This window comes from Acinetobacter sp. ANC 4779, from assembly GCF_004331055.1.
In the GTDB taxonomy this organism is placed as follows: Bacteria; Pseudomonadota; Gammaproteobacteria; order Pseudomonadales; family Moraxellaceae; genus Acinetobacter.
Window position 1 is genome coordinate 1 of sequence record NZ_SJNU01000011.1, and the last position, 115,343, is coordinate 115,343.

110 protein-coding genes, 2 tRNA genes and 1 pseudogene (1 of these 113 running past the window's edge) are annotated in these 115,343 nt (G+C 40.8%); 49 read left to right on the forward strand and 64 right to left on the reverse strand.

The features are described 5' to 3' along the window. Nucleotides 1–662: 662 nt before the first annotated feature. The 3 genes from E0H80_RS12450 to def all read right to left on the reverse strand — a co-directional run bounded on the left by E0H80_RS12450 (nt 663) and on the right by def (nt 3,863). Nucleotides 663–2,741 carry a TonB-dependent copper receptor gene (locus E0H80_RS12450; protein WP_131366293.1) on the reverse strand — a complete coding sequence of 693 codons (2,079 nt, stop codon included), beginning with the start codon at nt 2,739–2,741 and terminating at the stop codon, nt 663–665. 72 nt (nt 2,742–2,813) lie between these two features. Continuing rightward, nucleotides 2,814–3,242, reverse strand: coding sequence for a DUF2946 family protein (locus E0H80_RS12455; RefSeq protein ID WP_131366295.1), 429 nt, complete (start codon nt 3,240–3,242; stop codon nt 2,814–2,816). Nucleotides 3,243–3,332: 90 nt separating this feature from the next. Next, nucleotides 3,333–3,863 (reverse strand): peptide deformylase, encoded by a 531-nt coding sequence (gene def, locus E0H80_RS12460; protein WP_131366297.1) that lies wholly within the window; start codon nt 3,861–3,863, stop codon nt 3,333–3,335. 119 nt (nt 3,864–3,982) lie between these two features. On the opposite strand from def, the gene E0H80_RS12465 reads away from it, so the two are divergent. The 3 genes from E0H80_RS12465 (at nt 3,983) to E0H80_RS12475 (ending at nt 7,003) form a co-directional block, all read left to right on the forward strand. Next, the gene (locus tag E0H80_RS12465) at nt 3,983–5,140 is read left to right on the forward strand and encodes a LysM peptidoglycan-binding domain-containing protein (protein ID WP_131366299.1); all 1,158 of its coding nucleotides are present in this window, start codon (nt 3,983–3,985) and stop codon (nt 5,138–5,140) included. A 91-nt stretch (nt 5,141–5,231) separates the two neighbouring features. Beyond that, complete coding sequence (dprA, locus tag E0H80_RS12470) at nt 5,232–6,389, forward strand: DNA-processing protein DprA (protein ID WP_131366301.1); 1,158 nt, start codon at nt 5,232–5,234, stop codon at nt 6,387–6,389. Between the two features lie 44 nt (nt 6,390–6,433). Beyond that, nucleotides 6,434–7,003 carry an L-threonylcarbamoyladenylate synthase gene (locus tag E0H80_RS12475; RefSeq protein WP_131366303.1) on the forward strand — a complete coding sequence of 190 codons (570 nt, stop codon included), beginning with the start codon at nt 6,434–6,436 and terminating at the stop codon, nt 7,001–7,003. A gap of 413 nt (nt 7,004–7,416) precedes the next feature. Here E0H80_RS12475 and E0H80_RS12480 read toward each other — a convergent pair whose 3' ends face one another. Then, nucleotides 7,417–8,331, reverse strand: a complete 915-nt coding sequence (locus tag E0H80_RS12480) for a DMT family transporter (RefSeq protein WP_131366305.1) — start codon at nt 8,329–8,331, stop codon at nt 7,417–7,419. Between the two features lie 196 nt (nt 8,332–8,527). On the opposite strand from E0H80_RS12480, the gene E0H80_RS12485 reads away from it, so the two are divergent. The 6 genes from E0H80_RS12485 (at nt 8,528) to E0H80_RS12510 (ending at nt 12,661) form a co-directional block, all read left to right on the forward strand. Further along, entirely contained in the window at nt 8,528–9,280 is a 753-nt protein-coding gene (locus tag E0H80_RS12485; RefSeq protein WP_131366307.1) for a helix-turn-helix transcriptional regulator, read from the forward strand. Between the two features lie 185 nt (nt 9,281–9,465). Next, nucleotides 9,466–10,020 carry a hypothetical protein gene (locus tag E0H80_RS12490; RefSeq protein ID WP_131366309.1) on the forward strand — a complete coding sequence of 185 codons (555 nt, stop codon included), beginning with the start codon at nt 9,466–9,468 and terminating at the stop codon, nt 10,018–10,020. 161 nt (nt 10,021–10,181) lie between these two features. Continuing rightward, on the forward strand, nt 10,182–10,727 hold the full coding sequence (locus E0H80_RS12495) for a glutathione peroxidase (RefSeq protein ID WP_131366311.1): 546 nt from the start codon (nt 10,182–10,184) through the stop codon (nt 10,725–10,727). A 208-nt stretch (nt 10,728–10,935) separates the two neighbouring features. After that, nucleotides 10,936–11,292 (forward strand): RcnB family protein, encoded by a 357-nt coding sequence (locus E0H80_RS12500; protein ID WP_131366313.1) that lies wholly within the window; start codon nt 10,936–10,938, stop codon nt 11,290–11,292. 146 nt (nt 11,293–11,438) lie between these two features. Next, nucleotides 11,439–12,044 carry a hypothetical protein gene (locus E0H80_RS12505; RefSeq protein WP_131366315.1) on the forward strand — a complete coding sequence of 202 codons (606 nt, stop codon included), beginning with the start codon at nt 11,439–11,441 and terminating at the stop codon, nt 12,042–12,044. Nucleotides 12,045–12,223: 179 nt separating this feature from the next. Continuing rightward, nucleotides 12,224–12,661, forward strand: coding sequence for an AAA family ATPase (locus E0H80_RS12510; RefSeq protein ID WP_131366317.1), 438 nt, complete (start codon nt 12,224–12,226; stop codon nt 12,659–12,661). 49 nt (nt 12,662–12,710) lie between these two features. Here E0H80_RS12510 and E0H80_RS12515 read toward each other — a convergent pair whose 3' ends face one another. Together E0H80_RS12515 and E0H80_RS12520 are read right to left on the reverse strand one after the other, a co-directional pair. Beyond that, nucleotides 12,711–14,078 carry an NAD-dependent succinate-semialdehyde dehydrogenase gene (locus E0H80_RS12515; RefSeq protein ID WP_131366319.1) on the reverse strand — a complete coding sequence of 456 codons (1,368 nt, stop codon included), beginning with the start codon at nt 14,076–14,078 and terminating at the stop codon, nt 12,711–12,713. Nucleotides 14,079–14,521: 443 nt separating this feature from the next. Continuing rightward, nucleotides 14,522–14,839, reverse strand: a complete 318-nt coding sequence (locus E0H80_RS12520; RefSeq protein WP_131366321.1) for a hypothetical protein — start codon at nt 14,837–14,839, stop codon at nt 14,522–14,524. Nucleotides 14,840–15,010: 171 nt separating this feature from the next. Here E0H80_RS12520 and E0H80_RS12525 point away from each other — a divergent pair, with 171 nt between their 5' ends. Next, nucleotides 15,011–16,273: an SIR2 family protein gene (locus tag E0H80_RS12525; protein ID WP_131366323.1), complete on the forward strand. Its 1,263-nt coding sequence runs from the start codon at nt 15,011–15,013 to the stop codon at nt 16,271–16,273. After that, nucleotides 16,266–17,930 carry an ATP-binding protein gene (locus E0H80_RS12530; RefSeq protein ID WP_131366325.1) on the forward strand — a complete coding sequence of 555 codons (1,665 nt, stop codon included), beginning with the start codon at nt 16,266–16,268 and terminating at the stop codon, nt 17,928–17,930. Before E0H80_RS12525 ends, E0H80_RS12530 begins: the two co-directional genes overlap by 8 nt. A 44-nt stretch (nt 17,931–17,974) precedes the next feature. Here E0H80_RS12530 and E0H80_RS12535 read toward each other — a convergent pair whose 3' ends face one another. From E0H80_RS12535 to E0H80_RS12580, 10 genes are all read right to left on the reverse strand, one after another. Further along, nucleotides 17,975–18,394, reverse strand: coding sequence for a F0F1 ATP synthase subunit epsilon (locus E0H80_RS12535; RefSeq protein ID WP_067864587.1), 420 nt, complete (start codon nt 18,392–18,394; stop codon nt 17,975–17,977). 27 nt (nt 18,395–18,421) lie between these two features. Next, nucleotides 18,422–19,816, reverse strand: a complete 1,395-nt coding sequence (gene atpD / locus E0H80_RS12540) for a F0F1 ATP synthase subunit beta (protein WP_067864589.1) — start codon at nt 19,814–19,816, stop codon at nt 18,422–18,424. A gap of 26 nt (nt 19,817–19,842) precedes the next feature. After that, nucleotides 19,843–20,712 carry a F0F1 ATP synthase subunit gamma gene (atpG, locus tag E0H80_RS12545; RefSeq protein ID WP_131267491.1) on the reverse strand — a complete coding sequence of 290 codons (870 nt, stop codon included), beginning with the start codon at nt 20,710–20,712 and terminating at the stop codon, nt 19,843–19,845. Between the two features lie 88 nt (nt 20,713–20,800). Further along, nucleotides 20,801–22,345 (reverse strand): F0F1 ATP synthase subunit alpha, encoded by a 1,545-nt coding sequence (gene atpA / locus E0H80_RS12550; protein WP_067864594.1) that lies wholly within the window; start codon nt 22,343–22,345, stop codon nt 20,801–20,803. 62 nt (nt 22,346–22,407) lie between these two features. Beyond that, the gene (locus E0H80_RS12555) at nt 22,408–22,944 is read right to left on the reverse strand and encodes a F0F1 ATP synthase subunit delta (protein ID WP_131366327.1); all 537 of its coding nucleotides are present in this window, start codon (nt 22,942–22,944) and stop codon (nt 22,408–22,410) included. An 11-nt stretch (nt 22,945–22,955) separates the two neighbouring features. After that, entirely contained in the window at nt 22,956–23,426 is a 471-nt protein-coding gene (locus E0H80_RS12560; protein ID WP_067864601.1) for a F0F1 ATP synthase subunit B, read from the reverse strand. Between the two features lie 38 nt (nt 23,427–23,464). Next, nucleotides 23,465–23,710, reverse strand: coding sequence for a F0F1 ATP synthase subunit C (gene atpE / locus E0H80_RS12565; protein WP_000424060.1), 246 nt, complete (start codon nt 23,708–23,710; stop codon nt 23,465–23,467). A gap of 82 nt (nt 23,711–23,792) precedes the next feature. Continuing rightward, nucleotides 23,793–24,668, reverse strand: a complete 876-nt coding sequence (gene atpB / locus E0H80_RS12570) for a F0F1 ATP synthase subunit A (RefSeq protein ID WP_067864605.1) — start codon at nt 24,666–24,668, stop codon at nt 23,793–23,795. Between the two features lie 105 nt (nt 24,669–24,773). After that, nucleotides 24,774–25,172, reverse strand: a complete 399-nt coding sequence (locus E0H80_RS12575; RefSeq protein WP_067864608.1) for an ATP synthase subunit I — start codon at nt 25,170–25,172, stop codon at nt 24,774–24,776. A gap of 170 nt (nt 25,173–25,342) precedes the next feature. Further along, entirely contained in the window at nt 25,343–26,182 is an 840-nt protein-coding gene (locus tag E0H80_RS12580) for a metal ABC transporter solute-binding protein, Zn/Mn family (protein ID WP_131366329.1), read from the reverse strand. A 141-nt stretch (nt 26,183–26,323) separates the two neighbouring features. Between E0H80_RS12580 and E0H80_RS12585 the strand changes: the two genes are divergently transcribed. From E0H80_RS12585 to znuB, 3 genes are read left to right on the forward strand one after another with little or no spacing between them, the layout of a single operon-like run. Further along, nucleotides 26,324–26,818 carry a transcriptional repressor gene (locus E0H80_RS12585; protein ID WP_131366331.1) on the forward strand — a complete coding sequence of 165 codons (495 nt, stop codon included), beginning with the start codon at nt 26,324–26,326 and terminating at the stop codon, nt 26,816–26,818. Continuing rightward, entirely contained in the window at nt 26,794–27,585 is a 792-nt protein-coding gene (znuC, locus tag E0H80_RS12590) for a zinc ABC transporter ATP-binding protein ZnuC (protein ID WP_067864619.1), read from the forward strand. The genes E0H80_RS12585 and znuC overlap by 25 nt, the downstream gene beginning before the upstream one ends. Before the next feature lie 3 nt (nt 27,586–27,588). Beyond that, a complete protein-coding gene (znuB, locus tag E0H80_RS12595; RefSeq protein ID WP_131366333.1) occupies nt 27,589–28,389 on the forward strand; it encodes a zinc ABC transporter permease subunit ZnuB in 801 nt (266 codons plus the stop codon). A 90-nt stretch (nt 28,390–28,479) separates the two neighbouring features. Here the strand turns inward: znuB and E0H80_RS12600 are convergent, their stop codons facing one another. After that, complete coding sequence (locus E0H80_RS12600) at nt 28,480–29,103, reverse strand: LysE family transporter (protein WP_131366335.1); 624 nt, start codon at nt 29,101–29,103, stop codon at nt 28,480–28,482. A gap of 162 nt (nt 29,104–29,265) precedes the next feature. Here E0H80_RS12600 and E0H80_RS12605 point away from each other — a divergent pair, with 162 nt between their 5' ends. Then, nucleotides 29,266–30,186: a Dyp-type peroxidase gene (locus E0H80_RS12605; protein WP_131366337.1), complete on the forward strand. Its 921-nt coding sequence runs from the start codon at nt 29,266–29,268 to the stop codon at nt 30,184–30,186. 113 nt (nt 30,187–30,299) lie between these two features. On the opposite strand, the gene E0H80_RS12610 is transcribed toward E0H80_RS12605, so the two are convergent. From E0H80_RS12610 to E0H80_RS12620, 3 genes are read right to left on the reverse strand one after another with little or no spacing between them, the layout of a single operon-like run. Beyond that, nucleotides 30,300–31,025, reverse strand: coding sequence for a hypothetical protein (locus E0H80_RS12610; RefSeq protein WP_131366339.1), 726 nt, complete (start codon nt 31,023–31,025; stop codon nt 30,300–30,302). After that, the gene (locus tag E0H80_RS12615) at nt 31,022–32,680 is read right to left on the reverse strand and encodes a glycoside hydrolase family 19 protein (protein WP_131366341.1); all 1,659 of its coding nucleotides are present in this window, start codon (nt 32,678–32,680) and stop codon (nt 31,022–31,024) included. The genes E0H80_RS12610 and E0H80_RS12615 overlap by 4 nt, the downstream gene beginning before the upstream one ends. Next, nucleotides 32,680–35,544 carry a type VI secretion system Vgr family protein gene (locus E0H80_RS12620; protein ID WP_131366343.1) on the reverse strand — a complete coding sequence of 955 codons (2,865 nt, stop codon included), beginning with the start codon at nt 35,542–35,544 and terminating at the stop codon, nt 32,680–32,682. The genes E0H80_RS12615 and E0H80_RS12620 overlap by 1 nt, the downstream gene beginning before the upstream one ends. A 219-nt stretch (nt 35,545–35,763) precedes the next feature. Here E0H80_RS12620 and E0H80_RS12625 point away from each other — a divergent pair, with 219 nt between their 5' ends. The 3 genes from E0H80_RS12625 (at nt 35,764) to E0H80_RS12635 (ending at nt 40,122) form a co-directional block, all read left to right on the forward strand. Continuing rightward, a complete protein-coding gene (locus E0H80_RS12625) occupies nt 35,764–36,918 on the forward strand; it encodes a methionine aminotransferase (RefSeq protein WP_131366345.1) in 1,155 nt (384 codons plus the stop codon). 121 nt (nt 36,919–37,039) lie between these two features. Further along, nucleotides 37,040–38,407: an MATE family efflux transporter gene (locus E0H80_RS12630; RefSeq protein ID WP_067864639.1), complete on the forward strand. Its 1,368-nt coding sequence runs from the start codon at nt 37,040–37,042 to the stop codon at nt 38,405–38,407. A 353-nt stretch (nt 38,408–38,760) separates the two neighbouring features. Further along, the gene (locus E0H80_RS12635; RefSeq protein WP_131366347.1) at nt 38,761–40,122 is read left to right on the forward strand and encodes an LLM class flavin-dependent oxidoreductase; all 1,362 of its coding nucleotides are present in this window, start codon (nt 38,761–38,763) and stop codon (nt 40,120–40,122) included. 113 nt (nt 40,123–40,235) lie between these two features. Here the strand turns inward: E0H80_RS12635 and E0H80_RS12640 are convergent, their stop codons facing one another. Both E0H80_RS12640 and E0H80_RS12645 read right to left on the reverse strand, forming a co-directional pair. Then, the gene (locus E0H80_RS12640; RefSeq protein ID WP_131366349.1) at nt 40,236–41,063 is read right to left on the reverse strand and encodes an ABC transporter ATP-binding protein; all 828 of its coding nucleotides are present in this window, start codon (nt 41,061–41,063) and stop codon (nt 40,236–40,238) included. Between the two features lie 37 nt (nt 41,064–41,100). Beyond that, entirely contained in the window at nt 41,101–41,316 is a 216-nt protein-coding gene (locus E0H80_RS12645) for a TOBE domain-containing protein (RefSeq protein ID WP_086193917.1), read from the reverse strand. Between the two features lie 221 nt (nt 41,317–41,537). On the opposite strand from E0H80_RS12645, the gene E0H80_RS12650 reads away from it, so the two are divergent. Then, entirely contained in the window at nt 41,538–42,635 is a 1,098-nt protein-coding gene (locus E0H80_RS12650) for a sigma-54 interaction domain-containing protein (protein WP_131366351.1), read from the forward strand. A 195-nt stretch (nt 42,636–42,830) separates the two neighbouring features. On the opposite strand, the gene E0H80_RS12655 is transcribed toward E0H80_RS12650, so the two are convergent. The 10 genes from E0H80_RS12655 to E0H80_RS12700 all read right to left on the reverse strand — a co-directional run bounded on the left by E0H80_RS12655 (nt 42,831) and on the right by E0H80_RS12700 (nt 53,818). Further along, complete coding sequence (locus E0H80_RS12655) at nt 42,831–43,661, reverse strand: ABC transporter permease (RefSeq protein ID WP_131366353.1); 831 nt, start codon at nt 43,659–43,661, stop codon at nt 42,831–42,833. A gap of 22 nt (nt 43,662–43,683) precedes the next feature. Continuing rightward, entirely contained in the window at nt 43,684–44,517 is an 834-nt protein-coding gene (locus E0H80_RS12660) for an ABC transporter ATP-binding protein (RefSeq protein ID WP_131366355.1), read from the reverse strand. A 20-nt stretch (nt 44,518–44,537) separates the two neighbouring features. Next, nucleotides 44,538–45,566: an ABC transporter substrate-binding protein gene (locus tag E0H80_RS12665; RefSeq protein ID WP_131366357.1), complete on the reverse strand. Its 1,029-nt coding sequence runs from the start codon at nt 45,564–45,566 to the stop codon at nt 44,538–44,540. 11 nt (nt 45,567–45,577) lie between these two features. Further along, the gene (locus tag E0H80_RS12670; protein ID WP_131366359.1) at nt 45,578–46,390 is read right to left on the reverse strand and encodes an ABC transporter permease; all 813 of its coding nucleotides are present in this window, start codon (nt 46,388–46,390) and stop codon (nt 45,578–45,580) included. 2 nt (nt 46,391–46,392) lie between these two features. Continuing rightward, nucleotides 46,393–47,235, reverse strand: a complete 843-nt coding sequence (locus E0H80_RS12675) for an ABC transporter permease (RefSeq protein ID WP_131366361.1) — start codon at nt 47,233–47,235, stop codon at nt 46,393–46,395. Further along, on the reverse strand, nt 47,232–48,482 hold the full coding sequence (locus tag E0H80_RS12680; RefSeq protein ID WP_131366363.1) for an MFS transporter: 1,251 nt from the start codon (nt 48,480–48,482) through the stop codon (nt 47,232–47,234). The genes E0H80_RS12675 and E0H80_RS12680 overlap by 4 nt, the downstream gene beginning before the upstream one ends. Nucleotides 48,483–48,497: 15 nt before the next feature. Next, nucleotides 48,498–49,553, reverse strand: coding sequence for an ABC transporter substrate-binding protein (locus E0H80_RS12685; protein ID WP_131366365.1), 1,056 nt, complete (start codon nt 49,551–49,553; stop codon nt 48,498–48,500). 32 nt (nt 49,554–49,585) lie between these two features. Then, the gene (locus tag E0H80_RS12690) at nt 49,586–51,067 is read right to left on the reverse strand and encodes a DUF3138 domain-containing protein (protein ID WP_131366367.1); all 1,482 of its coding nucleotides are present in this window, start codon (nt 51,065–51,067) and stop codon (nt 49,586–49,588) included. Nucleotides 51,068–51,164: 97 nt separating this feature from the next. Next, nucleotides 51,165–52,673, reverse strand: coding sequence for an amidohydrolase family protein (locus tag E0H80_RS12695; protein WP_131366369.1), 1,509 nt, complete (start codon nt 52,671–52,673; stop codon nt 51,165–51,167). A gap of 296 nt (nt 52,674–52,969) precedes the next feature. Next, on the reverse strand, nt 52,970–53,818 hold the full coding sequence (locus E0H80_RS12700) for an SDR family NAD(P)-dependent oxidoreductase (RefSeq protein ID WP_067864642.1): 849 nt from the start codon (nt 53,816–53,818) through the stop codon (nt 52,970–52,972). A 231-nt stretch (nt 53,819–54,049) separates the two neighbouring features. On the opposite strand from E0H80_RS12700, the gene E0H80_RS12705 reads away from it, so the two are divergent. From E0H80_RS12705 to phoR, 3 genes are all read left to right on the forward strand, one after another. Next, nucleotides 54,050–54,760 (forward strand): TetR/AcrR family transcriptional regulator, encoded by a 711-nt coding sequence (locus E0H80_RS12705; protein ID WP_131366371.1) that lies wholly within the window; start codon nt 54,050–54,052, stop codon nt 54,758–54,760. A 218-nt stretch (nt 54,761–54,978) separates the two neighbouring features. Further along, nucleotides 54,979–55,689 carry a phosphate regulon transcriptional regulator PhoB gene (phoB, locus tag E0H80_RS12710; protein WP_067864648.1) on the forward strand — a complete coding sequence of 237 codons (711 nt, stop codon included), beginning with the start codon at nt 54,979–54,981 and terminating at the stop codon, nt 55,687–55,689. 26 nt (nt 55,690–55,715) lie between these two features. Next, entirely contained in the window at nt 55,716–57,074 is a 1,359-nt protein-coding gene (gene phoR / locus E0H80_RS12715) for a phosphate regulon sensor histidine kinase PhoR (protein WP_131366373.1), read from the forward strand. Between the two features lie 23 nt (nt 57,075–57,097). On the opposite strand, the gene E0H80_RS12720 is transcribed toward phoR, so the two are convergent. The 3 genes from E0H80_RS12720 to E0H80_RS12730 form a co-directional block, all read right to left on the reverse strand. Then, complete coding sequence (locus E0H80_RS12720) at nt 57,098–57,745, reverse strand: glutathione S-transferase (protein WP_131366375.1); 648 nt, start codon at nt 57,743–57,745, stop codon at nt 57,098–57,100. Nucleotides 57,746–57,843: 98 nt separating this feature from the next. Next, the gene (locus E0H80_RS12725) at nt 57,844–58,242 is read right to left on the reverse strand and encodes an OsmC family protein (protein ID WP_131366377.1); all 399 of its coding nucleotides are present in this window, start codon (nt 58,240–58,242) and stop codon (nt 57,844–57,846) included. Between the two features lie 45 nt (nt 58,243–58,287). After that, complete coding sequence (locus E0H80_RS12730; protein WP_131366379.1) at nt 58,288–59,235, reverse strand: pirin family protein; 948 nt, start codon at nt 59,233–59,235, stop codon at nt 58,288–58,290. Nucleotides 59,236–59,563: 328 nt separating this feature from the next. On the opposite strand from E0H80_RS12730, the gene E0H80_RS12735 reads away from it, so the two are divergent. Beyond that, the gene (locus E0H80_RS12735; RefSeq protein ID WP_131366381.1) at nt 59,564–60,835 is read left to right on the forward strand and encodes a GGDEF domain-containing protein; all 1,272 of its coding nucleotides are present in this window, start codon (nt 59,564–59,566) and stop codon (nt 60,833–60,835) included. Nucleotides 60,836–60,848: 13 nt separating this feature from the next. On the opposite strand, the pseudogene E0H80_RS12740 reads toward E0H80_RS12735, so the two are convergent. The 3 genes and pseudogenes from E0H80_RS12740 to E0H80_RS12750 form a co-directional block, all read right to left on the reverse strand. Beyond that, nucleotides 60,849–61,624 (reverse strand): annotated as a pseudogene (locus tag E0H80_RS12740) (restriction endonuclease). Between the two features lie 310 nt (nt 61,625–61,934). After that, the gene (gene guaA, locus E0H80_RS12745) at nt 61,935–63,503 is read right to left on the reverse strand and encodes a glutamine-hydrolyzing GMP synthase (protein WP_067864669.1); all 1,569 of its coding nucleotides are present in this window, start codon (nt 63,501–63,503) and stop codon (nt 61,935–61,937) included. Between the two features lie 269 nt (nt 63,504–63,772). Beyond that, nucleotides 63,773–64,039 (reverse strand): hypothetical protein, encoded by a 267-nt coding sequence (locus E0H80_RS12750; protein ID WP_131366383.1) that lies wholly within the window; start codon nt 64,037–64,039, stop codon nt 63,773–63,775. A 266-nt stretch (nt 64,040–64,305) separates the two neighbouring features. On the opposite strand from E0H80_RS12750, the gene E0H80_RS12755 reads away from it, so the two are divergent. Beyond that, nucleotides 64,306–64,938 (forward strand): DedA family protein, encoded by a 633-nt coding sequence (locus E0H80_RS12755; protein WP_131366385.1) that lies wholly within the window; start codon nt 64,306–64,308, stop codon nt 64,936–64,938. A 27-nt stretch (nt 64,939–64,965) separates the two neighbouring features. On the opposite strand, the gene E0H80_RS12760 is transcribed toward E0H80_RS12755, so the two are convergent. The 5 genes from E0H80_RS12760 to E0H80_RS12780 all read right to left on the reverse strand — a co-directional run bounded on the left by E0H80_RS12760 (nt 64,966) and on the right by E0H80_RS12780 (nt 67,816). Continuing rightward, a complete protein-coding gene (locus E0H80_RS12760) occupies nt 64,966–65,556 on the reverse strand; it encodes a LysE family translocator (RefSeq protein ID WP_131366387.1) in 591 nt (196 codons plus the stop codon). A gap of 219 nt (nt 65,557–65,775) precedes the next feature. Continuing rightward, complete coding sequence (locus tag E0H80_RS12765; RefSeq protein WP_131366389.1) at nt 65,776–66,165, reverse strand: hypothetical protein; 390 nt, start codon at nt 66,163–66,165, stop codon at nt 65,776–65,778. An 8-nt stretch (nt 66,166–66,173) separates the two neighbouring features. Further along, nucleotides 66,174–67,016 (reverse strand): ParA family protein, encoded by an 843-nt coding sequence (locus E0H80_RS12770; protein WP_131366391.1) that lies wholly within the window; start codon nt 67,014–67,016, stop codon nt 66,174–66,176. Nucleotides 67,017–67,098: 82 nt separating this feature from the next. Continuing rightward, complete coding sequence (locus tag E0H80_RS12775) at nt 67,099–67,491, reverse strand: SirB2 family protein (RefSeq protein WP_131366393.1); 393 nt, start codon at nt 67,489–67,491, stop codon at nt 67,099–67,101. A gap of 13 nt (nt 67,492–67,504) precedes the next feature. Beyond that, a complete protein-coding gene (locus tag E0H80_RS12780) occupies nt 67,505–67,816 on the reverse strand; it encodes a BolA family protein (protein ID WP_131366395.1) in 312 nt (103 codons plus the stop codon). A 235-nt stretch (nt 67,817–68,051) separates the two neighbouring features. Here E0H80_RS12780 and E0H80_RS12785 point away from each other — a divergent pair. The 10 genes from E0H80_RS12785 to E0H80_RS12830 all read left to right on the forward strand — a co-directional run bounded on the left by E0H80_RS12785 (nt 68,052) and on the right by E0H80_RS12830 (nt 76,726). After that, a tRNA-Gly gene (locus E0H80_RS12785) sits at nt 68,052–68,124 on the forward strand. 41 nt (nt 68,125–68,165) lie between these two features. Further along, nucleotides 68,166–68,241 (forward strand) — tRNA-Gly (locus tag E0H80_RS12790). Nucleotides 68,242–68,541: 300 nt separating this feature from the next. Beyond that, nucleotides 68,542–69,657, forward strand: a complete 1,116-nt coding sequence (gene ribBA, locus E0H80_RS12795; protein WP_067864692.1) for a bifunctional 3,4-dihydroxy-2-butanone-4-phosphate synthase/GTP cyclohydrolase II — start codon at nt 68,542–68,544, stop codon at nt 69,655–69,657. A gap of 18 nt (nt 69,658–69,675) precedes the next feature. Further along, complete coding sequence (ribE, locus tag E0H80_RS12800; RefSeq protein ID WP_004649641.1) at nt 69,676–70,146, forward strand: 6,7-dimethyl-8-ribityllumazine synthase; 471 nt, start codon at nt 69,676–69,678, stop codon at nt 70,144–70,146. 4 nt (nt 70,147–70,150) lie between these two features. Then, on the forward strand, nt 70,151–70,600 hold the full coding sequence (gene nusB / locus E0H80_RS12805) for a transcription antitermination factor NusB (RefSeq protein WP_131366397.1): 450 nt from the start codon (nt 70,151–70,153) through the stop codon (nt 70,598–70,600). Between the two features lie 20 nt (nt 70,601–70,620). Next, the gene (thiL, locus tag E0H80_RS12810; protein ID WP_131366400.1) at nt 70,621–71,553 is read left to right on the forward strand and encodes a thiamine-phosphate kinase; all 933 of its coding nucleotides are present in this window, start codon (nt 70,621–70,623) and stop codon (nt 71,551–71,553) included. After that, complete coding sequence (locus E0H80_RS12815) at nt 71,531–72,052, forward strand: phosphatidylglycerophosphatase A (RefSeq protein ID WP_131366402.1); 522 nt, start codon at nt 71,531–71,533, stop codon at nt 72,050–72,052. Before thiL ends, E0H80_RS12815 begins: the two co-directional genes overlap by 23 nt. Nucleotides 72,053–72,074: 22 nt before the next feature. Further along, nucleotides 72,075–73,439, forward strand: coding sequence for a bifunctional UDP-N-acetylglucosamine diphosphorylase/glucosamine-1-phosphate N-acetyltransferase GlmU (gene glmU / locus E0H80_RS12820; protein WP_131366404.1), 1,365 nt, complete (start codon nt 72,075–72,077; stop codon nt 73,437–73,439). 13 nt (nt 73,440–73,452) lie between these two features. Continuing rightward, on the forward strand, nt 73,453–75,291 hold the full coding sequence (gene glmS / locus E0H80_RS12825) for a glutamine--fructose-6-phosphate transaminase (isomerizing) (RefSeq protein ID WP_131366406.1): 1,839 nt from the start codon (nt 73,453–73,455) through the stop codon (nt 75,289–75,291). A 64-nt stretch (nt 75,292–75,355) separates the two neighbouring features. After that, nucleotides 75,356–76,726, forward strand: coding sequence for a phosphomannomutase CpsG (locus E0H80_RS12830; RefSeq protein WP_131366408.1), 1,371 nt, complete (start codon nt 75,356–75,358; stop codon nt 76,724–76,726). A 55-nt stretch (nt 76,727–76,781) separates the two neighbouring features. On the opposite strand, the gene galE is transcribed toward E0H80_RS12830, so the two are convergent. From galE to tviB, 15 genes are all read right to left on the reverse strand, one after another. Continuing rightward, on the reverse strand, nt 76,782–77,801 hold the full coding sequence (gene galE, locus E0H80_RS12835; RefSeq protein WP_131366410.1) for a UDP-glucose 4-epimerase GalE: 1,020 nt from the start codon (nt 77,799–77,801) through the stop codon (nt 76,782–76,784). Continuing rightward, nucleotides 77,794–79,467 carry a glucose-6-phosphate isomerase gene (pgi, locus tag E0H80_RS12840; RefSeq protein WP_131366412.1) on the reverse strand — a complete coding sequence of 558 codons (1,674 nt, stop codon included), beginning with the start codon at nt 79,465–79,467 and terminating at the stop codon, nt 77,794–77,796. Before pgi ends, galE begins: the two co-directional genes overlap by 8 nt. Then, entirely contained in the window at nt 79,467–80,723 is a 1,257-nt protein-coding gene (locus E0H80_RS12845; protein ID WP_131366414.1) for a nucleotide sugar dehydrogenase, read from the reverse strand. The genes pgi and E0H80_RS12845 overlap by 1 nt, the downstream gene beginning before the upstream one ends. 53 nt (nt 80,724–80,776) lie before the next feature. Further along, on the reverse strand, nt 80,777–81,652 hold the full coding sequence (gene galU, locus E0H80_RS12850) for a UTP--glucose-1-phosphate uridylyltransferase GalU (RefSeq protein ID WP_131366416.1): 876 nt from the start codon (nt 81,650–81,652) through the stop codon (nt 80,777–80,779). A gap of 14 nt (nt 81,653–81,666) precedes the next feature. After that, complete coding sequence (locus E0H80_RS12855) at nt 81,667–83,532, reverse strand: polysaccharide biosynthesis protein (protein ID WP_416224592.1); 1,866 nt, start codon at nt 83,530–83,532, stop codon at nt 81,667–81,669. A 162-nt stretch (nt 83,533–83,694) separates the two neighbouring features. Next, complete coding sequence (locus tag E0H80_RS12860; RefSeq protein ID WP_131366421.1) at nt 83,695–84,864, reverse strand: DegT/DnrJ/EryC1/StrS family aminotransferase; 1,170 nt, start codon at nt 84,862–84,864, stop codon at nt 83,695–83,697. 33 nt (nt 84,865–84,897) lie between these two features. Continuing rightward, nucleotides 84,898–85,551, reverse strand: a complete 654-nt coding sequence (locus E0H80_RS12865; protein WP_131366423.1) for an acetyltransferase — start codon at nt 85,549–85,551, stop codon at nt 84,898–84,900. Next, nucleotides 85,551–86,159 (reverse strand): sugar transferase, encoded by a 609-nt coding sequence (locus tag E0H80_RS12870; protein ID WP_131366425.1) that lies wholly within the window; start codon nt 86,157–86,159, stop codon nt 85,551–85,553. The genes E0H80_RS12865 and E0H80_RS12870 overlap by 1 nt, the downstream gene beginning before the upstream one ends. Continuing rightward, nucleotides 86,160–87,308 (reverse strand): glycosyltransferase family 4 protein, encoded by a 1,149-nt coding sequence (locus E0H80_RS12875; protein ID WP_131366426.1) that lies wholly within the window; start codon nt 87,306–87,308, stop codon nt 86,160–86,162. Continuing rightward, nucleotides 87,308–88,606: an O-antigen polymerase gene (locus tag E0H80_RS12880; RefSeq protein WP_131366428.1), complete on the reverse strand. Its 1,299-nt coding sequence runs from the start codon at nt 88,604–88,606 to the stop codon at nt 87,308–87,310. The genes E0H80_RS12875 and E0H80_RS12880 overlap by 1 nt, the downstream gene beginning before the upstream one ends. After that, nucleotides 88,606–89,712, reverse strand: coding sequence for a glycosyltransferase family 4 protein (locus tag E0H80_RS12885; RefSeq protein ID WP_131366430.1), 1,107 nt, complete (start codon nt 89,710–89,712; stop codon nt 88,606–88,608). Before E0H80_RS12885 ends, E0H80_RS12880 begins: the two co-directional genes overlap by 1 nt. Then, nucleotides 89,709–90,653, reverse strand: coding sequence for an ATP-grasp fold amidoligase family protein (locus tag E0H80_RS12890; RefSeq protein ID WP_131366432.1), 945 nt, complete (start codon nt 90,651–90,653; stop codon nt 89,709–89,711). Before E0H80_RS12890 ends, E0H80_RS12885 begins: the two co-directional genes overlap by 4 nt. A 4-nt stretch (nt 90,654–90,657) precedes the next feature. After that, nucleotides 90,658–91,911, reverse strand: a complete 1,254-nt coding sequence (locus E0H80_RS12895) for an oligosaccharide flippase family protein (RefSeq protein ID WP_131366434.1) — start codon at nt 91,909–91,911, stop codon at nt 90,658–90,660. Further along, nucleotides 91,908–92,930 (reverse strand): NAD-dependent epimerase/dehydratase family protein, encoded by a 1,023-nt coding sequence (locus E0H80_RS12900; RefSeq protein ID WP_131366436.1) that lies wholly within the window; start codon nt 92,928–92,930, stop codon nt 91,908–91,910. Before E0H80_RS12900 ends, E0H80_RS12895 begins: the two co-directional genes overlap by 4 nt. Before the next feature lie 28 nt (nt 92,931–92,958). Continuing rightward, entirely contained in the window at nt 92,959–94,236 is a 1,278-nt protein-coding gene (gene tviB / locus E0H80_RS12905) for a Vi polysaccharide biosynthesis UDP-N-acetylglucosamine C-6 dehydrogenase TviB (protein ID WP_131366438.1), read from the reverse strand. 341 nt (nt 94,237–94,577) lie between these two features. Between tviB and E0H80_RS12910 the strand changes: the two genes are divergently transcribed. The 12 genes from E0H80_RS12910 (at nt 94,578) to ahr (ending at nt 105,271) form a co-directional block, all read left to right on the forward strand. Next, on the forward strand, nt 94,578–95,636 hold the full coding sequence (locus E0H80_RS12910; RefSeq protein ID WP_131366514.1) for a polysaccharide biosynthesis/export family protein: 1,059 nt from the start codon (nt 94,578–94,580) through the stop codon (nt 95,634–95,636). Then, the gene (locus tag E0H80_RS12915) at nt 95,636–96,064 is read left to right on the forward strand and encodes a low molecular weight protein-tyrosine-phosphatase (RefSeq protein WP_131366440.1); all 429 of its coding nucleotides are present in this window, start codon (nt 95,636–95,638) and stop codon (nt 96,062–96,064) included. Before E0H80_RS12910 ends, E0H80_RS12915 begins: the two co-directional genes overlap by 1 nt. 18 nt (nt 96,065–96,082) lie before the next feature. Then, nucleotides 96,083–98,269, forward strand: coding sequence for a polysaccharide biosynthesis tyrosine autokinase (locus E0H80_RS12920; protein WP_131366442.1), 2,187 nt, complete (start codon nt 96,083–96,085; stop codon nt 98,267–98,269). Between the two features lie 330 nt (nt 98,270–98,599). Next, nucleotides 98,600–99,304: an FKBP-type peptidyl-prolyl cis-trans isomerase gene (locus E0H80_RS12925; protein ID WP_131366444.1), complete on the forward strand. Its 705-nt coding sequence runs from the start codon at nt 98,600–98,602 to the stop codon at nt 99,302–99,304. Between the two features lie 49 nt (nt 99,305–99,353). Next, on the forward strand, nt 99,354–100,055 hold the full coding sequence (locus E0H80_RS12930) for an FKBP-type peptidyl-prolyl cis-trans isomerase (protein ID WP_131366446.1): 702 nt from the start codon (nt 99,354–99,356) through the stop codon (nt 100,053–100,055). A 358-nt stretch (nt 100,056–100,413) separates the two neighbouring features. Next, nucleotides 100,414–101,154: a dienelactone hydrolase family protein gene (locus E0H80_RS12935; RefSeq protein ID WP_131366448.1), complete on the forward strand. Its 741-nt coding sequence runs from the start codon at nt 100,414–100,416 to the stop codon at nt 101,152–101,154. A gap of 86 nt (nt 101,155–101,240) precedes the next feature. After that, nucleotides 101,241–101,603: an HIT family protein gene (locus E0H80_RS12940; RefSeq protein WP_131366450.1), complete on the forward strand. Its 363-nt coding sequence runs from the start codon at nt 101,241–101,243 to the stop codon at nt 101,601–101,603. A 118-nt stretch (nt 101,604–101,721) separates the two neighbouring features. Beyond that, a complete protein-coding gene (gene mutY / locus E0H80_RS12945; protein ID WP_131366452.1) occupies nt 101,722–102,756 on the forward strand; it encodes an A/G-specific adenine glycosylase in 1,035 nt (344 codons plus the stop codon). Nucleotides 102,757–102,817: 61 nt separating this feature from the next. Continuing rightward, nucleotides 102,818–103,360 carry a M23 family metallopeptidase gene (locus tag E0H80_RS12950; protein WP_131366454.1) on the forward strand — a complete coding sequence of 181 codons (543 nt, stop codon included), beginning with the start codon at nt 102,818–102,820 and terminating at the stop codon, nt 103,358–103,360. A 17-nt stretch (nt 103,361–103,377) separates the two neighbouring features. Then, nucleotides 103,378–103,623 (forward strand): hypothetical protein, encoded by a 246-nt coding sequence (locus tag E0H80_RS12955; protein ID WP_131366456.1) that lies wholly within the window; start codon nt 103,378–103,380, stop codon nt 103,621–103,623. Nucleotides 103,624–103,644: 21 nt separating this feature from the next. Beyond that, nucleotides 103,645–104,217, forward strand: a complete 573-nt coding sequence (locus tag E0H80_RS12960; RefSeq protein ID WP_131366458.1) for a DNA-3-methyladenine glycosylase I — start codon at nt 103,645–103,647, stop codon at nt 104,215–104,217. A 31-nt stretch (nt 104,218–104,248) separates the two neighbouring features. Next, nucleotides 104,249–105,271 (forward strand): NADPH-dependent aldehyde reductase Ahr, encoded by a 1,023-nt coding sequence (gene ahr / locus E0H80_RS12965; RefSeq protein ID WP_131366460.1) that lies wholly within the window; start codon nt 104,249–104,251, stop codon nt 105,269–105,271. A gap of 84 nt (nt 105,272–105,355) precedes the next feature. Here the strand turns inward: ahr and E0H80_RS12970 are convergent, their stop codons facing one another. After that, nucleotides 105,356–106,246, reverse strand: coding sequence for a LysR family transcriptional regulator (locus E0H80_RS12970; protein ID WP_131366462.1), 891 nt, complete (start codon nt 106,244–106,246; stop codon nt 105,356–105,358). 116 nt (nt 106,247–106,362) lie between these two features. On the opposite strand from E0H80_RS12970, the gene dkgB reads away from it, so the two are divergent. Both dkgB and E0H80_RS12980 read left to right on the forward strand, forming a co-directional pair. Next, nucleotides 106,363–107,166 carry a 2,5-didehydrogluconate reductase DkgB gene (gene dkgB, locus E0H80_RS12975; protein ID WP_131366464.1) on the forward strand — a complete coding sequence of 268 codons (804 nt, stop codon included), beginning with the start codon at nt 106,363–106,365 and terminating at the stop codon, nt 107,164–107,166. A 9-nt stretch (nt 107,167–107,175) separates the two neighbouring features. Further along, nucleotides 107,176–108,351 (forward strand): MFS transporter, encoded by a 1,176-nt coding sequence (locus E0H80_RS12980; protein ID WP_131366466.1) that lies wholly within the window; start codon nt 107,176–107,178, stop codon nt 108,349–108,351. A 61-nt stretch (nt 108,352–108,412) separates the two neighbouring features. Here E0H80_RS12980 and E0H80_RS12985 read toward each other — a convergent pair whose 3' ends face one another. Beyond that, the gene (locus E0H80_RS12985) at nt 108,413–109,057 is read right to left on the reverse strand and encodes an START domain-containing protein (protein WP_131366468.1); all 645 of its coding nucleotides are present in this window, start codon (nt 109,055–109,057) and stop codon (nt 108,413–108,415) included. Between the two features lie 58 nt (nt 109,058–109,115). Beyond that, complete coding sequence (gene dapB, locus E0H80_RS12990) at nt 109,116–109,937, reverse strand: 4-hydroxy-tetrahydrodipicolinate reductase (protein ID WP_131366470.1); 822 nt, start codon at nt 109,935–109,937, stop codon at nt 109,116–109,118. Between the two features lie 281 nt (nt 109,938–110,218). On the opposite strand from dapB, the gene E0H80_RS12995 reads away from it, so the two are divergent. Continuing rightward, nucleotides 110,219–110,476, forward strand: coding sequence for a hypothetical protein (locus tag E0H80_RS12995; RefSeq protein ID WP_131366472.1), 258 nt, complete (start codon nt 110,219–110,221; stop codon nt 110,474–110,476). Nucleotides 110,477–110,529: 53 nt separating this feature from the next. Here E0H80_RS12995 and dnaJ read toward each other — a convergent pair whose 3' ends face one another. From dnaJ to E0H80_RS13010, 3 genes are all read right to left on the reverse strand, one after another. After that, nucleotides 110,530–111,642 (reverse strand): molecular chaperone DnaJ, encoded by a 1,113-nt coding sequence (dnaJ, locus tag E0H80_RS13000; RefSeq protein WP_067864815.1) that lies wholly within the window; start codon nt 111,640–111,642, stop codon nt 110,530–110,532. Between the two features lie 106 nt (nt 111,643–111,748). Continuing rightward, on the reverse strand, nt 111,749–112,126 hold the full coding sequence (locus tag E0H80_RS13005) for a hypothetical protein (protein ID WP_131366474.1): 378 nt from the start codon (nt 112,124–112,126) through the stop codon (nt 111,749–111,751). Between the two features lie 133 nt (nt 112,127–112,259). Further along, a protein-coding gene (locus tag E0H80_RS13010; RefSeq protein WP_131366476.1) for an efflux RND transporter permease subunit crosses the window boundary here: on the reverse strand, nt 112,260–115,343 show its 3' portion. It continues 75 nt past the right edge of the window; the window shows 3,084 of its 3,159 coding nt (coding positions 76–3,159); its start codon lies beyond the right edge, outside the window; it ends in the stop codon at nt 112,260–112,262.

Genomic DNA, 115,343 nt, shown 5'->3' on the forward strand with positions numbered 1-115,343 from the left:
CAATGAAAATAATTTCGATCGATCAACCAGTAAAAATCCACACAAGTTGTTCTTCATAAGTTCTTAATGATCTTCTTGCTGATTCGTCACCAGCAAGCTAGGTCGGCTATACTACTCTCTTCTCGAGAATAGTCAACAGGTTTTATTGATTATTTCCAAACTTCTTCAAGACTTCCAGATTTAAACCCTTTAGGCTAAATCCTTGTTTCTCAACAAGTTTTAATCAACATCACCGCCGATGGATGTGCATTCTACAGCATTTCAGAGCGGTTGCAATACTTCTGGCTAAGAAATTATTTTGAGTGTTTGTTTTTCAAACCAAGAAAAACATAAGTTACTGTTATATATATTTAAATTATATTAATGTTTTTCTAATTTTATTTAATCGAGCTACTCATTCCCACATCTAATAAACTCAAATCATTGTTTTAATTAAATTTAAAATATAAAAATATTTATCGCGCGACTTGTATTACTTAATCCTCATTCTATTTTTGTTTTATTCTTAGCCAACTTGCTTTTTATATATACACAACTTGTTTTGTTTGGTCTTATTTCTATAGATAAATCCTCAATATAAATATTGTAAAATTAGTTTCAAAGCTCAGAAATTAAAAAACCACTACTTTTTAGCAGTGGTTTTTTAGAATACTTTAGAACAATTAGAACTTCATACTGACACGCGCCCAGTAGTTACGACCAATATTATTAAATTGCTCATCCGCTGCCAAACCAAAGCCTGCACTACCCGCTTTATTTAAGTGCTCGCTATAGGTTTTATCCAATACGTTATCAATACCTACAGAAAGATCCACTCCATCACGAATATGGTAGGTGCCATTCAGCGACAAAGTTCCAAAACCACTGCTTTCACCTAAATCATACCCCACAATATTGCCTTGATCTTGACTGATACGATTTTGACTATCTACCACACGCCACAATGCACCTAAAGTATATTGATCTTGCACATAACGCAGATTGACACGCCCTTCCAGAGGTGAGATTTGGGGTAAAGGTTTATTGTCGGTGGTATTTTCACCCCAAGCATACATCGCGCTTATATCTGCTTGCAGATGGTCGGTCAGTTGATAGCCAATTCCTGCTTCTGCTCCTGCAATGGTCGCATCCACATTTTTAGCTCCTGCCGTTTTGCCATGACTTGTGCCATGATTCATCATGCCCGGCATGCTATGCATGTGATAGCTCATTAAAATATAATCATTAATTAAGCCAGCATAAGCTGACACCCAAGAACTGAGTGCGCCATGCTCATGTTGATAACCTAAATCAAGCTGTAGGGTTTTCTCCGTATCTATGCCATTAAAGGCATTGACCGTACCGAGATTACCATGTGCCGTACTGAACAGTTCCCAATAGTCTGGCATGCGCTCGACATAACCTAGGCCGATATAGGTTTTGGCGTCATGTTCTGGATGCTGGCTTTCTAAACGTATAAATGTGCTTGGCAAGGTTTCAGAACGGCTATCATTCAATTTAAGTGCATCAATTTTGACTTGATCAACGCGTGCACCCGTCACCAATTTATTTTGTTCACTCAATTGATAACTGAGTTCACCAAAAGCACCATAAGATTGGAAACGCATATCACTACTAAATGGAACATTCATCGTTGGCATTGTCGGCGATGACATACTGCCACCATGTTTATTAAACTGAGAATCTACCCCAGTGATCAAATTCCATTTATTCCATTCACTGGTCATCGCTAAACGTGAATTCAAGGTACGACGCGTGACTTGCATTTCTGATGGGTTTGGCATTTCCATCATTATTCCACCATGATTCATTTCTACCATTGGTGGCGTACGTAAACGGAAATTATCCATCACATGGTCGTTATAGCTATAGTTCACTTGCCCTTCAATTTTCTTGATAACATCGGTAACATTTTTCTTTTCAAACCTTAAACCGAGGCTTTCACGGGCAAACTGTGTGCCATCCATTTCACGACCTGCATAGACCGCTTCGCCATCTGCTTTGCCGCCAGTAAGTTCGATCCAGGTATTTTCATCCGGTGTCCATCCCAATGCTAAATCAGCATTCCAGCGTTGCCAATCCGAAGGAACGGTTTTGCCATCCCCATCTTTATAGCTATCTGAAACAGAGCGGTTGGCATTTAAACGAATATATTTTTTCTCATCTCCAACTGCCGCTTCAACATTATGATCCAGACGACCATATGAACCCATCAGCACACTGGCTTGACCTCGGTAAGGCTTATCGTGATTCAGTTTTTCCGCTTCGCGCTCAAAAATGACGGTTGCAGCCGAACCGGTATTGGCATATTGAACCGTTTGCGGACCTTTAATCACCGAAATGCGATCATAGCTTTCCGGTGAAATATAGGAAGTTGGCGCATCCATACGGTTTGGGCAGGCACCCAAATTTTCTGTGCCATCCGCTAAAATTTTAATCCGCGAACCAAACATGCCACGGAAAGTGACATCACCATTGGTGCCGCCATTTTTGATCGAACTAAATCCCATGATGCTTTGCAGATAATCAGCACCATCGCTGGCTGGAATCGGCTGGATTGGCTGTTTCGGATCGGCACGCACAATGAGTCCATTGGCATCATTGCCTGAATGGGCCGTCGCCACAATCGGCGCTAAAGTTTGAACGATGGTATTTTGTTGCTCGGCAAATACCGAAGCTGAATAACAAGCCATACAAATTGCAGCCGCAAGAGGCTGTAAATAAAATTTAGGTTGAGCCATTTTTAAATCTCACTAAGACATAAATACAACTGTGCTGGAGTCATTCAAGACCCAGACATCCAAATGGTTGAATTATGCAAATAGTGGTGGAGCACGCCCTTGCGGCAGCAGAAAGAGTCGTTGTAAAACAAACCAGACATGACTAAAGGTCTTTTGGAATGCCAATAAACGAATTTGAATACGATCTAAAACTTCTTTCACATCCAATTCTGGCGGTAAAACTAAATTACCGTAGACGGTACAGTACTGACACTGATGGCTGGCATCATGATCATGCCCGGCATGCGAATCATGCTGTTGAGTGTCATGATTGACTTGATGATGGGAATGTTCAGAAGCAGAAGATTGATGAGTAGCGCCAGGGCTGAGTAATAATGCACGCGTAATGGTTTCACAGACCGGCGCAATCTGATATTGCTCCGGCAGCAAAGGCTGTAAAAAAACAGAAATCTGTAAAAATACGGCCATACAAGCGAACAGTAGACCACTACGCAGAAGCACCAGCAAACCCTAAAATTTGTCTAACCCAAGTATAACAAAGCCCAATCGAAATTGGACTTGTAAATTTTAATTTTATCTAAATCGTTGGGCTTAACGTTTGACTGTAACTTTGTCTTTTTGACGTTGACGAACAGTTTTTTCGACTTTTTCACGTGCCCGTTGACGCTTTAATGGCGATAAATAATCAACAAATAACTTGCCATTTAAGTGATCCATTTCATGTTGAATACAAACAGCGAGAAGTTCGTCTGCTTCCATCTCAAATGATTGACCTTCAAGGTTAATTGCCTCGATTTTTACACGTGACGGACGCTCAACTTTATCGTATATTTGAGGTACTGACAGGCAGCCTTCTTCATAGGGCTGAGTTTCTTTAGTTAACGGTGTGACTTTGGGGTTAATAAATACCATGGGTTGATCTTTATGTTCAGATAAATCCATGACAATCAGCTGAATATGATGATCAACCTGTGTTGCTGCCAGACCGATACCAGGTGCTTCGTACATGGTTTCAAACATATCTGCTACAAGCTGACGAATTTCATCAGTGACTTCTTCGACTGGTTTAGCAATGGTACGAAGACGGGGATCCGGGAAACTTAAAACAGGTAATAAGGCCATACGGTGTCCTCACTTATGCCATTGATCAAAAAACAAAATGAAGGAATGCTTCATCAAAAAAATGTGTGTAATATCGTTATTATAACGCAACTACATACATAATTTTAGGAATTATGATAATGAAAAAGGTTTTCAAGGGCGCACCAAATTTTAGTGCCTTGGGGTTTAAAAAACAATTATTGGCACTTGCCGTATGTGTAAGTGTTGGAATCGGGATGGTTAGCCTTGCTGAAGCCGCCCCTGCCCGAAATGTCAATCCACCTGCTTTAAAAGCCGGAGCACCACAAGTTTATGTGGTGAAAAAAGGTGATACTTTATGGGATATTTCCAAAAGATTTTTGAAAAATCCGGTACGTTGGCCTGAAATCTGGGCAAGCAACAAACATGTGAAAAATCCGCACTGGATTTTCCCGGGCGACCGCCTGCTGATGTGTACCTATAATGGCAAACCAATCATCGGTAAAGATGAAGGTGATGGCTGTGAAGGGATTATCCGTCGCTATACCGGAGGCAGCACCAAGCTACAACCTCAGGTTCGCATCGAGTCTTTAAATAATGCTATTCCCGTGATTCCGCTGGAATACATCCAACACTGGTTAGAACGCAGTACCATTGTGGCATCTGAATCGGTTCAAGGTACGCCATACATTTTAGGTACAGCCGATCAACGTGTAATGGCTGCCAAAGGTCAAACTGTTTATGCACGCGGCAATGGGCTGGAAGTGGGTCAACGCTATGCCGTTTACCGTGAAGGTGAACCGTATATGTTTACCGATGCCAAAGGTAAAAAATACAATGCTGGTCTTGAGTTAATTCAAGTCGCATCAGGTATTGCTGTTCGCGGTGAAAATGACATTACCACCCTTGAACTGACAGATACTTATAATGCTGAAGTTCGTCGTGGTGATCGCGTTCTACCTGAATATGATCCAATGCTGCCAACCCTGTTCTACCCAACCAATGCAGAAGATGTGGTTGCAGGGGGCCAAATTGTTCGCGTAATGGGATCAATTGGTACTGCAGCAAAACACAGTGTAGTGACCATTGACCGTGGTAGTTTGCAAGGAATTCAAGTTGGACACGTGCTGACTGTTAACCAAAAAGGTGAAATCGTTACCGATCCAAAAACCAAAGAACGTGTTCAATTACCTGGACAGCGTATTGGTAATATCATGGTATTCAAAAGCTTCGAAAACTTAAGCTATGCCTATGTGCTTGATAGCGAATTACCGATTAAAGTCGGTGCTGGCATTCAGCCGCCGCTTATGGATGACTAATCCTTAAATCAAAATCTAGAAATGAGGCTGAGATTCAGCCTCATTTTATTTTTTTAAACAATAAAAAGAAGACATCATTAAAGGTCTCGTTATGCTCAATTCATTAAGCTCCGTGCAGCTGGACTACATTCGTTTATGGTTTCTGGTACACCACTCGCTGACCAGCTTTTATAAAATCAATAAACACTATCCCCATCTGGCTGAGGCAACACAGCCTGATCAAATTGAAACATGGAAAAAGCTGGGCATTCACAAAAACCATATTCAGCGTCTGCAAGATTTTCATCTTCCTGAAGCACAGCTGCAATTTCAGCATTGTATTGCTCTGATTCAAAAACATAGCGACTTCATTCTGACTTTCGACCATCCTGACTATCCCACTCAACTACTACCCTATGCTGAAAAACCGCCTATTCTGTTTGGTCAAGGTGATGCTCAAGCCTTGTTGCAACCGCAAGTTGCCATCGTTGGCAGTCGAAAACCGAGTAGCCACGGACGACAGGTGGCTTATGATTTTGCCTATTATTTAAGTGATCAAGGTTTTTACATTATTAGTGGTTTAGCTGAAGGGATTGATGAAGCCGCACATCAAGGTGCTTTACGCCACAGTCGAACCATTGCTGTGATGGGCACAGGATTAGACCAGACCTACCCGACCCAACATCAGCAACTGCGACAACAGATTATTGCCCAGTCAGGGACAGTGGTGACTGAATTCTTACCGGGAACACCGCCTTTACAACAGCATTTTCCACGGCGCAATCGCCTCGTGAGCGGTTTAAGTCTGGGTGTTATCGTTGCAGAAGCCGCACTGAAAAGTGGTTCCTTAATTACGGCAAAATGGGCAGCCGAACAAGGTAAATTGATCTTTGCTATTCCAGGTCATATCTATAGTGAGCATCATCAAGGCTGCCATCAACTGATTCGTGAAGGTGCTATTTTGGTCGACCATCCGGAGCAGGTGATTGAAGATTTGGCGCTGCCCACGCAATGGCAAAATCAACAACAGATTGAACAGGTAAAAAATTCGAATAGCCTTCAAGCACCCAACGAAGTACCCACTGCATTACTGCCTCACCTAACTCGCCTATATAACCAGCTGGATTGGGTCGGGCAAAACATAGATAGCATTGTTGCTAAGCTGCAATCAGATATCGGCACAGTGACCAGTCAACTGATGGAATTAGAATTACTTGGATTATGTATGCAACAGGCGGGCCTGTATCTACGTTGTCGTCCAAGCAAATAAGGTTCACAATAAGCCTTTAAATGTATTTGAAGGGATAAAATTCAATGATTACCACCTCTGTTGCCGAAGCTGCTGAATGTTTAAAACAAGGACAGGTTTTAGCATATCCTACAGAGGCAGTTTGGGGCTTAGGCTGTGATCCCTTTAATGAACAGGCTTTCTTCGAAATTCTACGCTTAAAGCAACGCCCGATTGAAAAAGGGGTGATTTTATTGGCCGCACAGATCGCGCAAGTTGAGCCTCTATTAGAATCCCTCACTGCAGAAATGCATCAAAAAGTGATTGATTCTTGGAGTCATCGTTCTCCCACTGAACGAGCAAGCACCTGGTTATTGCCTGCAGGTGACCATATTCCCAACTGGATTAAGGGCAACCATGCTAAAGTGGCGGTACGTGTCACCACCCATCCTTTATGCGTAGCGCTATGCAATGCGTTTAATGGTTTTATTGTATCGACCAGTGCCAATCCTGCCGGTGGCAAACCTGCTCACTCACTGCAACAAGCCAATCAATATTTTTCAACTCAGATCAATTATTTGAATGGTGATTTGGGGCTTAGCCAAGAACCGAGCCGTATTATTGATGCTGAAACAGGTGAAGTGATTCGCGCTTAATGCGGATCATTTTTATTGGTAAAATCATACTAATTTTCAGGCAAAAAAAAGCTCAACCATATAGGGACGGCTGAGCATAAAAAAGGATGTGCATAAATCACATCCAGAGGGTCTGTGAATCTGGTTGCAAAAGTTTAAATTTCGTTAATAATCACTTAAACATTCACTATATAAGCATTATCTAATAAATTTTTTTATTATACAAATAGATTATTTATCTCATAAAACACTTAAAAACTATGAGACATTCAGCATATTTTCTTAAAAATTTAAATTATCTCACTATTTTTTAATCATCTTTTTTAAAAAAAATCGTTTCAATCTATTGGTAAAATGCTTAGGCCTTTGCCACTTCCATTAAATAACAAGTAAAAAAATAAATGCGTTTGTTGGTTTTTTCATCTATTTCTCACTTAAGCATTCAATTTTTCTGCTGCTACTGCGGGTACTTTCTTCTGGGCCAATAATATTCCCAGTAAAATGATGACTCCCCCAATACTGTGATAAATCGTCCATGCTTCTGCTAACCATACATAGGCAATAATTGCGGTGCAGACCGGCGTTAAGTTCATAAAAATACTGGTTCGGTTCGGCCCAATCATTTGTACTGCCAGCATCCAGACTAAGGGTGCAATCAAGGATGGAAAAATACCGGCATACAGCACACTAGCGACATTATGTTGATCAATGGCATCGAGTCCTAAATATAAAACAAAGGGTAAATGGTAAAGCAGGGCAAAAGCGATCTGCACATACAAACTAATCATCAATGGAATTTGCAGTTGCCACTTTTTAAGAAATACACCATAAAAAGCATAGAAAAATACCGCCAGTACCATCATGGCATCGCCCAGATGACCGCCTGACTGTATCAGATTAAGCAGATTTCCCTGTGCCATCACATAGAGCAAACCGGCAAAAGATAAAATACTGCCCACCACTGCAAAACGGTTAGGAATCTCCTTAAGCATGAACATGGAAACAAAAATGGTAAACACGGGAATGAAGGCATTGATAATACCCATATTGGTTGCCGTCGTATAATGTGCTGCGGTATAGCCCAACCCTTGATACAACACCATGCCAAAGGCACCCAATACGGCGAGCTGTTTCCAGTGTTTAACAACCAGTTGACGTTCATGCCAGACTTTATTCAGCATAAAGGGGGTTAATACCAGAAACGCCACTAGCCAGCGATAGAAACTGATACTCACTGGAGAGATATAATCTGCCACATAGCGTGTTACGGTGATATTCATGGACCAGATTAAAACCGCCAGCAATGGCAAAGCGAGTGCCCACCAGAGTGGTTTGCTTTGCAGTGTCATCCCCTTTCCTCACACTAGAATATTTATTATCCATTTTCATCGAAGTCTGAAATAATTAGAATATCGGATTTCAGACATCAATATTGAGCTACAGACACATCTAGATCGTTTCACTGCTGTGTAATTAAAATTCATTCTTTTTATGAAATGGATGCAGGAATATAGAAGAACCTAGAACAAGGATAAGGATATAGACATGCTGGAACATATTGAGCGCTATATAGAAGTAGATGATTTCTTTTATCAAAAGGATGAAATTGTTGCGCCACACAGTTCCGTATGGGGCGATTTTAATTTCAGCTTGAACGGTATTTTGGAATATGAAATAGAGGGACAAATTTATCTGTCACCACCGAATTATGGCCTCTGGTTGCCACCCCAAACAGCGCATACCTCTATCGCACTGGATGAACAAATCACCCACTATGTCTGTATCCGCATTCATCCTTCGCTATGTGGCCAGTTTGCATCTTGCACCAAGACTTTAAGCATTCGCCCCTTTCTTCGACATCTGGTGCATGAAATTCTGGAACAAAAACAGCAAGGCATAAGCACGCTGCATTATCGGCATTTATTACAGGTATTATTCGATCAGCTGAAAACTGCACCAGCGTATGAGCATTATTTGCCACAAACCAAGCATGTTGTGCTTCAGCCCCTATTACAGCAATTGGCCAGTCCAGCGCTATTTCACAAAAGCTTGCAGCAACTTGTTAGCGACTCATCCATCAGCGAACGACATTTACTGCGTTTAAGCCAGCAGGAATTGCAGTTGAGTTTATCGGAATGGCGCAATCGAGCCAAAATCTTATATGCCATCACCCAGATTCGCCAAGGCAAAACAGTAAAGAAACTGGCCTATGAATTGGGCTATCAGCACAGTTCCAGTTTTATTGAATTCTTTAAGCGTTATACCGAACAAACCCCTGCACAATTACGTGATATCTAAATTTTCATGTTATTAAATAAATAACTCTTTTTGCAATTTGCAGCAGCTTACCAACAAAAACACCATAGTCAGCAGCCAGTCAGATATGCGACTTTAACAGTTGGACTCCACCCAGTATGTGCCATATTTTTTAAATTTGAATGAATAGAATCAGGTTTAGTGATGTAAACCTGTGAGGATGCATTATGAAAAAACGATTATTAGCTTCACTGTGTTTTGCCGCTTTGGCATTAACAGCATGTGATAAAAAACCAAATAATGAAGCACCTGCATCGTCAACGACGAGTAGCTCAGCGGTATCTACGCCTGCTAGTACTCAGCCCGCAACTGCTGTCTTAAGCACAAACAATGCTGCAGATATTAAAAATGATTTAAACCAGATCGAAACCCTCTCTACCAGCCGAAGCAAAGAAGCTTCTGCTTTGCAAAATAAAGCCAATGAAGCTGCACAAAAAGGTGACAAAGCTGCTTTAAATACAATTGTTGCCGAAATGAAAACCTATATTGGACGCTTTAACCAAGACCTAGATGCTTTAAACCTGAAAAGTTCAGAAGTCGATGCATTACGGGGAAAAATTAAAGAATCTAATAATGTGGGTGTGGAATTTTCTGAAGCAAGTATTGCCAACCCCCCGGATAAGGCGAAAATCACCGAGCTTCAAAACCGTGTCACTGCATTGCAAAAAGAATTGGTCTCTGAAACCCAGGCTTTACAAAACAAAGCCAAAACAGCAGCTTAATCTAAGCTTAATATTAAAAAACAGGTCTATTGGCCTGTTTTTTATTTTTTTTAGCCCGAATAAAATTAATCTACAAATCAAAATAAAATAAAGGCTTGTCGATAGCGTTAATAACCGTTAAAACAAAACAGTGATTATCTCAAGTATTTAAGGACAATAGAATGAGCCATTCCGTTTATGACATTCCTGTCAAAACTATTCAAGGCAACGAAACGACACTGAACCAATATCAAGGTAAAGTTCTGCTCATTGTAAACACGGCCTCTAAATGTGGTTTAACGCCACAATATGAAGGTTTAGAAAAACTGTATAAGGACAAGAAAGATCAAGGACTTGAGATTTTAGGTTTTCCGGCCAATAACTTCTTGGCACAAGAACCAGGTTCTGATGACGAAATTCAAGAATTCTGTTCACTCAATTATCAGGTGGATTTCCCGCTTTTTTCTAAAATTTCAGTTGCGGGTGAAGACAAGCACCCGCTTTATCAAACTTTGACTCAAGCCATACCAGAACGTATGGGTGAAGGGCCTTGGTGGAAAGATCTGGTCGATTATGGTTTAACACCGAATCCAAAACCGGAAGTGCTGTGGAACTTTGAAAAATTCCTGGTGAATAAAGAGGGTGAAGTGGTGGCGCGTTTTGCACCGGATATTACTGCAGATGATGCACGTATTGTTGATGCAGTGAATGCCGAACTTGCCAAGTAATTTCTAACCAAAATGTAAGCATCTACATACCGTGTAGGTGCTTACTATTTTAAATTGAAAACAATAATTTAATACCATAAAAATAATGTTCCCTGCTTCACACTTCATCCTTTATTTTAATGATTCAACAACATCACGTTCACTATTTATCAAGAGCTTAGGTATAGGATGAATCTATAAACCAACCGCCATGAATGAAAGGTGAAGTATGAATATTCTCGTAAAAGCAATTGTTTTATCATTTTCCACTGCTTTAGTGGCTGCACCTGCAATGGCTGCCCCACAAGATCATTACAGTCAATCTCATCAAATTCAAAATCACCATACAGCACCTGTTCAACAGCATCAGCATGCTGTCCATAAAAAAGCAGTAAATCCGTCACATGACTGGAGAGTCGGTCAAAAAGTCCCAACTCAATACTATGGTCAAAGCTATAAAGTGGATCACAAAAAATTTAAAAAATTAAGCAAACCTGGTAAAAACCAGCAATGGATTAAAGTGAATGGCGATTATGTGTTAACCAATGTCATGAGTCACAAAATCATTAAAATTATTGGCGGTTAATTCCAGCAATCTTGGTGCTAAAAGAGTACTTCGGTACTCTTTTTTAATGCCGGAAAATAAATTTGTTATCGCTTTGCAACAATCATTTTTTTCTCCACATTTCACCCTTATATTAACCATCATTAAAGTAATGATATGAATTGATTATGAAAAAATTCATCCAAAATGTGGTTTCTCCTTTTGTGATGTTTAGTGCGGGTCTGTTATTGATTGGTTGTGAACAAGCAAACTCACCTGATTCAACAGAAACCCAAACTTCACAATCAAACGAAATATCTGAACCGGTATCTAAAGAATCAGCAGTAACATCTAAGGCTGAACTGAAAAGTGGCAACATGTTTTATATCGTGCGTGATGTTGCGGATATGCAACTGAAAGCCGGTGATTATGTTGAACAGCTTAAGCAAACTCAAAGTGAGTTGCAAACCGCGATTAATGATAAAGATCAACAGCAGTTGCAAGCTACTGCGAAAAATCTGCAACACGAACTGACTGGATTTAATCAGGCATTGACTGGCTTGAACCTAAAAAGTCAGGAAATTGATTCGATTCGTCAAAATATTATGCAAGCCAATCAGCAAGCTTTGGCTACCCCATTGTTAAATGGAGATGTCGACTTGAGTCAGGTGGATTTCAAGAAAATTGAAAAACAGATGGGCAGCATCCAGATGGAAATGATCAAACTGGCTGGAATGATGATTCCTCAAGGTCAGGATGAAGCAGAACAGAATGAAGCTGATCAGGAAAGTTAATACATAAAATCATTTAGACAGATCAATTCAGCATCATTGAATTGGTCAGGTCAAATTGATCATGACTTAACAATAACGAAAAATCGTGCATTTAAAATCCTGCCATTCACATTAATTTTCGCCATATCGGTTATTGCATGATTTAATCAAGATCGTCTTTTATAAATCGCAGATTTTTCATGCAACTGATTATTTTTAGCGGTGTTCAGGCTTCAGGTAAATCCTCTTTTTATTTACTGAATTTGCATCATAGCCACTTGAGAATTAATCTGGATATGCTGAAAACGCGACATCGTGAAAATCTCATTTTTGAAGCGTGCTTAGCCAGTCAAGCCAAATGTGTCATTGATAATACCAACCCGAGTAAAGCAGATCGTGCACGTTATATTGAACGTGCTCAAGCCGCCGGGTTTGAAGTGATTTGCTATTTCTTTGAAACGGATTTAAACAGTGCTTTAGAGCGAAATCGCCACAGAACCGGCAAAGCCAACATTCCTGAAGTCGGTGTTCGAGCGACGTATAAGCGATTAGAACAGCCCAGTTTAGATGAAGGGTTTGAGGCAATTTTTAAGGTGAAAATTGTGGGGAATGGAGAGTTTCTGGTCAAGCCTATTTAATGGCATTGAACATAAAAAAGCGATCCGAAGATCGCTTTAAGACACCACTTTAATGTTTAACAACTACCAGTTTTTTCTGTACGAACTCGTTAAAACCTAAATCAGCCAGTTCATGACCATAGCCTGAGTTTTTAACGCCGCCGAAAGGCAACTCTGGAGCAGAATCGGTTAACCAGTTAATCCACAACATACCCGTTTCTACACGTGACGCTAATTTCTTCGCACGCTCAATATTTTGCGAATGAATTGCACCCCCTAAACCATAGTTTGAATCATTGGCAATCTTTACGATTTCATCATCATCTTGTGCCACATAAATTTGCGCCACCGGGCCAAAGAATTCTTCGTACCATGCTTCATTTTCTCGGCTAATATTTTCTAAAATTGTAGGTTCATAGAAGTAACCATCATGATCAATCGCTTTACCGCCTAAAACCAAGGTTGCGCCTTGCTGAACTGCTTTATCAACCTGTTTCACCAGATTTTTTAATGCACTTTCAGACGATAGAGGCCCCAAGGTTGTTGAACGATCCATCGGATCACCCGTTCTTAATGCTTTAAATGCATCTACTAAACCTGCTTTAAATTGTTCAGCAATATCTTTATGCAAAATGAAGCGTTTCGCTGCCGTACAAACTTGACCCGTGTTGTTGACCCGCGCTTTACAACCAATCTGTATCGCTTTTTCTAAGTCTGCATCATCCAGTACAATAAACACGTCATTTCCGCCCAACTCGAGTGTCGACTTCTTAGTATGTTTACCTGCTTGTTCCGCCACCGCACTACCTGCACCTTCTGAACCGGTGAGTGCCACACCGCGCACACGTTTGTCTGCAATAATATCTGCAACTTGTGCCGTGCTAATAAATAAATTCGTCCATACGCCTTTTGGCGCACCTGCTTCCAATACTAACTTTTCAAACGCTTCAGCGCATTGCGGTACAATTCCGGCATGTTTGGCCAACACAGGATTACCAATCGCGCAGTTCGGTGCGAAGACACGCATGAGTTGGTAAAATGGGAAATTCCACGGCTCTACCGCCATAATAATACCCAGCGGATGATGTTCCACCCAAGCTTCACCATGATCTGTTGGATAGTTCACTGGGGCTAAAAATTCTGTGGCTTTCTTGGCATAGTATTCTGCAATTTGAGCGCAGGATTCAATTTCGCCTTCGCTTTGTTCAATCAGTTTTCCCATATCCTGAGTCATAAGCTTGGCCAGTTCAGACTTTTTCTCTCTTAAAAGCTTAGCCATGTTCTTTAATACGTCGACTCTTAAATCAGCTTTTTGCGACCAGTCCGACTTTAAAATTTGCTGGGCTTGATCAAGCGATTGTTGAATATATTGTTCTGTGTGGGAGGAATATTCTTTATTTTGTTGATTGGTAAATGGGTTAATTGATTGATACGTCATAATTTTTCTCTTCTTATTTGCCAATAATCAAATTTGCATAGGCCTTATACGTTACCTAATGAATGAAATTTTCTGCGTGTTATATAATAATTAACTTATCACGTATTTTTTTGATGTGAATGTAGCTTTACAGTTTGGTTCAAAACATTACTTAGAAAGGGTAAAAGCTATGAGTAGTTGAACAAATTCTCGACCTATTTCATAGTCTGATCAATCTAAATACGATACTTCCCCCCACCCATGCTCCTAAAGCTGAAAAATTAAAGCAATTGATTAGGAGGTAAAATGACAAGTAAATCGACTGGTGTTAGCTCAGGTCAGCCCTATTAAAAGACAATAAAAATTAGAATTTTAGTTTAGGAAAATAGCTCAAACAGTTTTTATGAAATCTTTAAGATAAATATTGTGGGGAATGGAGAGTTTTCCGTTTTACCTATGTCATGCTAGTCTTTTCTGATCAATTGATCTCGCTGTTCACGCCATGCTTTAAACGCCGCCTGCATCGCTTGCTGTGCTTCAAGTTTGGCTAAACGGCTTTCCATGATGGAAAAATCACCTTTATAAGCTGCAGCAACCATGGATTTTGCCAATTCTTGAATACTTATTCGACCCTGCTGTTTATAAGTTTGAGTTTCATTTGATGTTAAAATCAAGTCCCAGCAAGATACGACTGAACTCATATCTACAGCAATGCTGAGATAATAATGTTCAGACTCTCGGTAGAGTTCCCAAAAGTGGGGTTCATGCTCGATGAGGTTCATTGAAGATAAATCTTGTTAATTGAATGAATTTAGCCTAGTACAGGATATGAATAAAATATATACAACTTTAGATGAGTTATTCAGTATGTCTTAAAATTAGTAAGGTTTAAACTTGTCGATTAATATACAAACAAATAAGATAGTTTAATTATTACTCAATTACTTAATTACATGAAAAAAAATATTTTTGAGCTTTATGATTCTACCAATGGGGATTGGAATAAATTTGATAATGATGATCCTCCCGTAACTTTACCCCCTACTTCTACAACAACTGAAATAGAAACTGAGAAGACGAGGCTTGAGCTGCAAAAGCAGACATTAGAAAGTCTTTCTCAAAAGCTAAAAACAGCTATTCAGATGCCTAATATTATGGTGTTAGCAGGAAGTGGGACTTCATTAGGTCCCATAGTACAAGGCCCTTCAATGTGGAAATTATGGGAACTATGTACCCAAGACAAAATGAAAGCTCTATCTACCAAGAGTTTTAAAGAAAATGGTTTTGATATATCTAAAGATGAAAATAAAAATATAGAATTATGTTTATCTCATTGCGAAGCATTTATTCAAATTTCACCTGAGAGTCACTGTCTTACAACATCAGAATTTATTCTTGAATGTAAAAAGATTATTTTGGATACCTGTAATTTCATAAAAGATGATCAAAGGCAACTCGTTAACCATCGTGAATTTATAAGAAAGTTATCTAAAAGAAAATCAAAAGATTCACGTATTAAGCTTTTTACAACTAACTATGATACGTGTTTTGAAGATGCAGCCAGCAAATTAGGAATCACTGTTATTGATGGTTTTTCTTTTTCCTTTCCACGGTTCTATGACCCTAAATTTTTTGATTTAGATATTGTTAAACGTAATCAGAGTATAAGTTCCAATAATGTCCATTATCTTGAAGGCGTATTCCAGCTTTATAAATTACACGGCTCAGTAAACTGGAAAAGAGAAAATGGATTTTCTATTCAACAAGGTAATAATGTTACGGCTGAAAATAGTTGTATGATTTTTCCTGCTAAAGGCAAGTATCAACAATCATATATTCAACCACATTTAGAACTAATTTCTCGATTTACACAGGGATTAAGAGAGCCTAATACTTGTCTTATCATTACTGGTTTCGGATTTAATGATGATCATCTATCAGAACCAATTTTATCGGCAATTTATTCAAATCCTCATCTTAAAGTGATCATTGCTACACCGAGTTTAAAAGATGATTTTGCTAAAATCTCCTCAAACCCATCCCCCTATTGGGATAGGTTTAAGCATGTAGCAAATACAAGAAAAAATGATGAGTTAATTTTTATTAATTGTGACTTTGGAAAATTTTCAGAAATCATTCCAGACTTAACAGCATTATCACCAGCAGAAAACCTCTATGAAAGCTTACGTTTAGCTTTTGGAGGTATTCATGACTAAAAGTACTATTAATTCTGAACTTTTATTTGGGAAAGTTAATTATATTGATGCGAATAGTATTCAGTTCGAATATATCAATAATCAACATGAACCAATATATTTTGGAGGAAACCGTTATGGTAAAGGTGAAGTTGGGGAGTTTGTCATAATTGAAAGCCAAGTAAATCTGGTATTAGGCAGAATTATAGAAATTAAAAAAGATGATTTAGCCAAATCAAACTTGGAAATTATTGGGAAGGTTCAACTCCTAGGCACAATTCAAATGGATACTCTAAGAGTGTCTGCTGGCGTTGATTACTATCCAAGTATTAATGATTTAATTTATTCAGCACCTCATGATTTCATTGCATCAATTCCTCAAAAAATGCAAAAAGATGCGGCTAATATTACTTTAGAAATTGGTTCAATTGATCTCGATCAAAGTTGCAGTATTTCTATTACGCCTGAAAAGTTATTTGGCAGACATTTAGGAATACTTGGAGCTACAGGTGGGGGGAAAAGTTATACAACTGCTCGCATTTTAGAAGAATGTTTAAAACATAATTCCAAAATTATTCTTCTTGATCCAACAGGTGAATATGCAGAATTTTCTGATTCCACAGTAACGAATGTTCATTTAGCATCACCGATTAACCCTGCTAGAGGTTCTATTCCAATTTCAATACCCCCTGAGTGTTTTGAAGAAACTGATTTTATTGCACTATTCGAACCAGCAGGTAAATCACAAGGTCCTAAATTTAGAGAAGCTATTAGAAGTTTGAGATTAGTAGAATTATTGAAAATCAAAAAGTTGCATGAAGACTTTATAGAAGAAGATATTTTTAAAAAAATTGGTAGACTAGAAGAAAATTACAAAACAGCTATTAGATCTATCCCAGACAGATATTTACTAGAAATGCCTAATACTAAATTTAACCCTAACAAGTTATGTGCCCAAATTAAGGAAGAATATACAACCGTTTCTCAAAATTTTTATAAGTTTGATGAGTTCAATTTCAATCATTGCCTTTCCTTATTAACACGCATAAATGGAATCATAAACTCACATACTTTTAAATTTGTTTTTAAAGAAAATATGTTGCCCTCTTTTGCAGATAAAATACTTAGCTTCTACATAGATCCGACTAAGAGATTGCTTCGCATTGATATGAGTGCCATTGGATTTGAATTTAAAGCGAGAGAAGTTATTTCTAATGTAATTGGCAGATTTCTCTTAAATAAAGCAAGGCAACAAAGCTTCACTCAAAAACCTATTGTGATATTTTTAGATGAAGCTCATAACTTTATTGGAAAAAGTATTGGCAATGAAGATACTTTAGCGAAGTTGGATGCCTTTGAACTAATTGCTAAAGAAGGACGTAAATTTGGACTAAATGTTTGCCTTGCTACTCAAAGACCAAGAGATATTACCGAAGGTGTATTAAGTCAGCTTGGCACATTGATCGTTCATAGACTTACAAATGACAGAGATCGTGAAATTGTAGAAAGAGCTTGTGGTGAAATCGATAAAGCAGCTTCAGACTTTCTACCTAGCCTTCAGCCTGGTGAGGCAGTCATTATCGGAAATGACTTCCCTATCCCATTGACTATAAACATTAAAAAACCAACGATAAAGCCAAACTCTGAAGGTGCAAACTTCCAAAAAAATTGGGCATAAAAAAACCACCCTTCCGGGTGGTTTCTTTAATCTCGAACCGTCTCTTATTGAGCGCGGTTTTTGATTTTGCGGATCGTTTCTAACTGAGCAACAGTTTCTGCCAAAACAGCAAGTGCAGCAGCAGTATCCAACTCGCTCTTTTGATTCGCAAGCAATGTTTCAGCGTGTTTACGCGCTTCAAGAATTGCAGCTTCATCTAAATCGTGTGCACGAACTGCAGTATCTGCAAGAATCGTAACCACGTGCGGTTGAACTTCAAGAACACCACCTGATACATAGATTAACTCTTCTGTACCATTTTCAAGCAAAACGCGAATTGCGCCTGGCTTGAGCAAAGTTACCAACGGAGCATGGCCAGGCATAATACCCAACTCACCGCCAGCACCTTTTGCAATTAGCATCGTTACAGTGCCCGAGTACAAAGACTCGTTTACACTTACAACATCACATTGCATAGTCGCCATGAGAATCTCCTAAATTAGAGTAGCTAATTAAAGTTTCTCGGCTTTAGCAATAACTTCGTCAATACCACCAACCATATAGAACGCTTGTTCTGGAATGTGATCGTATTCACCAGCGAGAAGACCTTTAAAGCCACGAATCGTTTCTTTAAGAGATACTAATTTACCAGGCGCGCCAGTAAATACTTCAGCTACGTGGAACGGTTGAGAGAAGAAACGTTGGATTTTACGCGCACGGTAAACAACCAATTTATCTTCTTCAGCAAGCTCGTCCATACCCAAGATCGCGATGATGTCTTTAAGCTCTTTATAACGTTGCAATACGTTCTGTACAGAACGTGCAATTTCATAATGCTCTTGACCAACCACTAACGGATCTAATTGGCGTGAAGTTGAGTCTAGTGGATCGATCGCTGGATAAATACCAGATGATGCGATGTCACGGCTCAATACAACAGTTGCGTCTAAGTGAGCAAACGTTGTAGCAGGCGATGGATCTGTTAAGTCATCGGCAGGTACGTATACCGCTTGGATTGACGTAATAGAACCAGACTTAGTCGATGTAATACGTTCTTGAAGAACACCCATCTCTTCTGCAAGAGTTGGTTGGTAACCTACTGCAGATGGCATACGACCTAGAAGTGCAGACACTTCGGTACCAGCCAATGTGTAACGGTAAATGTTGTCAACGAACAACAATACGTCACGGCCTTTACCGTTTTCGTCTTTCTCGTCACGGAAGTATTCCGCCATAGTCAAACCAGTCAACGCTACGCGTAAACGGTTTCCTGGTGGCTCATTCATCTGACCGTAGACCATTGCTACTTTGTCTAGAACGTTAGAATCTTTCATTTCGTGATAGAAGTCATTACCTTCACGAGTACGTTCACCAACACCAGCAAACACAGATAAACCTGAGTGAGCTTTCGCGATGTTGTTGATCAATTCCATCATGTTTACAGTTTTACCAACGCCGGCACCACCGAACAGACCAACTTTACCACCTTTCGCAAACGGGCAAAGTAAGTCGATGACTTTAATACCAGTTTCTAAAAGGTCAGTAGAAGCCGCTTGTTCAGCATAAGAAGGTGCTGCGCGGTGAATCGGCAAACGTGCTTCTGTCGCAACAGGACCAGCTTCGTCGATTGGGCGACCAAGAACGTCCATGATACGACCCAAACATGCTGTACCTACAGGTACAGAGATTGGAGCACCAGTGTTAACTACGTTCAAACCACGCTTAAGGCCTTCAGTAGAACCCATTGCAATAGTACGAACTACGCCATCACCAAGTTGTTGCTGAACTTCTAAAGTAGTTTCAGTACCTTCAACATGGAGAGCGTCATAGATCTTAGGAACGCTGTTGCGTTCAAACTCGACGTCGATTACCGCGCCGATGATCTGAATGATACGACCGCTATTCATTGCTGTCTCCTCAATTCAAAATAATGTTAAACGGCAGCGGCACCACCAACGATCTCAGAAATTTCCTGAGTAATCGCGGCTTGACGCAGCTTGTTATAAATAAGTTGTAGGCTCTTGATGATGTCACCCGCATTGTCGGTCGCAGCTTTCATTGCCACCATACGTGCAGATTGCTCACATGCGATGTTTTCAATCACACCCTGATACACCACAGACTCGATATAGCGAACCAATAAACCATTTAATAGCTCTTCAGCTTCTGGTTCATAGAGATAATCCCAACCGTATGAACGGTTTAGATTCTCGCCTTCTTCAGCAGCTGCTAAAGGAACGAGTTGCTCAATCTTTTGATTTTGAGTCATGGCATTCACGAAGCCGTTAGACACTAGATAAATACGATCTAACTCGCCTTTATCAAATGCATTCAACATCACCTGTACAGAACCAGATAACTGTTCAAGACTAGGAGCATCACCCACTTGAGTGTTTGCACCAAGCACTTTACCGCCGTAGTTTTTAAAAAACGAAACCGCTTTTTGACCAATTAAAGCAAATTGAACTTCAATTGACTGCTCTTGTTGCTGTTGGACGTGTTTAACCACTTTCTTGAACAGATTAATGTTCAAACCACCAGCAAGGCCACGATCTGAAGAAACAATGATATAGCCAACCCGTTTTACCGGACGTTCAACCATATAACGGTGTTTGTATTCAGGATTCGCTTGGACCAAATGAGCAATTACACGGTGCATATTTTCGGCATACGGACGGCCTTGAGCCATGCGCTCTTGCGCACGACGCATTTTAGAAGCAGCTACCATCTGCATCGCACGCGTAATTTTCTGCGTCGACTTGATACTAGCTACTTTGGCGCGAATTTCTTTTAAATTTGCCATACGCTTAACCTAGTATTCGAAGGCTTTTTCAAGCCTCCGAAGGTTGATTCCGTGAACCAAGCCTACTAGCTTTTAGCTATTGCTAAAATTAGTAAGTTTGAGTCGCTTTAAAGCTTTCAATACCAGCTTTGAATGCAGCTTCGATTTCTTTATCCCAAGCACCAGTCTCGTCAATTTTTTGCATTAACGCAGCGTTTTCTGAACGGAAGTAAGAAACAAGCGCAACATCAAATGCAACGATTTTATTCACTTCAACGTCAGTCATATAACCTTCGTTAGATGCATAAATTGAAACAGCTTGGTCAGCAATTGAATATGGAGCATATTGTTTTTGCTTCATTAATTCAGTTACACGTTGACCATGTTCAAGCTGTTTACGAGTTGCTTCATCAAGATCAGAAGCGAACTGAGCAAACGCTGCCAATTCACGGTATTGCGCCAAAGCGGTACGGATACCACCAGACAATTTTTTGATGATCTTAGTTTGCGCAGAACCACCAACACGAGATACAGAGATACCCGCGTTCACAGCAGGACGAATACCTGCATTGAATAATGATGTTTCCAAGAAGATCTGACCATCTGTAATCGAAATTACGTTAGTCGGTACGAATGCAGATACGTCACCGGCTTGAGTTTCAATAATCGGTAATGCAGTTAATGAGCCAGTTTTGCCAGTAACTTCACCGTTAGTGAATTTCTCAACGTATGCAGCAGATACACGTGAAGCACGTTCAAGTAAACGTGAGTGTAAATAGAATACGTCACCAGGATATGCTTCACGACCTGGTGGACGGCGTAAAAGCAATGAAATTTGACGATACGCAACAGCTTGTTTAGACAAGTCATCATAAATGATAAGCGCGTCTTCACCACGGTCACGGAAGTATTCGCCCATTGTACAGCCAGAGTACGGAGCCAAATACAGCATTGCTGCTGGATCAGATGCACCTGCTGCGACAACAGTTGTATACGCCATAGCGCCAGTTTCTTCCAGCTTGCGCACAACGTTAGCGATAGTCGATTGTTTTTGACCGATTGCTACGTATACACATTTAATGCCAGAGTTTTTCTGCGCGATGATCGCGTCGATCGCCATTGCTGTTTTACCAGTTTGACGGTCACCAATGATCAACTCACGTTGACCACGGCCTACAGGGATCATTGTATCTACTGATTTATAACCAGTTTGTACAGGTTGATCCACTGATTGACGCCAAATTACGCCTGGTGCTACTTTTTCAACAGCATCAGTTAATTTAGCATCAATTGGGCCTTTAGCATCAATTGGGTTACCCAAAGCATCTACTACACGGCCTAAAAGTTCTGGACCAACCGGAACTTCTAATACACGACCTGTGCAACGCGCTTTTTGACCTTCTTGAAGGCTTAAGTAGTTACCTAAAACAACGACGCCCACTGAATCCTGTTCTAGGTTCAGTGCCATACCAAATAAGCCGCCGTCGAATTCGATCATTTCACCGTACATTGCATCAGCAAGGCCGTGAATACGCACAATACCGTCGGAAACCATAACAATGGTCCCTTCGTTCTTAGCGGTTGCGCTGGTGTCCAGATCGCCGATACGCTGTTTAATGAGCGCACTGATCTCGGATGGATTCAGTTGTTGCATTGCGCTATACCTCAATCTTTTTAAAGTTCAGTCTTCTTCTATGCAGTAATTTTTAAAAAAAATTACGCAAGAAGACGAGTCCGCATTTTTTCAAGCTTGTTAAGTGCAGAGTCATCTATCACTTGGTCGCCTGCACGAATAACAACACCTGCAATTAACGCAGGATTCACTTCTACAGTTACATTTACCGCAGCGTTAAATTTTTTCTCTAACGCTTGAACCAGTAATTGTTCCTGTACAGCAGTTACAGGGAATGCTGATTCAATCACAACATCCACAGTATTGTTATTCTGTGATTTGAGCAGTTCGTATTCTGTTTCAATTTCAGGTAACAACGCTAAACGATCGTTGTCTGCAAGAAGAGTCAAAAAGTTTGACACTTCTTGAGTTTGATTCTCACCTAAAACTTTTGCAAAAACACTCACCTGCTCAGCAGGAGTAAGCTCAGGGCGATTCAAATAAGCGGAAAATGCTTCGTCTTGCACCGCAGCACTGAGCACTTGTAACACATTCGACCAATTGTCAGTTGCACCTTGCTCAGAAGCGAAAGCAAATGCTGCTTTTGCGTACGGGCGTGCCAACGTCAAGAGTTCAGCCATAATCGCCTCGCTTAAAGTTTAGCAGCCAGCTGAGTAAGCATGGCATTGTGAGCTTCCGCATCAACTTGCTGGTTCAGAATTTTTTCTGCACCAGTAACTGCCAAGGCAGCAACTTGTTGACGTAATTCTTCGCGTGCAGTATTGATTTCAGTATCAACAGTTTCTTTCGCCTGTTGACGAATACGCTCACCTTCAGCAGATGCTTGGGTACGCGCTTCTTCGATCAATTGTGCACCACGACGGTTCGCTTGTTCGATCAATTGAGCCGCTTGTGCTTTTGCCACATCTAATTCAGCTTTCACTTGAGCTTGCGCATCGGCAAGGTCAGCTTTTGCTTTTTCAGCAGCATTTAGCCCATCAGCGATACGACGCTGACGTTCACTAATCGCATTGATTAGTGGTGGCCATACAAACTTCATGCAGAATGCGACAAACATCGCAAACGCAATTGCTTGGCCAATCAATGTGAGGTTGATATTCATAGCTATTCCTCAATAGTTTAATTTAGGAATTAAGCTGATTAACCTACAAATGGATTAGCGAAGATGAAGAACAAGCCAATACCAACACCGATCATAGGCACAGCATCAAGAAGACCTGCGATTAAAAACATACGAGTTTGAAGTTGTGGAGCCAATTCTGGTTGACGTGCAACAGCTTCAAGGAAACGGCCGCCTAAAAGACCAAAACCAATCGCAGTACCTAAAGCACCAAAAGCGATCAAGATAGCAGATGCAATTGCAACTAGACCTAAAGTGAGTTCCATGAAAAATTCCTCAGAGGTTAGGTTTTACCCAATTAAATTAAAAATTGTACCCAACCATCTTATGATAGTTAGGCAATTACCATTAATGCTTTTCGCTTGCCATGCTCAAATATACGATAGTCAGCATCATGAAAATAAATGCTTGTAGCGTGATAATTAAGATATGGAAAATAGCCCATGGCACAGACAATGCCCATTGGATCCAGAACGGTAGTAACGCGATAAGGATGAAGATTAACTCACCCGCATACATGTTACCGAACAGTCGTAGAGCCAATGAAATTGGACGTGCAAGGAAAGTTACCAATTCCAAAAGCAAGTTAAATGGAATTAAAAGCGCTTTAGCGATTGGATTCTTTGGATTGAACGGGTTCAGCGCTAACTCACCAACAAAGCCACTCAAACCTTTTTCACGAATACTGTAGAAAATAATGAGAGCGAATACAGATAAAGACATCCCTAATGTGATGTTTGGATCTGTTGTTGGTACGATTTTGAAATACACACTGTGTGGATCCATTCCGAATACATTGCTACCAATAAGCGTAGCTAAATGAGGAATGAAATCTACCGGCATCAAATCCATTAAGTTCATGAGGAAAATCCACACAAAAATGGTCAGTGCAAGCGGTGCAATCAAACGTGACTTTCCGTGGAAAGTATCACGAACACTTGAATCAACAAACTCAATGATCATTTCAATTGCTGACTGGAACTTGGTAGGAACACCAGAGTTTGCAGCTTTCGCTACACACCAGAACAACAAACAGAAAATCACACCCAGCGTGATTGACCAACCCATTGAATCCAAGTGAATAGCAGTGAACCCCATCTGTTGAGCTTCATCAGTAGTCTCAGCCAACTTCCACGAGCCATCAGGCATCTTGCCATAGGTCATATTGGTCAAGTGATGCTTGATATACTCGGTCGAAGTAAGCGCATGTTCTTCAGCAGCCATAAATCACACCTGGTCAATGTCAAATACTAAATAGAGTGAACGAACATCGCGTGCTGCCTGATATCTCGTCCATCTCCTAAAAAACTTTTCAATTTTTTGTTGTGCTTATACCCGTTTTTGTAGACGTGACGCTAAAAAAGGAGCGACCCACGACATGGCTTGAACGAGGATAAAACCACAAAACAACGCTCCCGCTGACAACGGTTTAACGTTACTTAAAATTAAAATGAAACCAACGATCACAATCGCAAACTTGCCCATCAGGCCTCTATACATGTTCGAAAGAACCTGCTTTGAAGCTCGCGCACCTGCGGCTCGAAATGATTGCCAAGAAAAATAACAACTTGCAAGCCAGCACACCAACGCACCAAGCGCAGCGCTGTAAGCTGCAGTTGAGTCTTTCAGGACCCACCCTATCAAGGCTGAAACAGGAATCATGCATGTTTGTAAGATGACCAAAGCTTTCGCTAATCGTCGATCAATCATGCGACTAGTTCGGCTCATTATTTATTCACTCACAGCAATCATGCTTGACAAGTTTAGCTGATGATCGTTTTAATCGCAGGCATTATAGAGTTACACCCCTGAACATGCAATCTTTTCCCGACCTAAGTCTTGTTTTTTTCAACGATTAAGTTGCTTTGTTACTAATCAATAGTTGTTTATTTTTTGTATTACTTTCGTGCATTTAGCACGCAGTTATGGGTTTGCTCGGCAAGTTTCTTCCATGCCACCACAAAATCCCCTGCCCCGCGCATACTTTCATCTACGGCCTGAAAGGTAATCGGATTTAATTTTTGGTACTGGTTTTTACTGGCATGCCCTTCTGCCAACAGACACATATTGCGACTTGGACGACTATCATTTAAGTATTTAATTTGCGCCATAGTCGGTGCAACATGCGGATCATCGGTTAATGCACCGGCAAATTTCACATTTAAGGCACGTTCTAAATATTGATAAGCATCGTGATATGCCCAGTAAGCCTTTGCAGATGAGTTCGTATTATATTGTTGAGCAGCCTGAAACATCTCTTGTGCAAAGCGCTTGGCGTTCGCCCAATAGACCTCTTTATATTCAGGTAATTGTTGTGAACGCAATGCAGCTATAAAGAAGCCAATCCGCACTGCATTATTTGGATCAAGCCAAACATGGGTATCGACCGTATTGTTTAAAGCGCCCCCCCGGGAATTGCGCTGCGGCAACGTTTGCACGATACCTGAATCTAAAATAGAAATGGCTTTGGGATTATCCGACAACAGCTTATCAAGCGGTGCTTCATGCGCTTTACCCAACCAGATCACCAGTGATGCATCTAGAATGGCTTTGCGATGTGCAGGCGTAAGCGTGACATCGTGTCCGGTTTGATCCGCCAATAACAATACAGGCTTTTCAACCCCTTGCGTGATTTTTTCAGCAATAAGATAAACTGGATGCATAGAAACCACTAAACTCTGTGACCAGCTTAAGCTACTGAATAAAGCAAGCGCACAAAATGCAAAGAAACGGGACATGAAAGAAGATCACCAAATATTCAACAGGTGTTATAATATAACAATTCGACAAAAATACCTACGTCTAATCGAAACCGGTATCGCTTCATGTTAAGATTTAGGGTTGGTTTGTTTTTATAAATTTCGCACTTGAGGGTAGCTATGAGCTCATGTTCTCATGAACATCACAATGCATTACATGGCGTACATGACCATCATAATGTCGAAACACGTCTTGCTGAAGCGGAAAATCTCTGTGCAATCACTGGTGCGCGTTTAACCCCCTTACGCAAAGAGGTATTAGGCCTGATTTTAAATGCTTCAGGTCCCATGGGCGCATATGACTTACTGGCTAAAATCAAGAGCGATTCAAACCGCCCTGCTGCCCCACCGACGGTTTATCGTACTTTAGACTTTTTATTGGAAAAAGGTTTAATTCACCGTTTAACTTCTATTAATGCCTACATTCCTTGTTGTCATCCGCGTGAAGGACATCAGGCTGCATTTTTAATTTGTACCGATTGCAAAAATGTGACCGAAGCTTCTGCACAGGGTTTATTAACACAATTAGATGCGCTTTCAGCATCTGATCAATTTACTGCACATCACAGTATTATTGAAATTTCTGGGATATGTCAGCAGTGTCGCAACAAATAATAACAGCCCTTCCACTGATTGCATTAGACAAAATCAGTGTACGTATCGATGAGCGTGACATTTTAAAAAATGTCGATTTCGCCTTGCATGAGCGAGAAATTGTTACGCTGATTGGTCCGAATGGCGCAGGGAAATCTACCCTAATTAAAGTCCTTTTAGGGATTGTTAAAGCCAATGCAGGCAAAATTCATAGCAATAAAAAATTAAAATTTTCTTATGTGCCGCAAAAGTTTAATCCCTCGCACAGCCTGCCTTTGCGTGTAAAAGACTTATTGGCTTTAGAAAAATGTGATGCCGATAGAAAAGCAGAAATTATTTACGATACCGGTATTACTAAATTACAAGATGCTAAAGTTCAGCAACTTTCAGGTGGTGAACGGCAACGTGTCTTGCTGGCACGTGCTTTACTGCGCCAACCCGATGTTCTGGTGCTTGATGAACCGATGCAAGGTTTAGACATTCAGTCTGAAGCTGAACTGTACGAATATGTTAGAAGCTTGCCGATCAAATATGGCTGTGCGGTGTTAATGGTATCGCACGACCTGCAATGGGTGATGCAAGGTACGCACCGCGTGGTGTGTTTGAATAAGCACATTTGCTGCAGCGGTTTACCTGAAAATGTACAGAAGCATCCAGAGTATCAAGCCATTTTTGGCACCAACCGAGCATTCTATCAGCATCATCATGATCATTGCGCGCATGGTGACAGTGCAACTCCGTGCCAGCATGATCCCCGTCCTCATATTCACCCAGAACCGGAAGCTTAAGCCATGATGGAATGGTTACAACTATTGTTGCCTGCATGGACCATGGGAACATTACTGGTGTTTCTGACTGCTCCGCTGGGTTGTTTAATGTTATGGCGACGGATGTCGTTTTTTGCCGATACTATGGCACATGGCACTTTACTGGGTGTTGCTATTGCCGGTGCCTTAAGTCTGCCACTGTGGTTAGGCGTGACCTTTTTGGCATTTTTATTGGTCGGTGTTTTATGGGTGCTGCATGACCCTCGTCTGCCCAATGATGCTTTGCTGGCGCTCTGTTCAGCCACCCTGCTCTGTTCAGGTTTAATGTTTATTCAGCATATTCCAAGCTTAAGACCGGAACTGCTCAGCTATTTGTTTGGTGATCTGCTACAAATTTCCTGGTCAGATCTACCCATGTTTGCTTTTGTCATTCTTGCTGCACTGGCTGTGCTATATAAAAACTGGCAAGCGCAAATTCAAATTGCAATTGATCCTGATATGGCCGTCAGTGAAGGTGTGAATGCCAAATGGCAACGTCTGGTGTTTATGTTGTTATTGGCACTCTTTACCGTATTGGCTTTACGTGCCGTAGGTTCATTATTGATGGGTGCTTTACTGGTGATTCCTGCATTAACTGCACGCTTACTGGCTCATTCTCCGAAACAGATGGTGATTTGGGCTTTTGTGATTGCTCAAATTGGAATAACCGTTGGTCTATGGTCTAGTGCAGGTTTAGATACCTCCACCGGCTTAACCATTGTGCTGACCATGGCGATTTTATTTGCACTGATTTTTGCAGTACAGAAAGTGAAGAAGATGGCTTAATCTTTCCTTTATATGCATTATTTTAAGATGCTTTTTATTTTCCAACAAACTCTGCCTCACCCTCTCCTTTTCAGGAGAGGGAAAAAGTCTTTACTGATGACTGATCAAACTCAGTAATCCGGCTGCACAGCTGAATAATAGCGCAAAAGTACGGTTCATATACTTTTGCTGTTTTGGCGATTTCAGTAACCGTAAAACTTTAGCTGCCAGTCCGGTATAGCCCGCCATCACAATCAAATCAATTGTAATCATGGTTATCGCCATAATCAGATATTGTATCCACTGTGGTTTGGACAAATCCAAAAACTGTGGCAACACCGCAAGTAAAAATACAATGGCTTTGGGATTACTCAGATTAACCAGGAAACCATGCAAGACCAATTTGGCAATTGATTTATCCGGCTGTTCCTGCTGAATCTCAATCGACTGGGTCGCTGCGTTCCATTGCAAATAAGCCAGATACAACAAATACAGCACGCCAAACCATTTCACCACTAGAAAAGCCCAGGGCGTAGTTGCAAACAGCACCCCTACCCCAGCAGCAACAATGCCAATTTGCAGCAACAATGCAACTTGCAGACCTAAAGCATTCCAGTAGCCGCGTCGAAAACCATAGTTTAAACCACTCGACATTGAGGCAATTGCACCTGCGCCAGGAGAAATACTAATTACCCAACACGCCAGCATATACGCCAGCCAAACCTGGTAAGACATAAAATATAAGCAGATAAAAGTTTGTGACGATTATAAGACTTTTCACGCTTATGAAACGTTAAAAATCAATAATCAAAATAAAAATTTGGGCTATTCACCTCGGCAGTGATAGGGCACAATAAAGCCAACGACGTATTTTATAAAAATTGTTAGGAGCCATGTATGACTGCCCAATCTGTAATTTTACCGTTACCTTCAGATCATGCGCGGTTTATTGTTTTGCGTTTAAAAGACTTAACAATTGATGAGTTAAAAGAAAAACTTGAAGATTTATTTACTACACGTGATCGTTTAATCACCCAGCATCCCAATGCACAAATTAAAACCGCTGTAGCGTTTGGTCCCGAACTTTGGGCAAAACTTTATAACCAGACACCTGCTGGTTTTAAACAGCTTGAGCCGATTCAAGGTTCATTTCAAATGCCTGTTTCCGCTGCTGATATATTGATTCATGTGGCATCGCAACGCACGGATATTTGTTTTGCATTAAGCCAATCTTTCTTTGAAGGCATTCAGGATAAAGTTGAAGTACTGGATGAACGTGTATGTTTCCGTTATTTCGATGGGCGTGATATTACCGGCTTTATTGATGGAACGGAAAATCCACAATTCCCCGATGACCGTGCCGAAGTCGCTTTATTGGGTGAAGATGCGGGAATTTTTGCCGATGGTTCTTTTGTATTTGCACAGCGCTATACACATAATCTGGAAAAATGGAAACAGCTAAAAGTTGATGCGCAAGAAAATGTAATGGGTCGCAGTAAGTTAGAATCGATTGAACTGGATGATGAGGTTAAACCCAAGAATGCTCATATTGCGCGTATAGTAATTGAGGATGAGAAAGGTGAAGAAATGGAAATTTTACGTCACTCTCTTCCATATGGTGAAGGTCGAGGTGACCAAGGCTTATTCTTTATCGCTTATACCAAGAACTTAGAAATTATCGACCATATGTTAAAACATATGTTTGGTACAGCTGGTGACGGTATTCATGACCGCCTGCTTCACTTTGTAACTCCAATAGATGGTGCTTATTACTTTGCCCCGAGTGAGGAGTTGTTGGAAGAAGTGTTGGAAGGGTGAAGTAAAATGTAGCTACGAACAAAGTAGCTACTTTTTACTTAAGAAGAATCAGATAGCTAAATTTTCTCAACCTAATCAAAGTACACCCTAGCATCATAAGGATGTAAAAAAAATCAATTACATACTGTTGTATCTTGACATGCTATCCACCCTGAAGTCGTTCGACCATTTTTATTTGTATATACAATATTTAGCCATCTAGAACTTACTTCTTTTATTATGAATTTATCACCTTTTATCAAATATCCGATATGTTCGGGTGTAAAATTATTAACATCATTAATAAATGTTTTACGAAGTACCATTCCATTATTAAGCTTATCATTCATCCAATCTTTAAATAACTTTGAATTTAATTCATTTTTTAAGTCACTCTGAGTAGAATAAGGAAATTTATATATTATTTTTTTAGTTTTAGAAGCTATTATGTCACCGCCATCACCGAAAAAATTAGATAAACCCTCATTCTCCTTACAAAAATTATTTTTATTACATTCATAAGCACGTATCATATAATATTTATTTAAATAATTAAATCTATTTAATGGATCTCTATAATCTTCACTAAATGAAATTCCAAGAAAAATAATATTATATTTATCCTTTAAATTATTAGAAAATACATAATCAATTTTCACATCTCCACTAGGAACTTCATAAGAATCTATTTTATTTATTTTATTCTTACAATCACCTACATATATATCCAGTTTATTGACAATATTTTTGGAATTAACACACTGATAAGCATTTACTTTAAATATATTTTTTGCATAAATAGAAGAATTTAATATTATAGTTAGAAAAATAAATATTAATTTCTTAAAAAAATAATTCATTTGCATATACCATATTTAAGAATAAATTTTCTAGCTATATCTTTTTTTGCTATTTTTCTTTCATTCAATTTCATTTCTCCACCATTTACTAAGCGTGTTATAGAAGTTGTTATATTATCCGAATCAATTTTTATGCCTTCACTTGCAGTAAGACTAACTATTTTTCCATTTTTTTTATTTTTCCAAAACCAAATCCCAGTCTCTACGGCTACACTATAATTGTTTTCTAAAAGATTAGGATTATTAATAATATCTAACCCTGTTCCTTTAGCACAATCTTCATATCCTATAAAATGGGTTAAGTGTAATAACCCCCTTCCTCTATAATCTCTATTAGGATATTTATCATTTCCATATAAATGAAAACCATAAGCAGCATCATTATCGGCTAGATGACTCCAGATATAATTAAGTTTCTGCTGTCTACTATATTCTCCCATGCCACGTCTCTCAAAACCTAAATTTATTGCCGTTGGAGATATTCTATAAATATTTTCAGGTTTTTTAAAAGTTTTCTTAGTATAATTCAAACTCTCTCTTAGTTTTGTAAAATTCTCAGTTTCTATTTGTCCTTGAGCTAAAATATTAACTAAGTCTTTACAAGAGTTTACTTCATATTTTTCCATAAATTTAGGTAACTGCAATAATGCTTTTTGAAATTCAGCTTTAGCTTTTGGAGCTATAGTTTTTATGAAATCAATATCGATTTTTAAAGATTTCCCACAAGTTTTACATTCAATACTTTCTGTAATAGGTTTATTAATATTCGGTTCACTTTTCGCTGTGCTACCGATTGTTACATCCACGTCTAAATGCAACTTAACTGAACTTTCATTTATTATTTTTGGTAAATAGTTTATAGGTTTTAATGGTGTACCATCAGGTTTATATACTGTTATCCTTACCCACTTTCCAATATGACCACGAACTACAATTTTTCCATTTGAAGTAGTGATTATATTCTTTTCTCTACTCTCTAAAGCCAATATTTCAACGTTCGTTTTTTCTACAATATAGTTATTATTATTTCTATCTAGCAGAGTTATTGTAAATAAACTTTTAAAATTATCATATGGTTCATCTAATTTAATAAGAATTGGCTGTTGTGACCCATTGCCGGAATTTACAGATTTTTTTAGAACAAATCCATCACTCGATGTAAGTACTAAAATTTCTATTTCTCTATTTGGAGAAGATTCTATTTCTACAATCCCATCTTTATTAGTAGAACGTTCAAAAGCTTTTTTATTTTTACCTTTGGGTCTAGATTGAACAGGAAAATCAACTATAACTTTTCCTTTACTATCTATAACTTTAAAGAGAGTAATCACTGTTCCATTTGTAGGCTGTTTTACCTTTCCCGTTTTATATTCCTCAATAGTTTTTGGCAATTGAACTTTTATCGGATTAAGTTCAGATGAAACTATCGATGAGTTGATCGTTTTAAAAACTTTATAATCGCTAGCATTCGGTGGTTTAGCTAAAATCTCGATTGTCCTATTTGGAGATGCGTGAAAGATGAAAAATCCTTTTTTATCTGTATTTTGCAGATTTTCTTTGGTTGATTCTTTATAACGAGACTGTACATTTAAATTGATAATTCGACGTCCCGATTTATCATAGAATTTAGAGGTAATAGTGACTAAATTACTCATTAATCAAAGTCCTCTTCCGTATAAACTTCATCATTCTCAAAAATCTCTTCTTCAATTTCTTCCATCAGTTCATCAATATTGTCATTTGGTATTTCCTGACTTAAATAAGTATTTAAAGAGTTAAATCCTAATGCTGTAAATTCTGATTGTTGTGCAGTATAGAATCTTAAGGAACTAATATTTTTTTCGCTATCTAATTCATTTTTAGTATTTTTAATTAATTTTCCATCTGATTTACCCACAATGAAAATTTCCTTTTCACCTGCAGATGATCTGCTCCAACTATAATCAATTTGATTGCTATACGGAGTTTCAAGCATTGGTAAACTTACCTGAGGTGTTAATACTTTCCCCCCTCCCACAAAACTATGCTGCCCCGCCTTACTCTCAAACTTGCCACCGGTCGTGGTAAAAATACCTTCACTATTAATTTTTATTTGTGAACCACCAGCGGTCAGTACAATCTCTTTAGGGCTGATCATTTCAATCTTATCTTCAGTCGAAATCAGCTTAATGATTTTGCGAGCTATGACTTCAATTGCATCATCCTGAGCTTGTAATTCAACTTTTCCTTTTCCTGCATATAACTTTGCTCCTTGTTGTGCGGCAAAAAGACTAATTTTTTTACTTGCATGCCCAATCAAAGACTTTTGTGTACTGAAGTTAATACTTTCGCCTGCAGTATGATTAATCTGTTGATCTGCTGAAACATGAATATCTTTATTTGTTGTCAGGGCAATCGAATGAGGCGCAGCGAGTAGCATTAAAGCCTGCTTAAAATTATCCGCCTTTTCTTTTTCCCCACTTTCAATTTGCTCCAGAAAAACCTTTAAATTTTCTAAAACATCTAACGGATCTGTCAGCTGATTCTTTGCGATTTGACTCAATGCTTCAGAATTATTCAGACTCGATTGCAGTTGATTTATTGCTTCATTTGTACTGAGATGATGAGTACTGGCTTGATCTTGAGGATGTGTCGAAATCAGTAACCCCTTACCCGCACGAACAGCTCCATATTGGTCGGTTCTTAGCTCAAACCCTTCACCACGGCCGCTACTGGTTTCGGCAGCTTTAGGATGGCTCAAGTTACCCAAATTCAACTGACTGGCACCATGACTGCTCTGCAATTGGCTACTGATCTGTCCTGTTGTGTCATCAAAACGGAGTTGGTTAAAGCCCGCACCACCGACCTCTTGCGAGCGAATACCACTCAATTTTTTGGTATCAGGCAACTGGCCTTTAATATCAAACATGGTCTGATGACGTTCAGCTTCATGAATACGCCCGACGACAAATGGTCGATCAACATCACCTTCAAAAAAGTCGATCACCACAATTTCACCAATTCGAGGATGAAATCGCGCGCCATACCCTTCACCGGCCCAAGGGGTTAACACATCCACCCAAGCTGAATCGGTATCGTTGTCATTACTCCCTGCACCGCCATCGTGATCATGGTCGTCCACACGCGTAAACATGAAACGGACTTTGATACGTCCCCATGCATCCACAAAAATAGTTTCACCTTCAGGACCCACCACTTTGGCACGTTGTGGATAAGCTACCGGTCGATGCACTAAAGGATTATATTCAGGCACCACGGGGACGTTACGGCGTATCACATACAGCTCATTGGCTTGTCGTTCATCGCCCTGATGCTGCCAGCGACTCAAGCTTAATAACGCATCTAGCTGACGAATAATGTCTTTGGGTAAATTATTTTGGTTATAAAAAGCTTTGCCCAGAATTAGAAATTCTCTGTCCGAACCTGAATGCAGGTCAATTTCTGGATGATCAGTTAATTCAAACCAATACCCCACCTGTGCATCACGCACACTGCTATTGGCCGTGAAGTATTTGGCCTGCAAGTCTTGATATTGAGACAGCTGCTGATTGAGTTTTTCTAACTGCTGGCTGCCCGAAGTCGTGGTCTGATCCTGACCGGTTAAATCTGCTGTCCATGCCGGACTGATGCTCCAGACTTGCTCCAAGCTCAAGGTTTCATTGTCTTGTACATCACTATGCCGATGATTAGTCAGCAAACTATTGGCTTGATCTTGAGACTGACTGCCAGGTTGCCAGCGTTGTAGCTGAATGGCGGTAGACTGCAAAGAGCGTTCGGCAATAAAACTGGTGATGCTGTCTAAGCGTTCCGTGGCATGACTGCGATGGAATCGGATCGATCTTCTGTTTAAAGCACTATATTGATTATTATCATCAATTAAACGCAGTTTCTGCGGCTGAATTGCGGAGGAGGAAACTGCAACACGGTGTTCAGACTCATCAATCAGCCAGTTAATGCCTTCACTGCGCCACAGTCGGGTCAGAAATTCATAATCCGTTTCATTGGATTGCATCACAAACGGACGGATATCGTATTCTCGGATTAAGCCTTGAGTATTTAGACTTAAGCTGGCTGCAAATAAGCTACTTTTAGCTTGCCATTCCTTAAACAGTATTTCACTGATATCGCATACGCTTTTGTTCATAAACACACGACTATTCCGGCGCTTGTGCCAGAGTGCTGTCGCATCTTCAATGGTCAGCTTATACAGGGTGAGCGCCCCATCACTGTGACCTTGGCTGGCGCCCGTCACCATACCCGTAATTCGAGCGAGTTCACCGAGATCCGTCACCTGATCGACCGCTACTCGTCCAGCAATAAATTGCTTGAGGGGAATATAGGCATTGGTTGACAGGCAAATCAGTTCAGCCTTGAAGCCATGATTAATCCGATGTTGTCCTTCAATTCTTTGAATAAAGACCTGAGGATTGAGTAGTTCGTTAGAAAAAGATATATGCAGGGCGCGTTTTTGCAAACTTAAGCCCATAGCTTCAATTACAGTCTGAATAGTGTTTAACATAATAATTTATTATTTTAAGAATATTATTTTAATAAGTGGCTGCATTCTAGGAAATGTTGTTTTTTTAGTCTAGTGAGTTTTTTGTTATTTTGATAAAACTGCATTCTTAAATGCATAAGATGAGCTTAAAAAATGTAGCGATTAAATCTGGAGTTTTATTTTTCCAATCCATGCTTGCTGCTACACTGAAAAGAATAACAATATTCAAGAGTTCGGGTCATGCTTGACTTCCATTCCAAATTACCTGCACAAGGGCTGACTATTTTCAGCGTGATGACTGCAATGGCACATCGTCTGAATGCGTTAAATCTCTCTCAAGGTTTTCCCGATTTTGCAGCTCCGCCGGCATTATTAAAAGCTTTAAGCCAAGCGACTTTAGAGGGTTTTAATCAATATGCACCCAGTGATGGACTAATTTCGCTACGTGGACAATTGGCACATCAATTTTTAAAACGCGATCAACTGGTGATTGATCCCATCACTGAAATCACCATTACTCCAGGGGCAACCATTGGGATTTTTTGCACCATTCAGGCCCTCATTCATGCCGATGATGAAGTTATTATTTTTGATCCCTGCTATGACAGTTATGGACCCAGCGTAAAACTGGTGGGCGGCAAAGCCATTCATATTCCGCTGCTTGCGCCCGAGTTTTCCGTAAACTGGAATCAGGTTAAGGATGCCATTAACCACAAAACCCGAATGATCATTGTGAATACTCCTCACAACCCCACCGGTGCAATTTGGTCACATCAGGACTGGTTGAATTTAATTGAACTGATTCGGGATAAAAATATTGTGGTGCTGTCCGATGAAGTCTATGAACATCTGGTTTATGACGGTCAAAAACATTATTCAGCGCTTTCTTTTCCTGAATTGCGTGACCGCAGTATTGTGGTCGGTTCTTTTGGGAAAACCTTCCATGTCACGGGCTGGAAAACTGGTTACTGCATTGCCTCACCCGAATTGATGAAACTATTTAGACAGGTGTATCAATTTGTCAGTTTCTGCGGTGTCACCCCCATACAAATGGCACTGGCGACATTTATGCAGCAACATCCTGAACATATCGATCAGCTGGCCGATTTTTATCAGGACAAACGCGATCTTTTTAATGCCGGTATTCGCAACTCTCGCTTTTACTTTACCCCATCGCAAGGAACTTATTTCCAGAACCTAAATTACAGTGCCATTCGTCCCGATTTAAACGATGTCGAGATGTGTAAATTTCTTGCAGAGCATCATGGTATTGTTGCCATTCCAGTGTCGGTTTTTTATCAGCAAGCGCCCGAAAATTTACGTTTAATCCGTTTTTGTTTTGCCAAAAAAGATGAAACTTTGGAACAAGCCTCTGCCATTTTATCTGCTGTTTAGGTTCATGATTACTTCATAAATTTAAGCCTTAGTTACTTAACAACTAAGGCTTTTTTAAGCCAATTCAGGTAGGGTGAGCTTAAATCTGAAAAATGATAAAAATACTTTTACAGGACGCTCAATGGCTCACCATAAATCACTGCTCACTCAACAGAAATTATGGAAAACTTTTTTAGTTTTCCTGCTGCCATTGATTGCGACCAATATTTTGCAAAACCTGTCAGGAACGATTAATACCGTTTTTGTGGGGCAAATGATGGGAGTGAATGCCATTGCCGCCGTGGCTGTGTTCTTCCCGATTTTGTTCTGTTTGATGGCTTTTGTGATTGGCCTTTCAGCGGGCGCAACGGTATTGGTTGGGCAAGCCTGGGGGGCTAAAAATGTTGAAAAAGTGCGCTGTGTCGTTGGTTCGACCCTGTTTATGACTTTAATTGGCGGCAGTATTATTGCCCTGCTTGGGGTGCTTTTTGCTGAACATATTTTGCTTGCCTTAGGCACAGATCCAGACGTCATGCATCTGTCCCTGCCTTATGTACAGTGGATGCTTGCCGGCAGTCCGTTGCTGTTTATTTATATTATTTATACTTCAATTTTGCGCGGTGTCGGTGACAGTACCACCCCGCTGATTGCATCCGGCATGACCATTCTGATTGGTGTCATGATCACCCCAGTGCTGATTGCAGGGTATTTTGGTTTTCCGAAAATGGGCATCGTTGCACCTGCCATTGCCACCATTGTCGGATACCTTGCGGTACTGATCTTTTTGGCGGTGTACTTAAACAAAAAAGATCATCCACTTAAACCTGACCGCCATCTGCTCGGTCATATTCGTCATCAACCTGAACTCAGTAAAATTATTCTGCGTTTAGGCGTTCCAACCGGGATTCAAATGGTCACGACATCCGTTGCCGGTTTGGTGATTGTCGGCTTGGTGAATCATTATGGTTCACATGCAACCGCCGCCTATGGTGCAGTCAATCAGGTGCTGAATTACATTCAGTTCCCTGCCCTGTCTATATCTATTGCTGCTTCCATTTTTGCCGCTCAAGCCATTGGTGCGGGTAAATCGGAACTCCTGAACAAAGTCACACGTACCGCACTCGGTATGAATATCATCATTACAGGTGGCCTAGTAGCATTGGCCTATCTGTTCTCAAAATATCTGATGGCACTGTTTATCACTGACCCGACAGTGGTGGTACTTGGCCAGCAACTTTTATTTATTGTGTTGTGGTCGATTATCTTCTTTGGAGCGAGTGCCATTTTTGCTTCAATTATGCGTGCCAGTGGTACCGTAACTGTTCCCATGATTATTAATATTGTTGCGATTATTGGGATTGAAGTGCCGTGCGCCTATTTGTTCAGCCAATGGTGGGGCTTGCAAGGCATTTGGTATGCCTATGCTTTGGCCTTTGTCTGTTTATGTATTCTACAAGGTCTGTATTATCAGTTTGTGTGGAAGAAAAAAACAGTTGAGGCCTTAATTTAAAAACCAATATGTTGTTGCACAACTCAATACCGCTGAAGCGTCTTAACACCCTAGTGCTGAAAAGTGCCCTGCGGGCATTTTTTATGCTGCATTTAAAGATCCCATCCTTTTAATTTTTCTAAAAGACAACATCGAAACAGAGATTGTCCTTACTCCGTCAATAACTAGCTTTTCATATAAGCACTGCATTTTTTCTACTGTCTCATTTGAAACAAAGCACCATTTTTACTGTTCAATTTTAAACACATAAATTTTATATTTATTTTATATTATTGTTTTAACTATAGTTTATTATTGGCACAAAGATTGAATTAGATGTTTTGAATATTTATTAGAATCCATAGGATATAACAATGTCAAAACGTCAAATTAAACTGGGTGCCTTTATTCCACCGACTTCACAACATTTAGCCGGTTGGCGCCATCCTGAATCTCGTCCACAAGATCACCTGAATTTAGACTATATTATTGAACTGGCACAAACCGCAGAGCGCGGCTTATTCGATGCCTATTTCCTTGCCGATGGCTTATCGATTAGTTGGGGTAATGCTGTAGAAGGCACCAAAGGTTTAGGCGACAAAGCAGTCGGGTTCGAACCGGTCACTTTGTTTGCTGCCCTGTCTGCGGTGACCAAGAACTTGGGATTTATTGCAACCGCCTCGACCACTTATGAAGATCCCTATATTTTGGCACGTAAATTTGCCTCACTGGATCATCTTTCCAAAGGTCGCGCAGCATGGAATGTCGTGACTACTGCCTCGTCCGATACCGCGCGTAACTTCGGCCTAGAACGACATCCAGATCCGAAAACACGTTATGAACGTGCAGATGAATTTATTGAAGTCACGCAAAAGCTTTGGGATTCATGGGAAGATGATGCCTTTGTGTATAACAAACACAGTGGTGAATTCTTTAATGCCACCAAATTCCATGCGCCAAAACATCAAGGCAGTTTTTTCAAGGTGGAAGGTGGTCTAAACGTACCGCGTCCGCCACAAGGCTATCCTGTCATCGTACAAGCTGGTCAATCGGAAGATGGACGTGAACTGGCAGGTAAATATGCCGAAGTAATCTTTACTGCACAGCAAAATTTAGCCGATGCGCAGGAATTTTACCGTGATGTTAAAAGCCGCTTAACCAAATATGGTCGTCATGGCGATGAGCTTAAAATTATGCCGGGTGTTTCTATTTTTGTGGCGAAAACCGAACAAGAAGCCCAAGAAAAATACCAATTATTGAATAGCTTGATTCACCCCGAAGTGGGCTTAAATCTGCTTTCAGGTCTTTCTGGCGGTATTAATTTAGGTAAATTTGACCTCGATGCGCAGTTCCCGAAACTTGAAGATGCCGATATCAATTTCTCCAGTCGTCAGCAAATGATGATTGATATTGCACATAAACATAATTTCACCATTCGCCAACTGTATGAATATATTGCATCCGCACGTGGGCATTGGACTCTAATCGGTACGCCTGAACAGGTCGTGGATCAATTACAAAGTTGGTTTGAAAATGAAGGCGCAGATGGCTTTAACATTTTACCTCCCACTAGCCCTGCTGGTCTGAATGACTTTGTTGACTTTATTGTGCCTGAACTGCAACGCCGTGGTTTATTCCGTACCGAATACGAAGGTTCAACCTTACGTGAAAACTTAGGCTTAAAATATCCAGAAAACCAGTATGTTTTGGCACGTCAGGAAGTGAAAGCGTCTTAATTTAAAACCAGTTGAATTTCCCTCATTCATGAGGGATTTTTTATGATTGAATAGTTTCAATCGACATCAAAAAACCCGCTTTACGCAGGTTTTTGGATAAAAATAAATGACGACTACCAAGCAAATTGATAATCTGAAAACTTCAGTGGCTGTTTATTGCTATGTAATTGGTCTTTTAACGGATCGCTAAAATCGAGCAAAATATTATTTTTGATATTGTGCAAGCGCACATCTTCACGTTTACGCGGATGCGCAACCTGCACCTCCACAATGCGTTTAATCCGACCGGGATGGGGTTGCATTACCACCACACGATCACCTAAAAATACCGCTTCTTCCACATCATGGGTCACAATCACCATGGTGATTTTTTCTGCCTGCCAAATCTGCTGCAATTCATCTTGCAGATTCTGTCGGGTTAAGGCATCCAGTGCACCAAAGGGTTCATCCAGAAACAAAATTTCCGGACGATTCACCAAACTGCGTGCAATAGCCACGCGCTGGTTCATCCCGCCTGAAAGCTGTGATGGATAAGCATTGGCAAAATTGGTGAGATTCACCAATTCCAGATGTTCATCGATGATAAGATCTTCTTCAGCACGGCTCAGGTTACTTTGATGTAGTGCAATCCGTACATTTTCACGTACGCTTAACCACGGAAAAAGACGGTGGTCTTGAAACACGATGCCGCGGTTTAAACTGGTGCCAAAAATCTTTTTGCCATCTACCTGAATCTGGCCTTGATAGCTATTTTCTAGTCCAACCAATAAGCGTAACAGTGTAGATTTTCCACAACCACTGCTGCCGACAATACTGATAAATTCACCCGGCTGAATATCTAAATTAATATTCTCCAGTACGGTTAATGCTTCATTATTTTGGGTCGGATAGGTTTTACTGAGTTGCTGAATAGATACATGGCCGGTCTGTTGCTGTGTCATAGCTCAATTCTCCTGTAAAGCTTAAGGCAATGGCGAATTAAAGTTTCGCCAAAGACACTTCCGTCGATTTGATCAATACCACTACTTCAGAACCGACTTTAAGATCGAGATCTTTGACAGAACGTGTACTGATAATTGAAGTAAAAAGACCGGCTTTGGTTTCCACATTTATTTCTGAAACAACGTCACCTTCTAATACTTCTTGAATAACGCCTTTAAATTGGTTACGTACATTAACCGCTGTGATTGTCATTATAATTACTCTGTGTTTATGATGTTCTTAATATAAAATATTTTTTACTGATTATTTATCTCGATTTAATATTTAGTTATGCGCTTTATTTATCTATTTAATAGATATATTTATCAAAAACATTTATGCAGCAAAACAGATAATTAAATATCGTTTTATTATTTATTTTTCGATATTAAATATTTCATGATGAGCTGAATTTTTATAATGAAGCAAATCATATGTCTATATTAACGCATCCTAGCGTCAGTCAGACGGTTCGCTACGAACGCGCACGAGCGACCGTCTTTGAAGATCCACTGTCAAAGGCTTTACTTGAGCGCATTGAACAGATTGCACCAAGCGATGCCAATGCCTTGATTATTGGCGAAACCGGTACCGGTAAGGAACTGGTTGCCAGACAAATTCATGCCCTAAGTCATCGTGCCAAAGCTCCTTTTATTGCGGTGAATTGCGGTGCTTTAACCGAATCTCTGGCAGAAAGTGAGTTATTTGGCCACGAAAAAGGCGCGTTTACCGGCGCGATTCATCAGCGCATTGGCTGGTTTGAAGCTGCGCATAATGGCACCTTGTTTCTAGATGAAATTGGCGATTTATCACTGTCGATGCAGGTCAAATTACTGCGGATTCTACAAGAACGCGAGATTGTTCGGGTCGGATCCTTAAAACCAATTCGGATTAATGTACGCATCATTGCCGCGACCAATGTCGACCTTGAAAAAGCAGTGCTGGAAGGCAAATTCCGTGAAGATTTATTTTACCGTTTATATGTCGCTTTGCTGCGTATTCCCAAGCTTTCAGAGCGTCGTGATGACATTTTACCTTTGGCGAAATTCTTTGTGGAACGTTATCAAACGGATCCGCATGCAACGCCGTTACGCATCAGCCCGCTGTCGGTAAAAAAACTGTTACAACATCGCTGGCCGGGTAATATCCGTGAACTGGAAAATACCATTCACCATGCAGTTCTGGTCAGCCAAAATGGCGTGATTGAACCGGAAGATATCCGCTTTTCCAACCTGTTACATAGCCGCAGCAAAGGGCAAAATCAGGGCACACAGCAAAACGATTTAGATATAAGCGCATTGCCGGAAATTTTGGCCAACGCCGATGCTGAAAAATTATTGCAATCCACCTTTCAGCATTTGTTCCAAGCCTCGCAGCAATTGCCGCAACTCAATATCAATGAGTTGATTGAAGAGCAATTTATTCGCAGCGCCTATACTTACTGCGAGTACAATCAGGTACATACCGCCAGGTTACTGGGTGTGACACGAAATGTGATTCGCACGCGTTTAATGAAATATGCATTATTATAATAAGGCTAATTTTAAATATAAAATAATATATTTAAAATTATATTCATCATTTCATGAATTTAATTTAAACAACATTTAAAAATCAAAAAAAAGTTATTATTTTTTTAAATTATCTTCATTTCATATTTTATTCAACACATAAAAAAGCAGTGAATCAACACTGCTTTTTTGCATTTTAATTCTGAGGTATTAATATTATTCCGATGGATTACGTTTCCAGGCGGTAAAGTATTTTTCTAGTCCAATCAAAATATAGTTAAAAGATAAGCCCACTAAGGTAATTACCAAAATCCCGACAAACATTTGTGGAATTTCAAAACTAAATTGTGAATACATAATCAGGTAACCCAAACCGGCTTTAGCCCCAAACATCTCAACCGCAACCAGTGCCAGGATGGAGATCGCCCCGGCTAAACGGATGCCCACGAAAATGGTCGGCACCGATGCCGGCAAAATCACTTTACGAAATAATTGATACGGTTTTAAACCCATGGTGCGCGCTGATTTAATCAGCAACGGATCAACGGTTTGTACACCGGTAATGGTATTTAAAAGAATCGGCCATGTGCATGCGTAAACCAAAAGACTGATTTTAGAAGCTTCACCAATTCCTAAAAATAAAATGAATAACGGCATTAATGCCAGCGCCGTGGTATTACGAAACAGCTCCAATAATGGGTTTAAGGTTTCTGCCACCAGTTTATACCAACCAATGATGAGACCCAGTGGAATGGCAATCGCCAAGGCCAAAACAAAACCAACAATCGAGCGTTGAATACTGGCGCTAAAATGCGTGCCCAGTTGCCCGCTTTGATGCAGCTGCCATGCGGTATCCAGCACCACAGACAATGGCGGTAAAAATGCAGGACTGACTACGCCTAAACGCGGCAAACTTTCCCATAATAATAAGAATAAGATGATGGCAATACTGCGTTTAAAAATCGTATTCAGCCAGCTCAGTTGCAGTCGGGGTTTTGCCGCAGTATAGGTTTGGCGATGCGGAATCGCCTGTTGAGTTGATGACATGATGAATATTCCTCTCATTTATTTATGCGTGAGCAAGCTGTTTGTCTTTTTCGAGTGCCTGCGCCTTAATCACTTCTTCGCTAAGCTGCGACCAAATTTGATGACGAATTTTGCCGTATTCAGCCGTTGAACGGATGTCCTCACCTTTGGCTTTCAGACTGGCTGGAATGTCGATAATTTCCTTAATCCGTCCCGGTCTAGAGGTCATAATTGCCACGCGTTGACTGAGAAAAATCGCTTCATCAATACTATGCGTGATGAAAACAATGGTCTTTTTAGACGATTGCCAAATCTTGATCAGCTCTTCTTGCAAGGTTTCACGGGTCTGCGCATCCAGTGCGGCAAACGGCTCATCCATCAATAAAATTTCAGGTTCATACGCCAGACTGCGCGCAATCGCCACCCGCTGTTTCATCCCCCCTGAAAGCTCAGTCGGATAATGCTTTTCAAAGCCTGAAAGCCCGACCAATTGCAGGTAATACTGGGCTTTTTCACGGCGTGTTCTTTTGTTTACACCTTTGGCCTCTAAACCAAATTCAATATTTTCTAAAGCGGTCAGCCATGGATACAGCGCGTATTGCTGAAACACAATGCCGCGATCTAAACCGGGTTGGGTAATTTGCTTGCCACTGAGCAAAATCTGCCCCGAAGAGGGTTTGGTCAGACCGGCAATCAGATCCAGCAAAGTCGATTTACCGCAACCACTAGGACCGACAATCGAAACAAACTCACCGTGCTGAATATCTAGAGTGATATTTTCAACTGCCACGAATTCGGGTTTGTAATTTTTGCTATTGGGATGATTTTGCGCAGGAAATACCTTACGCACGTGATCTAAATTTAAGGCACTGGTCATTGTTGTATTCCTTTCTAATCTTAATTCTTGAGCGTTGCATAAGGGTTGAATTCATTGCTGTAGAGCGTGTTGACATTCAATTGATTAGGTTTAAGTTTTTGCTCTTGCACCAAGGCATTGACCCATGGCTCGAAGTCTTGAGTTTTTTGTACGCCGCCCACCGCATGTACACCGGTTCCCGTGTAATACGGAATCAATACTTTGGTTTCATTACGTTGGCGTTTATCAATAATGCCTTCCATACGCGCCACAATTTGCGCTTTTGGCGTGTTGTGTAGCCACTCCTGCGCACGTGCCACAGCGCTGACAAAGGTTTTTGCGGCATCAGGGTGTTGGGCAATAAAGTCTTTGCGCATTGAATAACTACCCGCAGTAAATGGCCCATATAGCTCAATATCTTTAAACACTGGACGTACACCCCCACTCTTCAATGCACGTTTTTCCAGAATTCCCGAGAACACGGCAATATCAATTTGTCCATTACGCAAGGCTTGCTCGGCACTCACCGGTGGCAGCACAATCAGCTCAACATCACGAATCTCTTTTTCAGTTAAACCATGACGTAATAAATAATCTTTGACGATAAATTCGTAATGTGCGCCAAAGGCATTCACCGCGACTTTTTTACCAATAAAATCAAGTGCGCCACGAATTTTGCTATTTTCCAGCACATAGAAACCGGCATTCATCTCTTCATCACTGCCATACGAGGCAACCACAGGCACAACATCCAAACCTGCGGCAATGACTTTCACCACGGCGCCATTAAAGGCTGAAGCAAAATCGACATCACCTGAAACCAAAGTCAGTAAGTCTTGTGGGCCGCCTTGTACTGTGCCGACGTAATCCAGTTTAATTTTGCCCAGGTAGCCCAAGTCTTGCGCCAGTTCAGGTAGCGACACCAAACCTGGGTAACTTTGGTAGCGTAAATGGGTGACTTCTGCTGTAGGATTTTTATCGACCTGCTGCGTGCTACAGCCAGCAACCACACTTGCACCCATCACTGCAGCCAAGACCGCTTTTTGCCAAAATTTAGGAAGTATTTTCATTGTTATTTCTCCTAGCTACGCTGCTGCCAGCGCAGTATTTTTCGTTCTATACGGGCAAGGATGCTGTTTAAAATCACCCCGACAATACCAATGCTCAGCATGCCTAAAATGATCAAAGACACATTGAACTGTTCGCGACCACGAATCACCAAGTTACCGAGACCAACACCGTAATTGGCCAATAAAAATTCTGAGCCTACGGTTGCCAGCCAGGCGAAAATTAGGCCCAGTTGTAGACCAACAAAAATCTGTGGACTAGCTGCCGGTAAAATCAGTTTGCGGTAGGTATACAGTTTTGGAAATTGATAGACTCTTGCGACTTCACTGTATTTCGCGCTGATGCTACTTACGCCCTCTAAACTATGCAAGGCTACGGGATAAAATACCGATAAGGCAATAAATAGAATTTTTGCGCCGTTGCCATAACCTAAAAAGGTCGAGATCAACGGCAGCCAGGCAAACAGCGATACTTGGCGTAATACATTAAAGCTGGGCGCAAAAATCCAGCTGACCCAACGCGTAGTACCGAGTGCCACACCAAAAGCCACCCCCAAGCTTGCGCCAATGACATAACCGGTAAAATTACGGCTTAGACTTGCCACAAAACCTTGCCAGAATTCAGCTTGGCTAAAACTCTGGATTGCACCGCTCAACACGGTTAATGGCGATGGAATCAGTTTCGGATCGAGCCACTGTAAAGCTGAAGCCACTGCCCAAAGTGCAATAAAGGCAATCGGTAAAATCAAGGCTTGCAGCACTTTAAGACTTTTTTCAAAACCTGAATTTACGCTGATTGCTGATTTTTCAAGACTGAGTTCTGACATGATTAAGCCCCTACTCGCGTTGCGTAAAAACGAGCCAGGCGTTCAAAGGCAGCCAATACGCTGTCCAGAACAAAACCCGTCACACCAATTAAAATAATGCCCATGAAAATAATATCCATCTGCATGAGTTGACGTCCCCACACCATCAGAAAACCAATCCCTTCACTGCTTGCAAGAAGTTCAACAAACACCAAAGCTAACCAGGCTTGCATCACGCCTTGGCGCAAACCACTGATAATCGCAGGCAGGCTTGCCGGTAAAATTACTTTGGAAAAGCTTTGGAATTTGGAAAATTGATAGACCTGCGCCACTTCAAGCAATCGATTTGGCACTTGTTGAATGCCTTTAAAGGTCGCAATCAATACTGGAGAAAGCACCGCAAGCGAGATCGCAACAATTTTCAAGGCTTCATCAATGCCCAAAAAAATCATCAGCAGTGGAATCCAGCCAATAATCGGAAATTGCATCAGCAAATGAATACTCGGCAAGACAAAACGCTGCGCGCGTTGTGACAACGCAAACCAAATCCCAAGGCTCACACCAATACTGACACCTAAAGACACACTCCATAAAATACGTTTGGCACTGATCAAAAAGTGAAATTGCAAATCGCCCGACTGCCACAGTTCAACCGTTGTACTCCACACCAACTGCGGTGCTGGCAAAATCTGTTCCGGCAACCACTGTTTGAGCGTTGCCACATACCACACACCCAGCAACAACACCGGTAGCAGCAGACCACAAGCCAATTGCAAGGTTACTTTTAGGTACTTCTTAAAAAATTCAAATGCACTACGGTAACTTTGCCACTGTACCGAATGTGCGGTTACATTCGTAAGGCTCATGATTCTTGTCCTTCTGCGAGTTGTTGTGAATCATCAGGTTTTAAAAAGGAGATAAATGCCTGATCACGAGAGATCACTAAAATCAGTCCAATAAACGCCAGACCAATCGGTAAAAATAGATTTTGTAAGCCCAGACTGGCGCCAAATGCTGCACCTAAAAAGCCACCAAACAAACCACCAGCAGGACCCACCAAGGCCAAGATCGGTGAGATTTTTGCCATGGCGGTTTGCTCACCCACTTTGGCAAAGGACATAAAATTGGCAATGTGCAACATGCCCAAACCAAGTCCCAACATCAGCGATGCCGGCCACATCCAAAACGTCACTGGGGTAAGGGCCAAAATGAGTAATGCGCTGCTAATCAAGCTCAGTCCAATCCAGTAAAACTTGGCATAGCCAATCAGTTCGGCCAAACCGCCGAGTGTGAATAAGGAACCGACAAACACGATACCTTGTGTGGTGAGCAGCATCACCGCTATGGATTCAGACAGTGAAAAACTTTGAATGGCGATAACGACAATAAAAAAACCAAAATAATTATTCGCCACACTGCTTAAAAACTCTAAGGCACAGACCATACGCAGTGCTGTATGGATTTTGAGTAATGCCAGTGGTGCCACCACGTCACGCCATTGAAAACTTGGTGCATTGGCTGCGGTCTGATGAATCTGCTGAAAGCAAAATGGCGCAAAGATCAGTGTGCCCAAAAACAAAAACGCCACACAGTAAAAACTGCCGCTATAACCAAAATGCTGAATCAGTAAAACTGTTAAGGCAGGTGCGATCAGGAAAAAACCCATCATGTGTGAACCACGGAACCAACCTGCTTTGGCTGGCCCGAGGCGTTTTAAGTTGCTCAGGAAAACCGTATTAATCGAGACAAAGCGCATCGGTAAAACAAAGCTCACCAATGCCGTCACAATGAGTAAATACCATGCACTTTCTTGCAGCGGTGTCAGGGTATATAAACCTGCACCAATCACACTGCCCATACTAAAAACTTTCAATGAACCGAGGCGCTGCACCAAAACACCAATCGGCAGCGCCATAAACAAGATACCGACACTTTGTGCTGCAGCAATCAATCCAAGCTGAAGCTCAGTCGCTTCAAGTTGCACGGCGTACAATGAAATCAAGATACGGGCAACACCCACTCCAAGACCTGCAATAATCGTCAGCAGCACAAAACTGCCCATGAATTTCGCGGTTAAAGGGCTAGCGACGACGTTGCTTTCAATCGGATTCATGACCACATTCCTGAATTATTTAGGCTGGCCATTGGCATTAAATTGACGCCAATAGTTCTGCAAATTCAGTTCTTTTAAAGCATTGTTTAAATACTTCGGTTCGTACCAGGTCTTGGTATCGACATCACGGCGGATAAGTTTTGCATCTTTGGCAATTTTTAAAGCGCTGTCGATTTGTGAACGGTGAAATTCATCCAGTAATGGAGTGTTGCGATCTTTGAGGTTCCAGCCATCCCAGGTTTTTTGATAGTCAACCAATGGAGTACCGCTTTGTGACCAGAGCTTATATTGCGCCACACGGTTGGCTTCTTCTGAACTCCACTGTGCTTGTTTGATCAGTGTAGTGACGACACGTTGTGTCACTTCTGGATATTGTTTTTCAAAACTTTCGGTTACCCAAAAATGTGCAATCGGGGCAACTTTTGGATCCTTAATCTCAAGTAAAGTTTTTGCGACTCCACGTGAAACCAAACTAAATGGTGAAGTAATCGCGGCATCAATATCACCTGTTGCTAGAGATGTACGAGCAGAGTAAGCATCTTGGGAAATGACACGTAGATCACGTTCGGTAAAGCCATATTTAGCCAAGACACGGTTAAACACGATTTGTTGGTTTGTACCTTTAAAGATTGAAAACTTTTTACCTTTTAAATCTGCAAAAGACTTAGCACTTGATCCAGCAGGAACCACCACATAGGTTGGACCAAAACGCCCAGTCGAAAATAGAACCTTAGTTTTAAGTCCAGTAGAACGACCCACCAATGAAGGTAAGTCACCATGTAAAGCAAAATCGACTTTACCGTTGGCTAAACCTTCATTGGTTGCAGGGCCTGCACCTGGGAAGAATAACCACTTCACAGCAATACCATCTTTCTTAAATTCTTGCTCTAATACACCGCGTAAATGCGCTGAAGCGACAAAGCTACCCCCTGTTTTAGGCTTCCCACCTTCACCCGCACCTGACATAGAAATGCGGATTTCTTTGGGATTGGCTGCATGCAGTTGCAAGCTGAGTCCCAGTGCCGATAAGGCCAGGAATGTTGCGGCTATTTTTTTAGAAAAAAGTTTCATATTTAACGATCCTATTGAATTAAATGATTGAATTAAAATGTGTATTGGAATTGCGCTTGCAGTTCATTGGTGTCTTTCTGTGCCGCAGCCTCAATGTCATAGATGTAATGATTGAGCTGTAACTGAAATTTGGTGGTCTGGGCAAAAAACAGGTTTAAACCTAGTGAATGAATGTCGTATTCACCAATACGGCCACTTGCGCTATCGAGATAATCTTTTTGATTTTTATTTGGGTTATAACTGTCGTAACGGTAGTAACCTTGAATCGATTTCGGCCAGAAATCGTCAAATTTGGCATTGGATTTAATACTGTTATAGAACTGGTCACCCAAAGTATAAAAGGCGGTAAAAGTATGCCCTTCTGCTTTGGCTTCTTTAACCGCAGGCGCAGTCGTATTGATGTAATCAGTCTTGCCTTGCAGATATTCATAGGTCACGCCAAACGGTGCGTGGTTGTAATACACGTCAAAACCAAGGCGATCACGTTTTGCTTTGTTGTCAGTAATACCTGAGCCGGATAATTTTGCTTCGCCTTTGATATAAGACGCACCGACTTTGAATTCACGTAACCAACTTGCATAGTCGACAGGTAAAGTGAATGCCACACGCCCGATATAGTCTTTGCCGTTATTGTCATCGGTTTTGTTGCTACCATTACCATTGGTTACACCAATCGCATATTCAAATAACGGTGCACGATAATTTGAGCCATAATCAACAAAAGGTTTTGCATCGCCACGAACAATAAAACCATTTTGACGGGTAAATAAACCCAAATAAGTGGGTGCGGTTGCAGTGCTAATGGTTGGACGTAAATCCTCAGGTGACTGGACATCCAGACCAAAAGGCAGCAGTTGCTGACCTAATGTCAGATTCAGCTTAGAAATTTCTGCGCCGCCATTGGTCGACAGCACGTGATAACGCAAGTAAGCATCAAGCAAGTTAAAGTTGCTGTTATTGCTGCCATCGTTACGTTTTGAATATCCAAAAGAGGCTTGGTAATCGAGGTTTTTACCTTCGTTATAATCTTTAAATAAGTTACCGCGCACCCCAATTAATGCTGTACCGACATCAAAGGTTGATTTTGGCGTATTGGGCGCAGTGTTGTTGTCTTGCACATTGGCACGCAATTGAACTGTACCAAACAAAGTCGTATCACGCGCTGACTTTACTGTTTGGCGTTCGTACTGACGCGACTGATCATATTTATAGTTTTCTACATCGGCACGTAAACCTTCAATATCATCTGATGTTGCCGGTGTTGGAACAGCAGCCAATTCAGAGCCATTAGTATCTTCGCGGTTATAACTTTTTACACTGTCATTCACGGGTACAACGACAGCCGCTTTGACTGGAGGTTGTGCTTCAACAGCATTTAAGCGCTGTTGCAGGGTTTCAATTTGTTGTTTCAAACTGCTCAACTGCTGTTGTAAGTCAGCGTCGCCGGCAAAACTCACTTGGCTGGTTGCAGATAAAATTAATGCTACTGCAAGGTTTAACGATGATTTTTTCATATTCTCAATTCACTTCTTTTTTGTGCCCCAAAGCGCAAAGCTGCCCCAACCCCAAGCCAAGGACTTGGGGGTAAATGTAGGGCGTGGGAAATACGGGTTATGCGGCCTGTTTGTTCTTCAGTTTTTCTTCCACTTGCGTGCCTTTGAAGAAATCAGGATTGTTTGCGGTATAAAAACGGTAAGGGTTATCAAATACCAAGGCTTTAAAGTCAGCTTCAGTAATCGCACCTTCTTTGACTAAAGCCCAAGTTTCAGCCAAAGGTTCAGTCAGCTCTGGTACATCCCAATGACCTGAATCTGATGAAAATAAAGCATTTATTTTTTGATTAAATGGTGTTGCTTGAGGATGCAATGCGCCAACAATAGTGCGGTCATTAGCTTCGTTACCGAAGTAGAAGTTTGGTACCCAACGGTCAAAAATATCTTGTTTGTTTTGTACTTTAGCTAAAGCAAAGTCATTAATATCTTGCGGATTTTGCTCACGGTAATGGGACGGCAAAATAATGCCAAAAATATGCTCAAGAATTTCATCATCGCTATAGTCACGGCCACGGAATAGCTCTTGACCATATTGGCGATACAAACTCAGCACCAATTCACGATCAACATTTGCAGGGTTATATTGCTGAATATGCTCATTACCGCGTTTTTCAAAACGGTCAACCAAATGCGTCAATACATTGGCGCCCCAAGCTGCACCCGCTTCTAAAAGTGCGATACGCAATTGGGGGAACCGCTCGGTCACGCCACCAAAAAATAATGCTTTCGCCAATCCTTCAGATGCATCCGCAAAATGGTTAATGTGGTTAAACATGTAGTTGGTTGGTGAATTACGGGCCACCCAACTTTGACTGCCTGAATGGGTCGAGAGATTAGCCCCAAGATCAATACTCTTTTGCCAGAACGGGTCGTAATCATGTGCGCTATCGATGCCAAAAAAATCTAACCAATAGGCATAGCGACGTAGTTCTGCATCATCTGGGTATTTTTCAGCGATCGATTTTACCGGACGGCGAATCGAACCCGGAATAAGCGCTGTCTTTAAGCCCAAACTCACTGCATGTTGTAATTCCTCAATCCCTTCTTCTGGGGTATTTAAGGGAATAGCAGCCACTGGCGTTAAACGGTCGGCATAAGGACGATAAATATCCGCATGATAATGGTTAATTGCGCGCGTTAAGCTACGGCGTAAATCATCATTGCTTGAGTTAATTGGAAACAAAGAAATATTTGGGTAAAGCACCGCATAATCTGTTCCTTGCTCTTCTAGACGTTCATATAATAAACCCGGTAAAGACACCGTTGCCAAATCATAAGAGTTTTGTGTAGGTGAAGCCCAAAATGGTGGACGGAATAGACGCTTGTCTTGACGCTCTTGTGGCGTTGCACGATACCATTCTGCAGCCAGTACATTTAAACCATTACTGTTTAAATGTTCACGAAAGGTGTCAACTATTTTCGCGCCACCATATTGCGCAATATAGTCTTCGAGCAATGGACTGAATTCATTGGTATGAATATCCGTATCAATCACTGGATAATCCAGCTCTGCTTTCACTTCCGCTGAACGGGAATTTCTGGCTTTTAAAGCTTGTAAACTGGTCATGGCTATTCCTCTAATTTTCATTGTTCTGTGATTCTTATTTCGCAACAACCATGCCAACTAATTAAGTTATTGTTTTAAATAAATTTATCAATTTTATTTCAACTAAGCCTGTTGGTTTTAACGCGGTATATCTGTTGATATTTCAACACTTGCTTATTTAAATTCAGCTCGTTTCTGTATTTTTATTTCTTATTTTTAGATATAAGTGCTTTTTAGACTTAAATCCTGTTTTAGCCAGTTTTGGGACATTTCAGGCATAAAAAAACCCGCTATGCGCGGGTTTTAATATCTATGTTTTAAGCCGATTTCTTGTTCTTATTGCCTAGTTTTGTTGCCAATGCAATAACACGCTGATAACCGCTCGGCAAAATACGCTGCATCAAATCAACCGCTTTGGCATCATTACCAATCAATAAACGGCGTTTATCTTTTTGCACCGCTTCAATAATTTGACGGGCTGCTTCTTCAGGTGGACAGCGCAATAATTTATTAAAGGCTTTAGCTGATCGTTCCGGATGCATGCCTAAGCTTCGAATGCTGTCATTCATTTTTGCCGCATTGGCAATATTGGTCCGAATCCCGCCTGGGTGAACGCATAGCGCACTCACGCCACAGTTTTCCATATCCAGTTCCTGACGCAAGGATTCGGTAAAACCACGTACCGCAAACTTGGTGGCATTATACGCAGACTGGGTCGGTTGAGCCGTTAAACCAAACAGACTGGAAATATTGATGACATGCCCCTCACCCGATTTCTTGATTAAAGGCAAAAACTCTTTAGTGCCGTAAACTACGCCCCAGAAGTTAATATTGACAATCCATTCCAGTTCTTCGTAACTTGCCCCTTCAACGGTTGAACCCAGTGCAACCCCGGCATTGTTAAAAATCATGTTGACTGAACCATGATTTTGCACGGTATCTGCAGCCCATTCTTTCATGCCATCACGGTCAGCCACGTCCAGCTTCTTGGTGGTTACCCGTACATGACTGTCTTTAACCAGTTCGACTGTTTGCGCCAAACCTTGCTCATTCACATCACTTAAGGACAAATGACAACCTTGCTTTGCCAACAGAACCGCCAATTGCTGGCCAATCCCTGAACCTGCACCGGTAATTGCCGCAACTTTATTTTTAAAATTTTTCATGACACATCCTTATCCAGTTTTTTCTGCACCATTCACCTAAACATCTCGATTGTTTTTCTGTTGATGAGGTACAGTTCATTGATCCAATATAATTTTGACAATACGTATTGTCAATATAATATATGATCAATTGTAAGATCAAAGTGCATCTGGTCATTTGCAGCATAGGTCTACGAGTAAATTATTGTTAATATAAGGCAAAACCTAGATTTAATTCGGCACACCACATTTATGACTGAAGCATACGAAAATCTTGAAGAAAAACAAAATAAGCCGTCAAAAACCAAAGAACGTCAATTTAAAGGTTTGTCTTTAACTGAGCGTAAACAGCTACGTCGTGAAAAGCTGATTGAAGCCGGTATTGAAGCCTATGGTACACATGGTTTTTTTGCAGTGACGGTAAAAGATATTTGTAATGAAGCCAAATTGACCGAACGTTATTTCTATGAATCTTTTAAAAAAAGTGATGAACTTTTTCAAACCATTTTTTTAAAATTGATTGACCAATTGCAGCACAATGTCATGCAAGCCATCATGCAGGCATCCACCGATCCGCGAAAAATGATTGAATCCGGCTTAACCGCATTGCTGACCACTTTAAAAGAGAATCCACGTATGGCACGGATTATTTATATCGATGCCATGCTGGTGCAAGAACTGCATAATCAAGCCACCATTCATGAAACCATGTTGCGTTTTGACCGTATGATTCATGCCTTTGTCATGTTAATGATGCCCCATATTGACCGTTCTGAACGTGAAATTTCTTTGGTTGCAACCGGGCTAAATGGTTATGTCACGCAAATTGCCATTCGCTGGGTAGTCAGTGGTTTTAAACAGTCGATGCAAGAGGTTTTATCGGCTTGCAGTATTGTTTTCCTGTCACTGCTGGATACTTTTTCAGAAAAAGACAAAATAGTGAAAAAAGAAAGTTTATCTTAGGCTTGAGTTTAAAATACATACAAAGCTTTGAATTCATTATATTTATATAACTGATTTATTTTAATTTATTCATTTTGAAATATAAAAATTGTCACATTTCTTTGCGAAAATTGGCAGATAGCCCCTTTCTGCAATGATACTGTCATAATTAATCTTTGTAATAAGCCTGTCATAAATACAAAACGGTTCACCGTTAACATCAAATAGGATATTGCGTTGTGAAAGATGACTATATATTAATCGTCGATGACGAACTTCCCATTCGAGAGATGATTCACACCTCTTTAGACATGGCAGGCTTTCAATGCTTACAGGCAGAAGATGCCAAACAAGCCCACCAAATGATCGTGGATCAACGTCCTGCGCTTATTTTATTAGATTGGATGTTACCGGGGGGTATTAGCGGGGTTGACCTGTGCCGCCGCTTAAAACGCGACGAAAGCTTAAATGAAATTCCGGTGATTATGCTGACTGCACGCGGTGAAGAAGACCATAAAGTACAAGGTCTCGATGCCGGTGCAGATGACTATATGACCAAACCGTTCTCGACCCGGGAACTGGTGTCACGTATTAAAGCGGTATTGCGTCGCGCCAATGCCTTGAGTGGTGAAAAAACCATTGATGCCAACGGTCTGATACTTGATCCGGTCAGCCAGCGCGTCAGTTTCGGTGATAATATTTTAGAGATGGGCCCTACAGAATATCGTTTATTGGCATTCTTCATGACTCATCCCGAACGTGCCTATACTCGTGCTCAATTGCTGGATCAGGTGTGGGGTGGTAACGTATATATTGAAGACCGGACCATTGACGTGCATATTCGCCGTTTACGTAAAGTGCTGGAACCTTTTGGGGTAGACCGCTATATACAAACCGTTCGTGGCACAGGTTACCGTTTTTCTACCCGCGCAGATGTCGCTTTAGGTTAGTCGTTTTTTTAGGTAAATCGCGTTTTATGTATGAACCCTATCCCATCCCGGAACTAGCACGAGAACATAAACGGTTCCGCTACAGCAGTTTATGGAATTTTGCCAAGCAAGATTTACGTTTACTTGCCTTTTTACTGCTGATTGCAGGTTTAATGGGTATCGGGATGGGGTATTTCTGGATTTTTATTTTTATCGCTTTTGCGATATTTTTTGCTTTTCAATTACGTTCCCTATATTTGGTCAATGAATGGATTTCCAATCGCCCTTACGATGTCCCACCCAATTTAGATGGGATTTGGGGGGCATTACTGTTTAATGTTTATCGCGCACAGCGCCAAGAACGTATTGTACAAGCAGAAATGGTCGGCTTAATTGATCGCGCTCAATCTTCACTGGTTGCACTGGCCGAAGCGGTAGTTTTGATTGATGAATTACACCAGATTGAATGGTGGAATCCCGCAGCGGAAAAATTATTGGGAATACAGCCTTTAGATCGGGGGCGTAATATCTTAACCCTGCTGCGACAGCCAAATTTCATTGAATATTTCAACCATATTGACGAGGCGCCTGATGGCTTAAAAATGAAATCTTCCGCCTTTGAAGATCATTATGTACAAGTCAAAATGACCCGTTTTGGTGGCGAAAGTCGTTTATTGGTGGCTTATGATGTCACCCGTATGCATAATCTGGAACAAATGCGTAAAGACTTTGTCGACAATATTTCCCATGAACTGCGTACACCTCTGACCGTACTCAGTGGCTATATTGAAACCTTTACCGATCAGGAAGATTTAAATCCGCGCTGGAAACGTGCTTTTGACCAGATGCAGGCACAAACCAGACGTATGAATGCCTTGGTCAATGACTTATTGCTGCTGTCTCGTTTAGAAAGCAACAAGCAGATTGCCAAGAATCAGATTATTGAAATGCCAAGCCTGATGAACCAGCTGTTTGATGATGCTCAAGCCTATAACGTTGATTATCACCACACCTTGAATTTAGATATCGACAGTCATTGCGACCTGATTGGTTCAGATACCGAACTGGCCAGCGCCTTCAGCAACCTGATTACCAATGCCATTAAATACACGCCTAAAGGCGGAACCATTACCATGGGTTGGCATGATGATGGCGAGCACGGCATCTTTACGGTTGAAGATACCGGCATCGGGATTGACCCCAAACATTTGCCGCGTTTAACCGAGCGTTTCTATCGTGTCGATAGTGCGCGTAGCCGTCAAACCGGCGGAACCGGTTTAGGACTGGCCATTGTCAAACACGTACTCATGCAACACGGCGCACATTTAGAAATTGAATCGAAAGAAAATAAAGGCTCAACCTTTAAAGTGATCTTCCCGAAAGAACGTCTCTACTACATGAGTTAGAGGTACAGTACATCTGACTCAATCTAAACCAGGTTCTGTTCTTTAAACTTTGCGCGCTGATAAGCCGGACGCTCCGCCAAACGTTTTACATAGGCCGCGATATAAGGATATGACCCTGATGTTCTTGTCTGAATCGCCTCAAGTGGAAAGCCCATCTGAATATCGGCAAAAGAAAATTCACCTGCTACATATTCATGCTTCGCCAAATAATCTTCCAGATAGCTAATATGATCTTTTAAACGCGGTTGAATAAATCCGGCCTTCACTCCTGCTGTAATTTTTTTCGCCACCGGCCTTACCAGCCAGGGTACCTGTTGCGGTACATTATTCATCACCAATTGCATCACCAGTAAAGGCATCAATGAACCTTCTGCATAATGCATCCAATAGCGGTATTGCTGCTGATCTTTTTTATTCTGCTGTTTAAATTGCCGCTTTTGATCATAGGTTTCTTGCAGATATTGCAAAATCACCGCAGATTCGGCAATGGTTTGATCGGCATCGGTCAACACCGGCGCTTTGGCTAAAGGATGAATCAGTTTTAATTCAGGCGGTGCAGCAAAAGTCGGCAAGCGTTTATAAAACTTGACCTGATAATTCAGGGCCAGTTCCTCTAAGGCCCATAAAATTCGAAAAGAACGTGATTGATCCAAATGGTGCAATGTAATCATTATTTTGACCTCTATTTTTTCTGCTCTGACTATACGCACAGCGCTAAAAAAATGACATCCTGCTTTACATAAAATGTCATTTAGAACTGTTGATCAAATTAAATCAGTACAGTATGAATCTCTAGGCTACGCAACAAGGTTTTGGTCACCGGTGTTTTACTGCTGATGTCTAAAACCTTTTGTTTAAGCTCATCCGATAAGGAATGCGCAAAAGACAAACGCCGTTCAATCCATTCTTTGCCTTCTTTATTGGCATTAAAATCGGCTTCAACAGAAAATTCGCCCAATTCTATGCCTTTATGACTGGCATACATGCGTAGCGTAATCATGGTACAGGCAATCAGACCCGAACAAATCAAATCGTAAGGTGCAGGCCCTTGATCTTGCCCACCAAAATATTCGGGTTTATCAGTCATAAACTGGTGTGTGCCACTTTTGATCTCGCCTGACCAGGGTTCAGCCCGGCTATGTACTTCTGCATTTGCAATAATGGCCATGAGGGTAATGATTCCTAAATATTAGCTTTATTTTAAATTTTATCTTTATTTGGAGGCACGCATTTGATCCGGAAACGCCGGGGCTTCCAAGCGTGGTCCCGGATAATCAGCGATCTTGCCAAAACGTGCATGTTGTTCAATCCAGTGGTCACGCGCCTGGCAAAGTTCTTGCTGAGTACGACCAACAAAGTTCCACCAGAGTAATATTGGCGACTCAAAAGGTTCACCACCCAATAGCAGAATACGACTGCCCTTATGCAGCTGGATTTCAATTTGGGCCACGCCCGGCTCCAGAACGACCATATTGTCTTCAGTCAGTTCATGACCATTTACGACAGCAGCGCCATCCAACGCCATGAAACCGTATTCAAATTTTGGATTAAGTTTAATTCGGGTGGTGGTTGATTCTTTTGCTGTTAAATCCACCCCAAGTAATTCTGTATGCACGGCTACCGGTGATTTGGTGTTTAAAAACTCACCGACCAATACGGTAAATTCGACCTGATCTTTTTCTACCACTGGAAGTTCTGGATAATGCTCAAAACAGGGTGCCATATTCATTTGATCATCTGGCAACGCAATCCAGAGCTGTGCAGCATGCATATGAGTTTCAGTTTCTGGTGCAACTTCAGTATGTGAAATACCATAACCTGCCGTCATCAAATTGACCTGCTTTGGGCGAATCAACTGTTTCGTGCCCAGACTGTCGGTATGCATCATGGTGCCTTCAATCATCCAGGTGAAGGTCTGCAAGCCGATATGTGGATGCGGTCCAACATCCAAGCCATCGCCTTGCGGAAACGTCACGGGACCGGCATGATCCAAAAAACACCATGCGCCAATTAAGCGTTTATGGCGGCTGGGTAAAGCACGTTTAATCACGGTGCCCTGTCCAATTTCCGCGCTCCGCAAAGGAAATTCCTGAATAAATTGATTTACGTATTTTTCACAATCGTCTGAATCAGAAAGCTCTGTATAGTTGCTATTGGTCATATTTTTATCCTGAATTGTAAGGACTAGACTGTTTTTAATGTCTGACTTATTCATATGATCATATAGGCTCTTACTGATTCAGCCTATAGCCAAATTAATATGCTGAATATCATGTATAGGACAATATTAGTTTTGAAATTTTCCTTAATAAAACAAGCCCTTCATTTTTCATTTGCTCCTCTATTCATCTCCTATTCATATGAATTTTATACATAAATAAAATTTTGTCACAATTGTCTGCCCCATTGATTGTTTAAGCTGTATACAAAATCCCTTCCTGTCCCTATTATTCTTGCTTTACGAATCCCACACAGAAAGGGGTATCTCCATGTTGAGCGGAGATCAAGAAAATTCTTATAACAACAATGATAAAAATCCTCATCAGATTGGAACGAATGAGGACAAAAATTCACATCATGAAACTGCTTATATTTTACCCAAGCAGCTGTGTACAGTTGAAAATAGAAAATCGATAGAACAGGAATTGCAAGCTCCCACCACCCGTATTCCAGATCAATTTCAACCATACTACTTGGACTATCAAAATACACACCAACGACAATTTTTAAAATGCGTTAATTTTATTGGCCAGATTACATTCTTAAGTTATTTCTTTATAGACTGGTTGCTGATTCCTGAAATTGGCATGCTTTCCGGTATTTCACGGCTCATTCTTGTGCTCTGTGCAATCATAATTAACTGGCTTGCCTTTCGTTACTGCAAAAATATTAAAATTCTAGATAGCTTGCTTCCCCTATACGTCGCAGCAGCGGCTGCACTGTGGCTAGGTCTGCTGATTTTGTCACATAGCGCACTTGTGCCAACATATATATATGCTTCTGTAATTTTTATTTTATTGGGCAATTTATGTGTACAAGTCTCCTTTCGAAATTCAATCTTCACTTCTTTGCTGATTAGTGCGGTCATTTTTTATGGTGTATTTCAGCTGATCAGCTTAGAAAAAATTGTTTTATTTTCGCTCATCTATGCTCCTGTTTTATTACTCAGCATGTATATCAGCTGGAATAACACTTTAAATTCAAAACGTAATTTTTTACGGGTGCTATTAAATGACTGGAATTACTATGCCCTAACTGAACTGGCACATACCGATGAGTTAACTCAACTCAATAATCGTCGCCAGTTTTTGCAGGTTGCTGAACAAACCATTCAGAAGTGGCCAAAATATAATTTAGCCTGTTTATTGATGCTGGATATCGACTTTTTCAAAAACATTAATGACAGCTATGGACATGATATAGGTGATGAAGTCCTTCGAGTGCTTGCTGAACTTGCGCGTAAAGAAATGCGATACACCGATGTGTTAGCACGTTTTGGCGGAGAGGAGTTTATTGCGTTACTGCCGAATACCACCTTGGAGGATGCGGTCGCAATTGCGAATCGCTTGTGTCGAACCATTGAAAGTCATCAAATCTGTATTAAAGATAAGTTGTTTTTAAATTTTAGTGTCTCGATTGGGGTGTCCCAATTACAACCAAATCAAAATGATTTGAGTTTACTGATTAAAAATGCCGATATTGCGCTGTACCAAGCCAAGAAAAATGGTCGCAATCAGGTGGCGATTTATACCTGTGAATAATTAAAATGAATCGCTAAAAAGTTTCTTCATCAAAACGGTCTTGGTCGATTTTATAAATATGAAAACTTCGTTCAACTTGAACACCCAATCCAAATTCGATCATCAGTGACGTGAGTTTATCGCCATCAATTAAGACAATTCCAGATTTTTTAGCTGATTCAATCGCTTCTTTACTAAAATTTGATGTCGTTATAAAAACGCCTTTCTTCGCGACTTGATCCGCCAAGGCACCTTTGAATTGCTGAATATCAGGACGCCCGACTGTATTTTCCCAACGCTTGGCTTGAATATAAATTTTATCTAGCCCTAGACGATCTTCACTAATCACCCCATCGATACCACCATCGTTGGTTTTACCAATCGCTTGTGCTGCATCTTGATGTGATCCGCCATATCCCATGGCAACGAGTAAATCGACAACTAATCTTTCAAAAAAAGATGGAGAGTTCTCTTTTATAAATTTAAGTAAATCATTTTTTAAATTTAATGTTAAAAGATTAGTTGTATTTTGAATCGTTTATTCAGGTGTTTGCGTTTCTTGGTATTTTTTTTGATGCCCTTCGTCATTACTAACTAAGCTATTTTCTATTTCAACTTTATTTGATCTACTGAATTTAAAATCCTGAAAACTGTCAAACTGAGATAGAAAATCATTCGTCATCGAGTTCAAACCATTTAAATCAATTGTCTTACCTAAATCACTAATCTCACAAAATGCTCTTTTAGGTTGTTGTACTAGACCTGCTTTTACCAAATATTTTTTTGCCACGCGACTCGATCTTTAAATATATTTTTACCACTTGGAAGTGATTGACCTAATTCTTTATCTCACAGATTAGAACTCGCTGCTAATAAATCGACTATATCTGAAATTTTTATTGGCTTATTTTGTTCAGCTAAAAGTTTCATCAATGGCAACATGAGTTGATCGTAAGTAGGCAATGCCATTTATTTTCTCATTAAGTATTTAATTTTCAAAAATTATAGAATAAAAAAAGAGCGCCTAAGCGCTCTTTTTTCGAATAATTTTCTTCACTGCCGCGCGCATAGCGCTTAGCGTAATTTAGGCAGAAAGCAAGAGCTTCCTGAAAGCCCTAAATCACTCCCATTCAATCGTTGCTGGTGGCTTAGATGACACGTCATAAACTACACGTGAAACATCTTTAATTTCGTTCATGATACGGGTCGAAATTTTATCTACCAATTCATATGGAAGATGAGCGAAACGTGCTGTCATAAAGTCAACCGTTTCTACCGCACGAAGCGCAATCACCCATGCATAACGACGACCATCACCGACTACACCCACAGATTTAACTGGTTGGAATACAGCAAATGCCTGAGCAGTTTTATCATACCAACCGCTGGCATGAAGTTCTTGCATGAAAATGTCATCCGCTAAACGAAGGATGTCCGCATATTCTTTTTTCACTTCACCCAAAATACGCACGCCCAAACCTGGACCCGGGAATGGATGACGGTAAAGCATTTCGTGTGGCAAACCTAAAGTGGTTCCTAAACGACGTACTTCATCTTTAAACAAGTCACGAATTGGCTCAACCAATTCAAATGCTAAATCTTCTGGCAAACCACCCACGTTGTGGTGGGATTTAATCACGTGCGCTTTACCGTTTTTAGTCGCAGCAGATTCGATTACGTCTGGGTAAATCGTACCTTGAGCAAGGAAGTTCACGCCATCTAAAGCACGTGCTTCTTCAGCAAAGACTTCAATGAATTCACGGCCAATAATTTTACGTTTTTTCTCAGGATCAACTTCACCGGCAAGTGCAGTTAAGAAACGCTCTTCAGCATCTGCACGAATTACGCGAATACCCATGTTTTTAGCAAACATGTCCATCACTTGCTCGCCTTCGTTCAAACGAAGCAAACCGTTGTCTACAAATACGCAAGTCAATTGGTCGCCAATCGCACGGTGTAAAAGTGCAGCGACTACAGATGAATCTACGCCACCTGACAGACCAAGCAATACTTTTTGATCGCCGATTTGAGCACGTAATTGTTCAACACGCAGGTCGATAATATTTTCAGAGTTCCAAAGATTACGACATCCGCAAATGCTGTGTACAAAGTTAGATAATAACTCTGCGCCTTTTGCAGTATGAGTCACTTCTGGATGGAACTGGACACCGTAAAAACGACGTTTTTGATCGCTTACCGCTGCAAATGGACAGCTTGGCGTGCTTGCAGTTACAGAAAAACCTTCTGGAATAGCACTGACTTTATCGCCATGACTCATCCAAACATTCAGTTTGTTTTCGCCATCGTCCAAATCGCCAAGAAGCTGGTCACGGACTAAAACATCAACCGCAGCATAACCAAATTCATGTACTGTACCTGGCTCTACTTTACCACCAAGTTGTTCAGACATGGTTTGCAAGCCATAGCAAATACCCAATACAGGTACACCTAAGTTAAATACAACTTCAGGTGCGCGTGGACTACCTTCTTCATGAACACTTTCAGGACCACCAGACAAGATGATACCGTTTGGATTAAATGCGCGAATGTCTTCTTCAGACATGTCATAGGCATACATTTCAGAATATACACCAGCTTCACGTACACGACGTGCAATAAGCTGACTGTATTGAGAACCGAAGTCCAAGATCAGGATGCGGTCTTCAGTGATTTGAGTATTGGTAGTCATGACAAACAACTATGTAAGGCAAACGAAATAAGCGCTGCATTCTATCATTTTTCGTCGCATTAAGCACACTATTCGCACAAGGTCTGCATTCAATTGATTGCATTATATTTTGATTATAAAAAAGCACCCTTTTCGAGTGCTTTTTAATTTTTCACTTTTAACCGCATCTAGATCCATGGGTTCATTAGGATGAGCGTGGGTTTTTCGAACAATTACCCCAGAAAGCGTGACCGCAGTGTTATCGGGAAGTTGTTTTGCCTGTGCAACAGTCACCATATTTTAAGCAGCTTCAGTAATAATGGCCTGATCACCTTAAGTATCCATACAGGTGCTGTAGAAAGCATTGAACCGGTAACAAACAGTGCCAATAATATTTTGTTCATGATTGACTCCGCTATTGCAGTAGCAATCATGATATTGAAACAACCTTCAGGAAATTTATACGCAGCTTTATGTAGGGTATTTATCCGAAGTGTCTGTCCATGAAAAATAAAGCCGAAAATAAAGGGGAAAATGGCTAAATCTAAAGCAGCCACCAGACGCAGCAAGGCATCGGGCTATAGGGATAGAACCTTATTTTTATAGCCATATTGGGATTAAAGATCGGGTGACATTTTAATTTTTTTAATGACCTGTTCATCCTAAGCGTGTTTTTCTATTTCTAGAGGGATTCAAAAAATAATGTGCAAGATAAATCCTGACAAAAAGGAAAGGATGAAAAAGCAATTAATTTCTTTTCTGATACTGACTTTCATGTCCCAGACTGCTAGGATTTCAGCACATTTTTGTTACCTGTAGCCCCATGGAACTGCTTGATTTTATCTTACATGTCGATACCCATCTGCTCGAATTTATCACCAATTATGGCATCTGGATTTATGCCATTCTCTTCCTCATTATTTTTGTGGAAACCGGTTTGGTGGTTATGCCATTTCTACCGGGTGATAGCTTATTGTTTGCTGCGGGTGCATTAGCGGCTTCAACTGGGGCAATGGATCCTGTCGTTCTGGTGATCCTACTTTTTGTTGCTGCGGTATTGGGCGATACCCTGAACTATCATATTGGTAAATTTATCGGGCCACGAGTTTTTGAAATGGAATCCCGTTTTATTAACAAACAACATTTAGCGTATACACAAAAATTCTTTGAAAAGCATGGCGGTAAAACCATTATTTTTGCCCGTTTTATCCCTTTTGCCCGTACTTTCGCTCCCTTTGTTGCCGGTGCCGGCAGCATGAATTATAAATTCTTCCTGACCTATAATCTAATTGGCGCATTCTGCTGGGTCGGTTCATTTATTACCTTGGGTTATTTATTTGGCAACATGCCGATTGTCAAAGACAATTTTACCCATCTGATTTTTGGCATCATTATTATTAGTGTACTGCCTGGCATTATTGGTTTTATCCGCCAAAGGCTGAAAAAGGCACATTAAACGAGTGTGTTGCAACCGCTGTAAAATTTAAAAGAAACGAATCATCACAGGCAACATCCCGAGCAACAGCAGCATGGCCGATCCTTTATATAAAAGATTGGCTTTTATTTGCTTCGATTGACCGGCCAAAATAACGCTTCCAAATGACATCCAGAACACCACGGTAGGCAATAGCACCAAACTGAATGCGGCAAATACCAAGATAAAATTGGTTGGACTGTTCCAGGTTTCAATCGGTAAAACACCAGTGGCAAATAACAAGGCTTTCGGATTTTTAAAAGTGGAAAAAAACAGTTGTCGAGGTCGGATAGAAGGGTGACGTTGATTATGCGTTTCTAAATCGGAAACTTTCCATAAATGGAAGGCCATCCAAATCACATAGAGGGCGCTAAAAAAATGCACAATATGAATAAAGTTCGGCCAAACTGGACTACATAAGTGAATCAGCAATGCCCATAAATTAATGGCATAAAAATAGCCAAGCAGCTCGGCTGGAATAAATAAACTGGTTTTGGCAATGCCTTGTTGGTGTGCAGAGCTTGCAAGTAATGCGTTAGTTGGACCCGGAATCATCAGAACCGCAATCACTGCCAACACAAAAAGCCAACTCTCAATCATAAAGACCTGATATCACCACTAGAAGAGTGGCACACCTTATACGAAAGTCACAAAAAGTGACAAGTATTTCGATCAGGAAATCATAACCTTATGCGTCTAAATTTCACCCTAAAAATTAATAAGTAACTGATAGTAATATTTTTTTCTTGAAACATTTTGCTAAGATTTTATCATCCTGCTGTACATTTAACATGCACAACAGAATGATTATGCGAAAGATTATGGCGCTTTATGACGAATAATAATCGGACAATTTTTGAATTGGGCTGCCTGAACTACAGCTTCTTGCTCACCCAACAAACGGGCTAATTCAGTTTTTTTGGTATTTGAAGATTGTCCCATGTTGACTGAAACACTTGGCCCAATGCCCCAACCACCACGACTGCCCCAACCTCCCCCAACGCCTACACCAACACCCACGCCGCTACGTTTAGGAGGTTGTACACCATTGTCAACATATTGCTGGATACGGTTATATTCACTTTGTAATTGCTGACAGTTCAAGGCCTGATATTGCGTCGGTGATACATAAGTCGGTTTGACGGTTGTCGCACATGCAGCTAATAAAACAGTACTACCCAGTAATAGGCTTAAATACATTGTTTTCATGGGAAACCTCAAATTTTATTTTGTTCAATTTCATTGAACAATGATTGATAGGCTTGCGTCAATTTATGTTCGGTAGCCAAATAAATGAGAGGCTGATTTTTAAGATGAGATTCTTTCATTAAAATTGACGGGGGCAACATACTGTCTAAAACAGGCAAACCTTCATCTTTAAGTTGCTGTACCACTTCACGTGGCAATTTTGCCTGAGCCTGAAACTGATTGACGATAATCCCTTCAATTTCCAGACGGTCATTATGATCATCTTGGGTTTCAATGACATTTTCAATCAGGGTTTTTAAGGCACGTTTTGAGAAGACATCACAATCAAAAGGAATCAGCACCCGCTCTGCGGCAATCAGTGCAGACAAAGTAAAGAAGTTGAACGCGGGTGGCGTATCAATATAAACCCGGTCATATTGTCCAGCCAACTGTTGCAAGGCATCGCGTAATTTATAAATTTTATGTTTCGATTCTAAAGCGTGTGCCAGTGCGCCTAAAGTTGGACTGGCCGGAATCACATGCAGATTTTTAAAGGGTGATTGATGGACATAGCTTTCCAGACCTTTGGAGCGGCTCTTTAAAAGAGAACCAATGGCATTACCTAAAAGCCCTTTACTTTGGTTAGCACCCAGTACTTCTTCAAAATAGTTTTCAACATTCGGCTCCAATGCAGGTTTATCAACCGAGTAAGTTGCATCATCTCCCAACACATATTGACTGGAATTGGCTTGAGGATCGAGATCAATCAGTAAAGTTTTAAAACCTTGATGTGCACTGATCGCCGCTAAATTTACGGCAATACTTGACTTGCCCACCCCACCTTTTTGATTAAAAACCACACGTGTCCGCATTGCAGCCCTCTATGCTTTATATTTATTTATTGCTGGCAGTTTAACCTACCTGCCTTGCTTCAAAAACAATTATGTCTAACAATCAACCGAAATTTGGCTTAATGATGACGAGGCCAATAATCCCAATCAGTGCCACGATAGCAATGGCTAGACCTGCACGGCGTTGTGTCAATAAAATACGGTCATCTTTTTTATATGCTTTGATTAAAGATGAAAACAAAACCACAAATAAAACCACTTTGGCATAGAACCATGGCTGCACTTCAAAGTTTTTAATTACTAAAGATGTAACACCAGTCAATATAATCAAGGTCATCGACAAATGTTGAAGTGCCACCAAGAGTTTCCGTGCTACAGGATTTGGCTGATTGCCCTGAACTTCGACAAACAGAGTAAAAGCCCGAGCAATCACCACGCCAATAAGCAATGCCACAATGCTCATATGTATAATTTTAACAGTCAGCTGCATGTCCATTGTTCAATATCCCTTATTCAGATTTGGGTGCATGGGCACAGTCAGGACTCGGCGTGGCTTGTCCTTGCCATTCCGACGGAACAAAAGCGTGAATTGCCAGTGCATGAATACGGCTTGGACTCAGTAAATCACCCGCAGCAGCATAAATTTTTTGATGACGTTGCACTAAACGTAAACCTTGAAAAATATCACTGACCACAATCACTTTAAAATGTGATTCTTTACCCGGAAAATAACCGCCATGACCTGACGATTCATTTACCACTTCTAAATGTGTCGGAGATAACTCCTGAAGGCGTTGAATCAGTTGTTGTTCTAAAGTCATAATAATACTCCCAAATTACTTAAGCGCTGGATTGATTATAGCGTGTTCCGCTTCAATCTTTACCCTGAACCCGCTAAATCATTCAACAGTTTTATTAAGCAACCCTTCTGATTTATAGTATTTTTGGTTACAAAATCATCAAAAGCCTGGAAAATGGTTTTATTTTATGCAATTGATACAAGTTTTCTCACAAAGTTATTGACCCTGTTTTTGCATACTGTATTATACACGGCATGCGGGAATAGCTCAGTTGGTAGAGCATAACCTTGCCAAGGTTGGGGTCGGGAGTTCGAGTCTCCTTTCCCGCTCAAATTTTTAAGTGTAAGTTTTTTATAAAACTGCTCAATTTGCGGAAATAGCTCAGTTGGTAGAGCATAACCTTGCCAAGGTTGGGGTCGAGAGTTCGAGTCTCTTTTTCCGCTCCAAATTTAAAAAGCCCTTATCGAAAGATAGGGGCTTTTTTATGCAATAACAGTTTAAAATATCCCCAATCCTGACCATTTTGCATAAGCTTGTTATGAATTATGTATTTTAACTGCTTAAAAATTGGGCACAATCACGGCTTTTTAAAAGAAAGTCCTCTTTTCAAGCTTTCTATGACTGTGTATAACAATGGGCAGTTAGGGAAATCAATAAGCATAGGCAAACGACGTCAAAACACGTTAGACTATGCAGCAATCAATGCAAGCAAAATGTCATTTGAGACAAAAAGAAGGTGAAGGTTGATGCCGCTCAATACCGTTGAAGAGCTCGTAGCAGATATCCGTGCAGGAAAAATGGTCATCCTGATGGATGATGAAGATCGTGAAAATGAAGGTGATTTAGTCATTGCGGCGACACACGTACGTCCGGAAGACATCAACTTTATGATCACCCATGCACGTGGTTTGGTCTGCCTGACTTTGAGTAAGGAGCGTTGCCAACAGTTAAATCTACCGCTTATGGTGGATGCTAACGGCGCACAACACGGCACTAACTTTACCTTGTCAATTGAAGCGACGAATGGCATTACTACAGGTATTTCACCTGCTGAACGTGCCCATACAATTCAAACTGCGGTTGCAGCCCATGCAAAACCTGCAGACATCGTGCAACCCGGACATATTTTCCCCCTCATGGCTCAACCAGGTGGGGTATTGCACCGTGCCGGTCATACTGAAGCCGGTTGTGACTTGTCTCGTCTAGCAGGTCTTGAACCCGCTTCTGTGATTTGTGAAATTATTAATGAAGATGGCACGATGGCGCGCCGTCCAGACCTGGAAGTTTTCGCAGAAAAACATGGTTTGAAAATTGGTACGATTGCTGACCTCATTCACTACCGCATGACCAATGAGCAAACGGTAGAACGCATTGATCAACAAACCCTAGATACCGAATACGGTACCTTTGAATTGTTCCGTTACCGTGAACTGGGTAACCCAGATATTCATTTAGCTTTGGTCAAAGGTCAGCCGAAAGAAGGGGTGACGACTGTGCGTGTCCATGGCTTCAATCCGGCACGTGACTTACTTAAACTCAATAAGCAAGACGGCGAACCCGCGTGGAACTTAGACCGTGCCCTGAAAGAAATTGCACACAGTGATCGTGGTGTCTTGGTCTGGATTGGTCAACGCCACCTACAAGATTTAGGCCCTGCACTGGACAGCTTAACTGCACCGAAACCAACAAAATCCAATGCTGCCCTTTCACAGCAATATCAAACCATTGGTGTTGGCGCACAAATTTTACGTGATTTGGGCGTTGAAAAAATGAAGCTGCTGAGCTCTCCATTACGTTTCAATGCACTTTCAGGCTTTAACTTAGAAGTGGTGGAATATGTCACCGCACAACAAACATCTTAAGAAATAAACGAGGTTGCTATGGCAGTTCGCCGTATTGAAGGTATGTTACATCTCGCGAGCGAAGGCCGTTACGCGATTTTAGTCGGTCGCTTTAATAGCTTTGTAGTCGAACATTTGCTAGAAGGTGCAATTGATACATTGAAACGTCATGGTGTATCGGAGGATAATATCACTGTTGTTCACGCACCTGGCGCTTGGGAACTTCCTGTTGTGGCAAAAAAACTTGCCGCTTCAGATCGTTTTGATGCGATCATTGCACTTGGCGCCGTGATTCGTGGTAGCACACCTCACTTTGATTTTGTTGCTGGTGAATGTGCCAAAGGTTTAGGCGTTGTTGGCCTGGATACTGGCTTACCAGTGATCAACGGTGTATTGACTACGGATAGTATTGAACAAGCGATTGAACGCTCTGGAACAAAAGCAGGTAATAAAGGTGGTGAAGCTGCCCTTACTGCAATTGAAATGGTTAACTTGTTAAAGGCTATTTAACGCTATGTCGCAAACACTTCAAGCAACTTATGCAGCAAAACGTAAAGCACGTCGCTTTGCTGTACAAGGAATTTATGAATGGCAGATGAGCCACAATCCGGTGCATGAGATTGAAGCACGTACGCGTGTGGAAAATGCCATGCATAAAGTGGATCTAAGCTATTATCATGAATTGTTGACTCAAGTGGTTGCCAATCATGAAGCATTGGATGCGCTTTTAATCCCTGTACTCGATCGTGAACTTAGCGCCCTTGACGGTGTTGAACTTGCGACCCTTCGTCTGGGTGCCTATGAATTGAAAGATCATCTTGAAATTCCATATCGCGTCGTTTTAGATGAGTCAATTGAGCTGGCTAAACACTTTGGCGGTGCAGACAGCCATAAATACATCAATGGTGTATTGGACCGTTTAGCAACCAGCTTACGTGCAGCAGAAAAGCAACAAGCCAACTAATTTTTAAGTAGACTTGTTGCATGGCTGAGTTTTCGATTATTGACACCTATTTCAATCGTCAGACTGTTACATCTACTGATGTCAATTCTGTCGATTTGGGTGTTGGTGACGACTCAGCCTTGCTCACCCCCCCACCCAACCAGCAACTGGTCATCTGTGCCGATACTCTGGTTGCCGGCCGACATTTCCCTCTAGACACAAATCCCCATGCCATCGGCTGGAAATCTGTTGCCGTCAATTTATCTGATATTGCTGCAATGGGTGCCAAACCGCATAGTATTCTTCTTGCGTTGAGCCTACCCCAAATTGATCATGACTGGCTGAAAGGCTTTAGTCAGGGTTTATATGAGTGTTGCGATCAATTTGGTGTGAGTTTAATTGGCGGTGACACCACCCAAAGTCCTCATTTAACCATTTCTGTCACTGCCCTCGGCTGGATTGAAACAGGTCAAGCCATCACACGTGCTGGCGCGCAAATGGGCGACTATGTTTGTGTGAGCGGAACTGTGGGTGATGCTGCATATGCCTTGCAACATTTGGGACATCCGCTACAACAACGTCTGGATTATCCAACGCCACGTTGTCAGCTCGGTCAACAGCTAAAAGGCTTGGCATCAAGTATGATTGATGTATCTGATGGCTTGGCCCAAGACTTAGGGCATATTCTTAAAGCATCACATGTCGGTGCAACTTTGGATTTAGACCAACTACCGGTTAATGCCGCTTTAAAAAAATTACAACAAGAAAAGCAATGGCAATACGCACTCGCGGGTGGCGACGATTATGAATTATGCTTTACAATAAGCCGGCAAAATTATGAAAAAATTTTGCAACAACAAATAGATGTCAACATTACCAAGATTGGACAAATTACCCAACAAAAAGGCTTAACTTTTGTGCAGAATGGCGTAGATCATTCGCTGCAATTTTATGGATACCAACATTTTGCATAAACCCAGCATCAACTTTAAAGACATGTCATGGTTAAACCGCTGCATCGTGTTTTGTGGTGTGGGATTCGGTTCCGGTTTATTACCCAAAGCCCCTGGAACTTTTGGTTCTGCTTTTGCATTGCTGTTTATTCCTGCATGGTTAAGTCTGGGTTTTTTAAATAGCCTTTTTGCCATTGTCATCATGTCCTTAATTGGCATATATATCTGTGGTCAAACTGCCCAAGTCATGGGTGTGCATGATGATGGTCGTATTGTCTGGGATGAGTTTGCCGGGCAGTCCATTACCTTTTTACCGCTCATTTATTTAGGGCACATGAGCTGGTTATGGATACTGGTTGGATTTGCCTTATTTCGTTTGTTTGATGTATGGAAACCTTGGCCTATTCGCGTAATCGATCGTCAAATCGGTGGCGGCTTTGGCATTATGTTTGACGATATTATCGCCGGCATTTGGGCTGCACTATGCATTTACATTTATTTATCGTTCCTGATGGCTTAAGCTAAAAATTGTAGGATTACACATGTCTACTAGCGTTATTATTCTTGCTGCAGGTAAAGGGACACGTATGCGTTCCAATTTACCGAAAGTATTACAACCTCTTGCAGGACGTCCTTTACTGGGTCATGTGATTGAAACTGCAAAAAAACTCAATGCGGCAAATATTATTACCATTTATGGTCATGGTGGCGATAAAGTACAACAAGCCTTCGCGCAAGAAAAAATTCAATGGGTAGAACAAGCAGAACAGCTCGGAACAGGTCATGCGGTAAAAGTCACCCTCCCCGTGCTTCCTGCTGAAGGTGTATCTCTTATTCTTTCGGGGGACGTACCTTGCGTCACTCAAAATACCTTACAACGCCTACTTGATGCCTCAGCACAAACCGGTATTGGTATTGTGACTTTAACTGTGGATGATGCAACAGGCTATGGTCGTATTGTGCGTGAAAATGGACAAATTCAAGCCATTGTCGAACATAAAGACGCCAGCGATGAACAACGTCAAATTAAAGAATTTAATACCGGTATCTACTGTGTCAGTAATGCCAAATTGCATCAATGGTTACCCAAGCTTTCCAATGAAAATGCGCAAGGTGAGTATTACCTGACGGATATTATTGCTATGGCGATTGCAGATGGCTTAGAAGTTGCTTCTGTTGAACCGGACCTTGCTTTTGAAGTTGAAGGGGTCAATGACCGTGTACAACTGGCAAGATTGGAACGTGAATTCCAAAGCGACCAGGCAAAAAAACTCATGCAGCAAGGCGTGCATTTAATCGACCCTGCTCGTTTTGACTTACGTGGTAACTTAAGCGTTGGTCAGGATGTTCGTATTGACATCAACGTGATCATTGAAGGTGACTGCGAATTTGGTGATGATGTTGAAATTGGTGCAGGCTGTGTGATTAAAAATACGAAAATCGCATCCGGCACCAAAGTTCAGCCTTATAGCATTTTTGATCAAGCAGTGGTGGGTAGCGATGCTCAAATTGGGCCATTTGCACGCTTACGTTCCGGTGCAAAATTGGCAAATGAAGTGCATATCGGCAACTTTGTTGAAGTTAAAAATTCAAGTATTGGTCTTGGCTCTAAAGCCAATCATTTCACTTATTTAGGTGATGCAGAAGTCGGTGCAGGTTCAAATATTGGTGCGGGTACCATTACCTGTAACTATGATGGTGCCAATAAATATAAAACGATTATTGGCGATGCTGCTTTTATTGGTTCAAACAGCTCACTGGTTGCTCCTGTCAGTATTGGCAATGGGGCAACTGTCGGTGCCGGTTCTGTCATCACACACGATGTTGCCGAGAATAGCTTAGCTTTTGAACGTTCAAAACAAGTGGCTAAAGAAAACTATCAACGCCCCCAAAAATTGAAAAAATAAGAGGATTATAAATATGTGCGGAATTGTCGGTGGCGTTGCTGAACGTAATATTAGCAATATTTTAATTGAAGGCTTAAAACGTCTTGAGTACCGTGGCTATGATTCAGCAGGTATGGCGCTGATTAGTGGCGGCCACGTACTGCGTGAACGTCGTGTAGGCAAAGTCGTCAACCTGGAACAGGCAGTCGCTGAAGCTGACATTCAAGGTTCACTCGGTATTGCACACACCCGTTGGGCAACGCATGGCAAACCGACTGAAAATAATGCTCATCCGCATATTTCAGGCACGGTAGCTGTTGTTCATAACGGTATCATCGAAAACTATCAAGAACTTAAAGATGATCTTGAAGCACTCGGTTATGTGTTTACTTCACAAACAGATACTGAAGTGGTGGCCCATTTAGTCAATGATGCATTGCAATCGGCGACTAACCTGTTAACTGCAGTACAGCAAGTCGTTCCGCAGCTTAAAGGTGCTTATGCTCTCGGGATTGTACATACCGATTATCCGGATGAATTGATTACCGTTCGTGAAGGTTCGCCGCTAGTGATTGGTGTCGGAATTGGTGAAAACTTTATCAGTTCGGATCAATTGGCGTTACTTCCCATTACCAATCGCTTTATTTACCTCGAAGAAGGTGATATTGCGCGTTTAACCCGTAATAGCATTGAAATATTTGTAGATGGTCAATTGGTTCAGCGTCCTGTGAAAGAATTGGATGCCACGGTAAGCAATGCTTCTAAAGGTGAATACAAACACTACATGCTCAAAGAAATTTATGAGCAGCCAGAAGCGATCCAGCAAACCATTTCCCAGGCATTGAATGGCAATGTTTTACGTGAAGATTTCTTAAAAAATGCTGTCGTTGATTTTGAAAAAACTCAACAGGTACAAATCATCGCCTGTGGTACCAGCTACCATGCGGGCATGATCGCAAAATACTGGTTCGAGCAACTGATTGATTTACCGTGCCAGGTTGAAATTGCCAGTGAATTCCGCTATCGCACACCTGTGATTGTAAATAACACACTCTATGTCTGTATTTCACAGTCAGGTGAAACGGCCGATACCTTGGCTGCACTTCGTGATACGCAAAAACGTGCTGCTGCAAAAAATTTAAACATTGCAACCCTAACCATTTGTAATGTTGCAACCTCTTCAATGATTCGTGAAACCAACCATAGTCTACTTACGTTGGCTGGGCCAGAAATTGGGGTTGCATCGACCAAAGCTTTCACTACGCAACTTGCCGCACTCATGTTGTTGGTTTTAAAAATTGGGCAAGTGAAGCAAAGTATTACTGCTGAAAAAACCACGGCGATCATTACCGACTTATGGCATGTGCCGAAAGTCATTTTAGATACTCTGCAAAAAGATAAAGATATTTTGCGTTTATCTGAACTTTTTGTAGAAAAACAACACTGCTTATTCTTGGGTCGTGGTACAGAGTTCCCTATTGCACTTGAAGGTGCTTTAAAACTGAAAGAAATTTCATATATCCATGCTGAAGGTTATGCAGCAGGTGAGCTGAAACATGGTCCACTCGCACTGGTTGATAATGACATGCCTGTGGTGATTCTTGCACCTCAAGATGACATGCTGGATAAACTCAAGTCCAATATGGAAGAAGTTCAAGCCCGCGGTGGTGAGTTGTTTGTATTTGCCGATGAAAACAGTGGAATTAAAGGAAAAGATCGTCAACATGTGGTACATGTGCCAAGTATCAGTCCAATCCTTGCTCCAATTGTTTACAGTATCCCGGTGCAACTACTGTCTTATCATGTAGCCGTATTGCGTGGTACCGATGTTGACCAGCCACGTAATCTGGCAAAATCGGTCACTGTAGAATAAAGATTTATTTAATATATAAGAGGCTGGTAAAAACCGGCCTTTTCTTTATAGTGAGAAAATAAAAATGACGCAACTGACGTGTTTTAAAGCCTATGATATTCGTGGCAAACTGGGCAGCGAATTGAATGAAGACATTGCCTATAAAATTGGCCGTGCCTATGGTCAAATCTATCAACCAAAATCAGTCGTCATTGGTTGTGATATCCGCTTAAGCAGTGAAGCATTGAAACAAGCCACGATCAAAGGCCTCAATGATGCTGGCGTCAATGTTCTTGACTTGGGCATGACCGGTACAGAAGAAGTCTATTTCGGCGCTTTCCATTTGGATGTACAAGGGGGTATCGAAATTACCGCCAGCCATAATCCAATGGATTATAACGGCATGAAACTGGTTCGTGAAAATGCCCGTCCCATTAGTGCCGACACCGGACTTAAACAGATTCAAGCGTTGGCAGAAGCAGAAAACTTTACTGACGTTGCAAAAAAAGGTACTACTCAAAATTACAATATTTTGCCTGAATTTATTGAACATTTGATGAGCTACATTGACCCGACCAAAATCAGCCCAATGAAATTGGTGATGAATGCCGGTAATGGTGCAGCAGGTCATGTGGTAAATGCCATTGAAGAAAAATTTAAACAGCTGCATATTCCAGTTGAATTTATCAAAATCAACAATCAAGCTGATGGAACTTTCCCGAATGGTATTCCTAACCCGATTTTAATTGAAAACCGTGATAGCACCCGTGATGCAGTCATTCAGCATCAAGCAGATATGGGAATTGCCTGGGACGGTGACTTCGATCGTTGCTTCTTGTTTGATGAAAAAGGTCAGTTTATTGAAGGCTATTATATTGTTGGCCTACTTGCACAAGCCTTCTTGCTGAAGCAGCCCGGTGAAAAAGTTGTTCATGACCCTCGCCTGGTGTGGAACACCTTAGATGTGGTCGAGCAATATCAAGGTACTGCGGTGCAATCAAAATCTGGACATGCCTTCATTAAAGATGTGATGCGTGAGCACAATGCAGTTTACGGTGGTGAGATGAGTGCGCATCATTATTTCCGTGATTTTGCCTATTGCGATAGTGGCATGATTCCGTGGTTACTGGCGGTTGTGGTGTTATCTGAAACCAAACAATCATTATCCAGTCTGGTCGAAGAAATGATTGCGAAATTTCCTTGTTCAGGTGAGATCAACTTTAAAGTTGTCGATACTCAAACCACCATTCAAAAACTTTTTGATCATTATGCCGATCAAAAGCCAGCAATCGACAAAACGGACGGCGTTAGTCTGGACTTTGGTGCATGGCGCTTCAATGTTCGCGCTTCAAATACCGAACCCCTATTACGTTTAAATATCGAAAGCCGCCGCGACAAAAATCCAAAACCGATGCAAGAGTATGTTGATGAATTAACTTTACTCATTCAAAGTTAATTTAATTGGAGCAATAAAAAGGGAGCCTATAAGCTCCCCTTTTTATTTAGATGATTTAGTTTTGATAACCCGTTGGGTTTTGTTTTTGCCAGTTCCAACTGTCCGCCAACATATCTTCCAAGCCATATTGTGGGGTCCAACCCAGCTCTGACACTGCACGTGCATTATCGGCAAACGAGGTGGCTACATCCCCTTCACGGCGAGGTTCAATGCTATATGCGACTGGAACATTATTGACCCGCTCAAAGGTCTTTACCACGTCCAACACCGAAGAACCCTGACCTGTGCCAATATTCCAGGCACGACAACCTTGAGTATTTAGACGGTTATTCAAGGCACATAAATGCGCATTGGCCAAATCGACCACATGGATATAATCACGCACTCCGGTGCCATCAACGGTATTGTAATCATTGCCATAAATGGCTAGTTTTTCGCGACGGCCTACTGCCACCTGAGTCACATAAGGCATTAGGTTATTTGGAATTCCTTGTGGGTCTTCGCCAATGCGACCACTTTTATGTGCCCCTACAGGATTGAAATAACGCAGTAAGGCAATCGACCAACGCTCATCAGCAACTGATAGTTTTTGCAACAGCTGTTCAACCATCAGTTTGGTATAACCATAATTATTATTTGGCATACCTGTAGGCATCTCTTCATTCAACGGAGATTTATTGGCTTCATCATAAACCGTTGCAGAAGAGCTAAAAACCAAATTAAAGACTTCGGCCCGCTCCATTGCTCTGACCAAACTAATTGAACCAGCAATATTATTGTCAAAATAGGTTAAAGGAATTTGCTGACTTTCTCCCACCGCTTTTAAACCGGCAAAATGAATGACGGCATCAATTTGATATCCAGCAAAGACAGTATCCAAAGTTTGCGCATCTCGAATATCACCTTCAACAAAAGTTAAAGTTTTGCCGGTCAACTGTTGCACACGGTGAAGAGACTCTTCGGAACTGTTGCAAAGATTATCCAGAACCACCACCTCATGCCCTGCATTTAACAGTTCAACACAAGTATGCGAACCGATATAGCCGGCCCCGCCTGTCACTAAAATTTTAGCCATTCTTTTTTCCCAATAATATCTGGATTAAACCTTGAGTAGAGCCGTCTAAACGTGAAATATCCTGCACATCACCATTTAAAATCGGTAACAGCTGATTGGCAATTTCCTTGCCTTTTTCAACACCCCATTGATCGAATGGATTGATATTCCAAAGTACAGACTGTACGAACACCTTGTGCTCATACATGGCAATCAGCATACCGAGGCTATAAGGATTCAATTCTTGTAACAAGATGGTGGTGCTGGGCTGATTACCGCTATATTGCTGATACAGAGGCAAAGACTCGAGTTCTGCTTGATCAAGTGCCTGATTACCAAATGCCAATAAGCGTGACTGTGCCAGACAATTCGACAATGCTAAATGATGCTGCTCGACCAGGGCCTCAGCGTTTTCTGCATAGGTAAACTGATTGGAATTATAACGTTGCACCGGGGCAATAAAGTCACAACTCACCGCCTGTGTACCTTGATGTAACAATTGATAAAATGCATGTTGGGCATTGGGTCCCACTTCACCCCAGACGATCGGACAGGTATCTAATTGTACTTTTTCACCATTGCGCTGAATCGATTTACCGTTCGATTCCATTTCTAACTGCTGCAGATAAGAGGCAAAATATTTCAGGCGACCATCATAGGGCAGTACTGCATGGGTTTGAATATCAAGAAAGTTGTTGTTCCAAACCCCAAGCAAGCCCATCAGTACCGGAATATTTTGCTTTAAAGGTGCAGTTTGGAAATGTTGATCAATCGCATGTGCACCGGCAAGCAATTGTTTAAAACCTTCCACCCCGATGGTTAAAGCGATTGGCAAACCAATACATGACCAGAGCGAATAACGTCCCCCGACCCAGTCCCACAGGAGAAACTGATTTTCCTCGGCAATGCCCCACTCCGTCATTTTTTCAGGTTTGGTCGAAACACCCACAAAATGATGTTTCAGCATTTGACTATGTTGACCAAAGGCTTTTTCCAGCCACAAGCGTGCAGTTTGCGCATTCGACAAGGTATCAATAGTGCCGAAGGACTTGGAAGAAATAATAAATAAAGTGGTTTCTGGACGCAGTTTATGCAAGAGCTCGGACAACTGACTGCCATCAATGGTTGACACAAAATGGACATCGAGTGATTTTACAGTCGCCTGCTTAAAATCAGATAAAGCTTGCGTTACCATCAATGGCCCAAGGTCTGATCCACCCACCCCGATATTAACCACATCCTGAATCACTTCACCGGTTGCCCCGCGACATTGTCCGGCATGGATTTTTTCCACCAGGCTAAACATGCGTTGTAATTGTTCATGTACCTGATTAGAAAGTTGTGTATGGAGTGGATGGTTTTCAGGAAGACGCAAAGCCCAATGCATGGCTGCACGCTGCTCGGTATAATTGATTAACTCTTCAGAAAAAAGCCTTTTAATCCAGTTGTCCAGATTTTGTGTTTCAGCAAACTCAATCAAATGATCTAATACACTTTGATCAATACGATGCTTACTAAAATCCAAAACAATCTGTTCAAATATCACTGAGAACTTTTCGAAACGCTGCTCATCTTGTGCGAACAGCTCATTTAAATGCAGTTGCTCAAATTGTTTTTTTAAAGCATCCAGTTTAATTAAAACAGATTTATCATTCTTAAGCAGAAAGGGTTGAACTTGATGTTTCATTAGCGTCCAACTCCCATATAAGCAAAACCTTGCGCTTTCACATAATCTGGATCAAAAATATTACGACCATCTAAAATCAAAGGATGCTGCATGCTCTGGAGCAATTTCCTATAATTCGGACTCCAATATTGTTTCCAGGCGGTGAGCAAACACAAGGCATGAGCGCCTTTTACAGCTTCATATCGATCGGTACAATAAATCAGGTCTTCACGATGACCATATATTTTTTCAATTTCTGCAAGGGCTTGAGGATCATGCAATTGAACTTTAATGCCTTGCGCCCATAAGGCTTCCAACATGACATGAATAGGAGATTGTTGAATACGAGAGGTATTCTCCTTAAATGAAGCTCCCCAAATGGCGACGGTTTTTCCTTTTAAGTCACCATGGAAATAGTTCCATAATTTTCGAAATAAAAGTTCTTTTTGCTGTTGGTTAATTTCCCAAACCTGAGCCAGTAACTGACTTTTAACCCCCGTACCCGACACCGTATTTGCCAAAGTCATCACATCGTGGGAGAAGTTTTCCCCACCAAAGCCGGCACCCGGATACAAATATGACGCACCAATCCGGCTGTCTGCAGCCATGCCCTGACGAACATGCTCAATATCAATACCCAGCTTTTCCGCAACCACCGCCAAGTCGTTAATATAGCTAATTCGCGTCGCCAACATTCCAGAAATACTCAACTTGGTGAATTCAGCATCGAGAACAGGCATAAACAGATACTGTTGCTGACGGGGAAATAAAGGACGCAATAATTCTCTGACTTTATTTTGAACTTCAGGTCGAATACAGCCGACGATCAGCTGTTCGGCTTGCGTCATACTAGGTAGTGCATTACCTTCCTGAATCATATCGGGTAAATACACCCACTCATCTTCAGCAAGAATCTGCTGGAATTTTTCAGTACTGTGTAGCCCCAAAGTTGAAGCATTAATCATCAACTTTGGATGAATAATAGGTCGTTGTTTAAGTTCTTTTAAAATTTCGATACCTAGTGCTTCTTCAGCCGGGCTTAAACTAAAAAAATAGGCATCAATGTCCAAAGAAATTTCATTAAAGTTGCAATATTGAAGGAACCCATTTTTTTCCTGTTTATCCAATAACTGCTTAACCGCTTCATCTTGTGCATAGACTTGTTCTGAGGATGACTTTTTTAATACATCACACCAATACACCTGATGTCCGCACTCTGCCAATAAAGCTGCCATTACACCGGCATAAAGGGTTTGTCCAAATACCGCAACGTTCATAGAAGCTCCTAATTTTATTAGTTTATAATTTCATAGCTTTATAATTTATAGTTTTATAGCTTTAACTCTTTAATCAAGGCTTTAAAATTTTCCCCCAATTTTGGATGATCGATCCCATAATGAAGTACTGCTTTTAAATAACCAAGTTTACTACCACAATCGAAGGTCTGACCTTTCATACGATAAGCTTCAACAGTGTCTGTTTCCTGAAGCATGGCAATCGCATCGGTCAACTGAATTTCATTGCCCGCACCTTTCGGCGTATTTTCAAGCAACTGCATAATTTTTGCCGGTAAAACATAGCGACCCACTACTGAAAGATTGGAGGGTGCCGTACCCACTGCCGGTTTTTCAACAATGCCCTGCATTACAATGCTTTCACCTTCATTGGGGGAATGCTTAACATCGACAATACCATATTGATTAACCAAATGATCAGGTACTGCTTCCACCATAATTTGTGCAGCTTTTGATGCATTGAAACGTTGAATCATGAGACGTAGATCATTAACTGGATCATGATCTTTTACCAATACATCTGGCAATAAAACAGCAAATGGCTCATTACCAATAATGCCCTTTGCACAAAGTACAGCGTGACCTAATCCAAGAGGTTGGGGCTGGCGTACACTAATAATACTGACATGAGGAGGTAAAATTTCTGTGATTTCTTTAAGCAGATCAAATTTCTTTTTATGCTCGAGTATTGTTTCCAGCTCAAAGTTACGGTCGAAATAATTTTCAATCGATGCTTTAGAAGAATGAGTCACCAGAATAATCTGTTCAATCCCTGCTGCAACCGCCTCGCGTACCACATATTCAATTGCCGGACGGTCAACCACAGTGACCATTTCTTTAGGAATAGATTTACTGGCAGGCAAAAAACGGGTACCCAGACCAGCAACCGGGAGAATGGCTTTTTTGATCATCATCATACCTAACTTTAATTTACTTTAATTTCTTTACCGCGATGATAGCCATCAACATAATGCTCTAATTGTGTTAATGCCCAATTTACATCGTCATCAATAGCGGTAAGTGTATTAATTTTTTCAAAAATTTCAATTAACTCAGCTAAAGGATAATGCTTTTCAAAAGATCTTAAAATACGAGTATGTTGCGTAATTTCAGTATCTTCGTGATCAATGAGTAATTCTTCGTATAGTTTTTCACCTGGCCGCAAACCGGAATACTGAATTTCAATATCGCCATTTTGAGCGCCTGTTTCACGTACTTTTAAGCCACTTAAAGCAATCATCTGGCGGGCCAAGTCCTGAATACGCACCGGCTCACCCATATCTAACAAAAACACATCACCGCCCTGGCCCAAGGCACCGGCTTGAATCACTAACTGGGAAGCTTCAGGAATAGTCATAAAGTAACGTGTGACATCCGGATGGGTCACAGTAATTGGACCACCTTTGGCAATTTGCTGCTTAAACAACGGCACCACTGAACCGGATGAACCCAGCACATTACCAAAACGTACAATACTGATTTGGGTCTGGTCTTGCGCTTCTGCCATAGCCTGACAGTACAATTCTGCCATACGTTTGGAGGCACCCATCACATTGGTGGGGCGAACTGCTTTATCTGTTGAAATCAAAACAAAGGTTTCGACCCCTTTTTTCACTGCCGCATTCAAGCTAAATGCCGTACCAATCGAATTATTTTTGAGTCCAGCCAGTGGATTACACTCAACTAAAGGGACATGTTTATAGGCAGCTGCATGATAAACAGTTTGAACTGCATATTGCTCAATGATGCGTTCGAGTTTGGGTTGATCGAGCACCGTACCTAAAATGGGAATAATTTCAATATTAGTATTTAAATTCAATTCCTTATCAATACTGTACAGTGCAAATTCTGTCAGCTCATATATCACCAGTCTTTTAGGCTGATTTTTAATAATTTGACGGCACAATTCTGAACCAATTGATCCCCCCGCACCTGTCACCATCACCACTTTATCTTGGATATTCTTTGCCAGTAATTCCTGAATTGGCGGAATTGGATCACGTCCTAATAAATCAATAATATCAATTTCTTGAATATCTGAAATATGAATTTCACCATCGACCAGCTTGGTCAAACCTGGAATTTCGGTAATTTTAAGATGTGCAGGTTCCAGAAATTTAACAATCTCATTTTTACGGATACGGCCCACTGAAGGCAGTGCAATGAGTATTTCATCCACCTGCTGTTTGGCAAATAAATTTAGAGCATGTGAAGGAGGATAAACCCGTAATCCTCCAATCATTTGACTTGATAAAGAAATATCGTCATCAATGAAAAATACCGGAAAATGTTCATTAGAGCGATAGAGCGTAGCAGCAACCTGCTGCCCAGCATAACCTGCACCGTAAATAGCCACACGTTTACGTGGAATATCGGACTGCAGGTAAGACTTTACAAGGGCCCGAATTAAACCGCGACTCAACCAGATCCAGGCAAACATCATAAAACCGAACATCATGGGAATAGATGTAGGAATAAATGCATGGGTAAAATATGCCATGCCATATAAACCAATGACTGTCAGTACTGTGGCCAGTGCCAATTTAACAATAAATGCTTCATTAAATGTACGAACAATAAAGCGGTAAACACCGCAAACACATAAAGCTAAAACTGCTAAAAAACTGACCCAAAAAGTACCGAAAGCCAGATTGGGAACAACTTCTGTACCCAGGTTAAATTGACGAATGGCATAGCAGAGCCAGATAAGTATCGGAAAGATCACGAAATCTAAAGCAATAAGAAAGCTTTGTTTTAGGTGTCTTGGTGCGGTAGCAAATGGAACAATCATTGATTTCACGGGGCAAAGGCTTCTTTTTCAATTCTATTAGATAGCTAGCTTAGATAACCTTCTTAGATAAGCTTGTGTTTATCCAGATTCCCAAGCATTTAATTAATTTTTACATGATATGGAGAGTATATATTTTCACTCTCCATATCCATGTATAAAATGTTAAAGCTGATTAATGACTTGCTGAGTTACCGTTACCGTTTTATGCATGCTGTCCTGGCTTAAGGTTGGGTGAACTAAAAACATTAAGCTGGTTTCCCCTAATGTTTTGGCATTTACCAGTCTTTCAACTGGACGCCAAGGCGTACCATCAAAAGCATGCTCTAAATAAACTTCCGAACATGAACCGCTAAAACACGGCACACCTAAAGCTGCAATTTCATTCATGATACAGTCACGTGACCAGCCGTCAGGTAAGGCTTCAATATTGACCTGTACATAACATTTATATGCCGCATGTAGATAATCTGCAGATGGGCGATGTACGGTAAAATATGGACTGTTTTCAAATACAGCTAAAATCTTTTCCATATTTGCATTACGTTGCTGCGTCCACTGTGCCATTTGTTTCAGTTGAATTCGTCCAATGACCGCCTGCATTTCCATCATGCGCCAGTTGGTACCAAATGAGTCATGTAGCCAGCGAAAGCCTGGTGGGTGCTGCTTGTTATAAATGCTGTCAAAGTTTTTGCCATGGTCTTTATAAGACCACATTTTTTTCCACAGTGATTCGTCATTGGTGGTCACCATACCGCCTTCACCGCCTGTGCTCATGATCTTATCCTGGCAAAATGACCAGGCAGCAATATGACCAATTGAACCTGCTGGCTTGCCTTTATATTGTGCACCATGCGCTTGAGCACAGTCTTCAATCACATAAAGACCTTTTTCCTGCGCCAGTTGCATGATCGGATCCATATCACACATCCAACCGGCCAAATGCACACAAATGATGGCTTTGGTATTTGGTGTGATAACTGCTTCAATAGTGCGACGCGAGATATTTTGTGAATCCAGTTCAACATCGGCAAAAACTGGATTTGCACCTGCCGTGACAATTGAACTGGCAGAAGCTAAAAAAGTACGCGAAGTAACAATCACATCATCCCCTGCCCCAATGCCTAATGCCTTCAGTGCAACATCTAAAGCGACCGTACCGTTGGCAAGTGCTACTGCATATTGAGTTCCCGCGAACTGTGCAAATTCTTTTTCGAACTCACGGCATTCCTGTCCCGTCCAGTAATTAACTTTGTTGGAAAGCAAGACTTGCGATACGGCATTGGTTTCTTCTTGGGTAAAGCTTGGCCATGGTTCAAATGCAGTATTTAACATTACCTATTCCTAAATTTTAATAAGTTTGAAAAATTATTTTTTCTCTAAAATTCGTGCCGGATTGCCGATTACAGTCACGCCCGGTGGCACACTTTTGGTCACTACTGCTCCCATGCCGACTATCGCACCTTTACCAATCACTAAAGGCTTGTCGGGAGTACCCTGTTTAATCACTGCACCTGTACCAATATAGGCATGGTCTTCAATATGAATATTACCGTTACATTTCACCCCGGGAGCAAAGGTGACATAGTCTCCAATGACACAGTCATGAGCGACATAGCTATAAATATTGGCATGGAAGAATTTGCCAATTTTAATATTTGACGTCAGACAGGTGAAAGGACAAAGTAGGCTTCCTTCACCAATACTTACTTCATCTAGAATCACAGTATTATTTGCATGAATATCCAAATGCTGAATTTGATCTTCTGTTAAACGTTTAACCAGTTTTTCACGAACCTGACTGTTTGCTATAGCAATCGTTACAGCCTTATATGTATTCGGTTTAGCAAGAAAATCCTGATAACTTAAAACGGTATAGTCATTTAAACTATTACCAGCCTGCCCATCATCAATAAAAACAAAGCTATCTTTGGCTAAAGTTGGAAATTGCTGACGAACTAATGGCATTACTTCCTTACCGAAACCACTAGCGCCATAAACACCAATATATAAAGCTGTCATTATGTTTCATCCTTGTTTTGTGATCCAGTAAAGCGTGTCATGGTAGCTTCACCCTCGGCACTGATATCGTCTTTAGCTAAAACTTTATGTACCGTTTTAAACATGATTTTAAAATCGAGTAGTGTCGAATGATTTTCCACATACCAGGTATCCAGCTTAAACTTTTCTTCCCAGCTAATTGCATTACGTCCATTGACCTGTGCATGACCCGTCATGCCCGGACGTACATTATGGCGTTTTGCCTGTTCTTGATTATATAAAGGTAAATATTCTGTTAATAATGGGCGCGGGCCAACAATACTCATATCGCCTTTAATCACATTCCACAGTTCAGGCATTTCATCCAGACTGGTTGAACGCAGCATTTTACCGAATGGCGTTAAACGTTCACTGTCTGGTAAAGGATTACCTTGAGCATCCACCGCATCTTTCATGGTGCGGAACTTAATCATTTCAAACGGTTTCCCATGTAAACCTGGACGAACCTGGCGAAACAGAACAGGGGAACCCAAGTTTTTTTTCACTTTATAAGCGACAAAAGCATATAAAGGTGACAATAAAATTAAAGCTGTAGTCGCAATTATAATATCGAGTAAACGTTTTAACATTTAAATTAAACCCATTTCTTGCATCATCTGTGTGTTCACCTGATGTACGTCATATTTATGAAGTGCGATTTCGCGAGAACGATTGCCCATTTTTTCTATTAACTCAGGCTGATTAATAAATTTCTGCATTGCTTCCACTAAACTTTCAACAGATTTTACTTCAACCAAAAAGCCGTTATCGCCATCTACTACAGTTTCCCGGCAGCCTGGCGCATCTGTGGTAATAATTGCTCGACCCATTGCCATTGCTTCAAGCACAGTTCGTGGTGTGCCCTCACGATAAGACGGTAAAACATACACCGAGCTTTCTGCAATTGCAGGGCGAACATCGGTTAATTTACCCCAATATTTTACTATTTTTTTAGCAACCCATTGATCCAGTTCTTGTTGCGTAATTGCAGAGGGATTTTCATCAATCCAGCCCACAAGATTAAACTCTACATTTGGATGTTTTTGTTTAATGATTTCTGCTGCTTGAGCATATTCCCTTACACCTTTGTCTACTAACAAACGGGCAATGAGTAAAAATGAAATTTTAGCTTGTTGTTGCTCATTTTTAGGTAAAGGTAAAACATTAAAATCTGTAACATTGACCCCGGAACCATTTACGACTACTGCTGGCGTATTAGAACCAAGCAATTTTAAATCTTGGAACAGTTTTAAGTCATCTGGATTTTGAAAAAATACTTTATGACTGCGAGATAATGCCTGCTGATATAAACCATGTACCAGCTTCTGGAAAATGCTACGCTTGCTGTGAGTTTCTACATTTTGAAATGCATAGCCCAAACCGGTAATTAAGGCATAACGATGCGGTACTTTTGCCAGCCATGCGGCCAGTGTTCCATAGATCACAGGCTTAATGGTATAAGATAAAATATAATCAGGTTTTATTTTCTTTATAAGCGCATACATGCTCAATAACGTTTTTAAGTCTGCTACCGGATTGGTACCTGTACGCTGCATAGGAATGTCATGGACGCAATAACCTAACTCTAAGAGTTTTTCATGTTCGGCAGAGAAGGAAGCTAAATCAGGCGCAATAATATGAATTTCATAGCCTCGCTGATGAATCCCTTCGAGTAATTTTCCTCGGAAGTTTAATACTGATGGTAAAAAACCAGCTATTATTAAAAAGGCTTCTTTCATTACTTTTTTACCAATTTTGCATTAAAAACGAATAATAATGCTAATAAAAATAAAATATTAGGTATCCTGTTTTGTAAAAACAAAGCAGGATCAGAGTTAGATAACATATAAGTAAAGGAAGTTACTAAAACTGCGTAAAAACCCAACAATATAGGATTATTTTGATTTTTAGGATCAAAAATAACATCAAAAAACTTAAAGAAACAACCCAAAATAAACCCATGAATAATAACACCAACAATACCAAACTGTATGTAACCAAAAGCTATTCCGCCTGGTGGAATTTCACTATCCCAAACACCATGTATAATAAATGTATTATAATAAGAGATAGAATCAGGGATATTAAATCCTAAAAGTTTAAATGGCTTAAAAAGCCAATAAGCATAATCACCAAAAAATCTAAAATCATAATCATATTGCATGAAATTAACTAAAGACAAATATTGATGACTAAATTCAGAAACAATAATATTATACGAATCACCTATAGTAGATAAAAAATTATTTTCAATAAATTCACCTTTATCAAAGTTTTCATTATTTAAGGCAAATAAAAAAGTTTTTCCAAACAGAATATACATAAATGAAAATAAAGAAAAAACAAAAACAGTTAATACAGGAATTTTCTTATAAACAGCTAAGTATATTACTAAAATAGAAATTAGAAATGCTATTCCTGCTTCACGACCCGCACTTAAATAAAGTGAAAATAAAGTTGCTAAGGTACATAAAAATAATAAAAAATAATCAAATCTAGATAAATTTTTCTTAATTAAAATTAAAGAAAAAATAATAAAAAAAGATAAATTTATATACTTTGAAAAACTACTTACAAAAGCAGCTAAGTAATTTTTATTATCATCTGTGCCACTTCTTATTTTAGACATATTAGACAATACATAATCCAAACCTCCATATGTATATATAAAGAAAAATAGCGAAATCCCACCTATCGCAAACAAAATTAAAACAGTTTTTCTAATTAATTCATTACTAGTTTCTAATTTTAACTTAAAACCCACTCTATCAAAAAAAATTGAACCAAAAAACATAGATATAAAAAAAATAATAATTACAAATAAGGGTAATAAAGAAGAAATATCATAATTATTTCTTAAAAACCTAGGACTTGCTACTTCATAATAAGAATTAAATAATGCTAATGGGGCTAATACATATATTACTATTGACCACATAAGAGTCATAAATGTTAAGCTAATACCATATTTTTTATATTCTCTAAAAGACCAAAAAATTAAAAATATAAAAATATAAAAACTAACCAGAATAAACATTAATTATAAATCCTATTTATTTTATTAGCATATTCATCCATTGAAAATTTTTGGATCATTTCAATATTTTTCTTACTTTCAATATTTAATGATTTTCTATTTTTTATCAAAAATTCAATAGTTTTTGAAAATCCTTCCACATCATTTTGAATGAATAAGTTATTTTGTATAAGATACTTACTATCTCCAACATCTCTTACAATAGCAGGAACCCCCAATGCCATAGCCTCACCTAAAACATTAGGGAATCCCTCAGTTTTAGAATGTAAACAAAAAATATCCATAGCTTTTAAACAATGTGGAATATCACTACGCTGCCCAAGCAGTCTAAAATTATTAATTAAATCATATTCTCTTAGCCAACTCATTAGCTCGTTATTTTCAGTAGTATTATCACGCCCAACAAGCATGAATATTAAGTTAGGATAAGTCTTAACCAGTTGATTGGCAACTTCTACAAAAAATTTTTGATTTTTTACAACATTAAAACGACCTACTGAACCTATTACGATAGCATCTCTTGGAATAATAAATTCTTGGCGAATTCTATCGCAATCTTCTTGTGTCGCAACTAATTTATCTAACTCAAACCCATTTGGAATAACATGCATTTTACTGGCATCATAACCCACTTTAATGTGAACATCTTTTGATACGTGTGCAGCACATACTATATCTGTTGGAATTGAGTAAGACAATCTCGCACAAATTTTACGCAAAACTATAGTTAATCTCGAAGCACCTTGTGTTACATCAGTCGTACGTATACCCCAAATTATTTTTTTTATAGCCAAACTCTTGGCGGCTAATCCACCTAAAAAATCCGCATGATACATCCAAGTTTGGACGATATCTGGTTTTATATCTTTTAATAATTTTCTTAAAGAAAAATATATAGAAAAGAGAGATAACCCAGACTTCATATTAAGGGTATGCACGTGAATGCCTGCTTCTTTTAAATCCTTACCTATTACACCCAAATCAGTAAGTGAAATTACCTCATGATGAAATTGTGCTGTTCGTTGACTATGTAAAATTAAACGCTTTAGCATTAATTCAGCACCGCCAACATTTAAACCAATAATAATATGTACAATTTTCTTCATTGGATATTTAACCAATTAGATACTTCAAGATCAGCTTCTTCACTGCTAAACTGTTGAGTCGCACCACCTGGATAAAAAGTAATCTCACCAAATTTAATTTCACCATTTAAGTTATATAAATCTACACGACAAAAAATAAAGGGATTAGCAATTTTCTCAGCATATTCAATCATAGAATCTAAATTATCAGGCTTTGGAACAAGATTTGTATCAAAATTTTCTCGACCTACTGTAAAATTCATCAAATTAAAATTCGTATTATAAATATTTCTTTTAGCATCTGGGTTATGGCTACCATCTTCAGCTGCTGTATCAATATCAACAAAAATCATTTTGACCTTGCCATGAAAGCAGAAAAATCTAAAATCTAACAGTGGCTGTTTTGTTTCTAGAAAATTTTCGACTAAAATTTTAGGCTTAATGTTTTTATAATTCCACTCTCTAGATTGAAAGTAATAGTTCATATTCAAAGCAGAATTGAATTTTTTATTAAATTTTTCTCTATCAAAATTTTGAGTATTATTACTATCAAACATAGCATTAATGCCAGAAACATGGTTACACTTTATAAAAAATTTACCTTTCAACTCTTCCAAGGGAATATCTTCAGCTTTCTCATAAACCCCATAGATATCCGTTAGTAAACTATCTAGACCTAGAGATGACAAATACTTTCTAACCTCTACTTTATCACTGCATTGAGTCATCAATGAATTTCTATTATTAATTTTCAACCACCACAATTTTTCATTAAAATATTTTGGGTTTTCTAAATTTAGTTTTTTGCCAGTATTTTCTTTATATTTAATTTTGGCAAAACTATCGTCATTCAAATTATAAGTAGATTTCATTTTCAATGCATTTAAAAAGATATATAGCCTTTTTAAAATATCACTTTTATTAGATAAATTTCTAATATACTTTTTAACAATAAAATACATACTTTTACGCCTTAGAAATCAAAAAATCTTTTGAGCTTAAGTAACAAAAAACAAACCTAATAAACCAAGTCAACATAACACCTACTAAAGCTCCAACCGCCATATAGAAATAAGTTAAAACTGTCACAGCAATAAAACCAATTATAGAGGTAATAATTGTTATATTTCTCAATATTTTATCTTCACCAAGAACACCTAAATAGTTTATTCCATATGAAATCATTAATGCATAAATAAAAGGAGCTAACATTTGAATATACATGAGCTGTTTTGCTGAATCCAAATTATTATCAAAAATATATGACGCTCCATATAGGGTAAATAAATACTGCAAGATAAATAAAGCAATACTACTTACAATCATAACTTTCAAAAATTCTTGAAATTTATTTATGTTTTTAGCCAAGACTGGAAAATAAACTTTGGAAATAATTCCTAAGACTTGTTCTGACACGTTAAGCACTTTTCGGGCTACATCATATATACCCACATGTAGCAATGTACCAAAAAACCCTAAGATCAAATATGAATATATATTATAAAAATTTGGAAATAATATATTAATAAACATATTCCAATCTTTATTTAACTTTAAGTAAATATTATTAAAACCCGTAATCCTAGCTTGAGATAAGTCAATATAATTTGAAAGAAAAAATAGATATACTGTTAAGCTAAAAATTTGACCTATCAAATAGAAAGTAGGTACTAAATAAATATCACTTTCATTTTTGACGATTAATATAATTAATAAAAAGGAGATTATTTTCCCTATCACCTCTCCTATAGCGATCTTCTTCATATCTTCTAAGCCCTGAAAAAACCAAGAAGGACATAAAGATAAAATTACAATATTAAGTAAACTTAATAATATTAACAGTATATTTTTTTCAATAAATTCTACAAAAAAAGACGTTAAAAATATTAAAAAAAAGCTTAAAAAGCTAAGAAAAAGTTTACAAGTCGTAATATCAATTAACAACTGAGTATTCTTAACCTTATTAAAGTTGTTTTTTGCTACTTCACGAGTTCCAGTATAGGCAAAGCCATAATCAATTACTGTATTTAAATATGCACATATTGCAGTAACTATTGCTAATAACCCAATCAATTCTAAACCAATAGTTTTTATTAAATGAGGAATGATAATTAAAGGTAATAACATAGTCACTACCTTTACAAACCCTAAAGACAGTAAATTCTCTAGAATTTTCTGCCTACCAGGAACTTTTAAAAAATTAACTATTTTTTTTTTCATTTTAAACTAGCTACATACCATGACATAGCAAAATCAATACCATCATTTATACGGTATTTGGCATCATAACCTAATAAACTTTTAATTTTCTCAACACTTGCTTGAGAATGACGTACATCTCCTGCACGAAACTCCCGGTATACTGGCTGTTTGCTATATTCCACACCATTTTCATTTAACGCAGCTTTAATAGCATTAAACAAATCATTTAGCGTGGTGCGGTCCCCTACTGCCACATTATAAACCTGGTTTTTAGCTTCATCCTTTGCTATTGCTGCTAAAATATTGGCCTGAACGGTGTTTTCAATAAAACAGAAATCACGGCTGGTTTCACCATCACCATTAATAAAGACATCATCACCGGCAATCATCGCTGCGGTCCATTTTGGAATAACTGCAGCATAAGCACCATTTGGATCTTGACGTTTTCCAAACACATTAAAGTAACGCAAACCTACAGTTTTAAAGCCATAAGTCCTGGCGAATACTTCGGCATATAGCTCATTTACATATTTGGTTACCGCATAGGGTGAAAGCGGATTACCAATATGTTCTTCCACTTTTGGCAAAGCCGGATGGTCCCCATAAGTTGAACTACTTGCTGCATAAGTAAAGCTAGATACTTTCGCATCACGCGCAGCCGTCAACATATTTAAAAAACCGGAAATATTGGTAGCATTGGTGGTGATCGGGTCGGCAATAGAACGCGGTACAGAACCTAAAGCCGCTTCATGCAATACATAATCCACACCAGCACAGGCTTTCTGGCAGTCTTCAAAATGACGAATATCACCTTCAATAAAACTAAAATTCGCCCATTGCTCCGGCTTCACCAGACTTTGCACTTCGTCTAAATTGTACTGGTGACCAGTGGCAAAGTTATCTAACCCTACAACTCTTTGCTCTAACTTCAATAAGGTTTCTAACAAGTTAGAGCCAATAAAGCCTGCAACACCTGTGACTAACCACGTTTTAGGTGCCTGTTTTAATTGCTCGCATACAGTTTGATATTGGCTCATCTTATTTATTACCTATTGCTATGAATGATTAAAGACGGAGGTCAGATTCAGCTGTTTTAAGTACATATTTCAAGTCATATAAAACATGATTTGCTTTACCTAAAGCACGAATCTCAGTTACACCCATTTCTTTAAATTGATTATGCGCCACTGCCAAAATCACTGCATCATAAGTGTCTGCTTTTACTGACTGGACAGGCGTAACCGCATATTCGTGCTCGGCCTCGCTTGCATCTACCCATGGATCATATACATCTACATCCATATGGTATTCTTTAAGCTCATGCACAATATCAATAATTTTAGTATTGCGAATATCAGGACAGTTTTCTTTAAAACTTAAGCCGAGTACCAAAACTTTGGCACCCTCAACCTGAATTTTTTTCTTGATCATGCCTTTGACAAGCTGAGTCACCACATAAGCACCCATAGAATCGTTTAAACGACGACCTGCCAGAATAATTTCAGGATGATATCCAATGGCTTGAGCTTTATGAGTTAAGTAGTACGGATCTACACCAATACAATGCCCACCCACTAAACCTGGACGGAAAGGTAAGAAGTTCCATTTGGTACCGGCTGCTTCTAATACCGCTTCAGTATCAATGCCCATTTTATTAAAAATAATGGCAAGTTCATTAATTAAAGCAATGTTTACATCACGCTGCGTGTTTTCAATGACCTTTGCTGCTTCCGCAACTTTAATACTTGAGGCTTTATGCGTACCTGCTTCAATCACCAAGTTATAAACCTGGTCAACAAAATCCGCGACTTCTGGTGTAGAACCCGAAGTGATTTTTAAAATATTGGTGACACGGTGTAATTTATCACCCGGGTTAATACGCTCTGGGCTATAACCGGCAAAGAAGTCCTGATTAAAAGTCAAACCTGAAACTTGCTCTAAAACTGGAATACAGGTTTCTTCTGTTGCACCTGGGTACACGGTGGATTCATAAACCACCACATTCCCTTTATTTAACACCTTGCCAATACTGGTTGAAGCTTTTACAAGCGGCGTTAAATCTGGCTGTTTAAACTCATCAATAGGGGTTGGAACCGTTACGATAAAGAAATTACAGTCTTTTAAGTCTTCTAAATTGGCTGAATAAGTTAAATGAGATGATTGTGCTAATTCTTCTGGTGAAACTTCTAAAGTATGGTCTTGGCCACTTTTTAACTCATCAATCCTTTTTTGATGAATATCAAAGCCAACTACAGGTACTTTTTTTCCAAATTCAACCGCCAAAGGTAAACCGACATATCCTAAACCAATCACGGCAATCTTGAGTTCTGACAAAGTTAGCATTTTTGAGCCTTGCTTATTTATATAATCTAAGAGGTGAATAAAAACGCTAAGAACTATATCAGAAAATCAAGTATTTTCTGTTGCTAATTTATATAAAAATCAATTAAAAACCTGAGTAAATAATTTTTAAAAGATAGGTTTTTATTAAGTTTATAATAGATTTATCTTCTTTTCTCTAACACCTTTCATCTATTTATAAATAGTAAACAGCTTACAATTTGTTATATTTTTTTTATAATTAGAAAGGTAGAATAACTTAATTGAAGTTTTTAATAATTTTTAAAACAGGATTTAGAGTGAGAAAAATTCAATATACTGCTTTATTGGTTTTAAGTTGTTCCATGACAGGTTGTGCTATTACTTCTGGTTTACAAACTTATGATTTACCAAGTGAAGGAGTTTACCAAACGGATTTAGGCACTCAGGTGAATGTCATCAGACTCACTCAAGAATCTTTATTTGCGGTACAACCTGCCGAAATTAATCTTCGTCAAGATTATGCACATTTATTTAATGCTTCCCATAAAAATTATAAACTCAGTCCGGGCGATATTCTTTCCATTTATTTATGGGCTTATCCAGATATAACCCCTCCAACAAGTTCAGTGAGTACTGAACAGTCTGCTCAGGCCAATGGCTATCAAATTGATCAAAATGGCTATATCCAGTTTCCTATGATTGGTCGTTATAAGGCTGCAGGAAAGTCTTTAACTCAGGTCAATCAGGAGATGCGTAGCCAGCTTGCGCGTTATTTAAAAACCCCTGACGTAATTGCGCGGGTGTTGTCTTATCAAGGCCAGCGCTTCTCTGTGCAAGGTAATGTAAGTAAAAGCGGGCAATTTGCGCTGAGCGATCAACCTGTCAGTGTGTATACGGCTTTAGGCATGGCGGGTGGTGTGAACTCTCAACAGGGTGACAATGCCTCTATTACTCTAATCAGACAAGGCCGTACTTATCAACTCAATACGATTGAGCTGGAAAAAGCCGGACTTTCTTTACATAACTTATTAATACAACCGAATGATACCCTGTATGTCAATTCACGTGAAAACCAGAAAATTTACGTGATGGGTGAGTCGGGTAAAAACCAGTCCTTGCCTATGCGTGACCAAGGCATGAGTCTGAGTGATGTTTTAGGTGAAAGTTTAGGTTTAAATCCGCTCTCTGCCAGCCGCAGTAAAATTTACGTGGTTCGTAGCAATGCTGTTGATACTTCTACAGAAGTGTATCAATTAGATTTAACCAGCATTGCCGATTTTGGTTTAGCCAACAAGTTCAAAATGCGCAGCAATGATATTGTCTATGTCGATGCTTCAGGTTTGGCGCGTTGGCAGCGTGTCGTGAACCAGGTTATTCCGTTCTCAAATGCACTTTATAATCTGGATCGCCTGGGGCAATAATGCAAATTCAGAATATTCTTGTGGTTTGCGTAGGCAATATCTGTCGTAGTCCAATGGCTGAATATTTATTAAAACAGCAGTATCCGCAGCTTGATATAGTGTCGGCAGGTATTTCCGGTTTAACCGGTCATGCCGCGGATGAAAAAGCCATACTCTGTATGCAGCGTTTAGGTATCGATATGAGTCCTCATATTGCCCAAAAGTTGAATACCGAGCTGATTAAAAAAGCCGATTTAATTTTGGTCATGAGTCAAAATCAACAAAAGCATTTAGAGCAGACCTGGCCTTTTGCGAAAGGAAAAACTTTCCGTCTAGGACATTGGCGAGGCAGAAATGTGCCTGATCCTTATCAGCATGAGCAATTGGTCTTCAATGAAACCAGTCAGTTAATACAAGATTGTATCAGCGACTGGACACAACATATTTAACTTTTTGATAGCAAAATTATGAGCCAAAATACCAATACTGAAGATACAATTGATTTAAAAGAGCTATTTTTCTCACTCATTGCGCAATGGAAACTGATTGCACTGTGTGTGATTTTAAGTTTGGTCTGTGCGTTGTTATATTTAAGAACCACACCCGACACTTATGCGGTCGATGCATTAGTACAAGTCGAAGAAAGTAAAGGCACCTCTGCTGCGTTATTGGGCGATCTCTCCAGCATGATTGAGCAAAAACAACCCGCTCAAGCTGAAATTGAACTGCTTAAATCACGTTTAGTTCTGGGTTCTGTCATTAAACACTTGAACCTGGATGTAAAAATTTCCGGTACCGAAACCAGTTTCTTTAACCGTTTACTTAGCCCGCATGATTATCAAACTCAATATCAAGCAAAATCAGTTTTATTCCAAGACGATGCCAAATCTTTTGATGTGCGAAAATTTGAAGTTCCAGCTTATTATTTAGACAAAAATTTGTTACTTAATTTTAATGCAAACAAATTCACTTTAACCGATGCTCAGACTAAACAAATTGTTTTTAGTGCACCCATCAATCAAGAGAGTTTACACACTGCAGAACATGGCACGTGGAAAGTCGCTATTTATACTCAAGATCAATTCAAAGACACTTATAATATTCAAAAAATGTCTTTGCCTGCAGCTATGACGTCCATTACACAGAATTATTCTGTGGCTGAAAAAGGCAAGCTTACCGGTATTTTAGGACTGAATTATCAAGGTCAGGACAAACAACATATCACCCACGTTCTGAATGCTATTCTGGTGGCTTATAGCCAACAAAATATTGAACGTCGTTCTGCAGAAACAGCACAAACGCTAAAATTCCTAGATGAACAATTACCTGAGTTAAAACAGCAGCTTGATGTGGCAGAACGTGAATTTAACAAATTCCGTCAACAATATAATACGGTTGATGTCACCAAAGAATCTGAATTGTATTTGACTCAAAGCATTACCTTAGAGACGCAAAAATCACAGCTGGAACAGCAACAAGCTGAAATGGCGGCAAAATATACCAATGAACACCCAGTGATGCAGCAAATGAATGCACAATTAGGAGCAATTAATAAAAAAATAGCAGAGTTGAATGACACCTTAAAACAACTGCCTGATTTACAACGTCGCTATTTACAGTTGTATCGTGAGGTTGAGGTTAAAACCCAGCTTTATACGGCATTACTGAATTCTTACCAGCAACTGCGTATTGCCAAAGCAGGTGAAATTGGTAATGTGCGTATTGTAGATACAGCCGTTGAGCCAATTAAACCCATTGCGCCGAAAAAATTACAGATTCTTATTTTAGCCCTCTTCCTGGGTGGTTTCCTTGGAACCTTGTTAGCCCTGCTGCGCAATATGCTGCGCTCTGGCATTAAAGATGCAAGTCAAATTGAAAATGAACTGGATTTACCTGTATATGCCACAGTTCCGCGTTCCGCTATTCAAGAAAGCCGCGTTAAACTGCTGAAAAAGAACAAACATATTCCTATTTTAGCCATTAAAAATGGCGATGATATTGCGATTGAAAGCTTACGCAGCATGCGTACTGCAATTCACTTTGCCATGAGTCAGGCCAAAAATAATATCATTATGATTTCGGGCCCTGCACCAGAGGTAGGAAAATCCTTTATTTCTACAAACCTGGCGACCATTTTGGCGCAAAGTAATAAACGCGTATTGATCATTGATGGAGATATGCGTCGTGGTTATCTACATAAATATTTCAATTATGACACCCAGCCGGGTTTGGCTGAATATTTAAATACTCAGCAAACATTAGAAAGTATTATTAAATCAACTGAAGTTGACAATTTAGATGTCATTACGCGTGGTAAGAGTCCGGTGAATCCTTCCGAACTTTTAAGTTCGGCAAAGTTATCAGAACTTTTAGATCAGGTCTCACCGCTGTATGATCATATTATTATTGATACCCCTCCTGTGCTTGCCGTGACTGACGGAATTATCATCTCACAATATGCCGGTGTGAATTTAGTCATTGCACGTTATGCAAAATCACAGATGAAAGAACTTGAATTAACAATTAACCGCTTTGAACAAGTCGGCGTTAAAGTCAATGGTTTCATTTTGAATGATATTCAACGCGCGACTGGCGGTTATGGTTATGGTTATAACTATGCCTATGGCTATAAAGCTTCAAAAGACAATGACTAAACAGATTTGATCCAGATCGATTGAATGGATTTATTGTAAAAGCCAGTGATTTTCACTGGCTTTTTTTTTGAAGATCATTTTCATCTAAAATAATCTGGCTTGGAAAGACAGTAGCAAAGAAAATAATTTATAATTCACTATCGAATTAAATAAAAAGCTGATATTTAATTGTATTAAAAATGTTTTATATATTCAGTCTGTTATAGAATAACGGGCTTGATAAGAATATATTGAATTTCTGTACAATAGCGCTTCTGCGAAACGTGTTGGATAGAAAAGTCTGCTAAAATTAATGCAACTTTTGAATATAAAATGAATTTGGGAAAACCTATGAGTAAAGCCTTACCCATCGCTGTCGCTGTTCTTTTAGGCGGTGCTGCACTTGTACCTGTTTATTATGCAACTCAAAACCCGGCTACTGTGACATCAAAAGCATCAAAGAATGCATCTGCTGTCGAGAAAATCAGTTATGCACTTGGCTATGAGGTTGCACATCAAACACCACCTGAATTAAATATCAATAGTTTCGTTACCGGTGTACGTGAAGGCCACGCTCGAAATAAACCTGCTTATACAGAACAAGAACTGCAACAAGCTTATGAGCAATTCCAAAAGGAAATGCAACAGAAGCAAGTTCAGCAAGCACAGCAAGTTCAAACTGCCAGTGACTCTTTCCTAACTGAAAATGCGAAAAAACCAGGTATAAAAACTACCGCTTCTGGATTACAGTACAAAATGATCAAGGAAGGTACAGGTAAACAACCTGCTGCCAACGCTATGGTGACTGTACATTACAAAGGCCAGCTGGTTGACGGTAAAGTATTTGATAGCTCGATTGAACGTGGTGAACCGATTGAGTTCCCATTAAATCAAGTCATTCCGGGTTGGACGGAAGGTCTGCAATTGATGAAAGAAGGCGGTAAAGCGACCTTTTATATCCCTTCTCAATTGGGCTACGGTGAACAAGGCGTTCCGGGAATGATTCCTGCCAACAGCACTCTGATTTTTGATGTTGAACTGATCAAAGTAAAATAAAAAATTCAAGGAGAGCTTTTGCTCTCCTTATTTATCTTGGGATAAGAGAATGAAAACACCTATAACATTGCTTTGTTTCTGTCTTTTTAGCACGACTAGCTTTGCAAAACCCGTGACCAATAGCAGCAGTTTAAATGAACAGGTCGGCTACAGCTTTGGCTATCTGATGGGGCGTAGCAATGCTGAATCTGTTAAAGATTTGGACCTGGATGCTTTCATGCTTGGTTTAAAAACTGCAGCTCAAGGCGGTAAATCTTCTCTTACCGATGAAGAAATGGCACGTGTTCTGACCCAACATAAAAAGCTGAGTGATGCCAAACAACTAATTGAAGTTAAACAAAAAGCTGACAGCAATGCCAGAATTGGGACAGATTTTTTAAAAGCCAATGCTAAAAAAGACGGTGTCCAAAGCACAAAATCGGGTTTGCAGTATCAAATATTAAAACCAGGCACAGGAAAATCACCTCAAGCCAATTCAGTGGTTAAAGTCAATTATGAAGGCCGTTTAATAGACGGTACAGTGTTTGATAGCTCAATTGCCCGAAATCAGCCGGCTGAATTTCAGGTCAGCCAAGTGATTCAAGGCTGGACTGAAGGCTTACAATTGATGAAGGAAGGCGCTCAGTATCGCTTCTTTATTCCCGCACAACTTGGCTATGGTCAAATTGGCTCTGGTGATGCAATCGAACCGAATAGCACTTTAATTTTTGATGTAGAACTTCTTGAAGTGCTGCCGAAATCATCTAAATAATCCCTATTTATTCGGTATTGCAAAGTTGCGGGTAGATCAATATGAGCGCAGACCGTACTCATTCCCTACTCGCTATTTTTTAATGATTTAATCTATCCATTTTCAATACTGGCTTTTAATATAAGCATGTTTATTGTTTTTCAAGCCATCGCTACTACCCTGCTTCACCCGTGCAATATAATAAAAATCTATATTTATTAACTTGTTATATTTTCAAATCACCTGATTTAACAGCATGTTTCAATTTATTGATAATAATATGCAATCAAAATAAATCGATCTTGTACAATCACTAAAGACATTTATTTTCATATTTTAATCAATAATATTTTCTTCATTCATTACAAGGATTGAATCCATGACTTTAACAATCAAAACTCGCGAAATTCAGTACACTGCTGCAGATGGAACACATTTGATTGGATACTTTGCAGCACCTGAATCAGAAACACCCATCGCGGGCGTGATTGTAGCACCTGAATGGTGGGGACGTAATGAATACACCGAACAGCGTGCCCGTGAGCTTGCGGAACATGGTTATGCAGCCCTTGCCATTGATATGTATGGCGAGAAGAAAGTCACCACGGCAGTGCCAGAAGCCAGTGAATGGATGATGCAAACCTTTGAAGATCCTGAAACAATTGTGACTCGTGCGTCCGCAGGTTTGGTCACATTAGCAGCGCAACAAGAAGTAAATGCAGATAAACTGGCTGCTATAGGCTTCTGTTACGGTGGCAAAGTAGTGCTTGATCTGGCACGTTCTGGTGCTCCTTTACAAGCGGTGGTCACGTTCCATGGTAACTTGACACCGAAAGCACCTGCACAGCCCGGAAAAGTCAAAGCGGAAATTTTAGTACTCCACGGCGAACTCGACAGCATGGTCAGCCTGGATGATGTCGCACGTTTTAAAGAAGAAATGCATGCAGCTCAAGTCGAGCATGAAGTGATTGTCTTTGAAGGTGCCAAACATGGTTTTAGCAACCCACTTGCTGATGAACGTGCCCAAGCCAATAATGTTGATCTTGGCTATAATGCAGCCGCAGAACAACAAGGCTTATCTGCCATGTACGAGTTATTAAAAACTCGACTTGGTCAATAGCAATGAAGCTAAAGATGGCGGTGCCATCTTTAGCCCTCCAGTGAGCTGGATATTTTAAAAATTATATTTTTAAAGAGGATAGAATAATGACTGAAAACAACTGCCCCTATTGCAACTTTGATGAATATGACATCATTGATAAAAATGACTTTGGTGTGATTGTACCTGAGCTGAATGCATTATCCAAAGGTCACTCTGTCATTGTTCCTCTACGCCATGTCAGCTCTTTTTTCGATGTTACTGACAAAGAACGTAAAAGCTTAATGTCCTTACTTGAGCTTGCACGTAATGAGCTGCAGCTGCGCCACCACCCTTCTGGCTTTCATATTGGTTTCAATGATGGCAGTGTATTTGGTGAAGCCTCTGAACATTTGCACATTCATATTATCCCGCGTTATGAAGGTCAAACCTTAAAACTGGATGAGCGCTGGGGCATGACCAATGAGTAAATAATAGATTTTAATAATTTAAAAATGATGCTGCGGCATCATTTTTTATCTCTGCTCACCACCGCAATGCTGCACGGTTTTCGTTATACTATTCATCTATTCCCAATACGCGGTTCGCATGTCACAGTTTTCTTTTTCCGATGCCCTTCTTTCCTGGTTCGATGTCCATGGTCGTCATGATTTGCCGTGGCAAGTGGTCGATGATCCCTATAAGGTTTGGGTGTCTGAAATTATGTTACAGCAAACTCAAGTCAAAACCGTACTGCAATATTTTGATCGCTTTATCACACGCTTTCCCACGGTTAAAGATTTAGGCCTTGCCAGTTGGGATGATGTTGCGCCTTATTGGGCAGGTCTGGGCTACTATGCGCGCGCACGAAATTTACATAAAGCTGCGGGAATGGTGGCACGTCAGGGACATTTTCCAACCACATTAGAGCAATGGATTGAACTTCCCGGAATCGGCCCTTCGACTGGCGGTGCACTCATGTCGCTGGGTTTGCGTCAATACGGCGTGATTATGGATGGCAATGTCAAACGGGTCTTGGCGCGTTTCTTTGCCATTGAAGATGATCTGTCTAAGCCGGTTCATGAACGTGCGATGTGGCAACTGGCAGAACAGCTGTGCCCTGTTGAGCGTAATCATGACTATACCCAGGCGATTATGGACTTGGGCGCAACCGTATGCACCCCGAAAAAACCGCTGTGTTTATATTGCCCCATGCAACCTCATTGTAAAGCCCATCAACAGGGTTTAGAAACTGAACTACCTTTTAAAAAACCGAAAAAAGCCGTGCCGGTCAAATCGGCACAGGTTTTAGTCAATCAGTCGAATGGTCAGTGGTTATGGCAACAACGTCCGAATAGCGGCTTATGGGGCGGCTTATGGTGCTTGCCGATTATTGAAAATCCAATTGAATTTGAAACTCTGTGCCAGACTTTAGGACTCAAAAAAGTCATTCAACGAGCTGAAATCACGCATAGCTTTACTCATTTTACCTGGCAACTTGAAGCCATCTGCTTTGAGGTAGATGCAGAGCAGCAAGAACATCTTTCCATTGAATTAGGCGGTAGCTGGTTAGCTCCCAATATTGTCAGCGAAATGGGTATTCCTACCGCGATGAAAAAATTGATCTCTACCATCAATTTATGACATAGTCAGGCACTGTAACTCTTATAATTTTCACATAAATCAGAATGAAAAAGGATGAATTGTGCTGCGTTTTATTTATGCCTTATTACTGGGTTTTAGCGTGCTATGGATTGCTGCATGTACCTCAAGTCCGAAAAAAACTTCAACACCCCCTCTTCCGCCTGCTCAGGTACAAAAGCTGGAAAGTATGCAATTGAAATCTTCATTGCCTATTCCGGTGCACAATATAAAAGCCAGACAGTTACGCGACACTTGGGCAGCTTCGCGAAGTAACGGACGCACCCACGAAGGCATTGACATCATGGCTCCACGTGGAACAAAAGTGCTGAGTGCCACAGAAGGTTTAATTGCTGACTTACGCAATAACAATTTGGGTGGTAAAGTGGTTTGGATTATGGGGCCTGGCGGAACCTGGCATTACTATGCTCATTTGGATAAGCATAAACGCGGCTTAAACGTCGGCGATTATGTCAAAAAAGGTCAATTGATTGGTTATGTCGGCAATAGCGGCAATGCCCGTCATACGGCACCGCATTTGCACTATGGAATTTACCTAGAGGGTAAAGGTCGTGGTGTGGTCAATCCCTATCCTTATTTACGTTAATTTTTTAGGAACTATTCATGTCAGAAGCGTTGATCAATCGTCTGGTCGAATTTGCTGAATCAGGCAATCAACAAAAAATTGTTTTGGCTGGACAAAGCCATCAAGGCTGGGTGATGGAAATTACCGAAGAAGCGCTTTTGATCAGCACCGGTTTTGCCGAAAAAACCGGACAAGACAGGTGGATTCAGTTCAGCGACTTGCCCCAGGCAGAGCTTTATTATTGGGATAGTCAACAGGATCAGTGGGCTGAATTCAAGCTTTAAGCCCCTTCAGGAGCATCAGAAATGTCGATTCAACGCTGTGGTTGGTGCTCGAATGATGCTCTTTATATCGCTTATCATGATCATGAGTGGGGCAAAGCCAGTCATGATGAAGCGCATTTATTTGAAATGCTGTGTCTGGAAGGACAACAAGCAGGTTTGTCTTGGATTACCGTGCTGAAAAAGCGCGACAGTTATCGACAGCAGTTCTTTCAATTTTCAATTGAAACCATTGCCTCCTTTACAGATGAACAACTTCAGCTGAAATGTGAAGATGCTAGTCTAATACGGCATATCGGCAAGCTTAAAGCCATTCGTGACAACGCTATTGCGTGGCAACATTTAACCCAAGAATTAAAGCAACAACAGAGCAATGTCAGTGAATGGTTATGGTGTTTTGTTGAACATCAGGTCATTCACAATGATGTCCCGGACTATCGTCAGGCACCCGCCCAAACCGAAATCAGTATTTCCCTATCCAAAGCCTTAAAAAATAAGGGCTTTAAATTTATTGGCCCCACCACCTGTTATGCTTTTATGCAGGCAGTCGGTATGGTCGATGATCATGAAAATCATTGCTCTTTTAAATCATTTTAAAACACCAACAAGATAATAAAAGGATTCTCTCATGAGTGACAATATCATCCATGCCTATGCCGCTATGAAAGCGGGTGCAGAACTTGAACCCTATCAATTTGATGCCGGAGAATTACAAGCGCATCAGGTTGAAGTCAAAGTTGAATATTGCGGTTTATGCCATTCTGATGTTTCTGTAATTAATAATGAGTGGAGCTCGTCGGTTTATCCGGTGGTTGCCGGTCATGAGATTATTGGTACCATTAGTCGGTTGGGTTCAGAAGCCAAAGGCTTGAAAGTTGGACAACGCGTCGGTATTGGCTGGACAGCTGAAAGTTGCCAGCATTGTGATCCGTGTGTATCAGGCCAACAAGTATTATGTACTGGTCGCCCAGTAGCCACCATTGTCGGTCATGCCGGTGGTTTTGCCGATAAAGTCCGTGCTGGATGGCAGTGGATTATTCCTCTTCCTGAAGATTTAGCTCCAGAAAGTGCAGGTCCGCTGCTGTGTGGCGGGATCACGGTATTTGATCCGATTCTTAAACATCAAATTCAGGCCATCCATCATGTTGGCGTCATCGGCATTGGTGGCTTAGGTCATATGGCGATTAAACTCTTAAAAGCTTGGGGCTGTGAAATTACTGCTTTTACCTCAAATTTAGATAAAAGTGATGAACTCAAAGCTATGGGCGCTGATCATGTGGTGAATAGCCGCGACGGCGCAGCGCTCAAAGCACAGCGTGGCAAACTTGATTTATTATTAAGTACTGTCAATGTGAGCCTAGATTGGTCAGCTTACCTCAATACGCTGGCGCCAAACGGTACCATGCATATGTTGGGTGCTGTTTTAGAACCGATAAAAGTTTCTGCTTTTATGCTGATTGGGGGTTCAAAATCGGTTACTGGCTCACCTACCGGTTCACCTGCTGCATTACGTCAATTGCTAAAATTTGCGGCACGTAAAAATATTGCGCCACAAGTTGAACTCTATCCAATGTCACAAGTGAATGAGGCTTTAGAGCGACTCCATTCTGGCAAAGCGCGTTACCGGATTGTGTTAAAAGCGGATTTTTAATTTTTATTTGATCTCGCTGAATTTAAATCTGCCTAGCCGCAATGCTTGGGCAGATTTTTTTTGGAAATTCCACCATTAAATTCCTTATAAATACACAGCTAACTTCTGTGCCAAAAACTCGATAAATAGACGTACGCGTTTCGGCAGGTGTTCTTGTCGATAATAAACTGCATGGATTTTTTGATAATGCAGGTCAATTTGATCTTCAAATAAGGCTTTCAGGCGACCTGCCTGTAAATCTTCCTGTATTAAAAATCGGGATAAACAGGTAATTCCTACCCCTTGTAAAGCCAGTTGCCTCACCGTTTCACCATTAGAGGCTTTAATTTTTGGATGCGCCGTAAATGCTTCACCATTGAACTGAATCGGCCAGGTATTTAAATGAGTCGGATGGCTAAAACCCAATAAAATATGTGAGGCTAAATCCTCTGAGGACTGCGGTATGGCATGTTGTTCTAAATAGGATGGACTCGCGACAATATATAAACGGCTGCGGTACAACAATTTGGCATGTAAGCTGGAGTCGTGCAGCTCGCCAAAACGGATCGCAACATCAGTTTTATGTTCGAGCAAATCAATCACCTGATCATGATTACTCAGTTCAATTTCAATATTCGGATATTGCTGCATAAACTCCTGCATTACAGGCACGATTACATGCAAGATAAAAGGAGTTGCAGAATCAACCCGAACCAATCCGGAAGTATCACTGTCCGACTTCAGTAAAGCATCTTCGGCTTCGGCCAAGTCATTTAAAATTTTGCGGGCTTTTGCCAGAAATAACTGACCTTCCTGGGTCAGTTTCAGCTTGCGTGTGGTGCGTTCCAACAAGGTCACATTCAGCTTGTTTTCCAGCCGTTGCAAGGCACGACTGACACCCGATGTGGTTTGTCCCAAACGTTCTGCTGCCATGACAATTGAACCACTGTCCACAATAGTGACAAAGGCATGGAGTTCCTCAATGGTCGATTTCATCTTCCACTCATTTATTGATTTTCAATCAATAATATTTTGCAAATTAACCGGTTTTTTAGCAATAATAAAGGCATCAAAATAATACCCATCTTAAAAACTTAAATATTGAGTAAACCATGATTGTGCCAAAATTTGGTCTCGGAACTTTTCGCTTATCTGGGCAGACCGTGATTGATTCTGTTAAGACTGCACTTGAAGTCGGTTATCGCGCAGTCGATACTGCGCAAATTTATGCCAATGAAGCAGAAGTAGGACAAGCGATTGCTGAAAGTCAGGTCAATCGAGACGAGCTATTTATCACCACTAAAATCTGGACAGACAATTTCGCATCGGAAAAACTGATTCCCAGTCTGAAAGACAGTTTGCGAAAACTGCGGACTGACGCCGTCAATCTCACCTTGATTCATTGGCCTGCACCGAAAATGGGAGTCTCTATTGCTGAAGTGATGCAGGCTTTATTAGACGCAAAACAGCAAGGCTTGACCGAGCATATCGGGATTTCCAACTTCAATATTGAACTGACTCATCAAGCAATTGACAGCATTGGTCTAGAACATATTGCGACCAACCAGATTGAACTCAGCCCCTATTTGCAAAACCATCACTTGGTAGATTTTTTACAAGCGCAAAATATTGATGTTACTTCTTATATGACTTTGGCTTATGGCAAAGTACTGAACGATCCCGTGCTGCTGGATATTGCCGCACAGCATCAGGCTTCAACTGCCCAAATCGCTTTAGCCTGGGCAATGCAACAAGGCTTTGCCGTAATTCCATCCTCAACCAAACGTGAACATTTAATTGCCAATTTACAGGCACAACAGATTCAACTGACAAAGGATGAAATGGCGAACATTGCCCGACTCAACCGTAATGCACGTGAAATCAGTCCTGAACAACTTGCACCGCTTTGGGATTAAAATTAGCTGATGAAAATTAACTTTCCTTTACTGGCTCTTGCTGTGGGTGCTTTTGCCATTGGCACCACCGAATTTTCTCCGATGGGGTTTTTACCTGAAATTGCACAGGACTTGGAGGTTTCGATTCCCAGTGCCGGCATGCTGATCAGTGCCTATGCCCTTGGAGTCATGTTGGGCGCACCGCTGATGACTTTATGGCTGAGTCGTTATTGCAAACGTAAATCCCTGATTTTACTGATGGCAATTTTTACTATTGGCAATATTCTGGCCATGCTTGCACCAAGCTATTTAGGACTCATGGGTGCTCGAATCATCACCAGTTTAAATCACGGCGCGTTTTTTGGAATCGGTTCGGTGGTGGCTGCCAGCATTGTGCCGAAAGATAAACAGGCCAGTGCTGTGGCGATGATGTTTATGGGACTGACTATTGCCAATATTGGCGGTGTACCGCTGGCCACCTGGATTGGACAAAATATGGGTTGGCGCATGTCTTTTCTCGGTATCTCTGCCCTTGGTCTCGTTACCATGTTTGCTCTGTGGAAAGCCTTGCCTGACGGTGAAAGCAGTCATCGACCGAATATCAAACAGGAGCTGAAAGTCCTGACCCGTTTACCTGTGGTACTGGCTTTACTGACGACGGTAATGAGTGCCGGTGCGATGTTCACTTTATATACTTATATTGCACCCAGCTTAAAAAGCTTTACTCATGCTTCACCTGAACTGATCACCCTGATGCTGGTACTGATTGGAGTCGGTTTTTCTATCGGCAATCATTGGGGCGGTAAATTTGCCGATCTGTCCTTAGATAAAACCCTGATTGGATTTTTACTGCTGTTAATTGCAATGATGTTGCTGTTCCCTGTTTTGGCCACCACAACCCTAGGAGCAGCAGTTGCATTGATTATTTGGGGGGCTGCTGCTTTTGCCGTAGTTCCTCCGCTGCAAATGCGAGTGATGTCGGTAGCACAGGATGCGCCTGGTTTGGCTTCTTCGGTGAATATTGGTGCCTTTAACTTGGGTAATGCATTAGGCGCGATTGCTGGAGCCAGTGTGCTGAATATAGGTCTCAGCTATACCGCAGTTTCATTTACCGGTGCAGGATTGAGTGCACTGGCGTTGCTGTTGATATTGCTTCAAATGAAACTTGCAGCTAATAAAGCAGTGGATTACCAACCTTGCACATAAAATCCATTTCAACATATATCCAAAAAAAGTCCGCATCATGCGGACTTTTTAATGTTATGGATTAACGCAAAGCTTCAGGCAAGGCAGCACTACTAGAGGGTTTGCCGAGTTCGGTTTTCATTTTTTGCAGCATCTGATAGGGTTGCTGCTGTACAAACATATTCACAAAGCTTAAAGGAATAGCACCTTCAGGATTGGCATAGCCATAGGTTGAAACTTTAATTTTATTATTGGCAAGTTTCTGAAAGGTCCAGTCGCCTTCATAATGAGTGAGACGTACATAATCGGGATTTTTGGCATAGCCTTTATCGACTGCTTTATTTTTAATCGTGATGATACCTTGGGCATCTTTCATCATTTTGCCTTGTACCACCAAATCACGATCTTTCAGCGGAAAAGGGAAATCCAGCACCATATACAATAAAAATTCGCCTTTTTTGTCATCTCGCGACAACACTTTAATACTGCCCATATACGGCACCCATTGCACTGCATGATCAATATCTAAAATCAGACCAACCGCTTTTTCTAAAGGAGCATCATAGGTGGTTTCAGCTTTGTATAAAAATACCGGGTTTTGACTGTTTTGAAAGGTCCACACTTTAATATTGTTTTTATTAATGCTGAGCTTGGCATTATCGGCAGGTTTAGCCTGTACTGTAGCCAACATTGCTACAGCACAAGCCATCAATATCACTTTTTTCATTCCGTTGAGCATCTTATTTTAATTTTGTTGTCTTGTTATAAATGATTTTGATGCATTTTTATACTTGAATATCGTTAAATCCAAGTACATCTTTCATGTCATATTTACCTGCTTCACGGCCCACGACCCATGCAGCAGCACGGATTGCACCTGAAGCAAAGTTCATGCGATTGGTCGCTTTATGGGTAATTTCAACACGCTCGCCATCGGCAATAAACATGACGGTATGTTCACCCACGATGTCACCACCACGAATAGTCTGAAAACCGATACTTTTGCGCTCACGCGGACCGGTATGCCCTTCACGGCAATACACCGCATCTTCTTTTAAGTCACGCCCCAAAGCACCGGCAATTGCCTCACCCATCATTAGGGCTGTACCCGATGGCGCATCCACTTTATGACGGTGATGGGCTTCGATTACTTCAATATCGACCGTGTCACCAAATACTTTAGAGGCAAGTTCCAACAGTTTGATTGAAACATTGACACCGACAGAATAGTTCGCGGCATAGACTACTGGGGTTTGGGTTGCGCTGTCATCAAGAAAGGCTTTTTGTTCATCATTCATGCCTGTGGTACCAATTACAATGGCCACGCCGGCTTCACGGCACAATTTTAAATGCTGTGCAGTGGCAAGCGGTGCAGTGAAATCCACCACTACATCACAGTCTTTTAATACGTCTTGCAGATTGCCAACCACCTTCACGCCCACCGCACCAATACCGGCAAGCTCGCCTGCATCTGCACCAATCAAGCTGCTTTCAGGGCGTTCCACAGCCGCTGCAAGTTGGTAACCTGCTTCTTTAACGGCTTGAACAAGGATGCGTCCCATACGACCGCCTGCACCCAATACACCAATGCGTGGAGCTGCTGACATAACATATTCCTAATGTTGATTCTAAATTGTTCTTACTATAGCAAAACTCTGTACTAACACTAAATTTCAGTCTGAAAAAATTTTATTGAAAGCCGGTTAACCCGTCATCTTGGATATTGATGCCAAAGCACAATAAAATGGCTCAGTCCAAGCCGATTGCTGTATGGAAAGTTCCATATTAAAAATAAATGATTTTGCTACGAATTTTCATCTCCCTGTAAACATCACTGCGCAGACTACGCGACACGAATGATCAAAAGATGAATTATAAGGAGATCAGCATGCATTCGAAAAAAATCGCATTAAGCATTTTTATGGCAACAGTCCTCACTACCGCATGGGCAGAACCAGCAACCCAAGCCGGAGATACTTTAGAAAGCTTATCGCAAGTGAAAATAAATATCCGTACCCATAACGCTACACCGGCTCAAGCTGCAAATCATCCGGCAGCGACCAAGCAAGAACCGGCTGATCAAGCAGTAACGCAAAGGGTAGATGTCGGTGCGATTGATCAACCCATCAGCAATGAACCAATTTAAGCGCATAAAAAAGGGTGATATCAAGATCACCCTTTTTTAACCGTCATTTGAAATTAATCAAACAGACCGAAAAACGATTTTTTCTTTGGAGATGATTTGCTGTCTTCACCATCCATCGTTTCTTGCAATTCTTTTAACAGCTCACGTTGGCGAGCAGTCAAATTCACCGGTGTTTCGATCACGACGCGGCAGAGTAAATCACCTTGCATACTGGTACGCACAGGTTTAACCCCTTTACCACGCAGACGGAACATTTTACCGGTTTGAGTTCCCTCAGGAATTTTCAAACTGACACGGCCATCGAGGGTTGGAATTTGAATTTCTTTACCCAAAGCTGCATCAGCAATGCTGACAGGCACATCCATATACAGGTCGGCACCATCGCGCTGGAAAATTTCATGTTCACGAACCACAACTTCAACGTATAAGTCGCCTGACTGACCATCACGAATCGCTTCGCCTTTGCCGGTTAAACGTACGCGGTCGCCATTGTCCACGCCTGCAGGAATAGTGACTTCCAGCGTTTGTTGACGATCCGACACACCCGAACCATGACATTTATTACATGGGTTCTTGATGATGGTACCTTGACCACGACAGGTGCTACAGGTTTGCTGAACAGAGAAGAAACCCTGTTGCATACGCACTTGACCAGCACCATGACAGGTTTTACAGGTTTCAACATCTTTCGGATTTTTTGACCCTTTACCATCACAGGCATCACAAGGTGCAGGTGCACTAAAGGTAATGGTTTTTTTCACGCCCTTGACTGCTTCTTCAAGAGTCAATTCCATGACGTAGCGAAGGTCGGAGCCACGACGTGCGCGTTGTTGTTGACGACCGCCGCCACCAAAAGCGCCACCAAAGATATCGCCAAACTGGCTAAAGATATCTTCTGCACTGAAACCACCACCAAAGCCGCCACCGCCGCCCATACCGCCTTCAAAGGCATTGTGCCCCATACGGTCATACATGCTGCGTTTTTCGCCATCAGATAAAATTTCATAAGCTTCAGCAGCTTCTTTAAATTTATCTTCAGCTTCAGGGTTGTCTGGATTGCGGTCCGGATGATATTTCATCGCCAACTTACGGTAGGCTTTTTTAATTTCATCATCACTAGCGGTTTTAGCGACGCCCAAAACCTCATAATAATCACGTTTAGCCATGTCTGGCGATGCTCCTCACGGAATTTGATTAATGCTTAACTGTGGACTGAAATTGGGGGTCAATCCAAATTTTACAAGGGGAATGATGGAAAAAAATTTAGCCAGCTTAGAAAACGGCTTTATTTTTTAAAAATCGAGAGATACCTTTAAGCCATGCATTAAGCAAAAACAAAAAGGCGATAATCGTAAATATTACCCCAGCAACGGTACAACCGGTTACCCAAAGTGCGCTATCCCAATAAAAGAAAATCAGTGGAATAAACCAGAGGGCAGCAAATACCACTAAAATAGAGTAAATCACAATATTTCGCATTACCCAAAGCCCTTGAGCTTCAAGCCATACTTCAGCACTATCCACTTTTGTGACTTTGCGCGCAAACCAGTAAGCAAATATGCCACTAATCACGGTAAATAAAGCAAAGAACATGAAGACATAAGAGATCGCAATGGAACGGCGAAGTCGGCTTAAGTTGTCTTGCTTCATGTGCTTTTTAACCCCATTCACTACACGTTTAGTTTTTTAATACGCAGTAAATTGCTTTATAGAAATGTATACAAATATCAAGTGCTACTATATTGAAATTTTCAATATTTCGCACCTGATTATTATCAAAAATTTATGTACTTTGCTGGTTTTTTTTCACTTTAAAGCATTGTGCATACAATGCAGGCAAGAAGAACAAGGTTAACAGGGTGGCAATGATCAATCCGCCCATAATGGCAACCGCCATCGGACCAAAGAAAATACTGCGCGATAAAGGAATCATCGCCAATACCGCGGCCAATGCCGTCAGCACAATCGGACGACAACGGCGCATGGTCGCATCCACAATGGCTGACCAAGGATCATGTCCTTCTTGAATATCCTGTTCAATCTGATCAATCAGAATTAAAGAATTTCGCATGATCATGCCAGAAAGTGCAATCGTGCCCAACATCGCCACAAAACCAAAAGGCTTATTGAACAATAACAGGAATAACACCACCCCGATTAAGCCCAAAGGTGCCGTTAACAAAACAATTAGCGCACGCGAGATACTCTTGAGCTGAATCATCAACAAGGTCATGACCACCGCCAGGAAAAATGGCATACCGGCATTGACCGAGTTTTGTCCGCGTGCCGACTCTTCTACGGTTCCGCCCACTTCAACCAGATACCCCCCTGGCAGTTCGGCTCGCAGCTGATCCATTTTATCAGCCAGTTCTCCGACCACGGTGGCTGGCTGTAATTTGCTGCGGATATCGGCCCGCACGGTAATGGTCGGCAAGCGGTTACGATGCCAAATCAGACCATCTTCAAAGTCGTATTCAATTTTGGCAATTTGCGCCAGCGGTACCGAACCCCCATTGGCAGTGGGCACGGCCAGACTGGACAAGGCCTCAACACCCACTCGTTCAGCCTGATCACCCCGCAGACGAATTTCAATCAATTCACGTTTTTCACGATATTGATTAATGGTGGCCCCACTGATTGAACTGTTTAAAAAATTGGCTAAATCCAGACTCGACACGCCCATTTGACGGGCACGATCCTGATCAATATTCAAATGAATGACTTTGCTTGGCTCACCCCAATCCAGATGCACATTGCTGGTATTGGGATTATCTCCCACCACAGCAGCCACTTTGTGCGCCCACTGACGGACCAGATGCAAGTCTTCACCAGAAACACGATATTGCAGTGGATAACCGACCGGCGGGCCATTTTCTAATAGCGATACACGGGTACGCACATCCGGCAACAATTTACGGATTTCCTGATCTAAAGATTGACGAATTTCATCACGATCATCCAGGGAAGATGCCAAGACCACAAACTGGGCAAAACTGGCCTGTGGAAGCTGTTGGTCTAGCGGTAAATAAAAACGGGTTGAACCTGTGCCGACATAGGCCACATAGTTATCAATCCCCGCTTTGGTCGACAAGAATTTTTCAACTTTTTTCACTGCATTTTCAGTTGAAGTCAGCGATGCGCCTTCTTCCAGTTTTAAATCCACCAAAATTTCGGCACGATTTGATGGCGGGAAAAACTGCTGCGGCACCAGTTTAAACATCAGGACTGACAAGACAAAAATGCCCACCGTTGCGGCAATCACCGTTTTACGGTAGCTCAGACAAGTATCGACCCAAGCTCTAAACTTTTGATAAAACTTGGTCTGGTATGGATCATGATGTTCACCGGCATGATGCTGTACCGGTTGCGGTTCAGGCTGCTTGCATAAACGCGCCCAAAGCCGTTGATACCAGGGTGCTTTTTGGGGCAAATTTGAAAAATCAGGGAGGAGTTTATCACCCAAGTAAGGGACAAAAAGCACTGCGGCAAACCATGACACAATCAGCGCAATGGTCACCACCTGGAAAATGGAACGCGTGTATTCACCGGTACTGGATGCTGCGGTTGCAATCGGCAAGAAACCTGCGGCGGTAATCAAGGTTCCGGTCAGCATGGGAAAAGCGGTGGTCTTCCAGGTAAAGCCTGCGGCCTCAAGCCGGCTATAACCCTGCTCCATTTTAATCGCCATCATCTCGACGGCAATAATGGCATCGTCAACCAATAAACCAAGGGCTAAAATCAGCGCACCCAATGAAATTTTATGCAGCCCGACATCGAATAAATTCATGCCGGCAAAGGTCATTGCCAACACCAGTGGAATGGAAAATGCCACCACCAGTCCGGTACGGAAACCCAGTGAAAAGAAGCTGACCAGTAAAACAATAATTACCGCTTCGGCCAACACTTTCATGAATTCATTGACGCTGCGTTTTACCGCAACCGGCTGATCGGAAACCTTTTGTAGCTGCATGCCTAAAGGCAAAGACTTTTGCAATTGCGCAAATTCCGTTTCCAGGTTTTTACCTAAAGCCAGAATATCACCGCCTTTACGCATCGAGACCGCAATACCAATGCCGTTTTCCCCCATAAAGCGCATACGCGGTTGAGCTGGCTCACTAAAGCCGCGATAGACTTCAGCAACATCGCCCAATTGAATGGTTTTACCGGCCACCAACAGTGGCATTTGCTTGAGTTCATCGACACTTTGCAGCTGACCGCTGACCCGCATTTGAATACGGTCAGTACCGGTTTCAAAGAAGCCGGCGCTGGCCACGGTATTTTGCTGCTGCAGCGCTTGTTGAATCGCCGTGACTGGAATGCCGAGCTGAGCAGCTTTGGTATTGGACAGTTCAATCCAGATTTTCTGGTCTTGCAGGCCGATCAGGTTGACCTTGCCGACATCTTTCACCCGTTGCAGCTGGAGCTGCAAGCGGTCGGCATATTCTTTCAATACCCCATAATCAAAATCTTTGCCGGTGAGGACATAAATGTTGCCGAAGGTATCGCCAAACTCGTCGTTAAAAAACGGACCCTGTACGCCACTGGGTAACTGCTGTTTGATATCACCGACTTTTTTTCGGACCTGATACCACACATCTGGAATTTGACTTGAGGGTAAAGAGTCCTTGGCAACAAAAGTCACCATCGATTCGCCCGGACGTGAAAATGCCATGATGCGTTCATACTTGCCCGTGCTCATCAGTTCTTTTTCAATACGGTCAGTGACCTGTAATGAAACTTCTTCAGCGGTTGCACCGGGCCAATAGGTTTGAATCACCATCACCTTAAAGGTAAACGGCGGATCTTCACTTTGCGCCAGTTTGGAATAGGAAACGATTCCGACTATGCCCAAAAGCAGCATAAAATA

Bases quoted from the DNA above. Each gene is read 5' to 3' on its own strand.
- E0H80_RS12895 (WP_131366434.1), bottom strand. From the start codon at position 91,911: ATGAAAAAAAAAATAGTTAATTTTTTAAAAGTTCCTGGTAGGCAGAAA.
- E0H80_RS12680 (WP_131366363.1), bottom strand. From the start codon at position 48,482: ATGAATCCGATTGAAAGCAACGTCGTCGCTAGCCCTTTAACCGCGAAA.
- E0H80_RS12940 (WP_131366450.1), top strand. From the start codon at position 101,241: ATGACTGAAAACAACTGCCCCTATTGCAACTTTGATGAATATGACATC.
- E0H80_RS12955 (WP_131366456.1), top strand. From the start codon at position 103,378: ATGTCAGAAGCGTTGATCAATCGTCTGGTCGAATTTGCTGAATCAGGC.
- E0H80_RS12485 (WP_131366307.1), top strand. From the start codon at position 8,528: ATGCTGGAACATATTGAGCGCTATATAGAAGTAGATGATTTCTTTTAT.
- E0H80_RS12465 (WP_131366299.1), top strand. From the start codon at position 3,983: ATGAAAAAGGTTTTCAAGGGCGCACCAAATTTTAGTGCCTTGGGGTTT.
- E0H80_RS12670 (WP_131366359.1), bottom strand. From the start codon at position 46,390: ATGTCAGAACTCAGTCTTGAAAAATCAGCAATCAGCGTAAATTCAGGT.
- E0H80_RS12705 (WP_131366371.1), top strand. From the start codon at position 54,050: ATGACTGAAGCATACGAAAATCTTGAAGAAAAACAAAATAAGCCGTCA.
- E0H80_RS12560 (WP_067864601.1), bottom strand. From the start codon at position 23,426: ATGAATATCAACCTCACATTGATTGGCCAAGCAATTGCGTTTGCGATG.
- E0H80_RS12620 (WP_131366343.1), bottom strand. From the start codon at position 35,544: ATGTTAAACACTATTCAGACTGTAATTGAAGCTATGGGCTTAAGTTTG.
- guaA (WP_067864669.1), bottom strand. From the start codon at position 63,503: ATGACTACCAATACTCAAATCACTGAAGACCGCATCCTGATCTTGGAC.
- E0H80_RS12675 (WP_131366361.1), bottom strand. From the start codon at position 47,235: ATGAGCCTTACGAATGTAACCGCACATTCGGTACAGTGGCAAAGTTAC.
- dprA (WP_131366301.1), top strand. From the start codon at position 5,232: ATGCTCAATTCATTAAGCTCCGTGCAGCTGGACTACATTCGTTTATGG.
- dnaJ (WP_067864815.1), bottom strand. From the start codon at position 111,642: ATGGCTAAACGTGATTATTATGAGGTTTTGGGCGTCGCTAAAACCGCT.
- E0H80_RS12490 (WP_131366309.1), top strand. From the start codon at position 9,466: ATGAAAAAACGATTATTAGCTTCACTGTGTTTTGCCGCTTTGGCATTA.
- E0H80_RS12505 (WP_131366315.1), top strand. From the start codon at position 11,439: ATGAAAAAATTCATCCAAAATGTGGTTTCTCCTTTTGTGATGTTTAGT.
- E0H80_RS12985 (WP_131366468.1), bottom strand. From the start codon at position 109,057: ATGAAAAAAGTGATATTGATGGCTTGTGCTGTAGCAATGTTGGCTACA.
- E0H80_RS12475 (WP_131366303.1), top strand. From the start codon at position 6,434: ATGATTACCACCTCTGTTGCCGAAGCTGCTGAATGTTTAAAACAAGGA.
- E0H80_RS12725 (WP_131366377.1), bottom strand. From the start codon at position 58,242: ATGGCCATTATTGCAAATGCAGAAGTACATAGCCGGGCTGAACCCTGG.
- E0H80_RS12685 (WP_131366365.1), bottom strand. From the start codon at position 49,553: ATGAAACTTTTTTCTAAAAAAATAGCCGCAACATTCCTGGCCTTATCG.
- dapB (WP_131366470.1), bottom strand. From the start codon at position 109,937: ATGTCAGCAGCTCCACGCATTGGTGTATTGGGTGCAGGCGGTCGTATG.
- znuB (WP_131366333.1), top strand. From the start codon at position 27,589: ATGATGGAATGGTTACAACTATTGTTGCCTGCATGGACCATGGGAACA.
- E0H80_RS12765 (WP_131366389.1), bottom strand. From the start codon at position 66,165: ATGAAAACAATGTATTTAAGCCTATTACTGGGTAGTACTGTTTTATTA.
- E0H80_RS12700 (WP_067864642.1), bottom strand. From the start codon at position 53,818: ATGAAAAATTTTAAAAATAAAGTTGCGGCAATTACCGGTGCAGGTTCA.
- atpA (WP_067864594.1), bottom strand. From the start codon at position 22,345: ATGCAACAACTGAATCCATCCGAGATCAGTGCGCTCATTAAACAGCGT.
- pgi (WP_131366412.1), bottom strand. From the start codon at position 79,467: ATGAAACATCAAGTTCAACCCTTTCTGCTTAAGAATGATAAATCTGTT.
- E0H80_RS12995 (WP_131366472.1), top strand. From the start codon at position 110,219: ATGCATTCGAAAAAAATCGCATTAAGCATTTTTATGGCAACAGTCCTC.
- galU (WP_131366416.1), bottom strand. From the start codon at position 81,652: ATGATCAAAAAAGCCATTCTCCCGGTTGCTGGTCTGGGTACCCGTTTT.
- glmS (WP_131366406.1), top strand. From the start codon at position 73,453: ATGTGCGGAATTGTCGGTGGCGTTGCTGAACGTAATATTAGCAATATT.
- E0H80_RS12970 (WP_131366462.1), bottom strand. From the start codon at position 106,246: ATGAAATCGACCATTGAGGAACTCCATGCCTTTGTCACTATTGTGGAC.
- E0H80_RS12885 (WP_131366430.1), bottom strand. From the start codon at position 89,712: ATGAAGAAAATTGTACATATTATTATTGGTTTAAATGTTGGCGGTGCT.
- ribBA (WP_067864692.1), top strand. From the start codon at position 68,542: ATGCCGCTCAATACCGTTGAAGAGCTCGTAGCAGATATCCGTGCAGGA.
- atpB (WP_067864605.1), bottom strand. From the start codon at position 24,668: ATGGCTGCTGAAGAACATGCGCTTACTTCGACCGAGTATATCAAGCAT.
- znuC (WP_067864619.1), top strand. From the start codon at position 26,794: ATGTCAGCAGTGTCGCAACAAATAATAACAGCCCTTCCACTGATTGCA.
- E0H80_RS12495 (WP_131366311.1), top strand. From the start codon at position 10,182: ATGAGCCATTCCGTTTATGACATTCCTGTCAAAACTATTCAAGGCAAC.
- E0H80_RS12755 (WP_131366385.1), top strand. From the start codon at position 64,306: ATGGAACTGCTTGATTTTATCTTACATGTCGATACCCATCTGCTCGAA.
- E0H80_RS12555 (WP_131366327.1), bottom strand. From the start codon at position 22,944: ATGGCTGAACTCTTGACGTTGGCACGCCCGTACGCAAAAGCAGCATTT.
- E0H80_RS12760 (WP_131366387.1), bottom strand. From the start codon at position 65,556: ATGATTGAGAGTTGGCTTTTTGTGTTGGCAGTGATTGCGGTTCTGATG.
- E0H80_RS12640 (WP_131366349.1), bottom strand. From the start codon at position 41,063: ATGACACAGCAACAGACCGGCCATGTATCTATTCAGCAACTCAGTAAA.
- dkgB (WP_131366464.1), top strand. From the start codon at position 106,363: ATGATTGTGCCAAAATTTGGTCTCGGAACTTTTCGCTTATCTGGGCAG.
- E0H80_RS12870 (WP_131366425.1), bottom strand. From the start codon at position 86,159: ATGTTAAAACGTTTACTCGATATTATAATTGCGACTACAGCTTTAATT.
- E0H80_RS12525 (WP_131366323.1), top strand. From the start codon at position 15,011: ATGAAAAAAAATATTTTTGAGCTTTATGATTCTACCAATGGGGATTGG.
- E0H80_RS12980 (WP_131366466.1), top strand. From the start codon at position 107,176: ATGAAAATTAACTTTCCTTTACTGGCTCTTGCTGTGGGTGCTTTTGCC.
- ahr (WP_131366460.1), top strand. From the start codon at position 104,249: ATGAGTGACAATATCATCCATGCCTATGCCGCTATGAAAGCGGGTGCA.
- E0H80_RS12515 (WP_131366319.1), bottom strand. From the start codon at position 14,078: ATGACGTATCAATCAATTAACCCATTTACCAATCAACAAAATAAAGAA.
- E0H80_RS12645 (WP_086193917.1), bottom strand. From the start codon at position 41,316: ATGACAATCACAGCGGTTAATGTACGTAACCAATTTAAAGGCGTTATT.
- E0H80_RS12920 (WP_131366442.1), top strand. From the start codon at position 96,083: ATGAGCCAAAATACCAATACTGAAGATACAATTGATTTAAAAGAGCTA.
- E0H80_RS12480 (WP_131366305.1), bottom strand. From the start codon at position 8,331: ATGACACTGCAAAGCAAACCACTCTGGTGGGCACTCGCTTTGCCATTG.
- E0H80_RS12575 (WP_067864608.1), bottom strand. From the start codon at position 25,172: ATGAGCCGAACTAGTCGCATGATTGATCGACGATTAGCGAAAGCTTTG.
- atpE (WP_000424060.1), bottom strand. From the start codon at position 23,710: ATGGAACTCACTTTAGGTCTAGTTGCAATTGCATCTGCTATCTTGATC.
- E0H80_RS12605 (WP_131366337.1), top strand. From the start codon at position 29,266: ATGACTGCCCAATCTGTAATTTTACCGTTACCTTCAGATCATGCGCGG.
- atpD (WP_067864589.1), bottom strand. From the start codon at position 19,816: ATGAATAGCGGTCGTATCATTCAGATCATCGGCGCGGTAATCGACGTC.
- E0H80_RS12830 (WP_131366408.1), top strand. From the start codon at position 75,356: ATGACGCAACTGACGTGTTTTAAAGCCTATGATATTCGTGGCAAACTG.
- E0H80_RS12730 (WP_131366379.1), bottom strand. From the start codon at position 59,235: ATGACCAATAGCAACTATACAGAGCTTTCTGATTCAGACGATTGTGAA.
- E0H80_RS12915 (WP_131366440.1), top strand. From the start codon at position 95,636: ATGCAAATTCAGAATATTCTTGTGGTTTGCGTAGGCAATATCTGTCGT.
- E0H80_RS12535 (WP_067864587.1), bottom strand. From the start codon at position 18,394: ATGGCGACTATGCAATGTGATGTTGTAAGTGTAAACGAGTCTTTGTAC.
- E0H80_RS12450 (WP_131366293.1), bottom strand. From the start codon at position 2,741: ATGGCTCAACCTAAATTTTATTTACAGCCTCTTGCGGCTGCAATTTGT.
- E0H80_RS12580 (WP_131366329.1), bottom strand. From the start codon at position 26,182: ATGTCCCGTTTCTTTGCATTTTGTGCGCTTGCTTTATTCAGTAGCTTA.
- E0H80_RS12660 (WP_131366355.1), bottom strand. From the start codon at position 44,517: ATGACCAGTGCCTTAAATTTAGATCACGTGCGTAAGGTATTTCCTGCG.
- mutY (WP_131366452.1), top strand. From the start codon at position 101,722: ATGTCACAGTTTTCTTTTTCCGATGCCCTTCTTTCCTGGTTCGATGTC.
- E0H80_RS12735 (WP_131366381.1), top strand. From the start codon at position 59,564: ATGTTGAGCGGAGATCAAGAAAATTCTTATAACAACAATGATAAAAAT.
- E0H80_RS12860 (WP_131366421.1), bottom strand. From the start codon at position 84,864: ATGTTAAATACTGCATTTGAACCATGGCCAAGCTTTACCCAAGAAGAA.
- thiL (WP_131366400.1), top strand. From the start codon at position 70,621: ATGGCTGAGTTTTCGATTATTGACACCTATTTCAATCGTCAGACTGTT.
- E0H80_RS12865 (WP_131366423.1), bottom strand. From the start codon at position 85,551: ATGACAGCTTTATATATTGGTGTTTATGGCGCTAGTGGTTTCGGTAAG.
- E0H80_RS12930 (WP_131366446.1), top strand. From the start codon at position 99,354: ATGAAAACACCTATAACATTGCTTTGTTTCTGTCTTTTTAGCACGACT.
- E0H80_RS12615 (WP_131366341.1), bottom strand. From the start codon at position 32,680: ATGAGTAATTTAGTCACTATTACCTCTAAATTCTATGATAAATCGGGA.
- E0H80_RS12720 (WP_131366375.1), bottom strand. From the start codon at position 57,745: ATGATTACATTGCACCATTTGGATCAATCACGTTCTTTTCGAATTTTA.
- galE (WP_131366410.1), bottom strand. From the start codon at position 77,801: ATGGCTAAAATTTTAGTGACAGGCGGGGCCGGCTATATCGGTTCGCAT.
- E0H80_RS12780 (WP_131366395.1), bottom strand. From the start codon at position 67,816: ATGACTTTAGAACAACAACTGATTCAACGCCTTCAGGAGTTATCTCCG.
- E0H80_RS12585 (WP_131366331.1), top strand. From the start codon at position 26,324: ATGAGCTCATGTTCTCATGAACATCACAATGCATTACATGGCGTACAT.
- E0H80_RS12775 (WP_131366393.1), bottom strand. From the start codon at position 67,491: ATGGACATGCAGCTGACTGTTAAAATTATACATATGAGCATTGTGGCA.
- E0H80_RS12900 (WP_131366436.1), bottom strand. From the start codon at position 92,930: ATGAGCCAATATCAAACTGTATGCGAGCAATTAAAACAGGCACCTAAA.
- E0H80_RS12935 (WP_131366448.1), top strand. From the start codon at position 100,414: ATGACTTTAACAATCAAAACTCGCGAAATTCAGTACACTGCTGCAGAT.
- E0H80_RS12875 (WP_131366426.1), bottom strand. From the start codon at position 87,308: ATGAAAGAAGCCTTTTTAATAATAGCTGGTTTTTTACCATCAGTATTA.
- E0H80_RS12655 (WP_131366353.1), bottom strand. From the start codon at position 43,661: ATGTCATCAACTCAACAGGCGATTCCGCATCGCCAAACCTATACTGCG.
- E0H80_RS12855 (WP_416224592.1), bottom strand. From the start codon at position 83,532: ATGATTGTTCCATTTGCTACCGCACCAAGACACCTAAAACAAAGCTTT.
- phoR (WP_131366373.1), top strand. From the start codon at position 55,716: ATGTATGAACCCTATCCCATCCCGGAACTAGCACGAGAACATAAACGG.
- E0H80_RS12650 (WP_131366351.1), top strand. From the start codon at position 41,538: ATGTCTATATTAACGCATCCTAGCGTCAGTCAGACGGTTCGCTACGAA.
- def (WP_131366297.1), bottom strand. From the start codon at position 3,863: ATGGCCTTATTACCTGTTTTAAGTTTCCCGGATCCCCGTCTTCGTACC.
- E0H80_RS12665 (WP_131366357.1), bottom strand. From the start codon at position 45,566: ATGAAAATACTTCCTAAATTTTGGCAAAAAGCGGTCTTGGCTGCAGTG.
- E0H80_RS12960 (WP_131366458.1), top strand. From the start codon at position 103,645: ATGTCGATTCAACGCTGTGGTTGGTGCTCGAATGATGCTCTTTATATC.
- E0H80_RS12530 (WP_131366325.1), top strand. From the start codon at position 16,266: ATGACTAAAAGTACTATTAATTCTGAACTTTTATTTGGGAAAGTTAAT.
- E0H80_RS12880 (WP_131366428.1), bottom strand. From the start codon at position 88,606: ATGTTTATTCTGGTTAGTTTTTATATTTTTATATTTTTAATTTTTTGG.
- E0H80_RS12690 (WP_131366367.1), bottom strand. From the start codon at position 51,067: ATGAAAAAATCATCGTTAAACCTTGCAGTAGCATTAATTTTATCTGCA.
- E0H80_RS12610 (WP_131366339.1), bottom strand. From the start codon at position 31,025: ATGAATTATTTTTTTAAGAAATTAATATTTATTTTTCTAACTATAATA.
- E0H80_RS12925 (WP_131366444.1), top strand. From the start codon at position 98,600: ATGAGTAAAGCCTTACCCATCGCTGTCGCTGTTCTTTTAGGCGGTGCT.
- nusB (WP_131366397.1), top strand. From the start codon at position 70,151: ATGTCGCAAACACTTCAAGCAACTTATGCAGCAAAACGTAAAGCACGT.
- E0H80_RS12770 (WP_131366391.1), bottom strand. From the start codon at position 67,016: ATGCGGACACGTGTGGTTTTTAATCAAAAAGGTGGGGTGGGCAAGTCA.
- E0H80_RS12910 (WP_131366514.1), top strand. From the start codon at position 94,578: ATGACAGGTTGTGCTATTACTTCTGGTTTACAAACTTATGATTTACCA.
- E0H80_RS12635 (WP_131366347.1), top strand. From the start codon at position 38,761: ATGTCAAAACGTCAAATTAAACTGGGTGCCTTTATTCCACCGACTTCA.
- E0H80_RS13005 (WP_131366474.1), bottom strand. From the start codon at position 112,126: ATGAAGCAAGACAACTTAAGCCGACTTCGCCGTTCCATTGCGATCTCT.
- E0H80_RS12815 (WP_131366402.1), top strand. From the start codon at position 71,531: ATGGATACCAACATTTTGCATAAACCCAGCATCAACTTTAAAGACATG.
- E0H80_RS12520 (WP_131366321.1), bottom strand. From the start codon at position 14,839: ATGAACCTCATCGAGCATGAACCCCACTTTTGGGAACTCTACCGAGAG.
- E0H80_RS12600 (WP_131366335.1), bottom strand. From the start codon at position 29,103: ATGTCTTACCAGGTTTGGCTGGCGTATATGCTGGCGTGTTGGGTAATT.
- atpG (WP_131267491.1), bottom strand. From the start codon at position 20,712: ATGGCAAATTTAAAAGAAATTCGCGCCAAAGTAGCTAGTATCAAGTCG.
- ribE (WP_004649641.1), top strand. From the start codon at position 69,676: ATGGCAGTTCGCCGTATTGAAGGTATGTTACATCTCGCGAGCGAAGGC.
- E0H80_RS12500 (WP_131366313.1), top strand. From the start codon at position 10,936: ATGAATATTCTCGTAAAAGCAATTGTTTTATCATTTTCCACTGCTTTA.
- glmU (WP_131366404.1), top strand. From the start codon at position 72,075: ATGTCTACTAGCGTTATTATTCTTGCTGCAGGTAAAGGGACACGTATG.
- E0H80_RS12890 (WP_131366432.1), bottom strand. From the start codon at position 90,653: ATGTATTTTATTGTTAAAAAGTATATTAGAAATTTATCTAATAAAAGT.
- E0H80_RS12845 (WP_131366414.1), bottom strand. From the start codon at position 80,723: ATGAACGTTGCGGTATTTGGACAAACCCTTTATGCCGGTGTAATGGCA.
- E0H80_RS12625 (WP_131366345.1), top strand. From the start codon at position 35,764: ATGCTTGACTTCCATTCCAAATTACCTGCACAAGGGCTGACTATTTTC.
- E0H80_RS12630 (WP_067864639.1), top strand. From the start codon at position 37,040: ATGGCTCACCATAAATCACTGCTCACTCAACAGAAATTATGGAAAACT.
- E0H80_RS12695 (WP_131366369.1), bottom strand. From the start codon at position 52,673: ATGACCAGTTTACAAGCTTTAAAAGCCAGAAATTCCCGTTCAGCGGAA.
- tviB (WP_131366438.1), bottom strand. From the start codon at position 94,236: ATGCTAACTTTGTCAGAACTCAAGATTGCCGTGATTGGTTTAGGATAT.
- E0H80_RS12510 (WP_131366317.1), top strand. From the start codon at position 12,224: ATGCAACTGATTATTTTTAGCGGTGTTCAGGCTTCAGGTAAATCCTCT.